Source organism: Mycoplasmopsis felis (assembly GCF_034647055.2).
In the GTDB taxonomy this organism is placed as follows: Bacteria; Bacillota_I; Bacilli_A; order Mycoplasmatales; family Metamycoplasmataceae; genus Mycoplasmopsis; species Mycoplasmopsis felis.
This window is the reverse complement of record NZ_CP141047.2, coordinates 346028-461370: the sequence shown is the minus strand read 5'-3', so window position 1 is coordinate 461370 and position 115343 is coordinate 346028. Positions and strand designations below refer to the sequence as shown.

Annotated in this window: 71 protein-coding genes, 9 tRNA genes, 2 rRNA genes and 1 pseudogene (2 of these 83 running past the window's edge); 7 read left to right on the top strand and 76 right to left on the bottom strand. The window is 25.2% G+C overall.

Features of this window, described 5'->3' with window-relative positions:
* On the top strand, positions 1-2816 hold the 3' portion of the coding sequence (locus RRG59_RS01985; protein WP_322902721.1) for a hypothetical protein. The gene continues 385 nt to the left of window position 1, outside the view; the window shows 2816 of its 3201 coding nt (coding positions 386-3201); its start codon lies off the left edge, out of view; its stop codon occupies positions 2814-2816.
* Between the two features lie 102 nt (positions 2817-2918).
* Here the strand turns inward: RRG59_RS01985 and RRG59_RS01980 are convergent, their stop codons facing one another.
* The 19 genes from RRG59_RS01980 to rpsF form a co-directional block, all read right to left on the bottom strand.
* On the bottom strand, positions 2919-4853 hold the full coding sequence (locus tag RRG59_RS01980) for an ABC transporter ATP-binding protein (RefSeq protein WP_322902720.1): 1935 nt from the start codon (positions 4851-4853) through the stop codon (positions 2919-2921).
* On the bottom strand, positions 4843-6609 hold the full coding sequence (locus RRG59_RS01975; RefSeq protein ID WP_322902719.1) for an ABC transporter ATP-binding protein: 1767 nt from the start codon (positions 6607-6609) through the stop codon (positions 4843-4845). Before RRG59_RS01975 ends, RRG59_RS01980 begins: the two co-directional genes overlap by 11 nt.
* Positions 6593-6913 (bottom strand): ArsR/SmtB family transcription factor, encoded by a 321-nt coding sequence (locus RRG59_RS01970; RefSeq protein ID WP_036430628.1) that lies wholly within the window; start codon positions 6911-6913, stop codon positions 6593-6595. The genes RRG59_RS01975 and RRG59_RS01970 overlap by 17 nt, the downstream gene beginning before the upstream one ends.
* Before the next feature lie 29 nt (positions 6914-6942).
* Complete coding sequence (locus RRG59_RS01965; protein WP_322902717.1) at positions 6943-10584, bottom strand: DEAD/DEAH box helicase; 3642 nt, start codon at positions 10582-10584, stop codon at positions 6943-6945.
* 2 nt (positions 10585-10586) lie between these two features.
* Complete coding sequence (locus RRG59_RS01960) at positions 10587-10946, bottom strand: PTS sugar transporter subunit IIABC (protein ID WP_322900735.1); 360 nt, start codon at positions 10944-10946, stop codon at positions 10587-10589.
* A 262-nt stretch (positions 10947-11208) separates the two neighbouring features.
* Positions 11209-12117 (bottom strand): 16S rRNA (cytosine(1402)-N(4))-methyltransferase RsmH, encoded by a 909-nt coding sequence (gene rsmH / locus RRG59_RS01955; RefSeq protein WP_322900734.1) that lies wholly within the window; start codon positions 12115-12117, stop codon positions 11209-11211.
* Positions 12118-12120: 3 nt separating this feature from the next.
* Positions 12121-12540, bottom strand: a complete 420-nt coding sequence (locus tag RRG59_RS01950; RefSeq protein WP_036430633.1) for a division/cell wall cluster transcriptional repressor MraZ — start codon at positions 12538-12540, stop codon at positions 12121-12123.
* Between the two features lie 64 nt (positions 12541-12604).
* Entirely contained in the window at positions 12605-13297 is a 693-nt protein-coding gene (locus tag RRG59_RS01945; protein ID WP_322902715.1) for a potassium channel family protein, read from the bottom strand.
* A gap of 3 nt (positions 13298-13300) precedes the next feature.
* Positions 13301-15082: a potassium transporter TrkG gene (locus RRG59_RS01940; protein WP_322902713.1), complete on the bottom strand. Its 1782-nt coding sequence runs from the start codon at positions 15080-15082 to the stop codon at positions 13301-13303.
* Positions 15083-15133: 51 nt separating this feature from the next.
* Positions 15134-15376: a YneF family protein gene (locus tag RRG59_RS01935; RefSeq protein WP_161553029.1), complete on the bottom strand. Its 243-nt coding sequence runs from the start codon at positions 15374-15376 to the stop codon at positions 15134-15136.
* A 9-nt stretch (positions 15377-15385) separates the two neighbouring features.
* The gene (locus RRG59_RS01930; RefSeq protein ID WP_322902711.1) at positions 15386-16474 is read right to left on the bottom strand and encodes a M42 family metallopeptidase; all 1089 of its coding nucleotides are present in this window, start codon (positions 16472-16474) and stop codon (positions 15386-15388) included.
* A 3-nt stretch (positions 16475-16477) separates the two neighbouring features.
* On the bottom strand, positions 16478-18283 hold the full coding sequence (infB, locus tag RRG59_RS01925; protein WP_322902709.1) for a translation initiation factor IF-2: 1806 nt from the start codon (positions 18281-18283) through the stop codon (positions 16478-16480).
* Entirely contained in the window at positions 18264-18563 is a 300-nt protein-coding gene (locus RRG59_RS01920; RefSeq protein ID WP_322875819.1) for a YlxR family protein, read from the bottom strand. The genes infB and RRG59_RS01920 overlap by 20 nt, the downstream gene beginning before the upstream one ends.
* Positions 18547-20265, bottom strand: a complete 1719-nt coding sequence (locus tag RRG59_RS01915; RefSeq protein ID WP_322902707.1) for a NusA N-terminal domain-containing protein — start codon at positions 20263-20265, stop codon at positions 18547-18549. Before RRG59_RS01915 ends, RRG59_RS01920 begins: the two co-directional genes overlap by 17 nt.
* Positions 20266-20275: 10 nt before the next feature.
* Positions 20276-20707, bottom strand: a complete 432-nt coding sequence (locus tag RRG59_RS01910) for an LSm family protein (RefSeq protein WP_322902706.1) — start codon at positions 20705-20707, stop codon at positions 20276-20278.
* Between the two features lie 117 nt (positions 20708-20824).
* Complete coding sequence (locus RRG59_RS01905) at positions 20825-21979, bottom strand: HAD family acid phosphatase (RefSeq protein ID WP_322902705.1); 1155 nt, start codon at positions 21977-21979, stop codon at positions 20825-20827.
* A gap of 155 nt (positions 21980-22134) precedes the next feature.
* Positions 22135-22395 (bottom strand): 30S ribosomal protein S18, encoded by a 261-nt coding sequence (rpsR, locus tag RRG59_RS01900; protein WP_161553023.1) that lies wholly within the window; start codon positions 22393-22395, stop codon positions 22135-22137.
* 17 nt (positions 22396-22412) lie between these two features.
* Positions 22413-22949, bottom strand: a complete 537-nt coding sequence (locus RRG59_RS01895) for a single-stranded DNA-binding protein (protein ID WP_051619542.1) — start codon at positions 22947-22949, stop codon at positions 22413-22415.
* Positions 22950-22974: 25 nt separating this feature from the next.
* Positions 22975-23346 carry a 30S ribosomal protein S6 gene (rpsF, locus tag RRG59_RS01890; protein ID WP_322902703.1) on the bottom strand — a complete coding sequence of 124 codons (372 nt, stop codon included), beginning with the start codon at positions 23344-23346 and terminating at the stop codon, positions 22975-22977.
* A gap of 176 nt (positions 23347-23522) precedes the next feature.
* Here rpsF and topA point away from each other — a divergent pair, with 176 nt between their 5' ends.
* Together topA and RRG59_RS01880 are read left to right on the top strand one after the other, a co-directional pair.
* Positions 23523-25337: a type I DNA topoisomerase gene (gene topA, locus RRG59_RS01885; protein ID WP_322902701.1), complete on the top strand. Its 1815-nt coding sequence runs from the start codon at positions 23523-23525 to the stop codon at positions 25335-25337.
* Between the two features lie 239 nt (positions 25338-25576).
* The gene (locus tag RRG59_RS01880; protein ID WP_322902699.1) at positions 25577-26788 is read left to right on the top strand and encodes an IS256 family transposase; all 1212 of its coding nucleotides are present in this window, start codon (positions 25577-25579) and stop codon (positions 26786-26788) included.
* 986 nt (positions 26789-27774) lie between these two features.
* On the opposite strand, the gene RRG59_RS01875 is transcribed toward RRG59_RS01880, so the two are convergent.
* The 13 genes and pseudogenes from RRG59_RS01875 to ptsP form a co-directional block, all read right to left on the bottom strand.
* Positions 27775-28017, bottom strand: a complete 243-nt coding sequence (locus tag RRG59_RS01875; protein WP_322902698.1) for a hypothetical protein — start codon at positions 28015-28017, stop codon at positions 27775-27777.
* A gap of 331 nt (positions 28018-28348) precedes the next feature.
* Positions 28349-30964 carry a DEAD/DEAH box helicase family protein gene (locus RRG59_RS01870; RefSeq protein WP_322902696.1) on the bottom strand — a complete coding sequence of 872 codons (2616 nt, stop codon included), beginning with the start codon at positions 30962-30964 and terminating at the stop codon, positions 28349-28351.
* Positions 30965-32617, bottom strand: a complete 1653-nt coding sequence (locus RRG59_RS01865; protein ID WP_322902694.1) for a site-specific DNA-methyltransferase — start codon at positions 32615-32617, stop codon at positions 30965-30967. It abuts the gene before it with no gap.
* Between the two features lie 94 nt (positions 32618-32711).
* A complete protein-coding gene (gene pfkA / locus RRG59_RS01860) occupies positions 32712-33686 on the bottom strand; it encodes a 6-phosphofructokinase (RefSeq protein ID WP_322902692.1) in 975 nt (324 codons plus the stop codon).
* Between the two features lie 9 nt (positions 33687-33695).
* A complete protein-coding gene (locus RRG59_RS01855) occupies positions 33696-34526 on the bottom strand; it encodes a bifunctional 5,10-methylenetetrahydrofolate dehydrogenase/5,10-methenyltetrahydrofolate cyclohydrolase (protein ID WP_322902690.1) in 831 nt (276 codons plus the stop codon).
* The gene (locus RRG59_RS01850; RefSeq protein WP_322900722.1) at positions 34514-37000 is read right to left on the bottom strand and encodes a valine--tRNA ligase; all 2487 of its coding nucleotides are present in this window, start codon (positions 36998-37000) and stop codon (positions 34514-34516) included. Before RRG59_RS01850 ends, RRG59_RS01855 begins: the two co-directional genes overlap by 13 nt.
* A 274-nt stretch (positions 37001-37274) precedes the next feature.
* Positions 37275-38939 (bottom strand): IS1634 family transposase, encoded by a 1665-nt coding sequence (locus RRG59_RS01845; RefSeq protein ID WP_322902592.1) that lies wholly within the window; start codon positions 38937-38939, stop codon positions 37275-37277.
* Positions 38940-39063: 124 nt separating this feature from the next.
* Positions 39064-39256 (bottom strand): annotated as a pseudogene (locus tag RRG59_RS04035) (class I tRNA ligase family protein); the annotation flags it as partial.
* Positions 39257-39403: 147 nt separating this feature from the next.
* A complete protein-coding gene (locus RRG59_RS01835; RefSeq protein WP_419198140.1) occupies positions 39404-40333 on the bottom strand; it encodes an NAD(P)/FAD-dependent oxidoreductase in 930 nt (309 codons plus the stop codon).
* A 9-nt stretch (positions 40334-40342) separates the two neighbouring features.
* Positions 40343-41323 carry a prolipoprotein diacylglyceryl transferase gene (gene lgt, locus RRG59_RS01830; RefSeq protein ID WP_322902688.1) on the bottom strand — a complete coding sequence of 327 codons (981 nt, stop codon included), beginning with the start codon at positions 41321-41323 and terminating at the stop codon, positions 40343-40345.
* A complete protein-coding gene (hprK, locus tag RRG59_RS01825; protein ID WP_322902686.1) occupies positions 41316-42287 on the bottom strand; it encodes an HPr(Ser) kinase/phosphatase in 972 nt (323 codons plus the stop codon). Before hprK ends, lgt begins: the two co-directional genes overlap by 8 nt.
* Before the next feature lie 34 nt (positions 42288-42321).
* The gene (gene uvrA, locus RRG59_RS01820; protein ID WP_322902684.1) at positions 42322-45171 is read right to left on the bottom strand and encodes an excinuclease ABC subunit UvrA; all 2850 of its coding nucleotides are present in this window, start codon (positions 45169-45171) and stop codon (positions 42322-42324) included.
* Between the two features lie 63 nt (positions 45172-45234).
* Positions 45235-46938 carry a phosphoenolpyruvate--protein phosphotransferase gene (ptsP, locus tag RRG59_RS01815; protein ID WP_322902682.1) on the bottom strand — a complete coding sequence of 568 codons (1704 nt, stop codon included), beginning with the start codon at positions 46936-46938 and terminating at the stop codon, positions 45235-45237.
* A 225-nt stretch (positions 46939-47163) separates the two neighbouring features.
* Between ptsP and RRG59_RS01810 the strand changes: the two genes are divergently transcribed.
* Positions 47164-49044: a ribonuclease J gene (locus RRG59_RS01810; RefSeq protein WP_322902680.1), complete on the top strand. Its 1881-nt coding sequence runs from the start codon at positions 47164-47166 to the stop codon at positions 49042-49044.
* A gap of 60 nt (positions 49045-49104) precedes the next feature.
* On the opposite strand, the gene RRG59_RS01805 is transcribed toward RRG59_RS01810, so the two are convergent.
* From RRG59_RS01805 to RRG59_RS01745, 13 genes are all read right to left on the bottom strand, one after another.
* Positions 49105-59124 carry an SGNH/GDSL hydrolase family protein gene (locus RRG59_RS01805; RefSeq protein ID WP_322902678.1) on the bottom strand — a complete coding sequence of 3340 codons (10020 nt, stop codon included), beginning with the start codon at positions 59122-59124 and terminating at the stop codon, positions 49105-49107.
* A gap of 191 nt (positions 59125-59315) precedes the next feature.
* Positions 59316-59400, bottom strand: a tRNA-Leu gene (locus RRG59_RS01800).
* A gap of 78 nt (positions 59401-59478) precedes the next feature.
* On the bottom strand, positions 59479-59742 hold the full coding sequence (locus RRG59_RS01795; RefSeq protein ID WP_036430167.1) for an HPr family phosphocarrier protein: 264 nt from the start codon (positions 59740-59742) through the stop codon (positions 59479-59481).
* 199 nt (positions 59743-59941) lie between these two features.
* Positions 59942-61264 carry an ABC transporter ATP-binding protein gene (locus RRG59_RS01790; RefSeq protein WP_322902676.1) on the bottom strand — a complete coding sequence of 441 codons (1323 nt, stop codon included), beginning with the start codon at positions 61262-61264 and terminating at the stop codon, positions 59942-59944.
* The gene (locus RRG59_RS01785; RefSeq protein ID WP_322902674.1) at positions 61254-62633 is read right to left on the bottom strand and encodes an ABC transporter ATP-binding protein; all 1380 of its coding nucleotides are present in this window, start codon (positions 62631-62633) and stop codon (positions 61254-61256) included. The genes RRG59_RS01790 and RRG59_RS01785 overlap by 11 nt, the downstream gene beginning before the upstream one ends.
* Before the next feature lie 6 nt (positions 62634-62639).
* Positions 62640-63680: an ABC transporter permease gene (locus tag RRG59_RS01780; RefSeq protein WP_174235059.1), complete on the bottom strand. Its 1041-nt coding sequence runs from the start codon at positions 63678-63680 to the stop codon at positions 62640-62642.
* Complete coding sequence (locus RRG59_RS01775; RefSeq protein WP_322902672.1) at positions 63680-64735, bottom strand: ABC transporter permease; 1056 nt, start codon at positions 64733-64735, stop codon at positions 63680-63682. The genes RRG59_RS01780 and RRG59_RS01775 overlap by 1 nt, the downstream gene beginning before the upstream one ends.
* Complete coding sequence (locus tag RRG59_RS01770) at positions 64735-67749, bottom strand: ABC transporter substrate-binding protein (protein WP_322902671.1); 3015 nt, start codon at positions 67747-67749, stop codon at positions 64735-64737. The genes RRG59_RS01775 and RRG59_RS01770 overlap by 1 nt, the downstream gene beginning before the upstream one ends.
* Before the next feature lie 7 nt (positions 67750-67756).
* A complete protein-coding gene (locus RRG59_RS01765) occupies positions 67757-73144 on the bottom strand; it encodes a PDxFFG protein (protein ID WP_322902669.1) in 5388 nt (1795 codons plus the stop codon).
* A 92-nt stretch (positions 73145-73236) separates the two neighbouring features.
* The gene (locus RRG59_RS01760; RefSeq protein WP_322902667.1) at positions 73237-76545 is read right to left on the bottom strand and encodes a hypothetical protein; all 3309 of its coding nucleotides are present in this window, start codon (positions 76543-76545) and stop codon (positions 73237-73239) included.
* Positions 76546-76653: 108 nt separating this feature from the next.
* A complete protein-coding gene (gene hinT / locus RRG59_RS01755) occupies positions 76654-76971 on the bottom strand; it encodes a histidine triad protein HinT (RefSeq protein ID WP_036430288.1) in 318 nt (105 codons plus the stop codon).
* The gene (locus RRG59_RS01750; RefSeq protein ID WP_322902665.1) at positions 76964-78205 is read right to left on the bottom strand and encodes a HinT-interacting membrane complex lipoprotein P60; all 1242 of its coding nucleotides are present in this window, start codon (positions 78203-78205) and stop codon (positions 76964-76966) included. The genes hinT and RRG59_RS01750 overlap by 8 nt, the downstream gene beginning before the upstream one ends.
* A complete protein-coding gene (locus RRG59_RS01745; RefSeq protein ID WP_322902663.1) occupies positions 78205-80388 on the bottom strand; it encodes a HinT-interacting membrane complex protein P80 in 2184 nt (727 codons plus the stop codon). Before RRG59_RS01745 ends, RRG59_RS01750 begins: the two co-directional genes overlap by 1 nt.
* A 93-nt stretch (positions 80389-80481) precedes the next feature.
* On the opposite strand from RRG59_RS01745, the gene RRG59_RS01740 reads away from it, so the two are divergent.
* Together RRG59_RS01740 and tig are read left to right on the top strand one after the other, a co-directional pair.
* A complete protein-coding gene (locus tag RRG59_RS01740; protein ID WP_036430294.1) occupies positions 80482-81009 on the top strand; it encodes a hypothetical protein in 528 nt (175 codons plus the stop codon).
* A gap of 163 nt (positions 81010-81172) precedes the next feature.
* Entirely contained in the window at positions 81173-82489 is a 1317-nt protein-coding gene (gene tig, locus RRG59_RS01735; protein ID WP_322902661.1) for a trigger factor, read from the top strand.
* Positions 82490-82562: 73 nt separating this feature from the next.
* Here the strand turns inward: tig and RRG59_RS01730 are convergent, their stop codons facing one another.
* The 15 genes from RRG59_RS01730 to RRG59_RS01660 form a co-directional block, all read right to left on the bottom strand.
* Positions 82563-83438, bottom strand: a complete 876-nt coding sequence (locus tag RRG59_RS01730) for an MAG1430 family protein (RefSeq protein WP_322902659.1) — start codon at positions 83436-83438, stop codon at positions 82563-82565.
* Positions 83428-84015, bottom strand: a complete 588-nt coding sequence (gene yihA / locus RRG59_RS01725) for a ribosome biogenesis GTP-binding protein YihA/YsxC (RefSeq protein ID WP_322902657.1) — start codon at positions 84013-84015, stop codon at positions 83428-83430. The genes RRG59_RS01730 and yihA overlap by 11 nt, the downstream gene beginning before the upstream one ends.
* Positions 84008-84421, bottom strand: coding sequence for a pantetheine-phosphate adenylyltransferase (coaD, locus tag RRG59_RS01720; RefSeq protein WP_322902655.1), 414 nt, complete (start codon positions 84419-84421; stop codon positions 84008-84010). The genes yihA and coaD overlap by 8 nt, the downstream gene beginning before the upstream one ends.
* Positions 84411-85601 (bottom strand): acetate/propionate family kinase, encoded by a 1191-nt coding sequence (locus RRG59_RS01715; protein WP_322900703.1) that lies wholly within the window; start codon positions 85599-85601, stop codon positions 84411-84413. Before RRG59_RS01715 ends, coaD begins: the two co-directional genes overlap by 11 nt.
* Positions 85602-85619: 18 nt before the next feature.
* Positions 85620-86138 carry a dUTP diphosphatase gene (locus RRG59_RS01710; RefSeq protein WP_036430306.1) on the bottom strand — a complete coding sequence of 173 codons (519 nt, stop codon included), beginning with the start codon at positions 86136-86138 and terminating at the stop codon, positions 85620-85622.
* Positions 86139-86199: 61 nt separating this feature from the next.
* Entirely contained in the window at positions 86200-90606 is a 4407-nt protein-coding gene (locus RRG59_RS01705) for a DNA-directed RNA polymerase subunit beta' (protein ID WP_322902654.1), read from the bottom strand.
* Positions 90599-94246, bottom strand: coding sequence for a DNA-directed RNA polymerase subunit beta (gene rpoB / locus RRG59_RS01700; protein ID WP_322902653.1), 3648 nt, complete (start codon positions 94244-94246; stop codon positions 90599-90601). The genes RRG59_RS01705 and rpoB overlap by 8 nt, the downstream gene beginning before the upstream one ends.
* A gap of 122 nt (positions 94247-94368) precedes the next feature.
* Positions 94369-95394 (bottom strand): hypothetical protein, encoded by a 1026-nt coding sequence (locus RRG59_RS01695; RefSeq protein WP_322902651.1) that lies wholly within the window; start codon positions 95392-95394, stop codon positions 94369-94371.
* 592 nt (positions 95395-95986) lie between these two features.
* Positions 95987-96712: an ATP-binding cassette domain-containing protein gene (locus RRG59_RS01690; RefSeq protein WP_322900698.1), complete on the bottom strand. Its 726-nt coding sequence runs from the start codon at positions 96710-96712 to the stop codon at positions 95987-95989.
* Positions 96712-97884 (bottom strand): ABC transporter thiamine pyrophosphate-binding lipoprotein p37/Cypl, encoded by a 1173-nt coding sequence (gene cypl, locus RRG59_RS01685; protein WP_322900697.1) that lies wholly within the window; start codon positions 97882-97884, stop codon positions 96712-96714. The genes RRG59_RS01690 and cypl overlap by 1 nt, the downstream gene beginning before the upstream one ends.
* A 134-nt stretch (positions 97885-98018) precedes the next feature.
* Positions 98019-100232 (bottom strand): RNA polymerase beta'' subunit family protein, encoded by a 2214-nt coding sequence (locus RRG59_RS01680; RefSeq protein ID WP_322902650.1) that lies wholly within the window; start codon positions 100230-100232, stop codon positions 98019-98021.
* 5 nt (positions 100233-100237) lie between these two features.
* Positions 100238-101239 carry an ECF transporter S component gene (locus RRG59_RS01675; RefSeq protein ID WP_036430312.1) on the bottom strand — a complete coding sequence of 334 codons (1002 nt, stop codon included), beginning with the start codon at positions 101237-101239 and terminating at the stop codon, positions 100238-100240.
* Between the two features lie 65 nt (positions 101240-101304).
* Positions 101305-101979, bottom strand: a complete 675-nt coding sequence (locus RRG59_RS01670; RefSeq protein WP_322900695.1) for an NERD domain-containing protein — start codon at positions 101977-101979, stop codon at positions 101305-101307.
* 34 nt (positions 101980-102013) lie between these two features.
* Positions 102014-103078, bottom strand: a complete 1065-nt coding sequence (locus RRG59_RS01665; RefSeq protein WP_322900694.1) for an aquaporin — start codon at positions 103076-103078, stop codon at positions 102014-102016.
* Positions 103056-104093, bottom strand: coding sequence for an NAD(P)-dependent oxidoreductase (locus RRG59_RS01660; protein ID WP_161552987.1), 1038 nt, complete (start codon positions 104091-104093; stop codon positions 103056-103058). Before RRG59_RS01660 ends, RRG59_RS01665 begins: the two co-directional genes overlap by 23 nt.
* A gap of 151 nt (positions 104094-104244) precedes the next feature.
* On the opposite strand from RRG59_RS01660, the gene RRG59_RS01655 reads away from it, so the two are divergent.
* Positions 104245-104982, top strand: coding sequence for a DNA-processing protein DprA (locus tag RRG59_RS01655; protein WP_322902648.1), 738 nt, complete (start codon positions 104245-104247; stop codon positions 104980-104982).
* 95 nt (positions 104983-105077) lie between these two features.
* On the opposite strand, the gene rpmA is transcribed toward RRG59_RS01655, so the two are convergent.
* From rpmA to RRG59_RS01575, 16 genes are all read right to left on the bottom strand, one after another.
* Positions 105078-105335, bottom strand: coding sequence for a 50S ribosomal protein L27 (rpmA, locus tag RRG59_RS01650; protein WP_322902646.1), 258 nt, complete (start codon positions 105333-105335; stop codon positions 105078-105080).
* A 7-nt stretch (positions 105336-105342) separates the two neighbouring features.
* The gene (rplU, locus tag RRG59_RS01645) at positions 105343-105642 is read right to left on the bottom strand and encodes a 50S ribosomal protein L21 (protein ID WP_263319276.1); all 300 of its coding nucleotides are present in this window, start codon (positions 105640-105642) and stop codon (positions 105343-105345) included.
* Between the two features lie 117 nt (positions 105643-105759).
* On the bottom strand, positions 105760-106002 hold the full coding sequence (locus RRG59_RS01640; protein WP_322900691.1) for a hypothetical protein: 243 nt from the start codon (positions 106000-106002) through the stop codon (positions 105760-105762).
* A 53-nt stretch (positions 106003-106055) separates the two neighbouring features.
* Positions 106056-107387: a YitT family protein gene (locus RRG59_RS01635; protein WP_322902645.1), complete on the bottom strand. Its 1332-nt coding sequence runs from the start codon at positions 107385-107387 to the stop codon at positions 106056-106058.
* 88 nt (positions 107388-107475) lie between these two features.
* A complete protein-coding gene (locus RRG59_RS01630; RefSeq protein ID WP_322902644.1) occupies positions 107476-108012 on the bottom strand; it encodes a signal peptidase II in 537 nt (178 codons plus the stop codon).
* A gap of 94 nt (positions 108013-108106) precedes the next feature.
* A complete protein-coding gene (ileS, locus tag RRG59_RS01625) occupies positions 108107-110782 on the bottom strand; it encodes an isoleucine--tRNA ligase (protein WP_322902642.1) in 2676 nt (891 codons plus the stop codon).
* Positions 110783-110881: 99 nt separating this feature from the next.
* Positions 110882-110957: transfer RNA gene (locus tag RRG59_RS01620), tRNA-Phe, on the bottom strand.
* Positions 110958-110961: 4 nt separating this feature from the next.
* A tRNA-Asp gene (locus RRG59_RS01615) sits at positions 110962-111037 on the bottom strand.
* Between the two features lie 2 nt (positions 111038-111039).
* Positions 111040-111116 (bottom strand) — tRNA-Met (locus RRG59_RS01610).
* A gap of 27 nt (positions 111117-111143) precedes the next feature.
* Positions 111144-111236: transfer RNA gene (locus RRG59_RS01605), tRNA-Ser, on the bottom strand.
* 2 nt (positions 111237-111238) lie between these two features.
* Positions 111239-111314: transfer RNA gene (locus RRG59_RS01600), tRNA-Ile, on the bottom strand.
* Between the two features lie 23 nt (positions 111315-111337).
* Positions 111338-111414: transfer RNA gene (locus tag RRG59_RS01595), tRNA-Met, on the bottom strand.
* A 5-nt stretch (positions 111415-111419) separates the two neighbouring features.
* A tRNA-Ala gene (locus tag RRG59_RS01590) sits at positions 111420-111496 on the bottom strand.
* A 7-nt stretch (positions 111497-111503) separates the two neighbouring features.
* Positions 111504-111580, bottom strand: a tRNA-Pro gene (locus RRG59_RS01585).
* Positions 111581-111704: 124 nt separating this feature from the next.
* A 23S ribosomal RNA gene (locus RRG59_RS01580) occupies positions 111705-114591 on the bottom strand.
* Positions 114592-114882: 291 nt separating this feature from the next.
* Positions 114883-115343 (bottom strand): 16S ribosomal RNA (locus tag RRG59_RS01575); it runs 1049 nt beyond the window's last position.
* Together the 16S and 23S rRNA genes with 8 tRNA genes alongside form the textbook arrangement of a ribosomal RNA operon.

Sequence of the window (115343 nt, the reverse complement as noted above, 5' to 3'; positions counted from 1 at the left end):
TAACTGAATCTAAAGAATACTTAACAGAATTAGAAAATTCAGAATACAAATCAATTAAGGATGCTTTATCTAGTGTAATTTCTGAAGTTGAACCATTAGTTACTAACAATGATAATGTAGAAATTACTGAATTAAATTCAAAATTAAATAAATTAAATGATGCTTTAACTAAAGCAAAACAAAACAAACAAAGTTTTGATCAAGAAAAAACAGCAAAAGCAACAAAAACTGAAGAATTAAAAACAAAGCTTAGTGAAGTTAATGAATTTCTTAACACACTTACAAACGATAAATATAATGCAATTAAAACAGAATTAACAACAGCAAAAACAAATGCAGAAACATTTCAAACTAATATTGCATCTAAAACATCATCTGAAATTAACGCAGAAATTATTAAACTAAATAATGTGTTAACTAAAGCTAAAAGTGATAAAGATACAAAAGACGCAGAAGGTATAACTTTTAGTGCTGCTAATGCTTCAGTTGCAGAGCCTAGTTCAACTGATGAGCAAAGTGAACCTAAATATAAATTAGTTTCATTTGAATTAACAGGTAGCGAAGCATTAGATGAATTAGATTCAATTACTAAAGTAGTTGTAGACAACAATGCATTAAGTATTGAATCTAAAACATTTAAAAATAAAGCAGAAAAGAAAGTTATTACTGTATCATTTAAAGTTTTTGAAAATAAAACATACAGTATTTCAGGGATTCAATACAAAACAAGTAATGAATTAAAATCATTTACACCATTAACAATTCAAGTGTCAGGATTCCAAGAAGATCCGGAAGTTCCAGAAAATGTTACTGTTGAAAATAATTTAAATACTATTGAAATACCTTTAAACAATGTTCATGAAGGTTTATCACCTGTAATGAGTGATGATAAAGTTGTTGAATTAAGTTCAAATACATATTATTTATATTTAATTAAAGGTGAAAAAGTTGACAAATACTTACCTAAGAAAATCAAAAAAGACGGGAAGTTATATAACATACCTACTAATATAAATCAAACTTCATTAGCAGTTACAGATGTACAAAGTCAAAAATTCTATGAAAAAGATTTATCAGTTGTCTATACTTTAAGTGAAACTCAAGAAACAAATGAACCACAAAACAGTGATACAAATTCATTAACTGTTATGTTTAAAGTTGGTTTTGTAGATTATAATGTTGAAGCTAAAACTCACATATATAATAATAAATTAAATATTGATGAAGCAAATTCAAATGATGCACTAAAAAGACATAATGAAACTAACCATCAAATTTCTACATTAATAAATAATGATACAAATTCAAATAATGGTAGATGACATAATTGAAACGACTTTAATACAGATCAAAGTAATTATAAAAATTATTTTACTTTTGTTAGAAAAAATATGGAAGAAACATTCTTGATTAATTCAGTAGATTTATATCTAAAAGCAGCAAATATGGAAAAATTTGTTCTTCCTAAAGATATAAAAATACTTGTTTCTGATGATGGACAAACATACACAGAAGTTCAACATCAAGATAAAATATTACATAGTGATTTCGGAACAGAAAACAATGAAAATGTATTAACTAGTGGTTTTACTTATGAAAATTCTAGTGTAGCAAATCTAGTCAAAATAACTTTTGAACCAACATTTGCTAAATACATTAGATTACAATGAACACCTAGAGAACTAAATGATTCTACACAAGAAAACAAAAAACATTATGCATGACAAATAAGTGAAATTAAATTCTATGATATAAATAATAAAAATTTAGATTCACTAAAATCCACATATATAGATAAAACAAAAGAAAAAGAAAGTATATTAACAAATATTTCTTCATTTATAGAAAAATTTAAAAATATTAGTGATGTAGATACAAAAAGATATAGTTTAATCATACAAAAAGCTGATGATATATTAAGAAGTTTTACTTCGAAGAAAGAATCTATTAAGAAATTAGACGGAGAAAAATTTAAAGAAAAAACAAAATCTTATTTAGACAAAATCAAGGAACTTAATGTATTATTAATGTCAGCAAACTCTCAAAATACAACAAAAGACAAAGGTATTGAAGTAGCACTAAAATCTGCTAGAGAAACATTAAGTAAAATTTATACTTTCTTAAATAATACACCTAAAGTAATTTCATTACAAGAAAAAATAACTAAGTCTACTCAATTATTTAATTCACTAGATGAATTAATTAATTCAGATAATAAAACAAAAACATCAATATTTAATAAAGTTTTAGAAGTAAATACTCAATTTAAAGAAATTGAAGATTCTGTAAATATGATTAAAAATTCAGAAACACTATTAAGTATTAATAATGATTCAATAAAAGTTAAAGCAAAAGAAAATATGAATAACGCTTATGAGGTGTCAATGGATTTAACTATTCATACTTTAAAAGAACAGGAAAATCAATCTTTAAAACTAAAACTTAACCAAGATGATGAAAATATAACTATAACAGATATTCAGTATAATGATTGATCTGTAAATGCAAGACCATCAAACAGTGATAGTCAACCTTCAAATACTGGAACTCAAGAAAATCCAACAAGTTCAGATTCATCAATGCAAAATACTCCAACTGCTACTAGTGTTGAGACTAATAGTGAATCTACACTACCTGTAACAAAAAAAATTACATTCACTATAACTAACACAAGTAGTACTAAAAAAACTATTAATCTTAAAGAAATTTTATTAGGAGAAACAAAAATCATTGAGTTAACTGATGTTCCTAGTTTTGAAATAAATGGTCAAACTACAACCACAGATATGTCTGAACCAAGTGTTCAAGGAAGTTAAAAGTATTAAATTTCTAAAATTAAAAATAAAAAAATATTCGGTTTACGAATATTTTTTTCTAACAAATTTATTATTAAAATTTCAAAATATTTGCTTTGTTTTCTAATTAAATTGTGTTATTTTAATTGAGTTATTTCATAATTCATAATAAAATCCTTTTAATGCTAATAAATCATTATGGTTTCCTGTTTCAATTATTCTTCCATTTGAAATCACAAGAATTATGTCAGCATTTTTAATGGTGCTTAATCTATGAGCAATAAGGATTGTTGTTTTATTTTGTACCATATAATCCATTGATTTTTGTATTTCAAATTCAGTAATTGTATCAACATTAGATGTAGCTTCATCTAAAATTAAAATCGGCGAGTTTTTATATGTTGCTCTAGCTATAGTTAATAATTGTTTTTGTCCTTGTGATAAATGATTTCCTTTATCTGATAAAAATGTTTCTTCTTTTTTCTCTAATTTATTTATGTGATTTTTTAAATTAGATAATTCTATTGCGTTTTTGTATAAATTATCATTTACTAATTCAGTTGATCCATAAATAATATTATTTTTAACTGTATCACTAAACAGGGATGCATCTTGAAGGATAATCGCTATTATTTGTCTCAAACTATTTTTATTTAATGTTCTTATTTCTATATCATCTATATATATAGAACCTTCATTTATTTCATAAAATCCTACTAATAGATTAATAATAGTTGTTTTTCCTGAACCAGTAGGCCCTACTAATGCTAACTTCTGACCTTGTTTTAATTTAAAATTAATATTACTAAGAGTTTGCTTATCTTTATATGAAAATGAAACATTTTTAAATTCTATATTCCCTTCAACTTTTTTATATGAAATTATTTTTCCTGTAAAATCAACAAATTTATATGCTCAATATCAATCCTCTTCATTAATTGATTGTATTTCAGTAATTTTACCTTCTATTTCTTTTATTTTAACACACTCTATTGAACCATTGTTTACTTCTTTTTCATTTTGTAATATGTCAAAAACTCTTTTACCTCCAGCTAAAGCAATAATAATTGAATTAGCTACTTCTAATATAGAAGAAACTGGGCCAGAAAAACTTTTTGCAAATTGTGTAAATGCTATTAATGTACCTATTGTTAAACCTATTCCTGCATAATTACCTTGGATAATTAAAATAGCACCAAAAACAGTAACTGTTAAATAACCTATTTCACCCATTCATATTGAAAAAGGAAAAAGTAAATCTGCCAGACCTCTTGCTTTAAGTTCATTTTTATATAACTCATTACTTAATTTTTGATATTTATTAATCATATTCTTTTCTTGGGTAAATATCTTAATAGTTTTAATGGAAGAAATTGCTTCTTCAGTAAAACCAGATAAAATACCATTATTTTTTTGTCTTAAAACAAATGCTTTTTTTGATTGTTGACCTATAAAATAAGAAAAAAGTAAGATTACAACCATCATTATAATCATTATTAGTGATAATAATCAATTTAAAATAAACATAACTACCACTGACACAGATAATGTAATAATAGTATCCATAATTCTAGGTAATGAATTAGATATGAAATCACGAAGTGTTTCAATATCAGAAGTAAAACGAGACATTAAATCACCTTTTTTATTATTATCAAAAAAAGCAATTGGTAAACTTTGGATATGTATATACAAATTAGTTCTTAGTTTAGTTAGAGTTTTAATAGTTACTTTTATCAATATTCTTTTTCAGAAAAAACCAGCTAATACAGTGATAAAAAATCACAATGCTGACAAAGTTACTACTAAATAAAAATTTTCATAATCAAAAGGTTTATTTTTATAATCAGATAAAAAGTTATCAACTATTATCTTTCCTATAAAAACTTGATTATATAACATTCCACCCGTGCTTATAATAATCAAAAAAACCGAGAATAATAATTTATACTTGTAATCTTTTCATAATAAATTAATTATTTTTGAAAATGTTGAAAATCTATCTTTATTAGAAATTTTAGATGTTTTTAAACTATAAATATCTCTTCTATACCTCATTTAAACTCCCTAGTGAGTTTTGAATTTCATACATTTCTCTATAATATTTATTTTTTAGCATTAATTCACTATGTGTTCCTATGTCTGAAATTTTTCCTTCGTCAATAACTAAAATTTGATCACAGTTTAGCACTGAGCTTATTTTTTGAGCAACTATTATTTTAGTAACTTCCTTAATATTATTTAAATTTAATTTTATTTCTTGTTCTGTTTTAGCATCTATTGCACTAGTTGCATCATCTAAAATTAAAATTTTAGCTTTTTTCAATAGTGCTCTAGCTATATAAAATCTCTGTTTTTGCCCACCTGATAAATTATTTCCTGATTGAGTAATAACATAATCTAATTTTTCAGGTTGATTATTAACAAATTCTCAGATACTTGCTTGTTTTAAGACATTTATTATTTCCTCATCACTTGCATTAGGATTTCCAATTAACATATTTTCTCTGATAGAACCTTTAAATAAACCTGAATTTTGAAAAACACCCGAGATTTGACTTCTTAAAGAAGTTAATGAATATTCTTTAACATTAATATTATCAATTAATACTTCACCATTTGACACTTCATAAAATCTTGTGATTAAGTTCAATAATGACGTTTTTCCTGAAGAGGTTTTACCTACTATACCTAAAGAACTACCTTTAGGTATAGTTAAATCAATATATTTCAATGTTTCTTCTTGAGCATTTTCATATTTTAAAGAAACATTTTTGAATTCTATATCACCATCAAGTGATTTAATAATAGGATTTTGAATTTCTTGTATTGAACTTTGATAATTAATTATTTGTTTATATCTCTTCATGCTTGGAATAGATCTAAATAACTCGCTTGTTATATTTAGAATAGCCATAAAAGAACCAGTTATCATCCAAATGTAAGTAGAAAAAGAAACAATTGTTCCTGGTGTAATTTTATTTTCTAATACTTGATTAACACCAATTAAAACTAAAGTAATTAAGGACATAAAAATTGTATTCATAGTTACTATGTGATATCAAGTGAAAATCTTTTCACCTTTTATTGAAATTTCTCCCATTTCATTATTAATGGAATCATGTTTTTTTTGTTCTTTTAATTCTGTAACATATGATTTAATTACTTTAATTGAATGTAAATTTTCTTGTAATTTATTATTATATTCATCACTTTTTTTAAATGTTCTATAGAAAATTGGCATCCCATATTTTCACATTATTATAAAAAAGATAAATAAAATAGGTAAAGAAACACTAAAAATGATTGATAATTCAATAGATTGATTTAAAGCAAATATTAAAGCAGAAAGAAACATAACAGGCATTTTTATTAGGGGTACACTAAAAATCCTAAAAACTTTTGCTATATTATCTACATCTGTATTTAAATAATTCACAATAACTCCTGTTGGATATTTATCAATATCTTGGAATGAGAAGTTTTGAACTTTAGTAAACAATGCATATCTTAAGTTTTTTGCATATCTATATCTAGCAATAACATTTAAATAAGAGCCTGTTATTGTTGAAATACCTATTAGAAGACCAAATGATATTAAAATTAAGATATTTTTTTGAACTTCAATTTCAATCATTGATTTATTACTTGATAAATCTTCTGAATTTAACAAATCAATGATTTTTTGGATAAATGTGGGCATGTATGTTCTTAAGAAAATATCAAATATACTTAATAAAAGTGTTATTATAAATAAAATTCTACAGCCATAAGAAAGTTTAAATAAAGAAGTTTTTTTATTTAATATGTCCATCTTTTAAACACTCACAATCTATATTTTGTTTATGATATTGATATATTATTGTTAATAAATTAAAATATTTTTCTTTAAATTCCTCATTTAAAAAATAATAATTGTATAAACCTTTTTTATTAACATCTACAATGTTTAAAGTTCTTAAATCATTTAAATGTTTAGAAACGTTTGATTGTTTTTCTTTTAATAAGTGAACTAACATTTGAACATCACATTCAGTTTCATGACAAGTAAACAAATGTAAAATTATTGATCGTTTCACATTTTTTGAAAGAACTGACAACACTTGAGATATATCCATATCTACTCCTTTAATAAATTATAAAATTATTACTTTTTATCTTCTTCTCAATCTTCTTCAAATTCATTCCCTGTTATCATTCAATTTGAAGTATCGTCATAAATTTCATTTTCATTTATTTTTGTAGAATTTTTAACATCTATATTTAATGAAGATCAATAATTTTCTTCGTTTTTATTATCTACTAATTGATGATTTGGTTGTTCTTTAAAATTTTGAACTAAATCACTTTTATTTGTGTTTGTTTGATTTATTTCAATAAAATCAATTTCTTGTGTTTGAGATAATAAAATTGAATTAATTTCTCCACTAACTAAATCATCAATATTTGAATATTCAATTTCTTTTATTTTTGTTTCTTTATTATCAATTACTTGTTCTTCTGGGATTATTATTTCGATATTAACATCATCTAATAGATAGTTACTTTTGTCATTTTCTTTAATAAAAGTTTTATCTACATACTCATTATTATTTTCAGATTCTTTATATTGGAAGTTGTCTTCTAATAAATACTGATTTTTTGATGTATTTTCTTGAATTTCTATTAATTCTTCTTCTGATAATTCAAATCAATTATTAATCTGATTTTGAAATTCAACTCAAGAAATTGGATTTATGATATATGTATCATATTTTTTTGCACACAAATAACGATATTTGTCTCTTATTGTAACATATTCTTCAATAGGTGTACTTCCATATTCAAAAGTATCAAAAATAATACATTTATAAGGGGTTTTATTTTTTAATATCACTAAATCGATATTTAATGAACCTATATTATAATTTTCTTTGATTTGAAAAATGTTTGGATTATTAATTTCTTTTTCAAATTCTTCTATTACTAAAGATTTAAATCAAATATGTTTCTTTGCTTTTTTGAGTTCTTTAATATTTTGATTATTTACATTTTTTAATAATAATTCTGTTTTTTCAGTTTCACCTAATTCTAAAAACTCTAATCATGATTTGAAGATTTTTAAATCTTCTGTTGAATTGTCTGATATAGTTAATTCATTTGATTTAATTGTTTTTACAACTATCATTTTTTCTTTAGCTCTAGAAATTGCTACATTTAATGAATTTTTACCACCATATCTAGATACATATGCACTAGAGAATTTTGTATATTTATCATATGCTACAGTAATTACTACTAAATCAGCTTCATCACCTTGTATGTTTTCTAAATTTCTAAGTAATAATTGTTTACTTTCAATTGCTTTCTGTAAATTTAAATGATTTTTATAGATTTCTTCTAAAATATATTCTTTTTGCTTTGCATTTAAAGACAATAGAATTATTTTATTATACTTATCTAGGTTTTGACTAACTATTTCAATTGCTTTGTCTTTCTCAATTATGTTTTTATTATCTAGTCATTGCCCTTGAACTTCTATAACTTCAATTGGTTTTTTTTCGTTATTATTACATAAGTTGACTACATCTAATTGTGAATTATAAAAATATTTTGAACTAAAAGTCATTAATGAAGCACTATTAGACCTGTAATTTTTATCTAATAATATTTCATAAACACCTAACGATGATACATAATCTAATAATGAATCAACAGTACCAAAAATAGTTTCATCGCTACTTCTACTAGAAAATCAATTAGTTGGTTTCATTTGTTCATTATCACCTGACAAAACTTTAATTTTAGATAAGTATAAAATAGGTAAGCCATATTCTATAAATATTTGACTGGCTTCATCTAATATCCCATAATCAAATTCATTTTTATTTCATACTGATAAATCCGAATCAGGTGTTGCTACTAAAATTGGAAAGATATTTTTGATCATTTCCGAATATTTTTTAATAAATTTTGTTGGAGGTAAATTTTCAACCCTTACACTTTGAGCAAATTCCTTGTATAACCTCATTTGTTCTATCGAAAAATTATTTACTTTATTTACTATTCTTTCGCAAACTAATTTTTCTATTATTTCTGGTTTTACTAGAAATTGATTGTAATCTATTTTTTGATAAGAGTTAATTGAATCATTAACCTTAATAAATGGATTATTTTTAGATGTGTTTTTTATATTAACATCTTGAAATAACTTAACAACTTTAGCTAATGAACCTGAAAAACCATCAAAATGATTCTTTAAATTTTTAGAAATCTTTCTTATTTTTCAATACTTAGGAAAAAAAGGTTTAAACCTTATATTATTTATATTAAGCAAATCATATGTTAAAGTATCATAATCTATTTTACTAGTTGTAAATTTTAAATCTTTCGGAATGCTACTTAATAAAATAGCATTTTCATAATAATTTGGTTCTATTTTATATTTTGATAAATAATAATAAGACTTAAATACTTTATCAGTGTCTTCTAAATCTAAAAAGTTATTGATATTATTTAAATAATTAATTTCAAATTTATTAATAAATGGTGATTTTTCAATAGTAGTTTTACTATTAAAATGTTCTAGCATTTTTAAGTATTCTTTAATAGGTTTATAAAAATTTTTCTTTTTTTCTTTTGTATTTAAATTAAACAAACAAAAAGCACTTAATTTACCTAGTCGTTCTTGAATAACTTCTAATGCTGCTTTTTTTTGTGAAGCAACTATAGCTGTTTTTCCGTAAATTAAAATATTACTCAGTAAATTAACTATTGTTTGAGATTTACCTGTACCTGGTGGACCTTGAATAATTGTATTTTGACATAAAGCAGAAATAACTGCTTTATCTTGAGATAAATTAGATTTAGTTAAGTTAAATAATGAGAATTCTGGATTATATAAATATTTATCTATTGCATTTTTATATTTAGTTTTATTAAACTCGACTTGAATAATGTCATCTAATTCATTGTTTTCAATTATTTCTTTCATTCTAGCACGAGCATAACCGCCTGCAGGATTATAAATTCCTAATACTACTCCAGGATGAAAAATAATATTTAAGTTATTTATTTCTTCGTTATTTAAATTAATAAAGTTACTATAAATGTTATTTGGTAGCGTATATAAGTTTTTCCAGTCCCTTTGAAGCATTTTAACAACATCATTTATAATTTGATTATTAAGGAGATTTTCAAAGTTTAAATAAAAACCATTGTTATTTAAAAAAAAGATTAGTTTTTCATTTATTTTCATCTCTGAATCACAAGTTAAATATGGAAGACCATTTTTAAATGTTATGTATGCTTCTTTAAAAAACAATGGTGCATATACAACTTTTTCTTCGACACGTACTGATAAAAATAAAAAACCAATATGTAATGGTCATATATTTCTTAAATCTATAATGTCATTGATAGTAACATTTAATAATTTTCAAACATTAATTGTTTTTTGTTGGATAAGTTCAAGTTTATTAAGTAATTTAAATTGTTCATCTGTAAAATCATTGTTAGTATCAATATCATTTTGTTTTAAAATTTTTTCTTTGAGGATTTTGTCATTTAAATATATTAAATCTTCTATTGTTTTTGTTTTTCTTAATTCATTAATAAAATCAGTTAAGTTTCCGTTTAATAAACTCACTTCAAACTTTTCATTATAAATTACTTCATAGAATTCATCTTGTCTTAAAATGGAAAACAGGTCAAAATGATTTTTATTATTTGTGTGTGTGAATATATCTGGTTCACCACTTTTAATGTTTAACAGATTATCTAAAATGATTTTATATTTTTGTAAATCCATTTTTACCTTTCTTTTAATTTATCATTCAATGCTTTTGCTACAATTGTGCTATATTCACCTAATGTTAAAGATATTGAATTAGAACGAACAAAAACCCCTGAAACTCCTTTTAATTCTGCTAGTTTTGAGGTATTAATATTATGAAGTTCTGATATATAGATATTGATTCTAGATGGTTTTAATTCCACTTTTTGAATTTTTTGTAGTTCTATAATACTCAATAATGTATCTATTTTAAATGGCATTGTTTCTATTTGATAAATTGTATTTTTTTGATGTTGATTACTCTTTTTTCTTCATTTAATTCATATTAAACCAAATGTTAAAATACTATAAAAAAATAACTTAAATTGCTTTTTCATAGAATAAATTTTACATTATTTTTTATATATAAATATAAATATTTATATATAAAAAAACCTACAAATTTAAATTTGTAAGTTTTTATTTTACTTTGATACTTCAAAAAATCAGAAAATTTTTGTTTTAAATAAACTAAAGATATTATTAAATTTATAATTTATCATTCCCCAATGAAAATTATCGATTTAATAATAATTTAAATAAAATTATTTAAGCATAATATTTGGGTTATATTAATTATTTTAATTTAAATAAAACTAATTAAGATTCCGATAGTTTTTTTAGTATTCTAAGTTTTGCGCTCTTAGATCTTCGATTTTGACTAACTTCAAAGTCTGAAGGAGGGATTTTTTTAGTTAGAAAAATCTTATTATCTTGAATTGGCATTTTTGATGGTATGTCACTTTTGGATATTTCTTTTAAATATCTTGATACAATTCTATCTTCTATCGAATGAAATGTAATTATTGATAAAGTTCCATTTTTATTTAATAATGACAAAGCATTATCAAGCATTTCTTTTAGAGAATTTAATTCATCATTAACTTCTATTCTAATAGCTTGAAAAATAGTTTTTGCAGGGTGTTTTTGTCTTAAAATAGCAGAGGGATATGTGTTTTTGATTATGTCAACTAATTCCAATGTAGTATTAATCGGTCTATTTAAAACAATAGCCTTCGCAACTAATTTTGGTAGTTTTACATCAGCGTGCATTTTAAATATATTTACCAATTTTTCTACAGAGTAATTATTAACAATATCATATGCAGTTAATTGTTGGGTTTGATCCATTCTCATATCGAGCACTGAATCCTTATTATAACTAAAACCTCTTTCAGGGGTATCTAATTGAGGTGAAGAAACTCCTAAATCAGCTATAATTCCATCTACTTTAAGAACATTAAGATTATTTAATTTTTCTTTAAAATATCTAAAATCGCTCTTGATTAAAGTAAAATTATTTGATATTTTTGATAATCTATTTTTTGAATAATTTAATGCAAAATCATCTTTATCAAAGGCATATAAATGACCAGTTTTTAATCTTTTTAGTATTTGTTCAGAATGTCCGCCCATACCAAGGGTTAAATCAACATAAATACCATCTTCCTTTATATTTAATGAATCTATTGTTTCATTTAACATTACAGAATAATGTAAATCATTCATAATTTAAGATACCTTCTGAGCTATTGTTACTATATCAGTTAGTGAAATATTAGAATCTAATTCATCCAATCTTTCTTTAGATCAAATTTCTACTAGATTACCTACTCCAATAAAAGAAATTTCTTTTTGGATAGTGAGTTTATCTATAATAATTTTCGGGATATTAAACCTACCAACAGAATCTATTTTAACCTCATAGGAATTACCAAAAATAAATCTACTTAATAGTCTTGTTTCTGCCTTAAAACGACTTTGATTTTCTATATTTTCTTTATATTTTTCAAAATCTTTAAAACTTCTTATTTCAGCATTTCCATCAAATCCAAGAGTAATAACAATTGATTGACCTAATGCTTCTTTGAATACTGTTGGCAAAGTAACTCTATTTTTATCATCAATCACTCTGATAAATTTACCATACATTACCACTTCCTCCCACTATCCATATATATTTTACCACTAATAAAATAAATTTGTTAAAAAAACACTATGAATTAGTGTTTTTTGTGCTTGTATCATTAAACCATTCAAAGGCAGAAGTTACATCTTGAGTTTGACCTATAACAGTTACTACATCTCCTTCATTTATAAACGAATTACCTACAGGTCTATGATTTTTACCATTTGTTTTAATTAAAACTATATTGATTCCTCGATTATTTAAATCTAAATCTTTAATTGCTTTTTGACAAATATTTTTATTTTTAACAATTGTTGTTCCTAAAACAAAATCATCACCTAATTCCTGAAGGTTTTGACTAAATCTATAGAAATTAGGATTTGCAGCTATTAATGCAGTTCTAATTCCTGTTTCATACTCAGGCCTTACAATAACATCTACACCGATTTGTTTTAAAATTCTTGCTCTTCTGCGATCTATTGCTCTTCCGATAATGTTTTTTACTTTTAATTCTAGTAATGCTGAGATAATATCTATATTTTCAGGCACAGCTACAACAACTGTTCCAAATTTTTCTATACCTATTGATTTTAATAGTTTAGTTTCTGCAGCATCACCTACTATTAATCTTTCTACATCATCTGCATAAATTTTTAATTTATCTTCGTCTTCATCAATTATTGTTATTGACTTACCAAGTTTAATTAATTGTTCAACAACTGCTTGTCCAAAACGACCTAAACCTATTACTGCTATTTCTTCTGAATGTTTGTATTTCATATTTTATCCTATCGCTATGTCTTCTGTTATATATTCATAATTTCGATCTTTTGCTCTTTTTCTTTTTCAAACTAGTAATGTTGACGAAACTCCAAATTGACCTATGAACATTGTTAGTATAATACCTAATTTTGAAATAATATTTAAATCTTGAGTAATACCTGTACTTAAACCTGTTGTTCCAAAAGCGCTTGCTACTTCAAAAATTAAATGTTCAGTATCATAAAAAGGTTTTGAAGAATCGAATGCTTTTTGTGTAATATAAGAAGTTTGTATATTTCCTCCGTGGATGTCAAATGAACTAAAACTAATAAAACTAATAAAGATAACAATCATAAAAGCAAATGCAAATGCTTGACCTGACATAAAAACAGTTTTTGGTTCAATTGCTCTTTTAAATAAACGAACTCTTTTTCTTCCTAATAAAACAGACACCCCACTCATTACTAATAATGCTAATGTAGTAGTTCTAATTCCGCCACCAGTTGAAGAAGGAGCAGCACCTATTAACATCATAATAATTCAAATTAATGTACTTGAATGTGTAAAATGTCTTACATTTACCGTTGCAAAACCTGCAGACCTAGTTGAAAAAGCAGTGAATATAATAGCAAAAGTTCGATCAAACTTGCTTCCGTACATAGTTCCTTGATTTATATAGTCTTTTAAGGAACTTATTTCTCCTGGTATACTTCCTTGATTTAAGACATCGAACCATTCTTGTTGTTCTAATGGTAAATTTTCTTTGGTTGAAACTGTTAATAAATTTAATAAGTCTGGACTATTATTATATGCTTCAACTCATTTTATATATGTATTAGATAAATGTTGTGGAATATAAATTCTGTTTCATAAGGTTGAATTACTATGAGAAGTTGTTTCTAGACTTATAGTTATTATCATTCCTACAAGTAAAACTAAAATATAAGTTATTATAGAAACTTTTGAAAACAAAGAAAAGTGATATTTCTTTTTGTTGCCCCTTAACTTTCTTTTTAAGAATTTATGAAAATCATAAATAGTTGGATAACCAATACCACCTATAACTAATAAAACAATAATTCATATTTGTAATCCATAATTTAGATAATAAGGCATTATAGATCGATTAGAAATAATATCAAAACCTGCATTATTAATAGCAGAAATAGTATGAAAATAACCAAACCTAAATGCTAAAGATAAATTTCCTTGTGGATTTATATATTGATTGTTTAAATATTTTGAAATTCCAAACGTTTGACTCGGGCTTGCAAAATAAAAATATAAAGACATAAAGAAACCAGAAAAAAGAATTACAAATAATAAAAACTTAACAGATGAAGTAACTAACTTAATAGTTGAATTAATATCATTATCTCCGCGCTCACTTTGTAATACTTGAACTGACGTTAGTGTAGATACACTTTTTCGAAATAAATAATTTATTATAAAGAATTTGATAGCAAAAATTCCTATTCCTCCTAGAACAATTAAAATTGCTATAATTGCTTGACCAAACATATTTCAATATATATATGTATCATATACAACTAATCCGGTATCTGAAAAAGCACTAGCTGTTGTAAATATGGCATTGATATAATTCTTAAAAGAGTATCAATTTTGTTCTGGGTTATTTTGAGTAATTGGACTTCATAATAATAAACTAAAAACAAAAATTATTAGAAAGTAAACAAAAAGTATATACCTTAATTGTGAGATTTTTTTGTGCCATAAATGAATTCTGTTAAAAAACTTTCACAATTTTGAATTTCTTAAGAATCTTTTAAATCTCAAGAACATATTTCTCCTTATAAAATAAAAAACTCATTATATTTATAATGAATTCTATAATTATTTTTTATCTGCATTTTGCATTGATTGCATTATTTGTCTAATTTGTTTTTCGCTTGCTTTTCTTCCCATTTGATTAAACATTACACGAATTGCTTTTTCTGTAATTGGAGGGTTTTCTTTAATTTGTTTTTCAAATAATCTTTTAGTTACAAAAAATGTAACCAAACCAGCTGCTATTGCAACTCCTAAACAAACAAAAATTATCATTAAAACAAAAGATAAAGTTTGCATTTCTACCATAGTTTCTCCTTAGTTGTATTTAATTTTATCAAATTCTTCTTTATTTAAGTCTTTTAAGAAATTTACTAATAAATCAGTTGCAGCTAATAAATCTGAGATAGAACATACTCCAATTGGACTATGTAAATATCTTTGTGGAAGTGAAATTGTTATTGTACTTGCTCCTCCTTTTGCAAATTGTAATTCTTTTGCATCCGTTCCTCCACCTGCTGCTATAAATTTATAAGAAGGTATATTGTATTTTTGGGAAATTTTTTCAAAATAATTAATTAATTTAGGGTCCATTAATGTTCCACCATCTTTAACTCTAATGGCTGCACCTTTAAATAATTGAGTTGTTCCGGGAATGGTATCAATCGTATCGTGTGAAGATGTTGTATCTAGAGCAATAGCTATATCAGGATTAATAATTGAAACAGAACTTCTCGCTCCTCTTGTTCCAACTTCTTCTTGAACAGTACCTACTAAATATAAATCAATATCCAATTCATAATCTTTAATTATATTAGCAATAGTTTCTAGAACAGTAACACCTGCTCTATTATCCATTGCCTTTCCTCCAATTAAATCGTAATTTTTAAAGAAAACTGTTTCACCTGATAAATAAACTCTGTCACCTATTTCAACACCATTATCAATTGCATCTTGTTTATTTTTAAAACCAAAATCTGCATATATTTCATCACTTGTGATTGCTTTAGATACTTTTGAAGATTCCATTATATGAATACTCGTATGACCAAATACTCCATCAAATTCTTGGTTATTTGAAGCTATTAGTGTAGCTTTAGTACCAATTACAACAGAAGGTCAAATCCCTCCTACTGGAGATAATAATAATTGTCCTTTATCATGAATTAATCTTACTAAGTACCCAACTTCATCCATATGTGCAGTTATCATTACTTTTGGTGCATTTACTTTTTTAGAAGATTTATGAAAAATTATTGAACCTAACTTATCTCTTGAGACATTAAAAATTTTTGTGTCTATGTTTTTTCTTAATTCATCTGCTACTGGTTCTTCATATCTAGACATTCCTTTAATTTCAAGATATGTAATTAGTCTATTTTTAAATTGTTCAATTCTTGAATTCATAAATTAATTAATCCTTACATCTTCATAAAACTCTAATACGTCATCTAATTCTATATCATTAAAATTTTTGATATGTGTTCCAAAATCTTTTCCTTTAACTACTTCTTTAGCATCATTTAATTCACGTTTTAAGGATTCTAAAACACCTTCATGAATTAATTTACTTTTTCTATAAACTTTAACTTTACATTTTTCTTTAACAACACCGGAATCTTGTAAACAACCTGCTATTTTTCCTACTTTGGAATAAAAGAAAACTTTTAAAATATGGGCTTCTCCTATTTTTCTTTCCTCATAAACAGGTGCTTTTTGTCCGTCTAGTAGTGTTTGACAGTCTTCTATAATTTTATAAATAACATTATGTTCTATTAAACTAATATTTTGTGCTGCTGCATTTTGTTTCATATTAGAAGGAGTTTTTAAGTTAAAGACAAATATAATGGCATTAGAAGCTTGAGCTAATAACAAATCATTTCCATTAACATAACCAGCAGAAGCAGAAATAACTTTAACTATTGCTTCTTCATTTTCCATACTATTAATTTGCCCTTTAATAGCTTCACTAGTTCCATGAACATCACTTTTTATTATTACATTAATTACTTTTTTACCATCTGTATTTTGCATTGCAACACTTTTATCATGTAATAAATTCATTTTATCTGCAAATGCTTTTTCATTGGCTAGTTTTTTTGCGAACTTTTCATCACTAAAACCTATGAATTTGTCGCCTGCATCTGGAGCATAATTTAATCCTGTTATTATCCCTGGTTGTCCTGGTAAAACTTTTTCTAGTGGATTACCTTGTGAATCTGTTAAACTTCTAATTCTTCCATATCTAGACCCTGCAACTATAAAATCTCCTTTATATAAAGTACCATTTTCAATTACTATAGTTGACACAGCACCCGCTCCTTTATCGACTCTAGATTCTATAACAGTTCCTATTGGATATCTTTTTGGATTTGCTTTTAAATCCATGACTTCTGCTAGTAATGTAATTTCATCGAATAATTCTGTAAGACCTTCTCCATTTATAGCTGAACCGTATACGATTTGTACATCTCCACCATATTCGCTTATAACAACTTCATTTTCTGCTAATTCACCTTTTAATCTATCTAAATCTTTATTGGGTTTATCCATTTTATTTACAAAAACAATAATAGGAACATTAGCTGCTTTTGCATGTTGTATAGCTTCTTTAGTTTGTGGCATAACACCATCATCTGCAGCTACAACTAAAATAATGATATCTGTAACTTTAGCACCTCTGGCACGCATTTTAGTAAATGCTTCATGTCCAGGGGTATCTAAAAAAGTGATATGTGATTTTTTATGTGCAATTTCATATGCTCCGGTATGTTGAGTAATACCGCTTGATTCTGAAGCTACTATGTTTGATTTTCTAATTTTATCAATTAAAGTAGTTTTACCGTGATCAACATGTCCCATTACTGCAATAATTGGATTTCTTGTAATTAAATCTTCTGGTTTATCTTCAAAATTAACTTCATCTAAGAAATTAGAACCGTCAACATTTGTTTCTTTTTGAAAATCTAAACCATTTTCTATGCATAATTCAGCGATTTCTTCTTCTGAAAGAATATGATTAACGTTATACATTTTTCCTAATAAGAAAAACTTTTTAATAATATCATTTGCACTTATATTTGTTGATTTTGAAAAATCTGCAATTGACATTTTACTAGTGAAAATAAAAACACCGTTTTTTACTTCTGTTTTTGTTGTTTGTAATTGTTCTTTTATTTCTTGAACATTACTTATTCTATAATTTTTTTTTGCCATATATGAACTCCTTGATTTTAATATCCATTTCTTCATATATTTCTTTTGAAATATTAGTTCTAAATGAACGATTTAATAATTTATTTTTTTTAATTTTCTCTCAATTCTCTATGTTTAATATGAAATAACAACCCCTACCTTTTAAAACTTTTTCGTAATCCACGCAGATAAGATTATTTTTTTTATCGTAATCAATTCTTAATAAATTTGAAATATTTGTAATTTGGTTTGTTGCAATACATTTACGATTGTAATTTTGTTGTTTAATTATCTCATTCATCTTCTAAATCACTTAAGTCTAAATTAGAATCTAAACCATAATTAGCTAAATCTGAATCAACTTTAAAATCTTTAATCTTTTTATATTCTGAAATAACTTTATCTTTTTTGTTAACTTCTGTTTTTGTTGATTTTGTTTTTTTATTAGAATCATCCTCTACATATTCTTCAAATTCTGTTTCATCAGCAAAGTTTATATCAAACGAATCATTTAAATCATTAACAAAATCATAAGGATCATTGTTAACATTAGTTGATGTTAATTCATCTTCAACTTGGTTGAATAGTTCATCAAAATTTGAAGTTACATTTTGATTCTTAGATTTTTCTTCTTTTTTAGTTTCAACAACATTTTCTTTAATTTGATTATCTAATGAATTAACTGAGTTAAAGAACTCCATAACATCTCTGTCAAATTCTTCCATTGAAATTGAAAAGTCTTTGAAGTATTCACTTGATTTAGACTTTTTACTTCTATTTTGTTTTGAATGATTAAACAATGGCTTTTCAATTGATGAAAAAGTGTTCTTTTTAATTGTAGGTTCTTTAAATGGTATTTTGCTTTCTATTGCTTTTTCAATATCTATAATATCAATTTTATTACCAGTTAACTTTGAAGCCAATTCAATGTTTATACCTTTTTTGCCTATTGCTATAGTTTTGTTTTCTTTTGATACTATAACAAACGCTTTTTGAGTTGTTTTATGTATAGCAACATCAACTACCTTTGCAGGGGATAAAGCATTTTTAATATATTCTTTTTTATCATCCGAATATCTAATAATATCTATTTTTTCACCGATTTTCTCTGATACAGCAATAATTCTTCTTGCATTTTCACCAAATATTGAACCTATAATATCAAAATTAAATGATTTATTTGGATTTGGTCTAACTGCAACTTTTGTTCTTATACCTGGAATACGTTGAATTTTTACAATTTCAATGTCTCCATCACTAATTTCTTGAATTTCAGATTTCAATGCATTTTCAACTTGTTCAGGTTCAATCATTGAAACTTCTAATAAATGTAATGAACTATCTAGATTAACAGATTCTAAAATTACTTCTATTGATGAACCAGGGTGTACATCTATTGATTTATTAACTTTTGAACTATGTAGATGAGCTAAATATTCTCTTTCGTTTTCATAAATTTCAACTGAAAAAGAACCTCTTTGTAAAACATTTTTAACTTTTCCGAAAAATTTTTGACCAATTTTTGATTCAAAAATAGTTTTAACTTTTTCTTTTTCTATTCTTTTTAATTCAGATTTAAAACCATTAAAGATAGCTGATTTATGCTTTTGTGTTAATCAGCTAAAATCAAATTCAATTTCTGCTAAATCATCAATTTGAATTTCTGGATTTTTTATTCTTGCTTGTGATAAAGGTATATCAATTAATCTTTGTGGATTAGGTTCATCTGAATTTTCATCAAATTCTATTTCTTCATCCTCAACTACAATTCCATTTTTAATAATAGTTAAAACTACTTCTTTTTTATGATCTGCAATAAAAACAACTTCTGCATCTGGATTTATATCTCTTTGAAGTGCTTTTTCAGTTTCTGATTCTAAAATTTTTAAAATAACTTCAAAATCTAATCTGTGAGTTAATGCAAAACCACTAATAACTTTATATCAATCACTATTTTCGCTTGTTTTTTTATCTATTTTATTTAAATCATCTTTGTTTAACATTTTAATTCCTCTAAAATTTAATATAAATTTCTATATTTGATATATTATCCTTACTTATTTGAATTTTTCTTAATTGTCCTTTTTTATTTCATTTAAAGACTAAAAAACCATCCTTTTGTTCAATAAATTTAACTATAAAACTATTATTACCTTCAAAACTTTTAATAGTTTGAATTTTTAGTTCTTTATCTTTATATTGTTCAATTTCATCTATATTAATTGCTGTATCTTGACCTTTTGATAAAACTTCTAAGTTATAATCATCCTTAAATCATTTTTGACTGTCTAAAAAAACTGATATTTTTTTACTTATGTTTTCTACATCTGATAAATTATTGAAACTTGTAATTATTTCTAGAGTATTTCCAAATTCATTTTTTACAAGTTTTGCATCAATAATTATAGAACCAAATTCATTTTCTAAAATTTCTTTGTAATTCATTAGTTCCTTTCAAAATATGAAAGAGTTGTACTTTCGTACAACTCTTTATTTTTAATACAATAAAGTAATTTAATTATATCATTAAAATGTTTTAATTATTAAATAAAATTAAATTAATTAAGATTGTGGTTTAGATGGTTTTCAAATAAATTCTTCAATTGCTTTATCCATTGCTTTTATTTTATCTTCTGTAGATAATCCATAGAATCCTTTAGCAAGACCTGATTCTCAACCACCATAAGATGCATTACCACCTATTAAAACATAAGATTCAGCTCATGTTTCATTTTCTTTAGTAACTGAACCATCTGCATTTTTTGTGTATTTAACACCTTTTACAGAAGTATCAAAATTACCAAATAATTGTTTAATATCATTTAATGTTTTATTTCTTTCTTTATTAATTTTATGTGCTGAAGAAACATCATTAAAGTCATCAAAATTATCTCCAACTCTCATTACTGTTTTTAATGCAACTGAGTTTCCAAAAGTTTTACCTTCAGTAGTTAAATCTCATTTTTTAGAATTTACTAAATTCATTCTATCTTCTTTTTCTGATTTAACTCTTTTGTTTGATGAATCTTTTTTAATTGTTGTTCAAGGTTTTGCATTATCTAAATCAACACCTTGCATTCAGAAAGTTCAATCAGCTAAGTAGTTTGCATTTAATCCTTCAGAAACTAAATTATCTCTAGTTGGAACTAATTGATTTTCTTGTTCTCTGTTTGAGTTATACATTACAACTCCACCATTTTTTCAAACATAATCAATAAATTCTAATGCTCCTGCTATTTTTCTTGCTTGTTTATCTTGAACAAATTCATTTCAAATTGAAGAATTAAAATATTTGTGATTTTTAACTAACCAGTTTTGGAAAGAATAATTATTTAATACAGTTTCATCAATATCCATAAATACAACTGGTATAGCTTTACCTTCAGTTGTATTTGAAATTGTTACATTTCCGCTAGCATCAACTTTTACTTTATCAGTTTCGAAAACTTCAGGTTGACCTTTTACTAAGGTATCGAATTGTTTTTTAGCAGAGTTGTATAATGTATAAGACATTGCATCTTTTTCTGCTGAAACTGTGTTTCAGATATTAGCTAAATATCTTACACTGTCTAAAATAACTTGATTTTTATCTAATGTTTCTTTTTGTGGTGTTGTTGGTTGTTCTGGTTTTGTTTCATCTTTACATGAAACTGATGTAGCTACTGGTATAATGCTTCCAATAGTTGCTAATGATAATAAAAGTTTTTTTAATTTCATAATTTTCCTTTGTTTAAAATATTGTGTAAGTTTATTATATATTTAATTAGTCCAAATTGATTTAAAAATGAATAAAAACTAACTTTTGTTATGAAAAAAACATGAAAAATTCCACATTTTTGCATAAATAAAAGCAGTCAATGACTGCTTTATGATTATTTTGACATGTTTCTTGAACGTACAACTGAATAAGGCATTAATGCAATAAATCTTGCTCTTTTGATTGCATTTGCTACTTTTCTTTGGTGTTTTGCGCATGTTCCAGTAACTGATTTTGCTTTAATTTGTGCTGTTGCAGAAACATATTTACTTAATAGTTCAACATTTTTATAATCAACATAATTTAAATTTTCTTCGCAGAAAGAACAAACTTTTCTTTTATTTAAAAAAGTTTTTTTACGTTTAATATATGCCATCTTTACTCCTTTAATTATTAATCATATATATCATAATCTTTATCCAAATCTGGTTCTTCAGTTAGTGAACTAAAATCATGATTTGAATTAGTTTCATTTTTTTCTAAATCATAAGATGTTTTAGACTTAGAAAATTGAATATTTCCAGGAATATTATTTGAATTATTAAAGTTTTTTTCATATGTTGTTTTAGAATCAATTACATTTTCACCAAAAGAGCGATTTTCAATTCTATCTTGAATTGATTTACGAGATTCTAAAATAGTAATATTATCAACATTAACATCAAACGATCTTCTTCTTTGTTGAGTTGCTTTTTCTATATATGAATCAACTTTAATGCTACCTTCTATTAAAATTTGTGTTCCTTTTGGAGCATATCTTTTTAAAAACTGTGCATTTTGATTTCATGCTACAAAGGGAACGTAATCTGTTACTTCTGCAATACCTCTACGTGATACAGCTAAAGTTCCTCTGACATATGAATTACCATTGGAAGTAATATTTAATTCAACGTCATTTGTTGTTCTTCCAATTAACATAACTTTGTTCATTAATACTCCTTAATTATTCTAGACATTAAACTGTTTTTGCTTTTTCAGTTTCTTTTGAATCTGATTTTTTAACATATGTTCTTTTAGGTCTAAAATTTTTAGTTGATCTTGTTGAGTTTAATCCTTTTTCAGAATCTAAATTAACTATTAAAGTTCTTCATATTTCTTTAATAATATTTGTACGACGTGTAAATTCATTTGGAGTTTTTGAATCAGCTTCAACTAAAGCTAAAACAAATTGTCCATGTTTTGATTTATTAATTTCGTATGCTAATTCATTTCTTTCTAATTTTTCTGCTTTTTGAACACCTTTACCAAAAACATCAGAAAGTAAATCAAAAGCAATTTTAACATCTGCTTTTGGGTCTAAAATTAACATAATTTCATATTTGTTCATTTTTCTCCTTATGGTCTTTCTGGGCTAATAGCCAAGGAGTACACTTATTAATAAATATACTCTTGTATATTATAAACATATTTTTATATAATGGAAAGTTATTTAATAAAATAATTTTAAGTCATTATGTATCTATTAAATTTTAATAATTTTTAAAATTATAGTATTATTAAAGAATGAAAAATTTAGTTATTGTGGAATCTCCTAACAAAGTAAAAACTATACAAAAATATCTAGGTGATGATTTTCAAGTGGTTGCTTCTGTTGGACATTTTTTAAAAATGAAAACTGATGGAGAATTTGGTTTGGGTATTGATTTTGAAAAATGAGAACCAAAGTATTCATTAGATTCAAGTAAAAGAAAACTAGTAACAGAAATTAAAAGTCTAATCAAAGAATCAGAACATATCTACATTGCCACTGACCCTGATCGTGAAGGTGAAGCAATTGGAAGTCACTTAGTAAATTATTTTAAAATAGAAGATAAATACTCAAGAATTAAATATAATGAAATTACTAAAGATGCTATTTTAAAATCATTTAATAATGCTACAAAATTAGATTTTGGTTTAATAGCTGCTCAACAATCAAGAAGAATGCTTGATCGTATCATTGGTTTTAGAGTTACTAATTTAATTAAAACTAAATTTAAGAATTCACCTGGTTTACCAACAGCAGGTAGAGTTCAATCAATAGCTTTAAAATTAGTTGTTGACAGAGAAAAGGAAATTAATGCATTTATTCCTCAACAATATTTTAAATTATCAGCAAAATTAAAAGATAATCCTACACTTGCATATTACTTTAATCCAGAAAATGAATCAGAGTATAACGATTGAATTTTTACTAATGAAATAGATAAAGTCAAAACAGATATAGAAAATGCTCAAAAGATTTTGAATGTAATTGATATTAATGTTTCAAATCGTAAGGTTTCTGCTAAAACACCATTTAAGCAATCAATTTTATACAAAAAAAGTCCTTTTAGTGCTTCATCTACACAAATTATTATTCAAAAACTTTATGAAGGTTATGGAGAAAGTGGTTTGATTAGTTATCCAAGAACTGATAGTACTAGATTATCACAAACTTTCATTGATCAAGCACATTCATATATAAAAAATAAATGAGGTCAAGATTATATCGCTTCTGAAATAAAAGGATTTTCAGGAGATCAAGATGCTCATGAAGCCATTAGACCTACTGATATTAGTTTAACTCCCGAAAGAGCTAGAACTATTTATCCAGAAATGACAGATCAAGAATATAAAGTATATAAATTAATTTATGAAAATACATTACAGTCTTTAATCAAACAACCTATTAGACAAAGTAAACAATATACTTTTAATAATGGCGAATATAAATTTAGACAATCTTTTTCTAAAGTAATTTATGATGGATATTATGTAGTAACAGGATTTGATGAAGAGTTCTTAGACCCTAATTATGAATTAAATCAAATAGTGGATGTTGAGGAATTCAACTTCGAAGACCATGAAACCAAACCAGCACCAAGATATAATGATGGTACTTTAATTGAAATGTTAGATACAATTAAAGTTGGTAGACCTTCAACTTTTGCTTCAACAGTTAATATAATTAAAGAGCGTGCTTTTGTTGAAACAAATTTACCTGTATTAAAACCAACAGAATTCGGAATGATAATTAATGATTACTTAATCAACACTTTCCCTGATATTTTTAATGAAAAATACACAGCAGAAGTTGAAAGTCAATTAGATAAAATAGCAGAACATGAAATAAATAAAAATGTAATTATGCAAAACTTTTGAGACAATTTTACAGAGGTAGTTAAAAATGCTTCAAGTAAATTGGAAGTTGTTCAATTTGAATTAACAGAAATAGAAAAACCTTGTCCTAACGATCAAGGAATATTATTAATTAGAAATAATAAAAGAGGTCAAAAATTCATAGGATGTAAAAACTTCCCTAAATGTAAATACACTGAAAGCTTAGTTAGTGAGTAAAATCAATATCTTTTGTTAAGATAACATAATTGAATGTATGCAAAGAAAAAACTTTTTCTCCTGTTTTTAAGGGAGAAAAAGTTTTTTTAAGGAAACAAAAACTTTATTTATTAAAGTATCTAAAGAAATAATTATTATGTATTAGAAATACAAATATGTTTCGGAAGTGTAGTTAATTTTGTGTAAATTCTCTTAATAGCAAATATTTAATTTAAAATATTTATATTAGGAGATTTTTTATGCAAAAGAAAAATACATTTAATCTTGATACTGAAAAATTATATAATCAGTATAAACCAAAGACTATTGAAGACGTTCAAGAAATTCTTAAGTCTCAAACTAAAGATTTAATTGAAAAAATTTTACAAGAAGAGATGAAAAATTATCTTGGTTATGATAGATATGAACATGAAAAAGCAATTAAAGATAATTACAGAAACGGTTCATATGATAAAAAAGTTAGATCACAATTTGGTGATATAAATTTAAAAATACCAAGAGATAGAAATGCTGAGTTTGAACCACAAGTAGTTCCAAAATTTCAATATGATATTTCTTTTATTGAAGGTGCAGTAATTAAACTTTATAGCAGCGGTATGTCAACAAGAGATATTTCTTCAACATTACATGAAATTTATGGTATTGATGTTGAACCATCATTTGTAAGTAGAATAACAGATAAAATAATACCACAAATAATTGAGTGAAGAAACAGACCATTAGAAAAAGAATATGCTATGGTTTTTATAGATGGGATTAGATTTAAAGTTAAAGAAGAAAATAGATTGGTTGAAAAATCTGTTTATATAGTTATGGGTTATACACTTGAAGGACAAAAAGATGTCTTAGGTTTTTGAATAGGTGAATCTGAAAGTGCAAAATACTGAATGCAAGTACTAAATGACCTTAAATTAAGGGGTGTACAAGAAATTTTTATTATTTCAAGTGATAACTTAACAGGTATATCAAATGCTATTAAAGCAGTTTTTCCTAAAACCCAAATACAAAAATGTGTAGTTCACCAAATCAGAAACTCAGTTAAATTTGTTAATTACAAAGACTTAAAAGAGTTTACAAAAGATATGAAAAATATTTATCAGGCAAATAATATTGATGAAGCAACAAGATTTTTACAAATTTTTGAAGATAAGTGAAAAGATAAATATATGTATGCCATTAAAAGTTGAAGAGATAATTTTGAAGAATTAGTTACATTTTTTAATTTCCCAAAAGAAATAAGAAAGTTAATTTATACAACTAATATTATTGAAAACCTTAATAGAAACATAAGAAAAATTACTAAAACAAAAACTTCTTTTCCAACAGAAGAATCACTTATGAAATCAGTATATTTTGCTATAAATAATCAACTTGCAAAATGAGATAAAATTACTCCAAACTGAGGACAAATCTTAAGTCAATTATTAATAATATTTAAAGAAAACAACTAAAAATTATTTTTAAAATTAAAGTTTTTTGTCTTACTTTTTTTAAAAAAGTAAGGTATCCCTTGATTGCAATCAAGGGACGGAAGGGTTAAAAAAACAAAAACCAAACAAAATGTCAAAAAGCGGAAATGACATTCCGTCTTTTTGACATTTTGTTTGGTTTTTTCTGTTATAATAGAACCAGATTTGTGTTTTGCTATCACTTTTCTCTTACATTAAAAAGTAAGTTAAAGAGAATTTACACAAAATATAATACAGTTCCTATGTTTCTCGTTTTCAATTTTTTTTGATTAAAATCTATATAAATATTTTTGTTTTTCTCTAGAATTTTATTGCTTATTTTAAAGAGGAAACCATTTTTTAAATGAATATGATTTATTTTTATCCGGGTTAGAATGAATATCACATGTGTGTTCTATATTTTGACGAAATTCTAGATAAAGATCTTTATTATCTAATCTTTTAAATATTTTTTGAGTGACTATATGGTAAGTACCAAATCCATAATTTTTTCAATATCATTAAAATCAGGATTGGAATAATAATAATATTTATTGTTTTTAAAATCAAGTTTTTCTATATTTAATTCATCAAAATAAAGCGATGCGTTCTCTTTATTAACTTCATTAAATATAATATTTTCTGCATTTTGCTCTTTATCTATATTTATAAAATCTATTTCATTTTTTCTAATTCTTCTAACTCATTTTTTAAGAAATTAGAATAGTTTTCTGGTTTGTTTACAAAAAATACATCAGTAAAGTTTAATAAATAGTTAAATTTTCATAAATGATATTTAAGTATTTCTATAGACTTATCTGAACTAAGGTATGCAAATCCTTTTTCATTATCTATATAATCTATTTCAAAATATTTTTTTATAAATTCAAATGTTCCTCATTTATTAATTTGCTTATTACCTTGTTTATCCCTATATTCATTATCAAATGTAATATAAATATATTTTTTTAACTCTTTATTTAAAGGTTTTATTGTGTGGGTATTTTTTTAGCTAAATTACTTATATTAGTACTAAGTATTTTATTATTTAAATAAGCAGGAAAATTTTCTTTTAATTTATTGGTTAATTCTTCATCTATACCAATTAATAAAGGATTTATTGAAAAATATTCTGTTACTGCTTCATTATTTTGAGAAACTTCCTCTTCATATTTTGAATTGAGATCACAGGAGATTGATATTGCTAATATACTTATTGAAATAGGAGACATATATATTTAAGTCAATTCAATAGTTTCATAGTTCCTTCTTTACATTTTGTTTACATTTAAATCATATAAAAAGTTATTTACTTTTTCTTTTTTCAAAAGAAAATCCAAGTAAAAATATACATAAATATGAAAATATTATGGAAATATATCTGTTTATACAAAATTAAACAAATTAATAGAAGAAAATATAATACTGGTTCATATTTTTTAGTTTTAGAGAAAAACAAATATTTTATTTGAAACTTCATAACAAGGTTATAACAACAAACTATTTCCATAGAAGAATAAAGTGTTTGGTATATATAAATAACTATGTTAAGTAATTAAACGTTTATTTTATGTTTTGTATTAATTCATTAATTGCAATATCAAAGTTTTCTTTTTTAAATTCTTTATTAAAAAATGGAAGACCTAGAATTTTGTAATTACTAAAGAATAAACCTTTTGTCTTAGAATAGTTATTTAATTCTAATAAAAAGTTTTCTTTTCATAAATCAAATTCTAATAAGTGTTGACCTTTTGGTTCTATATATGTCTGGTAAATTAAATCATCATTATTTTCTTTTTTTCTAATAAATAAAAGAAAATCAGGTTCAAATCTTTCACCGGATTCAAAAGAATATATTGCTAGTTCTGGGAATCTTTCGTTTCTAATTACATAATATTCTAAGTTTTTTGATTTTAATTTAGGTTCAATATCTGTTTTAAAATATTTAATAAATGATTTTTCTTCAGATGTACCAAAATTATCGTTAAATACATATCAACTTTCATTACTTAAGTCTAATTGGTATTCTTGTTTAGTTGAAAGGTTTTGAGAAACACCTTTTCCATTAAATGAATCAATACTTTGTAGATAAATTTTCTTATCTTTGATTACATCCTTTAACATTTTTGGACTAAAATCATAAGTTCCAATATATTCTTGTTTAAGAGAATTAATATGACTTGATATTTCTACAAAAGCTTTTTTTAGAGCATTAAAAATATCTTTTCCTGTGATTTCATTAGTTAAATGAGATATTTCAAGATTATTATTTCCTAAGAAATTATCTCCTGTTAAAAATTCAATTTTAGACTTTAAATGTGGATACTTTCTTTTTAAGATATCAAATCTTAATTCATTAAAATATTCACTAGCACCAAGTAAAATATTTAAATCAATTTCTTGAAATTTTAATTTAGTTATATTTGTTTTAAACGATTTATTTGATAAATCTTCTTTATCAAATAAATTAACTGTATTACCTTTTGATGTTAATACTTGATAATAGTATGTTTTGTTTTTAAATGAACCTTCAATACTTTTAACTTCATTTCTTGGTTTTGGTATTCTTGTATTTGAAAAAACATAACTCTTTTGATATAAAGAACTTTCTTTAAATTCTTCTTTTAATTTATATTCAATAGTTATTGGATTTGGAGATTGTAATCCTGTTTGAATTAATGCTTGTCTTAATTCTGAAATATATAAAGAATCATTTTTAGAATGAAAAAACATTGTTTCTAAAATTCGATTGTCATTTGTTAAATCATTATCATATTTACGTTGATATTTAAAATCTAAATCATTATCAACAAATGGACAATATCTAGCACCACGACCAATTAATTGTGCCTCTTTAATTGTATATGAACCAACTACACCTGATTTACCAGAACCTTGACGAGTATCATATAAACGCACTATATCAAATAAATTTAAAACATCTCATCCTTCATTTAACATATCAACTGCAAAAATCAAACGAATTGGATTATTAATATCTTCTAGAGAATTAACTAAAAGTTGATTCTCTTTATTATTATCAGAAGATCCATTCATAATAATACTTGTATCTTTAGTAAAAGAATTTTTAATAGATTGTTCTAGAATTTGGAGATTTCCATCTTTATTTTTAAAATATTGAATTGCTTTATTTAAATAATTTATTCCAACAAGTTCTAATCCTAATAAATCTTTATAAGATAATTCTTTGATTTTAACAAAGAATTGATCATAAAAATTTTGTGATTCAATTATTTTTTGAGATTTTAACATAATTACTGGTTTGATATTTAGTTTTAAATCAGCAAATAAGTATTTTCGATATTCGCTCATAACTAAGGCTATTAAAGTTCGAGTTCAAAAATCAGTATCAGTTGCTATGTTGTGAAAATCTTTTGTATATCCACTTTCTCTAAAAGAAAATAATGGATAGTTAAAAATAATTTTATCTGAATATTTAGTTAAAACGTTGTTATCTTTTAAATCACATGTGGCAGTAAATTCTAGCATTATATTATCTTTATTAGATGAATATGCTTTCATCACAGAATACTCTCAAGTATTCTTTGCAGTTTCTTCATCTTTAGATGGTTTTTTAGTTAATGAATTAATATGATGACTTTCATCAGAAATAAAGACAACTCGATTGTTTTCGAAATCATCAAAAGTAATTGAATTTTCTTTTGCTTGTCATAAATCTAAATGTAGTTTTTGAGTTGTAGTAAAAATAATTTCAATATCTTCATTAAATGAATTACCAGAAAAATTATCAACCTTTTTAATTTTGATTTTATTACCTATATGTTCTATATTATCATTAAATAAATACTTAGATGATAAATTATTAATAAAATTATCAATTGTTTTTTCTAAAACATTTGTTTGATTAACAAAGAATAAAAATTTTCGATATCCTTTTGTATATAAATACAAAATCAAACCTGCCATAATAACTGTTTTTCCAGAACCTGTGGCCATATGAAATAAATTATGAATTTGTTTATTTTTTCTTAAATTACCATTTTCATAATACATTAAAAAGTTTTTAAATGCTTGGATTTGATAAGGTCTTAAGCTAATGTTTTTAGACAAACCATTTTCAATAACTTCAGGTAAGTTTATATCAACGCCTGATTCTTTTAATACATCTAATTTTTCATATAAAAATAAATTTTCCATTTATTCTCCTTTATAAAAACTTTTAGTAAAGTTTTTATCACTTTGTGAAACATTATATGTTTGATCATCGATATCTGAATAATTTGCATATAATTTATTTTTATCAATTAATTTAATTAATGCTTTTTGTTTATCAACTAATGATAATGCTTCAAAAGTATTATCTACTTCTAATAATTCCTTTTTAGTTAGAAAAGGAATTATTCTTTGATCACTATAAATTAAATTCTTGATATTTGAAATATTATCTTCATTTGTATTTTGAATTAATGAAATTAAATTATTTGCATTTTCTAATAATTCAAAATATACAAATGACCCACCTCCATTTCAATTAATAGATTTAGAAATACCACCTTGTTCTCCATCAATAACTTTTTTTAATCTTTGAACTGCTATATCTTGAATATAATCCATTTGTTCTATTCCAATATACCTTCTATTCATTTTATGAGCAACAGCAGCAGTTGTACCAGAACCTAAGTGGAAATCTAGAACAAGATCATTTTCTTGAGTTGAAGCTTCAAATATCCTTTGAATTAGTTTTTCTGGTTTTTGACCATCAAATTTCACATATTCCTTTGACATATTAAAAACACTTTTTATATCAGTTCACACATTTGGACATGTAACTATACTATAATATCCGACTTCATCTTTCCCTACTTCACTATCCTTTGAAGAATCATTCAATGATGGTGTAAAATCTAAATATCGTTTAATCTTAATTTTTTTAAAATAATTGTTGTCTTTAATTTTACTATACATCAATATATTGTCATGCTTTCTTGCGAAGGTGTTCTTTTTCTTTCCTCCCATATAATATTGTCATACAATATCATTCAAGAAATTATCCCTACCAAAAACATCATCCATTAAAACCTTAAGATAATGAACTTCATTATAATCTATATTAATATAAATACTCCCATCCTCGCTCAACAACCTTTTTGCTAATTCTAATCTATTTTTCATAAACACAAGTCAAGTTGAATGATTGAATGAATCATTATAATTAAAACTATCGTTTCCTGTATTATATGGAGGATCAATATAAATACATTTAACTTTTCCTTCATATCTTTTTAATAATGAACTTAGCACTATTAAATTATTTCCCTTGATAATTAAATTATCATTTTCATTGAATAAGATATTTTCTTGTATACCATCTTTGGTATATTTTTTAACATTAGTAAATACTTTAGGAGATAGCATTGTACTAATTTGATCACTAGCTATGATTTCATTATAAAAAATTTCATCTCTTTTTTGATCATCTTTGTTTTGTCCACCTACTAAAAAACAATCCTTGTATGCAAAATCTAATACTACGTTATTAGATTTTGATAAGTATTCTCCATTAGATGTTAAACCAATTTTATTAGTATATCTTGTATATGAATCAGGAAGAAATTCTTTACTATTAATAAATCAAGCAAATTTTTGTTTGTCAAATACTAAAGTATCATTAACATTTTGAAAAAATGTGGATTTAACTAATTTATTAGACAATAACATTACTAATAAATTAGTATCTAGATTCATTATATCTGTATATACTATTGCTTTAAGTAATTTATTATCTGAACTAACATATTTAGGATTTGATAATAATAATTCTGTTACTTCTTCAAATAGATTTTTATTCATTTTACTCCTTTAATTATTATATAAATAAGAATTATAAATATGTTTAAAAGTGGAAATCAAAATCAAGAAGATAATTTGATTTCCACTTTCTAAATTATGCTTGGTTTAATTTATTGAATTTTTCTGCACGTTGTGTTGCTTTATTTTTAGATGTATTTTCCATTGATAAAGCTTCTAGGATTGGTGTGGCTTTAATGTCATTATTAATAATTCCTAATGCTAATCCTGATTGTCCTTGTAAGATTAATTCAACAGATTTCATACCTAATAAAGTACTTAGGATTCTTTCTTGAGCAGTTGGTGTTCCTCCACGTTGGATATGATTTAATTGATTTGAACGTGTATCTCACTTAGTTGCATTTTGAATTTCTGATTCTAATGCTTTAATGTCATAACATTTTTCTGAAACAACAAGAATAATACTTCTTCTATTTTTTTGTTCAGTTAATGGTTTAATTTTCTCAATAATTTCTTGATGTGATAATTTATATTGATTAGTTAGAATTATTTCAGCTCCAGTAGCTAATCCTGAATATAAAGCTAAATCTCCACATCCATTTCCCATAACTTCGACAATCATAATTCTTTTGTGACTACTTGCAGTTTCTCTTATTTTATCAATTGCTTGCACAATTGTATTTAGTGCAGTCTCATAACCAATTGTATAATCACTTGATGCAATATCATTATCAATAGTTCCAGGTAATCCAATAGTTTTAACTCCTAATTCATGAAGTAATTGAGCTCCTTTATAGCTACCATCTCCACCAATTACTACTAATGCTTCAATACCTTTGTTTAATAAGTTTTCTTTTGCTTTTTGTCTTACTTCTGGATTTTTAAATTCAGGAAATCTAGCAGAATAAATAAATGTTCCACCTTGATTTAAATATTTATCTACTTCATAATTATCAGAAGGATAAATTTCATTATTATATAAACCTTTATATCCTTCTAAAACTACATAAGTTTCTAGTCCATGTATTTTAGCAGCTTTAATTACACCTCTAATGGCATTATTCATTCCAGGAGCATCACCACCTGATGTTAATACAGCAATTTTTCTCATCTTTTCTCCTTATTTAACTATTTCAATTAGATTTTTTAATAAACAAACAACCGTCATTGGTCCTACACCACCTAAAACAGGAGTAATAGCAGAAACTTTATCTTTAACACTTTCAAAGTCTACATCACCATATATTTTATCTGGTAAATTATCATCTAAATTAGTTCCTACATCAATAACTATTGCATTTTCTTTTACGTTTTCTGCTTTCACATAATTTGGTACACCGATAGCTACTATAACTATATCACCAGTTTCTACACCTTTTAATCCTGTTTTTTCATTAAATGTAGCAACATCTGCACCTTGTCTTTTGATTATATGTGCAAGTGGTTTACCTACCACATGACTTCTTCCGACAACACAAACTTTTTTATTTGTATAATCAATTTGATAATGCTCTAAGATTTCTAAAACTGCTCTTGTTGTTGCTGGAACAAAATGTTTATCTGGTAAATCATTGTATAGTAAAAATTGATTTCTACTTGATAGTCCATCTACATCCTTAAATAAAGGGATAGAATCTAAAATAACTTGTTTAGGTAAATGCTTAGGTAATGGTAATTGTACAATTACACCAGTTGAAACATCATTAATTTCATCAATTTTCTTTAATAAAGATTTTTGAGTAATATCTTCTGGGAATTTTCATAATTTACACTCAATACCTATTTCATTGCATTTTTTTATTTTTTGTTGAATATATTTATTAGAAGCAGGATTATCACCAACTTGAATAATAGAAAGGTTGGGAATATATTGTGTGTCTAACTGTGCTACTTCTTCTTTTAATTTTAAAAGTTCAGCTTGAGCTAATTCTTTTCCTGTTAATATTTTCATTTTAACTCCTCTTGATATTTTTCTAAATCTTTAGTATATTTGTCTAATTTACTTCTTTCTTCTTGAACTTTTGATTCTGGAGCAAATTTAACAAATTTTTCATTATTTAACATTGATTGTGCTCTTTGAATTTCAAATTCTACCTTTTGGATTTTATTCAATAAGTCCATTTTGTTTTTTTCTTTTTGCTCTTGATTAATAGATATAAATAATTCTTTATTATTTACCGAAATTAAGAAGTCATTGTTTTGAAATTCTTTGGCATTTGCTAATTTGTTAATAATATCAATTCCTTCTTGATTTGTTAAAGATGGATATCAATATTGAATAATTTCTTTTTTAGAAATATTATATTCTTCACGATACTTACGAATTTCAGATATAACTAAGATTAATTCATCGATATAATTTGCATCTTTATTTGTCATTATTCTTGGTCATTTTTGTTCTAATAATTCACTTGCAAATAACTCAGAATATAACTTATCAGTTAAAAAGGGTAAAAACGGATGTAAGATGATTAAAGTTTTCTTTAAAATATTTAATGCATTTTTTTTGCTTGGTGAAGATTTTAAAAACTCTACATATCAACTACTTAAATCATTAAAAATGTATTTATATATTTCACTACCTATAACAGTAAAATCATATTTCTTCATTGATTTATCTATTTTCTTAGATAAATCAATCAATTTATTTAAAATTCATTTATCAGCAAAAGTTTTTTGATTATTTTTAGTATTTGGAATTTCTTTAATGTAATTTACTATATTTCATAATTTATTATTTAATCTTCATGCAGATTCAATTTTTTCTTTTGAGAATTTAATGTCTAATCCTGGTGATGTATTCGTTAATAAAAATCATCTTAAAGCATCAGAACCATATTCATCAATTAATTCCATTGGATCTACTCCATTATTATAAGATTTTGACATTTTTCTTCCATCTGAAGCTCTAATTAAACCATGGAATAATAATTCTTTAAATGGAATTTCTTTCATAAATTCTAAACTCATAAAATACATTCTAGCTACTCAAAAGAAGATAATATCATAACCTGTAACTAATAAAGAAAATGGATAGTACCTTTTTAATAATTCATTTTCTTTAGGTCAACCTAGGAATACAAACGGTGCAATCCCTGATGAAAATCATGTATCTAAAACATCTTCATCTTGAACTCAATCTTTTCCTGGACTTTTAATTTGAACTTTAACTTCATTTCCTTTGTATCAAGCAGGGATTCTGTGACCTCATCATAATTGTCTTGAAATAGTTCAATCATGAACATCTTCCATTCATTGTTTCATTGTGTCTTTTAAACGTTTTGGATAAAACTTAACTCCATTTTTTGATTTTAAATCATCTAGTATGTAGTTTTTAAATTTATCCATTTTAACAAATCATTGAGGTAAGACTAATGTTTCAATAACTGTTTTAGACCTATCTGAAACACTAACATTAGAAATAACTTTCTCTTTTTTTAATAAATAATTATTTTTTTCTAAATATTGAGCAATTAATTTTCTTGCTTGGAATCTTTCTAAATTATGAAACTCTGATTCTAGATAATTAATAAATCCTTTTTTATCAATGCTTTCAATTATTTCTAGACCTAATTTCTGAATAATTTCAATATCAGCTTCAGCATGAGCTGATAATTTCATTAAACCTGTTCCAAAATTTATATCAACATAATCATCAAAAACAATAGGTAATTCTTTCTTTGTAAGAGGATGAATAATATGCATATTTTTATATTTTAAATATCGAGTATCTTTTGGATTTGCTACTACTGCAACATCACTTAATAGTGTTTCTGTTCTAACTGTTGCAATAATTAAATCTTCATTTGTTTCTTTAACCTTGTATTTAATATAATACATATTTTGTTCAGTTGGTTCATTATTTACTTCAATATTAGAAACTGCAGTTTGTAATTTAATATCTCAACTAATTGGTCTTATTCCTTTGTATAAGAAACCTTTGTTATATAAGTCTATAAAAACTTTTTGAACTGCTTGATTTGCTTGATTATCTAATGTAAATCTTTCATTTGAATAATCTAAAGCAAGACCCATTTTATATCATTGTTTTTTAAAGATTTCTGAATATTCTTCTTTTCACCCTCAAATTCTTTGTATGAATTTTTCTCTACCTAAACTTATACGATCAATACCTTCTGTATTTAATAAATGATCTTCTACTTTAGATTGAGTAGCAATTCCTGCATGATCCATACCAGGTAATCACATAACATCAAAACCTTTAAGTTTTTTATACCTTATAATAGTATCAGGAATATAAGAATCTAATGCATGACCTAAGTGTAATTTTCCAGTTACATTTGGAGGTGGTAATAAAATTGAAAAAGGTTTTTTAGATAAATCATGATTTATAAAAAACTTCTTTTTTCTTCATTTTCTTTCTGTGTCTTTTTCGACTAACTTATGGTTGTAATTTTTATTCACATCAACCCCTTGGACTTAAACTAAATTTAACTATATAATTATAAACTATTTTCTTTTTTTCATTTGCATATACTAAATTTTCAGAAAAATAAAAATAAAAATCCTTTAAATTTAAAAGGTTTTTTATTGTTCAAAATTCAATAAATCAGAAATTTTCTTTGCAGCAACTGCACCATCAGAAGAAGCTGTAATAATTTGTCTGATTTCTCCTGAGTTTCTGAGTTAATTAAGATAAAAAGACGAATAACCCTATGAAATAGGGAAATTCGTCTTTTTATATATCTAATTTACTATGTATAAAATCTGTGAATTTTTTAATTAATATATAATTCTGAAAATCTTTTTTGTTATTTTCATTTGTTTCAAATAATGTCTCTATTATTTTGTTATCAACCTTTTTAACTATTTTGTTAGCTGTTAATATAGCTTTAATAAAGTTATCAGTTGTTATTTTAAAATCAATAAGTCCTGCATCTTTTTTAAATGACTCATTCAATAAGTGAATTATTGTCTTAATTATTACTAAAGATAAATAACACAAGATAAAGTGACCTTTAATATGAGAATTGGTTCATACATATACAGGTCTTACTTTTAACGCTGTTTTTAATGTTCTAAAATTTTCTTCAATTCTTCATTGGTTTTGGTAAATTTGAACTACTTCTTGTGGTGTTAAATCAGTTCTATTTGTTTCATATACATAAATACCATCGAACTTTTTATCTTCTAAGACTTTTTCACAATTTAGTTCAAAATCACTACGACCTATTTGTTTAAAAAACTTATATTTTTTTGAAGCAAACATTTGTTCACCTCTAACAATTCCGTCTTTATTTTGTCTTTTCTCAAAATTATTTATGAGTATTTTACGATCTTCTCTATCTTTAATTGCTCTTGATTTTGAATAAGTAATAATTCTTCTTCTAGTTTTCCCGTTAAATCTTTTGTTGTTTCATAATGACTTATATTCAATTTCTTTATATCTAAATTCAGAATTACCAACATAACCGTTTTGATCTAAAATATAGTTCTTAAATTCAGCGCTTCCTGACTTTGCTCTATATGAAATAATAAAATTTATACCTAAATCTTCTAAAAAACGAATATTTCTATTTGTGGACATACCTTTATCAGAAATAATGGTTATGTTATTAATTTGATAAGTTTGTTTTAAGTCTAAAATAAAAGGGATAAAAGTATTTGGATCTGCTGTATTTCCTTTGAATAATTTCATATGAATTGGTATTCCATTAATATCAGTTGCCATACCCAAAACAACTTGGTCTTCTTTAAATTTTCCGTCTTTTGAATAACCAGGAAATCTCAATCCATCTCTTTGAAAAGTTTCAAAATAAACAGTTGACGAATCAAAGAAAACAAGTTCAATTTCTCTGTTAGTAATTTTACTTAATTTATTGTTTAAGTTCTTTAAAATACCTTTTTCATTTTCTACTAATACATCTAAAAGAGAATAAAATGCATCTTTTTGTGATTTTATTGTATTAATAAAGTTATCTTTAATTTCAAAATTTCTAATGATACTATTTGAATTAATTATTCTAGAAGCAATGCAATATTCTAAAATTGATTTTAAATCCTTATGCTTGGTTTTTGATATCGATTCAAAGATTTGTAGTTTGTCTATAAATTTATAAATAACTTCTATTCCATAGTTAATTGAATTAACTGTAATTTTTTGATTTTGAATAGAATTTAGTAATTCTTGTTTAACGAAATCTTTTTCCATATCTTCTGTAAGTTCTTTTGCTTTTGTTTTTAAAATAGAAATAACATCAGGATTAATTTGTTCTAATTGTTCTAACCAACCCAAACCAATTTGTTTCTTAGTACCAGCACCATAACCACCAGAAATTCCAGCAAAAATATATATTCCTTTTGCTCTTTTGCTTTTTCCAATTATGTAATTATTCACTTTCATATAATAATTATACATTGTAATCATAGTATTCAAAACAAAAAATAAAAATTTCTATATATATATATATACATATATAGATTCTAAAAAAATTAAAAATTTGGTCTTCAACTCAGAAACTCAGGATAACATCAAAACCTTTAAGTTTTTTATACCTTATAATAGTATCAGGAATATAAGAATCTAATGCATGACCTAAGTGTAATTTTCCAGTTACATTTGGAGGTGGTAATAAAATTGAAAAAGGTTTTTTAGATAAATCATGATTTATAAAAAACTTCTTTTTTCTTCATTTTCTTTCTGTGTCTTTTTTCGACTAACTTATGGTTGTAATTTTTATTTACATAAACCCCTTGGACTTAAACTAAATTTAACTATATAATTATAAACTATTTTCTTTTTTTCATTTGCATATACTAAATTTTCAGAAAAATAAAAATAAAAATCCTTTAAATTTAAAAGGATTTTTATTGTTCAAAATTCAATAAATCAGAAATTTTCTTTGCAGCAACTGCACCATCAGAAGAAGCTGTAATAATTTGTCTGATTTCTTTTTTTCTTATATCACCTGCTGCAAAAATTCCTTTAACTTTTGTTTGCATAAATTCATCAGTTAAAATGAATCCTTTTTCATCTAAAATATCTAGATTTTTGATGAAAGTAGTTGTAGGTTCCATACCTATATAAGGGAAGAATGAACCAATTTTAATTTCTTGTTCTTGATTATTTTTATCAATAATAATTGCACTTTCTAAATAATCTGAACCATTAATTTCTTTGATTTGACTTTCTCTAAAAACTGTTACATTTGGTTTTTGTAATAATTCTTGAACTAATCTTTTTTCTGCATTAAATTCAGCATCTTTAATAACTATATATACGTGTGAAGCAATGTTTGTTAAATATGTTCCTTCTTCAACTGCAGAATTTCCTCCACCTAATATCAATGTAGGCAATCCTTTAAATAATGGACCATCACAAATAGCACAGAAACTAACTCCCTTGTTAACAAAACTATCAAAATTCTTAACAAACTTTGGTTCTCTATTTTTCATTCCTGTTGCTATTAAAACTGTTTTAGCAAAAACTGATTCTCCATTGCTTAATTTAACTTCTTTTTTGAAATCAGAATGGTTAATTAATTCTTGAACTTCACCATATTTATATTTAGCACCATATTTTTTTGAATGTTCAAAAAAATTAGTTGCTAATTGTCATCCTTCAATTAATTCTGTTCCTAATCAATTTTCTACTTTATTTGTTAATACTAATTTCCCGCCAGGAGCACCTTTTTCTATAAAAATAGTTTTTAAATTAGCACGTGATGCATACATTGCAGCATTTAAACCAGCAGGTCCTGCTCCGATGATTAATAAATCAAAAATTTCTTTTTCCATTATTTCTCCTTATTTAAATCATGTATAAGTTAAGGTTTTTTTAAATACATGAGGTATAGATGTATTATCTACATGAATGAAATATGATTCTTCGTTTTCATAATTATAAAACTTGAATACTTTATGTTTTTTTGTAACTGTATATTTAATGTTATTTCAGAATTGGTAATAGACAAATACTAATGCACCAACTAAGACAAATCCTATTGCTACATATTCATATAAATTATACGATTCTTCTCTTAGTGGTTCCATTCCCATACGTATTAATCCGTATCAAATTAAATATAGGCCAACACTTGTTCCCGGCTTAAATAAACCAAAGAAGTTTGCAACTCATACTATTAGTAAATAACCTACTAAGTTTGCAAGTCCTTCATATAAGAATAATGGATATCTATAAGCTCCATGTAATCCTAATGAATTAGTATATGCATCAGAAATAAACATATTGTGAGCAAAACCTTTTCCGAAAATTAAAACACTAGAACCAGTTCAGTCTATTTTTCCATAAACTTCGTGATTTGCATAATTTCCTCAACGACCAATAAATTGTCCTATTAGTATTGTAGGAATAATTAATGATGCTGCTTTTCGAATATCTAAATATTTTCGCTGTGTATAACAATAAAATAAATCTACTAAAATAGTAATTATTAAACCACCTTGAATACTTAGTCCACCTTCTCATATTTTTCACCAAGCAGAACCATTAAAAGGAATATCTGCATAAATTCATTGTTCTACCATATAACCAAAACGCGAACCTAAAATTCCCATTGGTATTGTAATTAAAATCAGAACATATAATTTTTCCATATTTAATTTTTCTCTTCTTCAGAAAAATAAGATTGTTAAAATTGAACATAAATAACCAAGCATAATAGTTAAAGAATATACTTGAAAATCAAATGAACCAATGCTAAACAATGGAGTTGAACTACCAGCTTGATAAGCATATTCCGGAACATAAATAGGGGTATTATTCATTATCTGAACTCCTTCCTTGTATTTCTTTTAAAACATCAACACCTTCTAATCTTAATAAATATGAATTTACAGCAGCTTCTATTAATGATGCAACAGATCCACCTTCTTTAATTGGAACTTGAATTTTTTTAATATAACGGCCAAAGATTGGGAATTGTAGAAAATCAACACCTAAACGATCTAATTCGTTTTGTTTGTCTACTTTAACTAATTCTACAACTAAGTTAATAATGGAAGAACCTGTAACAGATCTAATACCATATGCACGCTTGATATCAATTATCCCGATTCCACGGGCTTCTAAGAAATCTTTTGTAATCTTAGGAGAACTACCTATAAAGATATTTCCGTTATCTCTAATTAACACTGAATCATCACTAATGAGAACATGTCCTCTTTGAACTAATTCAAGAGCAGCTTCAGATTTACCAGCACCACTTTGTCCAATAATTAAAACTCCAGTACCACCAATTAAAACCAAACATCCATGTACTTGTATTTCTTCACCGAAATAATTATTTAAATATGAACCTATGTTAGTACTAATAAACGATGAGCTTACTTTTGATAAGCATAATGGTACTCCATATTTATCTGCCATTGATAAAACTCAAGATAATGATGGCTTCATAACTCCTTTAGATAAAATCACTAAAGGTGGTTGTTCTTTAAAAATATGTTCAATTGCTTTAAGTGAACGCTCTTTACCTATTTTTTGGAATCATAATGATTCACTTGTTCCTCAAGCAATTACATTTCGATTCAATCGTTCATTATTAATTAATTCAGATAGTTCTAAACCAACTCTTTTGATTGCAGGTTGATAAATATAACCTCATTTAATTTCTGATGTTTTTTCGTTGATAATTTTTAAATTAAAAAAATTAACTATTTCTTTAACACTAACTTTTTTTTGCTTTAAGTTATCAACTATATTAAGATTTTTTTTAAGTTTTTGATCCATAAATTCCTAAATATTAAAATTATATATAATTTAACTATTTATTTAATATTTTTTTTAAAAACTGACCTGTATAACTTCTTTGAGACTGTGCAACTGTTTCTGGAGAACCTTGTGATATTACTTGACCACCTTTAATTCCTCCTTCTGGCCCTAGATCAATTAAATAATCACAATTTTTAATTACATCTAGATTATGCTCAATAACAACTACTGTGTCTCCATTATCAACAATTCTATTTAAAATTTCTATTAATTTTTTAACATCGTGAATATGAAGTCCTGTTGTTGGTTCATCAAGAACATAAATTGTTTTTCCAGTTGGTTTTTTTTGTAAATATGTAGCTAACTTAACCCTTTGTGCTTCTCCACCTGATAATGTAGTAGACATTTGACCTAGTTTAATATAACCTAGACCTACATCTTTTAAAAAGTGTAGTTTTTCAATTATTTTTTTATTTGAATCAAAAAATTCTAATGCCCGATCTATACTCATTTCTAAAACATCATTAATGTTTTTTTCATGGTATAAAATTTCTAAAGTTTCTTTGCTATAACGTTTGCCTTGACAATCATCACAAGGTACATAAACATCAGGTAAAAAATGCATTTCTATTTTTAAATAACCATCACCAGAACATCTTTCACATCTTCCTCCTGGTGTGTTAAAACTAAATGTTCCTTTAGTATATCCTCGTGATCTTGATTCAGATAAATTAGCAAAAACTTCTCTAATATCATCGAAAACTCCTGTGTATGTAGCTGGATTAGATCTCGGAGTTCTCCCTATAGGAGATTGTGAAACTGCTACAACTTTATCAACATTAACTAGACCTTTAATAGTATCAAATTTTGCTTTTTTACTTATACCTTCAGTTGCACTACCATTCATGTGTAAGATACCGTTAACTAAAATATCATTGATTAGTGTACTTTTTCCACTTCCTGATACTCCTGTGATTCCTACTAGTTTACCTAATGGAATTTTGACATCGATATTTTTTAAATTGTTTTCTCTTGCACCCTTAATTTCTATAAAATTACCATTACCAGGTCTTCTTTTATTAGGAATACCGATTTTTCACTCTCCTGATAAATATTTTCCTGTAATAGATTGTTCTTGTAAGATAATATCATCTATAGTTCCATTACCTACAACTTGTCCACCTTGTTCACCTGCTAAAGGTCCAATATCTACGATATGGTCTGCTGCAAACATTGTATCTTCATCGTGTTCAACTACTATTAATGTATTTCCTAAATCAACCATACTTCTTAATGTTTTGATTAATTTTAAATTATCTCTTTGATGCAATCCTATGGAAGGTTCATCTAAAACATATAACACACCACTCAAATTTGAACCAATTTGTGTAGCTAATCTAATTCTTTGAGCTTCACCTCCTGAAAGTGTTTCAGCACTACGGTCTAATGTTAAATATTCTAAACCAACATTTTTTAAAAAACTCAATCTATCTGTTATTTCTTTAACAATTAAGTTAGAAATGGTTTTTTCGTTTTCAGAAAAACTATTAATTAATTCATCGAATTTTTCTATTAGTTTTTCTATTGAAAATTGCATAAATTCATAAATATTTAATTTATCAACTTTTACACTTAAAGCATTTTGATTTAGTCTTGAACCCTTGCATAAATGACAAGCAAAAGTTCCCATATATTTCTTTAAATAATCTCTTCTGTTTTCAGAACTTGTTTCATAATACAAATTCTCAATCATTGTTAAAATACCATTAATTGGTTCTTTTTTGCGATATTTATTTCCCGTGCTTGATACTAAAACATATTCAATTTCTTCATCTTTAGAACCATATAATATTTTATTAACTTGAAAATCATTCATTTCATCAAATGGTAAATCTTTAGGTATTTGATAGTGAGTTAATAAAGCATCAAATGTTTGTCATTCTAGGTTTTCTGTATTTACTATATTTGCATAATATTTAATTGCCCCTTGATTAATTGTTCTTCAAGTTTCTGGAATTAAAACATCAATATCTGCTTTATATTCAACACCTAAACCTTTGCAATTTAAACACATTCCATATGGTGCATTAAATGAGAATAATCTAGGTTCTATATTAGGAACAGAAAAATCTTTGTAAATACATGAATATAGTTTTGAATAAATTTTAGATTGGTTATTTTCTGTGTTTTTTTCTATTTTAACCAATCCTCCAGATTTATTAGTTGCTATGTTAATCGATTCAGATATTTCGTTATATTTATCTTCAATAATTTCAGTTCTAAAAATCAATAAATCAATATCATGCTTTTGATTTTTATTTAAATCTATAACATCATCTAGTGAATAAATATTTCCATCTATTTTAACTCTTAGATACCCTTCTTTATTGAGTTTTTCTAACAAATTTTGATGAGTACCTTTTTCTCCTTGAACTAATGGGGCATAAATGTTAATTTTTTGACCTTTTCATTGATTAAAAATTTGTTCAATAATGTCCTTGTTAGTTTGTGAAGAAATTTCTATATCATGATTAGGACAGTATGATTTTCCTATGCGAGCAAATAATAATCTAAAATAATCATACAATTCAGTTACAGTACCTACTGTAGAACGAGGGTTATTATGAGTTGTTTTTTGTTCAATAGAAATAGCAGGAGAGAGACCTTGAATTTTATCTACATCAGGTTTTTTAGTTCCACCTAAAAACATTCTAGAATATGCACTCAATGAATCTATATATCTTCTTCTACCTTCTTCATAAATAGTATTAAAAGCCAAAGAACTTTTTCCACTCCCTGACAATCCTGTAAAAACAACTAATTTGTTTTTCGGTATAGTTAAATCAATGTTTTTTAAATTATTTTCGCGGGCACCTTTAATTATTAATTTATCTTCTTCCATCTTAATTCCTTTATTTAATTATATTAAATTGATATATACAAAAAATAAATACTAAAACAGTATTTATTTAAGATTTTTATTTAAAAAGTCAATAACTTGTTGTTCTGTGTCTAAATCAAGAACTTGATTAGCTAATTCTTGCATTTGCTTAAATGATAAATTATTAATTAATTCTCTGCTTTCTAATACATTACTTCCAGACATTGAAAATTCATCTAGTCCAAGACCTAATAAAATAGGTAGTGCTCTTTTATCTCCAGCCATTTCTCCGCACATTCCTGCTCATTTTCCATATTTATGTGCTCCATCTATAACTTGTTTAATTAGTCTTAAAATTGATGGATTTAAAGGTTGATATAAATAAGATACATTTTCGTTCATTCTATCTGAAGCCATTGAATATTGAATTAAGTCATTTGTTCCAATTGACACAAAGTCTGCATATTTTGAAAATTTATCACTTAATACAGCAGCAGCCGGTGTTTCCATCATTAATCCTACTTCAATTTCTTCAATTGGTTTGATGTTTTTGTTTACTTTATAAACTTCATCGTATGCTTCTTTATACACTTCTTTTGCATCTAAAAATTCTTGAACATTTGTTATCATTGGAAACATTATTGCTACCTTACCAAATTCACTAGATCTAATTAAAGCTCTAAGTTGAGTTTTAAAAATTTCTCTGTTTTGTAAACAAAATCTTATTGCACGATAACCTAAAAATGGATTCATTTCATATGGAAACTTAAAGTATTTTAATGTTTTATCTCCACCAATATCTAAAGTTCTAATAACAACTCTTTTTCCATTCATTTTTTCAACAACTGCTTTGTATGCTTGGAATTGTTCTTCTTCAGTTGGTCAATCATTGTTATCCATATATAAAAATTCTGATCTAAATAACCCTATTGCTTCTGCATCATTGTCTAAAACTGATTGAATGTCTTTTGGGGTTCCAATATTTGCCGCTAATTCTACTTTATGATTATCTTTTGTTTTAGATTCTTTGCCTTTTAAAGTTGTTAATCTTTCTAAATACTTTAAGAATTTTTCTTTTTGTAAAGTAAAGTATTCCATTTGTTCTTGATTTGGATTAATAACAACATCACCTTTTGTTCCGTCTAAAGCTATTAAATCACCATTTTTTACTTTTTCTAAAACATTATTAGTTCCAACAACGCTTGGTATCCCTAAACTTCTAGCCATTATTGCAGTATGAGAAGTAGGTCCACCTATGTTAGTTACAAAACCTTTAACAAATTGTTTATTTAATTGCACTGTTTGAGAAGGACTTAAATCTTCTGCTACAATAACAACTTCTTCATTAATACTTAATAAATTATGTTCTGCTATACCATTTAATGCATATAAAATTTTTTTAAGAACATCTTTGACATCAGATGATCTTTCTTTCATATATTCATCATCCATATTTGCAAACATGTTTGCAAATTCAGTGTAAAATAAATTAACTGCATATTCAGCTGTATATTTATTGTTTTTAATATTATTTTCTATTGTTTCAATTGCATACGGATCTAAAACAAAATCAATGTGTGCTTGAAAAATTGCTGCATGTTCTGGTTTGCTTGCTAATTCCTTTGTTTTATTAATATTATTTACTACAACATCTCTTGATGATTTATATAAATTTAATTCTGCATCTATATTATTTGTAAATTGTGTAATTTCTACAGGTAATTCTTCTATTTTAAATACTTTTGCAATTGCTATGCCCTTTGATGCTCCGATACCTTTTATTTTCATAATTCTCTCCTTTATTGAGTATGAATGGAATTTTACATTAATTTAATATATATAATAATTTCTCTAAAAAATAACTATCAAAAAAATATGTAAATATTAACATAAATTAATTATCTTATTTATTTAATAAAAATAATTTAATGTTTGAGTTTTTTTATATAATAAATAAGTTATTAATTAAATTTAATTAATATTCTTAAATTCATAGAATAAACTAGGAGAATTATGAATCCAAAAAACAAAATACCTACTAAGATAGTGGGTTTGGGTGGTTTCGAAGAAATTGGAAAATCCACACTATTGATTGAACATAAAAATCATATCTTCATTATTGATGCAGGTATAAAATTTGCTGATACCTTTAATACTGGTATTAAAGGTATTATCCCTAATTATGAGTATTTAAATCAAGAAGACAAAATAATAGAAGGTTTATTTATAACTCATGGTCATGAGGATCATATTGGGGGAGTAGTTTATTTAGTTAAACAGACAAAATTAAATAAGATTTATGCACCCAGAATAGCAATACAATATTTAAAATTAAAATTTGAAGAACATAAGATAACAAAAAAAGTTGAATTTATTGAAATTCAAAAAAGTGATGTGCATAAATTTGCTAACAACTGTGAAGTTGATTTCTGAACTGCACAACACTCAATCCCTGATGCATTTGGTATTAGAATAACAACACCTAACGGTTCTATTATGTGTACTGGAGACTTCAGATTTGACTATACACCTATTGGTAATTACACAGATTTTGCAAGACTTGATGAAATTGGTAAACAAGGACTAACTGCTTTACTTTCTGATTCAACAAATGCTATGAGAGAAAATCATTCACCAAGTGAAAGTGATATTTTAACTGATATTCAAAATATAATGAAGCAAGCCAAACACAAAATTATTGTAACTACGTTTGCATCAAATTTAACAAGAGTTAAAGTTATTATAGAATTAGCAGAAAAATTAAAGAAAAAAGTTATTACATTCGGTAGATCAATGATACAAGGTGTTAAAATAGGTAGAAAACTTGGTTATATCAATGTTGCAGATAGTGTTTTTATTGATAAAAAACAACTACCTCACACCCCCGATAAAGATCTGGTTATTTTAACTACTGGTTCACAAGGAGAACAATTAGCTGCTCTTTCTCGGATGAGTTTTGGAAAACATGCAACCATAAAATTAACTAAAGGTGATGTTGTGATTTTCTCTTCAAGTCCTATTCCTGGTAATAAAATGGTAGTAGAATTATTGGTAAATAGATTGTATAAACTAGGTGTGATAATAAAAGAAAATGGTATTGATGGTTATTTACATACTTCAGGACATGCTTATAAGTTTGAACATGATAAAATTTTTAGATTAACTAAACCTAAATACTTTTTACCTTACCACGGTGAATACAGAATGTCAGTTGTTCATGGAAATACAGCAATAGAAAATGGTGTGAATCCTAAAAATGTTTTATTATTAGAAAAAGGTCAAGTTTGACACATGCTTAATAATAAGATTACAAAAAGTAATGAAAAAATTGACTTTGGTCCAATTTATATCGATGGAAATACAGTGTTAAGCACAAGCGCAAATATCATTAATGAGCGTGAGAAATTAAAACAATCTGGTTTTGTTAATATTGTCTTTTTAATTGACAAACACAAAAACATAATAATCGGAAGGCCTCAAATAATAACCCGGGGGAGTTTCTTTGTAAAAACTTCAAAAGATTTAGTTGAAGAAGCAAGAAGAGTTAGTCATGGTGGTGTTTTACATCAGATAAAAAATAACCCTAATTGAACAACAGAAGATATTGAAAAAGTAATCATTGATAGATTATCTTATTTATTTTTTAAAGAAAAAAGAAGAAAACCTATTATCGTTCCTACAATAATATATATAGATGAAAAACCTGATACTGATTTATTAGAACATAAAATTAATTTTGTAAATAATAAAGAAACATTTAATAATCAAATTAAAGTTAATGAAGCAAAAATACAAAAAATTAATAAACAACAAAAAATGCTTAATGAGTTAAAACAAGAAATGTTTGGCGATATTGATTCTGATAATGATTTAGATGAAGAAGACGAAATTTAAGATTAAATGGTAAATTAAAAATCAAAACCTTAATAAGGGTTTGATTTTTAATTATGTAAATTATCGTGTTAAATAACCTCTTTCAAAAGAATCTAATAAAACATCATTAAAGTTTTTGTTTCTTTGATATCTATCGCGACGATAATTTATTCCGTCTTTTCTATAATAAATGTATGCAAGCAACTGGTCTGCTCAATAATTACTTGCAGTAGTAGAACCAGAACGGTTACCTAAAATAAATTCTTTATTATAATCATTTGGATATCTAGTAGAGTATGCTCCAATATTAACTTTATGTTGATTTGATAATCCATTATACATATTTGTTAATTCAGATTTTGCACCATGAAAAGCACTTTCTAAACCAGACATAAATGTCCCTTGTACATCTAGACCAAATACATTCCAGAATTTTCCACCATCTCCACCGTTTTCATAGATAAATCATAAAATAAAAGTAGATAATCTATACATTGCTTTATATTCAGGGTTTTCTTTTGGTTGATTGTGATTATATGTTCTATTTGATGATTTTCTTATCATATTTCTGAAAATAGGTTGGAATAAGACTGAAAGGAAATCTCTTGTTTTTGGTATTACTTTAAAGATATTTTCATCAAATGAAAAACCATAACTATCTACTTGGTTTGAATTTGAATTTGAATTTGAATTTGAATCTGTCTTAACTAAAAAATTATTTACTATCTTGTATATTCCAGACATATTATGTCTATTACTTGATTCAAATAATCTGTGAATTAATTGAACATAATTATCATCACCTAATGAGTTAATTAATTCTTTGATTAAATCTTTTTGATCTAATAAATATGAAAATGAAATGTTAGTATAATCATTTGTTAATATTAAGTGTAAAGCACCATTTAAAATTGCTTTTTTAAAGTCTTTTGTATTTTCAACTCCATTTGCAAAGTTTATTGATTTAATATTTTCATAGATTTTATCAATTATTTTATATAACTCTGGTCTTCTTTCTAATGCTTTGAAAAAGTTTCTAATGACATTTTCAAATAGTTGTAAATCGTTGGTTTGAGATAAATTATAACCACTATTTCTTAATTTATCAATTAAAAAGGTTGCGGCACCCTTCATGAATCTTGGATCAGGGTTTTTAAACAGTGTTCTAATTCATCCAGTTAATTTTATTTTTAAATCATTAGATCTTGGAGAATTTAACAAGGTTTTAATAGCACCAAATCAATTTTGATTATTTCTATAAGAACTAGCTCTATCAATAAAATCACTAAATATAATGTTGATTACATCTCTAATATCCTTATTTCTTAACGCTAGAATAATAGTATCATTAACCAAAGAACTTAAAGCAGTGTTATTTAACAATAACTTAGCAATGTTTATTTCTGTAATAACTTCTCTTATTTTTTGTTCATTATCTAATAAATTAGTAATTAAATTTCTTAATAAATCTTTAACTCCTGTTTTATTATTTTGAATTAATTCATCATTAGTTATTTTAGTTATAAATGTAATATTTGTTAGTTCTATGCTAGAAGTGATATTATTAAAAAAGTTTGTTTGAATTTCATTTAAGTTATTTGATTCTTTAAATGTTTTGACTAAACCATTTGTTAGTTGTTCTAAAATTCCTGTCCTATCTAGAAGTTGACCAACACCAGAACTAAAATTATGAATGAATGTATTAATTTCATTATTTGTAGTTATATTTAAAAATCTAGTTGCTTTGTTAATTATGACTTTGATAGAATTGCTTGTTTCAGTTGATGATAAACCATCTAAAATAACTTTTTTAATTGAATTTTTAAATTCTGTTTCATTATTTTGTATTGATAAATACTGTTTTACAATATCAATAAAAGAATGAGAATTGCTAAATTGATTGTGATTTTCAATAAAATATTGAATTATGTTAGAAACAACATTTTTTAAACTGTCTACTTTTAATGCTTTATTAATAACACCCGCAAATTCTTCTTTATTAATTAGGTTTTTAGTTATAAATCCATGAATATCTGAACTCAAGATGTTTCATATCATTGAACCTAAATCAGTTTTTTGAATAACAAAATCTAAAATGTTTTCTACTAATTTATAAAAATCAGTTTTATTGTTTTGTATTGATGAACTTGTTGCTATTTCTTTTAATAAATTAATAGCAGTTTGTTCGAAATTACTTGAATTAAAGAAAGTATTTAAGTCTTGAGTTATTGTAGCAAGCAAGTTATTTAAGTTTAATTCTAAACCATTTGTAGCAACTTCATTAATTAATGAAGTTATCAAATTATTAGAAATGCTTATATGTCTGTCAGTAATTCTTAGTATATCAACTAAAGTTCTTCCAATTTGTTCTTTATTTGAAATACCTTGAAATATATCAGAAAACTTGGTATCTTCAATTTTCTTAATAACTACTTTTGCTATAACATCTTTAAAATCATATTCATTATATAAGTCTTGTAGTGTATTTTGGAAAATAGTGTTTAATGTATTTTTTAAGTTTTGATCATTTAATATTTTTTTGATTAAATCATTGTAATCGCTTGATTCTTTGATTGTGTCAATTCTAGTTAAAAGATTATTAATTACATCACTTAAATGGATTCTAAAGTTATTATTTTTTAAGATTACTTTAATTAAATGTAATACTTGTGTTTTAGTAATGTTATATGGTTCTAAAAGACTATCTATATTAATTAAATTAAACAATTTATTAAACACATTATCATTCGTTGTTATTATTGTATAAATTCTATTAATTATTTGTATTATGGTATCTTTTGAATTTTTAATAGTTGAGAAATTGTTTAAAAATGATTTGACTGTTGTGAAATTAAAATTAAATAATTTAGGTATTTCAATCAATAATTTTGAAGAAAATTCTTCAAATGAATTTGTAGTTTTTAATGAATCAATTAATGTGTTAACAAAAGGATTGAATACATTGATATCTTTTAAAAACGGAATTACAGAACTAAATATATTATTAACAAGATTAATTTTATTAATACCAGTTAAATCTATATTAAATTTACTTAAAACAAAATCAATTACAGAACTTAAAATAACAGACAATTCTCTTTGTCCAAAAATTCTTTCAAGGGATTTGGTTAAAGAATTTTTAAAGTAATTTTCTATATTTGGATTATTTAATAAATTCTTTACAAGTAAAAATGGATTATCTAAATTGTTTAATCAATCTGTATTCCTAATTAATTCAGGAAATACTTGTTCAATAAATTCAGTTGTAATGTTATCTTTTAATAAGAATAAAGCGATATTTCTTAAATTATTTTTATCAATAAACCTAAATATTTCTTGATTATTGTCTAATTTATTTATTAAATTTGTTATTAATGTATCGAATGAACCTACGTTTTTGTTATGAATAAGTATGTCACTAACAATATTAATAAATGTTTCCTTATTAGTTGATATAAATGTGTTATTTAAAATTCTATCAAGATAAGTCTTAGGATTTTTAAATACTATATCTTGAATAATTTCAATAAATTTATTAGGAATTGTTAAAAATTGATCAACTACATTGCTATCTTGAGTATTTGAAATTTCAATAAGCGAATTAAATATTGAATCTATTGTTGGATTTATTATTTGTAAATCATTCAAAATAGAATTTAAATTCTCTACAAAACCATTTATGAAATTTGAAATATTTGTATTTTTTATATTAACACCATTTATAGATAGCGTAGTCCTTAAAAAGTTAACGAACCCATTTTTGATTTCATTATCAGAAACTATATGAGTTATAAGTGAAGTTAAATCTTGTTTAACTTCATCTAATGAAATAATTGAAAGTGTTTTTTTGATTAATGAACTATATGAATCAATATCTTCAAACTCATTAGAATGTTCTATAATTTTTTGAACTGTACCTTTGATAATATCTATAAAATGTCGATTTTTAAATATTCCTTTAGAAACTACCTTTAATGAATCTATTGAAATGAATCTCTGAATGTTATTTTTCAAATCATCAGATAAATTGTCAATTAAATTATCAACTAAAGTACCATCTGCAAGTTTATTTATAATGTTAACTACAATTTGAACTAAATCTGATTTATTTTGACTAAATAAATTAGATTTTAAGATATCTTTAATTAAATTAATTAAATTTTGTTCTTGTTCTTGCTCTGTTCCTAGTTTTTGTTTAAATCCATTAATAAAAGCATTAATAAAATTAGAAACATTAAAATCAATTCCGTTATTACTTAATTGTGAATAAACAATTTCAAATATTAATTCACTTATATTTAATCTATTGTCAATTATTTGGTAGATATTCACAATATTTTGAGCTAGTGTATTTTTATCAGATACATTTGCTAAATAAGGAACTAAAATTTCCTTGTTAAATAAATTAATAATAAATTCTCTTAGTTTATCTTGAACATTATTATCAGTTAAAGTATTTTTAATTAATGAAACAAAATCATTTTTGATATTATCTTTTAAATTATTTATATTAAATATATTTATAAACAACTCATTAAATGAGTTTGATTGTGATAGTCTTTCTATATTATCAATACTTGAGTTAACAATTGTTTTAATTATGTCTTTTGAATTATCTGATAAAAGAATTTTTGAAATAAAATCAGTTAAATCATTCGTTCTTATACCTAAATTTGAACCAAGTGTGTCTAAAGGAATTAAATTAATAAGTTTATCGATATTTGTTTTATTAAAATGATTGCTTAATAGTTGCTCAAAAATGTGTCTAAATAAACTTTTGTTAGATCTAATAAAATCAGAACCTAAAAGGATTTTAACTAACTTAAAGTCTTTTATATTGATAAACTCTATTAACTTGTTAGTTAACAATGATATTAATTCACTTGAATTATTTGTTTGAGAAATTAATGATTTATCTATTTCTATTATTTTATCTATTATTGAAACATTTGTATCTATATTATTAATTGATTTTAATAAAGGTTTTAATAAATTAATTTGATCCTCTGTTAATTTATTGTTTGAATCAATGAATTGATTTTCAATTAATAAATTATTTAAAACATCTTTGAAGATAACGAAATTATCAACTAAAATCTCAAAAATTCCATTTAATAAGAACTTTGTATATTCTTTTTGTTCATTAAAGAAGTTAGATTTATAAATTTTTTTAACTAAAGGATGTCAATTTTCTACTATTTTATCTTTTAATTTTGTTATTAAATTATTTTTAAATATGTTTACTTTTGTATTAAGGTCTTCGTTATTATTAATATTTAATAGTAAAACAATTTCTTCAAAAACTATTTCTAATAAGTTGAATTCTTTAATTCAACTATATACTTCGGGGATAAATAATTTTAAAAACTCATCAGTTTGTGGATTATTATATAAATTATTAAAATTAAACTTAATAACATTCGAAATAACACTAGTTAAATTACTTAATAATTTTGTATCATTCACAATTTCATCTAATCAAGCAATTAGATTAGATTTTAATTCTTGTCCATTGATGTTTCTTAGTAATACTTTAATTAAGTCATCAAAGGAATTTAATTGACTTAAATTATTAATATTTAATAAATTATCAATTGTGTTAATAAACAATGTTCGTGTTTGTTCTTTATTTAAAATATTAAATAAAATATTATTCAAGACTTCTTTTGAAACATATTTATTAACTTCTTGTTTTAAATTCACTGGTAAAAAGTTTAAAATTATTTGACCTAAATTAGGTCTTTGTTTTAAATAATCATAAACATTGACTAAAACTTGTTTTATATCATTTATATGAATATTAATAAAATTTTCTGGAAGACTTTTTATTATATGTACTATGTTATTTTTTAAATTATCTCCGGTAAATTCTGTTTTTAAATTATTTAAGAAATTTGTAATGATTGAATGATAATTTTGTTCTGAACTTAAACTATATTCACTTAGTGAATTAAATAGATGTTCAAATAAATGAAAATGATCAATTTGAGCTAAACTAAAAGTTAGAATTTCTTGAATTAATCCGTTTGCATTGGTTGTATTTGCAAATATTCAATTTAATTCAGAAGAAGATAATTGTTCTTTAAGGAAATTGCTAATAAATTCCACAAATGTGTTATTTGATTTTAATTCATTTAAAATATTAGTTAATAAAGATTTATTTTGATTAATAAATTCTGTATTTTTAAGAAATATATTAATTATTTGAATGAAGTTTTCTGAATTCCCAATATTACTTGAATTATCAACAATGAAACCAAATAAATTATTTATAAATGATATAAAGTTTGTATTTTTTGAAATTTTAAGAATTAAATTTGATAAATCAACTTTTGATATTCCTAGAATTTGATTAGGTCAAATTAAATTTAAAACCTTTTGTAAATGATCATTTTTAAATGTGTCATATAAATTTCTAAATAATTCTTTTGCTAATTCCTTATTTTCTGAAAATAAAGGTGTTTTTAATAAATTAGTATATAAATTTAAATCTTTTAAATTTATACTTATCAATAAGTCATTAGGTAAATTATTTTGAATATCACTTAAGTTAGTTGCTTTTTGTATTACATTAAATAGTGTATCTAGTAAATTATCAAATTTATTTGTTGTAGTAAGTGTGTTTAATATACTTGGAACTATATTTAAAAATACTTCATCATACTTATTGTTTACTACATATCCATTATCATTTAATAAAACTTTAATCGTTTTAACTATTGTTTTTTGATATTTTCCTTCTAAAACTAATTGTTTTAAAATTTGTTTTAAATTATTTACTATAACTTCTTTGAATGAATTATTATTTAATAAATAATTAAGAAATTGATTGATATTATTAACGTTATCAATTCAATCACTATTTGTTAATCCAGTAAATATTAATTTTTGTATTAATTCTGCTATTCCTTCAGTATTAATAAGAGAATCTATTAATCCTAAAACTTCATCTTTATCTATGTATTTTATAATAGTTTCTTTTTCTAGTTCTATATTAAGAATATCATTAATCACATGGTTTAATATACCTGTATCTTTTAATTGAACAAATACAACACTTGCTAAATTTGATATACCATGTGGATTATTTTGAACTCAATCTTTATTTAGTAAATTTTTTATATTAGGAATTATATTTTCAGTAAATTTGTTTTTTAATATCTCAAGTAATAAACTTGGGATTTTCTTTATTTCAGAAGTCGGGTCAGCTGAAGTTCTTGCAATTTTTATTTGATTTGTTATTTGATTAATAATAGGTTCAATAATGTTATATTCATTAATTAAACTAATTACATTATTTGAAAAATCATTAATGAATTGTATATTTAATTCATTTTCTAAATCAAAATTAAAGTTGCTCAATAAAGTTGTTAAGATATCTTTAATAACATTAGGAAATTCTGCATTATTCAAAATATTATTAACAAATGGTACTAATAAGTCTTGAATGTTTTCTAAATTTAAATGCTTAATAATTTCATTAAGTAAATCATCTAATGTTCTTGCTTTTAGTAATTCCTGTGAATTATCAATTAAACTATCTAAACCAAAATTTAGGATTTCCAAAATTTGAGGTTGACTAAATACAATAACAATAAATTTTTGTAATCCCTCTTGGGAAATATATTTAACTAATTTAGTGTTTTCAAGTAATTTAGAAGTTATATTTGAAATTTTTTCTAAATTCTCTTGAACTAAAATATTTCTTAATAATTGTTTAATTGAGTCTTTATGATTATTAAAGAAATCAGAACCTATTATTGTTTGTAATAAATCTAACAATAATTCATCTTTAACATTACTGAAGTCTCTTCTAAATACAATTTCAATTGAATCAATAAATAAAGAAGTTATATTATCAATTGCATAAGCTGAAAAATTATTTAAAACTTCATGAGTAATTTTATTTATTAAACTAAAATCAGTATTTATAGTATCAAAAAGTTTAATTAAATCGCTAATAACTAAATCAATTTGTTCTCTTGATATATTATTTGCTAAATTCTCTTTTGTTAAGATATCAAAAAGAAAGTCAACAGCAATATCTTTTATTTTTGTATTTGTTAATAATTCTTTAATTAAATTATTAATATTTTTAGCGAGTAATTCATTTATTTGCGGTTGTTTAAACAACGAATGGATAATATCATTAAAACTTTGAACATTGCTAAAGTTTTCAGGATATAAAGCAAATGCATCAACTAAGGAATTTATAATTCCTTTTGTGTGTTCAGAAGTAATTATAGATTGAATTATGTTTTGTAACTCGTCTTTATTTATGTTGTATTTTTGTACTTTTTCTATAAGAATATTAGAGATTGTATTATTAATATTTAAACCATATATCTTAATAACATTATTTAAAATAACTTTTAAAGCATTAGAAATTTCAGTTTTATTTTGAACAAAGACTTCACTTTTCGAAATTGAACTAAAGATAATTGCTAAATTTTGCTCATTAAAAAGAGATTTAGTAAATGTTTGCAAAACATTAGGTAAAGTTAATTCATTATTTTCTCTTAATAAAGCCAATTGATTTTCAATATTAAATAAAATGTTTTGAATACCATTTGAATTTATAATACTATCCACAATTGTATCCATACCAAATTTATTTTGTGTTATTTCTTTATGTAAAATATTTTTTAGTAAATGGTCTGGATCTATTTCATTATATATTACGTTATCAGTTAAATAGTTAAATATTTCTCTAGTTATATATTGAAAAGTCTTTGTTAATTCTGCTATTCTTTGACCAAAATTATGAATATTTCTTTCAATATCCACATTATGTTCTTGTTCTGTTTTATTTTCTAAATAAGATAGTGTATTAATTCCAAATAAAGCAGAATCTTCTATATTAACCTCAATTTGATATTTTAAGCTTTCTTTATCATAATCAATAAATTCTTGATTAAAGTCATAATTTTTAAAATCTTCTATATCTAAAGATGGATTGGCTATTTTTAAATATAAATCCATTGCCATTTTTTTATAACCATAAGAGTTGGGATGAATATCAAAAAATAAAGTAGAAACTTTTTCTGTATTCTTATTTCAATAATTAACATTAACTGGATTAATGAAGTTAATCTGAGTTATTTCAGAAATTTCTTTTAACCCTTTATTAATTAAATCTGTTAATAACTGAACGGGTGATATTTCAATATTAATACCTAATAATGAACTAATATATTCAGAAATAACGTTTGCAAAACCTAACATAGGAGTTGGATAACCAACTAAATTAATATTAGCTTTTGGTGCTAATAATTTCAAATTAGACACAAAAGTTATTAATCTTTTTTTCATTTCTCTTAGTGAGTTTTTAAATAACTTATCAACAAAGACTAAAGCATCACCAATAACTGCTCCATCTTCTAAAACTGTTTTAATTAACTTAGCAACATCTTGTTGTGCAGCTGATTGAAAAAATAAGAAAAATAAGTCATTTGCGCTAAGTGTAAATGTGATTAAGTTTGCTTGACTTAATTCTTTTTTAATTTCTTTAGATTTGCTTTGTCAGTTTGCACCAAATATTTTCGTTAAATCATAATTAGAAACAGTACTATCATTGTATTCTATACCTAAGAATTTTATTCAATCTAAAATTCTTGAACCCGAAATACCATAATTATTAAAACTTTCAACTCGATTATTAAAATTTAATAATCTAGCTAAATAAGCAGGATATGACACACCAGATATAGAACCATCACTTTCTCTTTTTCCCGGATATGATTGTGTTAGTGTTCCATCAAATCCTTCAGTTATTGAATCACCTAAAGCAACATATCTAATTTTGTCAAATTTTTTAATTAATTTATCTGAAGACAATCTATATGATTTTGTTTTAGTAGGATTTATTTGAATGAAAATATCTGAATTTAATTTATTAGAATTATCAGAAGGTTTTTGGACAAAAGTAGTATTTAATTCGATTAATTGGTTATCAGAATCATCTCTTTGAATTTCTTCTAAGAATTTTTGTCCTCCTCCTTGAATAGGTTTAGAAGAACCAGGTGCTTGACAAGATACAGTCATAGATATAGCTGCTAATAAAGCTATAGTGCTTGAAAATATTACTGTTTTCTTTTTCATTTTATCCTCCTTTGTTATATATTACATATATAACAAAATTTTGATACTTAATAATAACATATTTTACAATAATATTTTTTTCGTTTTTCCCTATTCTATAGACTTAAAAGTAAAATATAAAAAAGAAAAAAGCATATTTATAAAAAATATGCTTGTATAAAAGAGTTATAGAAAATTTAAAAAAATATATTTGGTGCCCAAGACAGGACTTGAACCTGCACGGATTACTCCACTAGATCCTTAGTCTAGCGTGTCTGCCAATTTCACCACTCGGGCATAACTTTTATATTTTACTATAATTTTTATTTATATCTAGTAAATAAATAAAAATACACCCTTTAAGGGGTGTAAAAATTATATTAATTGATTTTCTTCAAAAGCTTTTTTGATAGCTGAAATAGCTGCATCTTCATCATCACCTGATGCTTTAATTGTTATTTCAGCACCATGTTTGATTCCTAAAGCCATAATATTCATAATAGATTTTAAATTACCTTCACGTCCATTGAAAAATAATTTTGAGTCTGATTTGAATTTTGAAGCAGTAGTACAAATGATAGAAGTTGGACGAGCATGTAATCCAATTGGATCTACAATTTTTGCTGTAAATTCTTTCATAGTTAACCTTTCTTTTAAATAGATCTATTGCTTATTTATTATAGCATAAAAATTTAATTATGATATTTAACTATATTTAATACATGTTTTAAATTACTATCTAATTTATAAAAGTTTAAATTATCATTTAAATTAATTTTTAATAAATTTTAGTTTAGTGAAATTAAATTGAATAAAAAAAATATTCTATTTTAATAATTTAATAAATTCCTTTTTTTCAATTTTCAACTTCTTGTTCTGTACCCAAAACAAAATGATCATCATTTATTTTGATTCATTTTGGTTGATTTTCTGAATCATAATTATGCATATTAATATCATATACATAACCAATTAAACTTCCCTTATTTCCTTCAATTGAAGGAACAGCATCTAATAAACTTTTAGTATATGGATGTAGAGAATGATACATTATTTCATTTGTTTTACCTATTTCTAATAGCCTACCTTTGTTCATTACAGCGATTCTATCAGATATATATTCAACCATTCTTAAATCATGAGCAATAAAAAGAATAGTTAATTTATATTTTTCTTTTAACTCATTGAATATGTTTACTACTTGTGCTTGAATTGACACATCCAATGCTGAAATAGGTTCATCTGCTACTAATAATTGTGGTCTAAGAACAACTGCTCGAGATATTCCAATTCTTTGTTGTTGACCACCCGAGAATTCTAAAGGATATCTTCTTAGAACTGAATCATCTAAACCAACAGATTTTAAAATTTCTTTAACTAATAATCTTTTGCATTGTTTTTCAGAGAATTTTAAAATATCATCTCTTTCTTGTTTATATTTTTCAATAATTTTTAATAAATAATTGTTATTCAGATTTTTTATATCTTGGTATAAATTAACAAATAATGCATTATAACTTGATTCATTGTCTTGTGTAATTTCTTTTTCTAATAATTGTTCATAATCACCAAAAAATTGGCTATGATGAATATCACATAATTCTTCATAAATAGCCTTTTTTGCTAATTGATCAAAATTAAATAAATAAATTTCTTTAGCATTTTTTGTGTTTGATAAACCTTCTGAAACAACTGTTTCTACGTTCACGTGAGGATTTAAGGAATTAGCAGGATCTTGGAAAATCATTTGCACTTTATTAACTAAGAAGTGCTCAATTTCTTTATATTCTTTTAGTTTCTTTCCAAATTTAAAACCACGAACTAGTTTTTTAGGTAATGTTTTACCTAATAATTTAATTTCTCCAAAACTATGTGGAACTAAACCTACCAAAGCTTTTCCAATTGTACTTTTACCTGAACCTGATTCACCTACTAAACCTAACACTTCACCTTGATAAATATTTAAATTTAAATCCATAACTGCTTTAAATTCTTTTGAACCAGAACCATATGTTATATCAAGATTTCTAATTGTAACTAATTCTTGTTCATTGTGCTTAGGTTTAAGCATTTGACTTGTTCCGGATGTTTGTTTTCTTAAGATATATTTAGTTCCAAAAGGGAATTTTTTAACTTTATAAAGTATCTCTTTATTTTCCATCTTTATTTAAATATCCCTTTCATAGTTTTTGAATCAATAGTGGTGGTTCATATTTTGGAGCATTTTGATCTAATAAAGCAGATTTAACTCTATGTGTTTCTGAAATTTGATAGAAATCTGGTTCTTCTTGAAAGTCTATTCCCAATGCATAATCATTTCTAACTGCAAACGCATCACCTTTAATATTATTCAAATTAGATGGTACGCTTCCCCTAATAGTCGCTAAACGAGAACCTTTATTAACATCAGGCATACTCATAATTAAACCTCATGTATATGGATGTTGAGGATAATGTAAAATTTCTTCTCTAGTTCCTTCTTCTATAATTTGTCCTGCATACATTATTGAAATGTAATCAGAAATAGAAGCAACAACACCTAAATCATGAGTAATAAAAACTATTGATAATTTTAGTTTTTCTTGCAATTCTTTAATTATATCTAAAACTAATGCTTGAACCGTTGGATCTAGTGCTGTTGTTGGTTCATCCATTACTAATATTTTAGGTTCTAGTGCTACAATTGCTGCAATTACAACACGTTGAATCATTCCACCTGACATTTCATGAGGATATAATTTCATAACAGCTTCGGGATCATTAATTTTTGTTAGTTTTAAAAATTCTAGCGCTCTTGAAAATGCTTCCTTTTTATTTTTAACTACCTTGTTTAATAACATACCTTCAATGATTTGGTTTCCTACTTTCATTGTTGGGTTTAAAGTAGACATAGGATTTTGGAAAACAGCAGAAACTATTTTTCCACGATATTTTGATTTTTCTCAATCTTTGAATGTGAATTTTTCTACATTGTTATTATATAGTTTAACAGTTCCTGAATCAATAACAGCATTATCACCTGTTAGTCCATATAATAATGATGTTATAACGGATTTTCCAGAACCTGATTCACCTATGATAGCATGAACTTTGCCTTCATATATTTCTATAGAAGGACCTCTTAATACTTTATTTTTTTGACCTGGAACAGCAGGATTTGTAAATGATAAGTGGATATCTTTAATTTCTGCAGCTATTTTTAACTTAGTACCATCGCTAAGTTCTTTATATTGCACATTTTCATAAAATTTATCAAAATCAAATTTCTTGTTTTTTCTTCAAAATAATAATTTAGAAAAAAATGATTTTTTATTTAAATTATTTGATTGATTATTTGTTTTTTGTGTTTCAATTGGTTTATTTTGTTTTTTTGTTATATCTTTGTTATATTCACTATTTTTAGTTAGTATTTCTTGTTTTTGATTAATTAATAAACTTTCTTCTGTAGTTTTTTTGGTTAAGAATTGATATGAATGTTTTCTCTTATATCTATATTGTTTCTTATATAAAATATTATTATTTTTTTTCATAAATTCCTATCTTTGTCTTCTTAGAGCATCTTGAATGCTTGCACCTATTAATTGTACTGAAGTAGTAATTAAAATTAATAATGTTGATGGAACAAAAACATATCTTAAGTATGTTGGAAAGACTTTTTGCCCTTCGGAAATTAAATTACCTAAAGTTGGGACATCATCAATTGCTAAACCTATAAAAGCAAGCGAAGTTTCAGATAACACAACACCAGGAATTGTAAATACTAATTGAGTAATTAAAATAGGTAAAATAACCGGAATATAATTTTTTAATATTTTTCAGTTTGGAGTTCCTAAAACTTTAGATGCTGAAACTCACTCAAAATGTTTTGCTCTTTTAACTTGAGCTCTAATTTGATTTGCCATACCTGTTCATGAAGTAAATGATAAAGAAAATACTATTACTCAAAAACTAGGACTAACAACAATAGTCATTAATATTAAAATAATAATTGTTGGAACAACAGATAATATCTTAATGATAAAAGTCATTACTTTGTCAAATTTTTCATATTGACCCATTAAAATACCAATAGTTAAACCTATAATAACTTCAATTATTGTAACGACAATAGCTAATGATAATGAGTATCTCAATCCGTGTCATAATCTAGCTCATAAATCTCTACCAATTGAATCAGTTCCTAGAATATGATAAATTCCATTTGAATCAGTTTGATTAAATGTTAAATTTTTAACATCAACATCACTTTGTGTTGGACTAAGTGTAGTAAAAGGAACAAAAATAGATAAAACAATAATGCTAACTAGTAAAACAAAACCAAATACACCACCAAAATTTTTAGAAAATCTATAGACAAATTCTTTAAAAATTTTTGTTTCTGCTTTTAATTGACTGTCTACTTGAAAATCAAAGGTTTTACCTATGATTTTTCATGCTTGGTATTGAAAAGGTTGTAAGATTGCATTTGGTGCTGATTCTTTTGTTAGTTCATTTGTAGGTCCTAATTCTTGTCTTTGTTTTAATTTATTAACATATTTAGAAAAAGAAGATGCTAATTTTGATTTTTTTTGTTCCATTAGACTCCTTTTCTACGCACACGTGGATCTATAACTTCATATAAAATATCACGTGTTGCATATGATAATATTGTTAACATAGTAAACATAACAATTAAAAATAAAATAACATTATAGTCTTTAGTTTGAATTGCTTGTAATAAAGTAGCACCAGATCCAGAAATAAAGAAGATTTGTTCTATAAAAATACTTCCTATAAATGAACCAAAAATAACAGCAGGAAAGAATGTAGCAATAGGAAATAATGAAGGCTTAAGTGCATGAACTCATACAAAACGATTTTTTGTAAGTCCTTTTAAATATGCAAATTTTGCGTGCACTGAATTTAGTTCTCTGTTTAATTCAGTTCTAATATATTTTATATAAACAATAATACTTCCTAGTGATAAAGCTAAACCAGGTAAAATATATGTTAATAAATCATTATGATCAAAGATATATGGTAAACCAATCAATCTTCCTAAAAACACTAAAATTAAAGCAAAAATAATAGATGGTACAGATGAAAAAATACTTACAATAACTGTTGATATATTATCAACTCAGCCACCTGGGTTTTTTCCAACTCAAATACCAACTGAAATTCCTACTACAACTGTTATTAAAACTGAAAATATACCTACTAAAAATGACTTATAAAAACGTTCTCAAATAAATGAATTAATTTCTTGTGCAGGGAATAGTGAAAGTGAAATACCAAAATCTCATTTAGATAATCCTTTTAAATAAATAAAATATCTTTGGATCAAAGGTAAATCTAAACCGTATTTTGCTTCAGTTGCTTTACGAGAAGCATCATCTAAACCTGCAGTTAATGTATTTGAACCAGGAACAGCATTAATTAAAAAGAAAGTAATAGTAATGACAATAAAGCCAATTAAGAAAAATTCTAAAACTATAACTAAAAACCTTGATAATGAGTTTCAAAGAGGTGAATTAGTATTTAATAATTTGTCTTTTAATGATTTTTCTTTAACCCTTTTGTTTGAAAAATAAATTTTATTTTCATCTATTCAAACTTTTTTGTTATCAATAATTTGATATTTATGAGACATTAATTTCCTTTCTTTCTAGGCAATCCAGGTCTTGGGGGTTTAGTAAAGTCATATGCATGCTGTAATGCAAAGTTAAATAATGAAACTGCTCCACCTACACGAGTTATTTCTCAGTTAGTATCAACTTCCATTAGTGGTATAACAGGACTTGCATCCCTAATTACTTTTTCTAGTTCCCCTATGAAAACATAAACTATTTCTTGACTTCATTTTTGTGTATTTTCTAAAGTAGTAAAGTTTCCTGAAAAGAATGCATTTAATCTATCTGTATATTGACCAGTTGTTTCATTTAATTTAATATAAGATAATTCAATAAATTTTGTTCAAAAGTCAATATTAGATGAATTATTATTTACAATTGATTGTTGGAAATTTAATCTTTGAGCAGTTAAGTTTGTATTATTTGAAATTTTTTCTAATCCTTCAATATTAATAAGTAATTCATTAAAAATTCTTTTTAATCTGCTTAATTTAATATTTTTATGATTGATTAATTTATATTCTAAATAGTTTTTAACCATTCTTAAATTGTATTTATCTGGATTGTTTTCTGATAACTTGTTAAAAATTAATTCTAAATATTTATTTTGAAAGTCTAAAGTTAACAATTTTTGATTTTCAAAAGTTTGTTTAAGAATCGAATTATAAGTATTTAAAATTTCTGAATCATTGTCGATGATATTTAAAATATATTTACCTAAATGTTCATGTATATAATTTTCTAATTGAATATTGTTATTTTCTTTATATAAATCAGAAACATAATCTGCATAAGTAAATGAACCAACTGGATTTGATTTAAATCCAATTGACTTTTGATTCAATGAATCTATTTCATCTGTTTTAAAGAAAACAGAAACATAATCTTGTGCACCATTTCCGCCTAAACGATCATAATTTTGGTAAATAATATCATATTTACCTTCTTCAATAAATGAAGCAAATGAATTTTCAGGTAAACTCTTGATTTCTAATTTCACATAACCTTTAAATGTTGTATCTAAAATTTCTTTTAAATAAGTTCCTGCTTTTTTTTGTTCATCAGTTGAATTGTTTAAAAAGGTTAGAGAAACATTTTTTAAATTTGGATATTTTTCTTTAAAACGATTAATATAAAATTCAGAAGTTTGTGGTTTATATGCTATATCACCACGTTGAGTTTTTTCAAAAGTATATCCTTTTGATAAATGAACAACATATTCATAATTTTGTAATGGTATTTCTACATTATCCTTAGATTTAGTAGATAAATCAGAAAAATAAGTTTCTATATTTTTTCCGTCAAATGTTCTATATTGTCCATATGCAGTTCATGTGTTTACAGGGAATGAAAAGTCTCATCCGACTATTTTCATTATTTTTTCACGATCAATTGCATAATAAATAGCATTACGTAAATCTTGATCCATTATATAACTATTGCCATTTGTTTCATTATCTAAATTAAACCCAAAAGCTATAGTTCCATAGCCTGTGTTTTTATTTAAATATTCCTTATAACCTGGACTAGATCAATATTGATTGATTTTTTCTGCAGGAATATATGTTTGTGAAATATAACCATCTTCAAAAAAAGTAGAATTTGTGTTTCTATCTGTAGAAAAATAAATTTTTATTTTATTTGAAATAGTATTTTCTGCATCAAAATAATCTTTATTTTTATTTAAAATAATATAACCTTGAGGACCTAACACTATATCACTTGGTTCAAAATTAAATGGCCCACCAGTTAAAAACTTGCTTGTGTTTGAACCATATTCATCAATTCCTCCACCTTCTGTTTCAATGTATTTACGATTAACTGGATATAGTCCTGATAAAACATGGAATAAGAAGAACGAAATTCCTGGAGTTTGATTTTCATCAAATATTATAGTAAAACTATTTTCATCATAACTTAATGATTTAATTGATGAAAGAATTTTACTATCAACATTAAATATTTGATATGGATTAACAAATGCATTTTTAACTATTTTTTTTGTTTTTGTAATCCCTTTTTCATTTATAAAGGTAAAATCTTGAATTTCTTTATCGATTGAAAAATTAGGATTATTTTTTAAATTAGCTTCTATTTCTTCATTTGAATAATCTAAAAATAATTGTCCTGTATAAAAACCAAAATTTAATGCAGCTTCTTTAATTGCTTGCACTTCTTTAGTATCGATTGGATTGTTATTAGCATCAAATGTTTGTGATTGTCAGACTGATTCATTTGGATTTTGAACTAAATCTCCTTCTGAATCTAGTACATAACTTCTTCTTCCTCATGGATTTTTATAACTTTTATTAAACTTTTGAATATAGTCTTTTTGAGCATCAAGGAATTTTTCTGCACCTCTAATACCAAATTTCTGTACTTGATCTACTTTTTGAGAACCAGTGCTTAAATCAAAAATATATTCTAGATAATCTCTGAGGTCTTGAGCAGTTATATAATCACCGTTTGATCATCTATTCAATTTTTTATTAATAAAACCTGTCATCCCCATATAGTTATTTGGATTTTTAGGATTTCTAAAAGCATAAATTGTTGAATTTCGTCTTAATTCACCAATTGATGCTCGTCCTAAACCACCAATAGTACTAAAATTTTGGATACCATAATAACTCCCTGTTATTCTTCCGTATCCTTCTTCTTCAATTAATTTATCTTTAAGTTTGTAAAAATCATTGAAATTTGAACTTACTTCACCATCTTTATTAACAGTTCCGTTTGTATCCACAATAACCATATTAAAATCATTAGATTTAACTATTGATTTTAATTCATCACTTGGTCCTGTTTTTAAGAACGAATCAACTAGGGAAGGTAATATTTTATCCATTGATTTATACTTAATATAATTTAAGTTATTTAAAGGTTCAGTTGCTAAACCAAAATCATAATCAATTTTTGCTAATGATTTGTTTTGTGGATTATTTGAATTATGAGAACAACTTAATGCAAAAACTAATGAACTACTTGATATCGTTGTGAAAGTTATTAAACTTAATATTTTTTTATTTTTCATAATCCTCCTATCCTGAAATATTGAATTGATAATCAATATTTATTATTGATTTATATTTATTATTTGTATCTTGGTTTTTGTTTTTATAAATTTTTACTGATGCTTGTGTTCCCGTTTTTCCGTTTTCTGCAATAAAATCTAAGTCTCCTAATTCAACTTCAGAAACTACATTATCATTTTCATCAACAAATTCTAAATAATATTCATGTTTTGGTAATAATAAAGTATTTCTGTATTTTGCCATTAAACCAAAATCAGAAATTCAAGATGTATAACCTTCATCTTCTATAGATACTTTAGATTCCTTAATTCCTTGTTGTTTAAGGTAAAAAATATTATTCGTGTCTTTAAAGTTAACTGGTAAGTATTTAACTTCATTTGTATGTACATCAGTAAAACGAATTTTCTTGATTAATTTAGCATCAGAATTTTTCACATAACCATATAATGCTAATGCATCTAATCTTTTATTTCTAAAAATACCAGATATCGTTCTGTTTCCTACACCATAATTCATTAATTGAGAGATAAAGAATGCTCTAGGTCTTGATGTTATTTGATTTCCATCAAAATCTTTTAATCTAATTTCATTGTCTACAACTTCTTTTCCTTGATCGTCATATAAATGCATACCTATTTTTTCTTTTTGGAATCTGTCTTTGAAATATCCATTATTTCTTGTCATAAAGTTTCCAAAATAAGAAGAATTTCTTATTTCTTGGTTAGCTATAATATCACGATTTCTTTGATTAAAAATACCTAGTTCTTTTGAACTTGTTTCTCCAACTGCTTTAAATTTGTCATTGGTTATATCTGAAATTTTTGCACGAATATCTAAAACATTTTTTTCATAAGTTTTTACTATAGCCCTTTGAGTTTGAATTTCTTTATTTAATTCCTCTTTAGTTTTTTGGTTAGTAGTTGTTCTATATTGTTCTAATAAGGATTCTAATCTTTTATTACTTTCATTTAGTAATTTGCTAATAGATCTTTCCAATTCTCTTTCTTGCTTAATTAAATTAGAAGAAATAAAATGAGTTTGTTTAATTTTGTCATAATAATTATTGAATTTTTGAGATCTGACTGCTTGAACTACGCCTAAATTCATATTATTTTGATTATTTAAATTATTATTTCAAAAACTTAATTGTGTTGCATCAATTACGTAATCTAAACCAGTATGTGCTTCACTGATTCCAGTAAAATAAGAAGGTAGATTCTCGAAATCTTTTGTTTCAGGAACATATGTAGTTTGAACAAAATCACGTGTTAAAGTTTCTGCGATATTATAGATATAATCAGTAAACTTATCATTTAATAACGCTTCCACTCTTGTTAAGTTATAGTTAATAACATCTGATGATGGTTTACCGTTACTAAATGTTGGGTATAAAATATAATCAAATCTTGCTTGATTTACTTTTCCTTGATTATTTCAAGTTAAAATATTTCCCATTATTCTATATAAATCTTGAGAATTCAGAGTTTCAAAAGTTTCTTGAGATTTTTCTTGTCCTACTAAATTCACGACATATTCTTTAATTTTTTCTTGTAATTTATTTGCATCAAAGAATGTTCTCGGATCTAAATCACCAATATCATTTAAATCATAAACAAAACCTTCAGTAAAGTTAGGATTTATTACATTAATGCCATATCTACTTGAGAAAATAGCTTGATTTACTTGTAAGTCTTTAATTGGATTGAAATCTTTAACTGTAAAGAAATGATTTGAATGTCTGAATCTATACATAAGTTCATTAGCAATATTTTGTTCAGATGCTTTTTTAACAAACTCTTTAATATCTTCATTTTCATCAGAAGTTAATACTGCATTTTTAAATAGTTCAAAATCAAATTTTGATTTAACATAATCAATATCTCAATTAAATTCACCGTTTGCTTTATTATCCTTATAAGTAGATTTAACTAATTTTGCTTTACTATAATCAATTGAAGTAAAGTCTAAAAATGCTTCGAAATTATCAAAAACAGGAGCATATGCTGTTTGAGAACCTTGATTAATTTGACTTCTTATTGTTGAATTATAAGCACTATATAGTGATAGCGACCCATTTGCTCTTCCATTGATATTATTCAATGTAATTTTATGAGTTAATTCTGCTACCGTAAATTCATTACTTCTATTTAATACAGCATTTTGTAATCTTGTTGGTGAAACAATATTATTTGAACTATCTAAGAATGATAATATTGGATTTATTTGACTTGGATCTGACATTAAAATACCACTTCCACGTAACAATAATCCAAAACCTGGATGTAATTGCATCATTCCATATATATTAGAAAGATTTAATCTTTCTAATATATTGTAAAATTCTTGGAATCTTAAATACATTTCATTTAATAAATATGAATCATTTGCATAAGGAAATGTATATTTAGATTGAATTTGATCATTATCTATAAATGCAAAAACTGTACCCACTTGAGCTTGTGATGCTTGTCTTCATCCAACTTGATTTTGTGATCTTGATACTGCTATAACTGCATTTGCTAATTCTCTTAGACTTTGTTCTAAAGAAACATTTTTACTTAAGGCAGTATATTCAAAACTTGTACGAGGGTTATTTGGATTATTAATTTCATTGTGAGATATATCTATTTCGTTTGGATTATTTCTGTTTAGTAAGTTATTTTTAATTCCGTTTGTTGAAGAACTATTTAATAATGAATTTCAACCTAATGAAATATCTCCACCTAAGAATGTTCCTTGTTCGTTTCAACCTGATTCATTATAATTAGTTTGAATTATGTTTTCAATTGCTCTAGTAATTAAATTTGTTTGAGAATTAATATAATCAAGACTAGCTTGGTCTAAAGGTTCATTTAAAGGAACATTAATAGCAGGAGAACCATCTTTATTAAATAAATTTATTTTGGTTGCTTTTGTTATTTCGCCTTCCTGTACTGTTTCAACTACAGAAATTCTTATTGTTTCTTCATCTACAATTTCTATTGCTTTGTCTATTGAATTTTCTAAACCATCTTTCAATTGATTAACTATATCTTGTGCAGAAACTTCTTTAAAAACAAACACTTCTTTTCCATCAATTAATTTCTTCTCAAAAGATTTTGCACTTCCATTGATAAATGGATTTAAAGTACCGGAATTCTCATCGAATGAGTTCGCAATAAATAAGTCACCTAATTTAACATTTCTTAATTTTGCTGCATTTTCTAATCCTTCAAAGGTTTGTAAAAATCTTCTCTTTGGGTTGTCTAATACTTCAAATATATCATTTGATTTAAATGCATTTCCTCAGATATCATCATCTAATTCTTTAATAAATTCACCAGTTGTTTTATCTTTAAATAAGAATTTTATAAAACTTCCATTTTTCCTTGTATTTTCATTTTCAGTTCCTAGTGCATTAACTCTTACAAAGTCAAGGTTAGTTCTTGCATATAAATAATTTCTTAAGGCTTTAGCAGAATAATATGAAGATTCATTAATTCCACCTCTTGTTGATAAACCACCAACAATTATTGCATTATTATCTTGATTTAAAGCTTGTGATTGATCTAAAGTAAAATGATGGCCATATTCATGTGCTGCAACATATTTTAAGAAATCAGCAGACACACCATCAAAATTATCAAGTGATGCACCCATTAAAAGAGGGAGTCCTATTCTATCATTTTCAGATAAACCGTAATATTCACCTTCTGATAAAGAATATTCATAGTATCCTTGATCATTAAGTGTTTTGACAATATGAGGTCCGTTTTGTTTTTTTAGTAAATGTGGATATTTTTCTATTACTTTGTCTATTAAACCAGTATATGCTTCATTATAAACTTGGTATTTTCTACTTGCAAGACCACGTAATGGGTTCCCATTATCATCTAAAATTGAAATATCTTCTGGTCCAGCTGATAATGCAATCGGATTAATACCTCCACCATAACCAACAGCAATTTTGAATTTATTCAAACTTTCTTGTTCTTTCTTTGTTATATTTTGTGAATTAAAAGTTATTGTTTGATTGTTTTTAGTTTCATCAACTAAAGTTATATTGAGAGATTTATCTATAACATCTAAATTAACAACTTGTAGTTTTTTTAGTTTGTTTTGTTGTTCTGAATCTAAATTTGCTCAATTAAATAATTCTTTTTCTTTATTTAAAGCTTCTACTTTTGAACGATAATAAGAAACTACACCATTTTTATTTTGGTATTGTCATATTGTTTTATTTTCATAAGCCTTAACATCGTAGAAATCTAAAAAATGTTTAATAGAATTATCAATAACTTTTTTTAAGGTATTATATGAAACATCTCAAGTTTCATCAATATTACCTTGATTCATTGTAAATTTAAAGTTTTTATTATTAATTTTATGATTAAATTCTATTTCTAAAAAAGGATTGCTATCATTTACATCAGAAACTACACTTAATACTTCTGTATCTATTAAATCTTCATAATTCAGTTTTGAATCTAAATTATGCGAAATTTTATATTTATCAAATTCTTCTTTAGTTAAAGAATTATCAAAAATAATTGTTCCTTCACCTCTTCTAATGTTATTTCCAACACTAGGATAGATTTTAAAATGCTTTCCTATTATTCTTGAAGGAATAGAAAGAGATCAAAAAGCATTGTTATGTTCAATAGCTAATGAATTTTTTAAACTAGATGCTAACGGAATTGATTTTAAAAAGTCTTCAATTGTATCTTTGTTTTGAACTGTTTTAAATAATGAGTATGTTAAAGAATCATCAGAATTTCCCGACCCAGATAAAATTGAATAAATAGGCATTGAACCAAAGAATGCATCAGGGAAAAACTTAATTTCGCTTACTTCTTTATGAACTGTTGAATGAGCACCTAATGTTATAGCATTACCATTTTGTTCTACACCAGGAACTATTCTAAAACTATCTAAAGTTAATAGATCGGGACCTCAAGCTACATTTTCGATAAACCATTTAGTAAAATTTATGAATTGCTTTGGTTTAACTGCTAAAACATACTCATCATAAAAACTAAATGAACCATATTTTACTTCTAAAATAAAACTCTCATTATATCTATTGAAATATTCTTTAAAAAAATCATCGAAATTATATACTTCAGATTCTCCCACAAAACTGTATTGTGAAAAATCACTATCTGAAATAGTTGCAACTTGTATTTTTTTTAATGGGTCTAGTATAGAAATTTCAGGAATTAAAGTTCTTGAATCATCATATATTTTAGAATAATCATTCTTAAATTCATTTTCATTTATTTTTAAATATGATCCATTTACTTCATCTGAATTATTAGCATATGCAAACATAGAACCTATTGCTATACCAGAACCTGCAGTTAGAATACTTATAGAAAGTAATATTTTAGCTTTTAAACTCAATTTCTTTTTCATAATTTCCTTTATCTTAATATAAAAAAATAAAATATTATTTAATTATAATAAAAAAATACATTTACTAAAAAATAAATGTATTTTTTTATAAATTAAGAATCTTGTCCTGTTTGTACTGTAGGGTTATTGGGAATTGTTAATTCAACATTATTTGATAATTCTGTTAATTTTGTATCACCTAGTCATATTTCATTGAATGAAACTGTTTTTGGAGCATTAGAATTATTTGTAATTGTAAATGTTATTCTTTTACGTTTTGGTTTGTTTTCAGTTGTTACTTGAGTTGTTGCTGAAGAAGATGATTGATTATCTGTATTCTCTGATGAATCTCCTGTTTCAGTTGCAGAAGTAGTAGTTGGAGCAGATTCTGTCGAATTAGAATTTGATTGGTCTGAAGTCGCTGGTTGATCTTGAGAAGAACTTGTTGATAGTGATTGATTATTTGATCAGTCACTATATTGAACTTCTGATACAACTACTTCTGTTGATTCTGGATTTAATTTTAGTTTTAAGCTAGCATTTTCGTTGTTCTTAATATTATAAATTATTAAATCCATTGACGCTTCATAAACATTTACAGAACCTTGTTTTTGTTTAACTTGAATGGTTTCTTCATCCACAGTAGCAAGTGTTGTAGTATTAGTAATTTGTTCAAATTCTTTTTTAAATTTATCAAAATTAATTAAATTTGAATAAACTACATTAAACAATTTATCTGCTGTTTTTGATGTTGAATCGTTTAGAGATAGTAATTCTTCTATCATTCTTAGAATTGTGTCATAATACATAGAATTGCTATGTGATTTAGTTATTGCAAGATATGGATATAAATTATTAATTAGTTCTCTTGATTGGAATAAAGCATTTTCTAGTTCAATGTCTGAAGTAGGATTTTGATTATTTGCTTGATTTATTCCGATATCAAATGTTTTTGTTTTATTAATAAATTCATTTATTTTATTTTTGAATTTTTCAGCATCTAATATTTTTAAATAATCTTTCTGTGCATTTAATTCATCTTTTAAATCGTTTGCTTGTAGTTTAATAAATGAATATCTCTTAGAATTTGTATCAGTTAAATTAGTATAATATTCAATAAGTTTTTTTAGTTTTTCAATAATTTTATCTTGTTGTTCTGTTTTAGTAATATATTCTTTTTTTAGAGCATCTAAATCTTTATTATTTAAATCTTGGAATTCTATTTCAGAAATTTCTCATGAATAGTGTTCTATTTGATTATTTGAACCTGTTCTTGAACGAGGTTTTCATTCGAATTTAATGTATTTAGCAAAAGTTGGTTCAAAATTGATAGTTACTGCTTTAATCGAAGTTTCTCTTGCATTGAAATATGTTTGTAATATTACATTATTAGTTCCTCCGCTTAAACCAAAATCATTATGAGAGATTTTATCTTGGTGTTGAACAGGAGTAAAGTTTTGTCCATCTTGTGAAACAGAAATTCTAATTTCTTCAGGAATAACTAATCCACCTAAACCATTATTAATATCAGTTTCCCTTATGTTTAAAATAAGTCCATTAATTAAAACTTGTTCATTATTTTTTACCTGATAAACAAATTGATTTTTTAAATTACTTTGATCGGTTCATCTATCATTTCAGTTAGTTCATCTATTTTCATTTTGTCTGATTCCATCAATTGTTTTCTCAACACCATGATTATCGTTGTTTGGATATCTTTTGACAAAATCATTAGATAGATTTTCTACTACTTGAAGTTTAGTTGTATTTAAAAATATTGAGGGTTCTACATCATAATCAATGTATTTAACTTTGAATACAACTGTTTTTTTATTAGGATCTTCTTGTCGTGGTGATGTAGTAGTTTCGTTTTGAGTTTGTAATTTATAAATTACATTGACATTTTTGTCAACATTTTTATTTGTAGGTTTATTTGAGTTATAAGTTTTTGGTGTATATTGAGTATCTTTTGCAGTATTTTGATTACTTGATGAAGTGAATGTACTAAAGTCGTTTTCTGTATTTTCATTACTTATAGAATAAACTTGATTTTGGTACCTAATTTTTTTAGGTAAGTATTTTTCCACTCTCTCACCATTTATTAAATAAAGATAATGTTCTAATTCTTGTAAATCTAGAATTTGATTTTCTTGGAATACTTCAGATAAACCATCTTTATATTCACTAAGTGGAACATTTATAGATTCTAATGTTGGTTTGGTATTATTTTGATCAGGATTTTCTTGAAATGAAGAAATAGAATTATTTGGAAAATCAGTTATATTAATAGATACAGGACTAAAAGTTTTGTTTTGTTCTACACCTAATATTTTTACTGCACTAATTGAGTAAGTTCCATTTTTACCAACTGGGAATTTTAAAGTGAATTCTTTTTTATTAGTTGAATTAGCTTTATATTCAACTGAAGATAGTTGATATGGTTCATTATTTACTATTAAACCTTGAATATCAGATAATGAATCTAATAAAATATCTGAAGTTAAATTAAGTACAACAAATTTGTATTTTGTATTATCTGTAACATCTTCTTTTGTAGGTGTTTCAGCTGTAAAGTTTACATTTGCATTAGTTGTGCTTGATTTTTTAGTTTTTGCTGCAGTTAAAGAATTATTCAATTGATTTAATGCTTGTTTTAATTCTTCTATAGTTTTTGAATTACGTTCTGCGTAAACTGAATCTGCTGTTGTTTTTGCTTGAGATAATACATTTTTGATTTCTTGGTATTTTTCAATTTCACCTAATTCCAATAAAAATGTAGATACTTCATCTATTTTATTTTTCAATGCAGTTTCAGAATTCATTTTTCTTGTTTGTTCATCTTGCATTGCTTCATAATCGTTTTTTGCTTTTGTTAAAATATTTTTAAGATTATTAACTGCTGAACTTAATTCAGAAGCAGTTTTTGAATCTTTATTATTAAACTCAGCTTGTGCTAATGTAATTGCATCAGTTAATTTAGTTTTAATTTCACTGTATTTTTCATTAGTTAGTGAATTTGCAAAATCTTTTGATTCTTTTAATAAATTAGTTAAATCATTAATGCTTTTTGCTTTTGCTGTATCTTCTTGAGTCTTTCTTTGTTTTAAAGATTCAAGTTTAGTTTTAAAAGTTTTTAGGCCTTCACTTAATTCTTTAAAAGTAACACCTTCTTTTTCTAATAGTTTTTTATATTGACTTACTAATGATAAATATTCACCTTTAATGGTTGAATATTGAGGTGAAGTAAGTTCATTTTCAAAACTTTTACTTGTTTGAATTTCTTTAGATAGTTCTTTTTTTGCTTCTTCTGGATTTCCAGTATCTTTTTTAGGGGAACTTAGTGCAATACCTATCCCTACACCAACTCCAATAACAGTACCTGTTAAAATTCCAGCGGCAATTAAAGTTTTCTTTTTATTCATTTTAATTAATTTCCTTTCATTTTAAAATCATATTAATTTAATCAAAAAAAAAAAAAAAAAACAAAGTTTTTAGACAAAAATATTTAAAACTTTGTTTTTTTCCGTATTTTATTTATAAGGGATAATGTGAATATGGGTGTGGAATATTTCTTGTCCTGCAGATTTACCTGTATTTGCTAATAATTTGAAACCTGAGTAATTATTTTTTATCATTTCTTGTTTTGCGAGATTTCTTGCTATTTTAAGTGTGTATAAATAATCTTCTTCTGAGTTTTCTAGCATATTATTTGCTTGGTTTTTAGGTATAACCAAGAAATGACCTGGTTGGATTGGATTTATGTCATAAATAGCAATCACCAATTCATCTTCATATAATATTTTTGATGGAATTTCTCTATTAATTATTTTAGTAAAAATACTAGTCAATATACTTAACTCCTTCAAGTGATTTTTTTAAAGTATCATTTAAAATTACAAATTTATATCCTAACATAACAAATGCATCTAATGCTTTATTGTATAAAGTATCATCATTTAAAGATAATAAAACTTGTAATTTAATTAAATTGTTCATAAATGGTGTATTTTCTAAGGTTAGTATTGTTTTTTGAATTTGATTAGGTTGACCTTCTTTATCTTTTTCTGGATTATCTACAGTAATTAATTTTCCTATAGGTAAAAGTCTGTTAATATAAGCAATTTGAATACTTGAATTATTATTAGTGATTTTAATAGGTGTAATTAAATTCATATTATCACTTACTTGAATTAGTTTATTATTCTCATAATCATAAAAACCACTATAATCACTAGCATTTTTGATTTGTTTTAATGTATTAATAGAATTATCTAAATTAAATGAAATATTTTTGATTCCTTGGTATCCAAACATTTTTGTTTCGAAAGAATTATTTGTAAGCAATAAATTTTGACTAATAAATTTATCTTCTGAATAAGTTTGTAATGCAATGTTATTGTAATCATTTAGATTTGATATTATTCTATGAGAACTAGTAAATAAATCAGAAGTATTTTTATCTGAGTATTCTCATAGTTGAACAAGTTTTTTGTCAACTAAATAATCTATTAATAAATAATTTTTTAGATCAAAATTGTCTTTATTTTTTGTATATAAATCGTTTGCTACTTTTTTAATTTCTTCTTCTTTTGACAAATCAAAATAACTAGAAACTAATAATAATTTCAGTGTTTGAGTTTTTACATTTGATAATTCGTTTTTAAATAAAATTTTAAATTGCTCAATATTTGGAGTAGATTTATATTTTAATGTAAGTGTATTTAAAGTATTTACTTCTGAAGAACTTAATGAGCCATCGGATAATAATTTGTTTACTTCTTTAGACATATATAAAGAATCTGATTGATTTTTAAAATCAACGTATGTACTATATGCCTGGAATGCTTTTTGAACAAAATCACTATTTTCTAATAAATCAGTATTTAACTCAATATTATTTATTTTTTTAAGCGTGGTTTCTAATCACAGTGTTTCTATTTTTTCTTTAGAATTAGAACTACTAAACAATTGTTCTTGCTCTATTTTCTCTGGTGTATCTACATTTCTTCCACAAGAAATTGCCATACTTGATGCTGTAACTAAAGGAAAAGAAGTGAAAATAAATTTAAATATTTTCTTCATTATTTTTCTCCTTTACTTAATTTTGTATCAATTATATTTTGTATTAAATCGAATGCATTTTTTTCGCTTAAAATTAATTCATTATTTGTTTTGTTATAATAACCTATTTTAAGTTCTCCATCTTTAAAAATAATGTTCATTGATGTTTTTGTATTATATTTTTCTTTAATTCAATTGTTTATATTTGTTATTAATGATAAATTATTTGTTTTGCTTTTTCCTATTGATATTGATTTTGCAATCGATAATAATTCATTAATATCATTTTCAGTAAATTTTGTTTCTTTGCTTTGACTAAAAGGATTTTCTACTTCTAATAAAAATTCTTTATATTTTTGAGTTTTTAAAACTTCATCTATAAATTCTTCTTCTGATAAAGTTTTAGATAACTTTTCATTTAGTTTAAAGTAAGAAACATTTCCTTTTAATATATTGATTAAATCACTCTTTATAAAATCATTAAATTCTTGTAATGATAAAATGTTTTTGTTTTTTAATAAAACTAAACCATTAGAAGAAGGAATTAATAAATTTCCCAGCATGTCTTTTACATTATAAGCAAATGATGTTAGACTTTTTGTATTAAATTCTTTATTAAAATGATTATTAAAGTTTGATTTTATGTAATTATTAAATTCTAAATTAGACATACCATTAATTAATTGTTTAATATATTTGTTAACTTGCACAATTTCTTCAACAAATTCATTAAATTTACTTGAATCGTTTGTATTTGTGATTTCTTTTGCTTTTTCTAATTTTTCTTTTATTTTTGATTCTAATTCATCATTTATTCCACTAGGTAGTTTAAATATTTCATTTAAATCTATTTCGGGTAATTTATTATCATTATTTTCAAAAATTTCTTGGTATTGTGTTCCTATTGCAACATTAATATCATCTTTTAATAATTCATCAAATGTTGTTAGACCTTTAGTTCCTAAATTTGTTGAATTAGTTGTAGTTAAAGCACCTAAATATAGTTGATAATTGCTTTTTCTTTTCTCATAATCTTTATATGTTTCATTTGCTTGAATTAAAGAATAATATGATGCTTCTTTAAATGATTTTAAAATATCTAAATTTGAATTTAAAACAGGGGAACCATCTGATTTCTTATCAACTGAATATTGCAATAAATGAATTAATTTATCTTTTGCATTATCTTTATCGAAAGTAAATGGTTGCGTTAAATCATTATTATTTTGAACACCAGGTAAGATTATAGAAGTTGCTAAATTTAAATTATATTTATTAAAATAATCAAAAACTAAGTTATTTACATTTTTAAATTCAGGAATAAAAGATTTAGTTGTTATTGTTATAACCCTACTTGCTATAGATGAATCTGTATAGTAAGTTTCATTTTCTTTGTAAAAATCAAAAACTTTTTGATCTTTTGAAAATAAAACTATTGGTTCGTCTTTTTCGTTTTTAATCAAGTTGCCATTGTTATCTTGTTTGAAAATATCTCTTTTTGCAGTTCTATTTATAAAACTTAAATCATGTTGTTTAATCTCTATTTCATATCTTCTTTTTGCATCATTTTCAACTTGTTTAAATGTTAAATATTCAACAGCTTCATCAAAAGTTTTACTTTTTCCGAATTCATCAGATTGTAATTTTTGATTTCAAACATTTTCAAAAGTTTCAAATGGATAATTTTGACGAACATTATTTCTTTGGTCTTCTAAATATTTGATTTTATCTTTGCGAACTTCTGATAGTGACTTTAAAGCAATATCTGTTCGCACACTCTCAAATTCTGTTAATGAATTATTATATAGCCTTTGATATGTTTCTGAAGCATCAACTTCTTCTTCATACAACTTAAATATTAATCTGCGATATAAATCATTTATTTTTTCTTTTTTTAATAAGTTGTTATCTTTTAATAAATCAGAAATTAATTTAACATTTGCTGAATATAATAAATTACCTTCACCATCTTTGTATTCTATTATTGTTTTATCATTACTTTCTGGTTCTTGATAATTAACTTTAGTTGTATTTATAGCTAAAGGTATAGAAATACCAGCAATAACTCCTATACCTAAAGTACTTAGTATAGAAATGTTAATTCAATTTCTCTTTTTTTTGGTTAAGGTTTTTTTAAATTTTTCATCAAAATTATCATTTACTTCTGTAAGTTTTTCGAAAAATGATTTTTTTCTTTTTGCCATATTTTACCTTCTCAATTATTTAAAAAATATATAAATTAAAAATTTATTGAATTATACCAAAAACATTATTTTATTTTATATATAATAATTATTATGAAGATAAATAATAATGAAATAATAAAAAAATTTAACGAACTAGCATATAAATTAAATTTTGTTTATTCATTATTTCAACATTCATTAAATCAATTCATTAATGATGGAATAATTGAACCACCTATAAATGTCATTGTAAATCATAATACTTTAATAAAATTAAAAAATTACAAAACTAATTTTTTGAAAATACAAAAAAAATATGCGTCTGATATTTGTTTGCCTTTTATAGAAATTGAAAACCAAAAAATTTATTTAAATTTACTTATTCCTAGTAGTTATATCAATTTAAATAATAATAAAACTACAACTAAATTGAAATATATAAATAAAGGTAAATTGCATTTTCTTTATGAATTAATAGATAATTTATATTCTGAAAATCCTGAAGTGTGAGCTTTTATTTATTTTGATATTGCAAATGCATTATTAAAAATAAAACCAATAACAAATATTAATCCGAACTATTATAAAACTATAAAAAATAATAATCTGGAATTACCTTATATAAATATCAAAATTTAAGATTTAACTTATGTTAAACATTTTTTAACATAAATGTGAAAGTAAAGTAATTTTTGTTTGTCTTTAATTTTGTCATATACTTTAAAAATACTTAAAATATTGTAAAATTAAATTAATTTATATATCAATTTAAAAATTATTTTATTGTAAATTTAGGAGAAAAATGGTTACACATTTAGAAGATAAAAAGAATTCGTCTTTAGTTGTTACATATAAGGTGTCTAAAGATGAATTTCAAAAAAATTTAGATAAGGAAATGAATAATTTTTCTAAAAAAGTAAAGGTGCCAGGTTATAGACCTGGTAAAGCACCAAAAGAAAAATTATTACAATACACCAACAAAACAGAAGTTATGAATTTTGTAATTTCTACTTATTCAAAAACCGCTTTTCAAGAGGTAGTTAAATATATAACAGAAAAGAAATTAAATGCAAATGCTTATTACTCTACTAATGTAGATTTTAATGAAAATGGTGATTTAATTTTAAGTTACGATTTTCCTCTACTTCCAGATTATTCAAAAGTTAATTTTGACCAATTAAAAACTGATATCAAGTTACCAAAATTAGATAAAAAAGCAAAAGAAGAAATCGTTAAAAAATTCATTAACGAAGGTGGTGCAAGCACAGTTTTAACTGATAAAAAAGAAAAAACTAAACTTAATGATGTTGTTAATATTGATTTCAAAGGTTTTATCAATGATGAAGCTTTTGAAGGTGGTGAAGCAGAAGGTTTTGATTTAACTCTAGGTTCAAATCAATTCATACCTGGTTTTGAAGACCAATTAATTGGAAAAACAACAGGTTGAAATGGTGATATTAAAGTTGTATTTCCAGAAACTTATTTTGTTAAAGAATATCAAAATAAAGAAGCTGTATTTAATGTCAAAATAAATTCTATTAAAAGACATTCTAAATTAGAATTAACAGAAGAATTTGTTAAAAAATTAAATATAGAAAATGTAAAAACAGTTAAAGAATTTGAAGAATTTTTAGTAAACAAAAAATTAGTTGAATTATTCTTTCAATCTATATCAGAATTGGAAAATAATTTGGTAGAAGAAATAAACAAAATATCTAACCCTATTATTCATAAAAACTTATTAGCAAAAAGAATTAAAGATTTGGAAAACGAATTTAACAAAACATTAAAGCAATATGGCATTAAAAGAACAGAATATCTTTCATTAATTAAAACTACTGAAGAAAATATTCAAGCAGAATATGTAAAAATTGCTGAAGATGAAGCAAAAAAAGCATTTGCTCAAGATTGATTAGTTCAACAATTAAACATAAATGAAAAAGATGAAGAATTAATTAAATTTAAAGAAGAATTAAAACAAAATGGATTCACAGACGAAAAGAATTTAAGTGCAACTGCTAGAACAATAGTATTTACAAGAAAACTACTAGAGAAAATTAATTCTAAGAAAATTAAAGAATTTGATAAACTTTCAAAAGATATTATTTCCCTTAAATAATTATCTTATCAGTAAGACTGACAAAAAGTTAGCCTCATGGCTAACTTTTTGTCAGTCTTTATTAACGTTTCGTTTAACTAAATTTTATCTTTCTTGATACTATTGAAAAGAAATTATCAGAGTTTGAAACTTGTGTCCTTAATGTTAAATCATTTTTATGTGCTTGATTTACTACAGGTTCAAGATAAGCATTTAATATAATTTCATTATTATTAAAATCTAAAAATGTTTTTTCATAATTTATTTTAGAAGTGATAGAAACTAAAATTCTAGGGAATATGTTTCTTATAAAGTTTTCTTTTTGAATAGCGTCATTTGATACTAAGAAATATTCATTTTTCATATTTTCTATTGTCTTATATTTAGAAATGGCAGAAGTATCTGTATCAAGTCTATTAATAAACATAGTGGGTTCTAAATCATTAATATTTATAGTTCTAAAACCACTAATTTCATATATGTATTCATACTCAGTTTTTTCTTTATTAATTACCTTAGGTACTAAATTTATTTTTAAATATAAAATACCTGTTATATCATTTGCATATGAACTAAAACTAATATTATAATCTGGTAAAAAAATGTTTATTGGTGTTCCATTATTTGATATTAAATAAAAATCATTTTTATTTAATTGTTCTTGTGTTCTTAATTCCTTTAATATAAGTTGTTTTTTTCAATATTCATTGTTTATATTGTTTGAATTACTTTTAAAAATTGGGTTTTGTGAATAACCACTTGCTAATTCATTTTCTTTGTTTATTTTACCTGTATAGAAATTAAAATCACTTAATTTTAATCCATTATATTCAAATTCCTTTTTTTCATCATTTTTTATTTCATTATTTGTAATTTTTTTATAATTATACAAAATGATAATACTTGTTAAGGTTATACTAAACGTACTAAAAAAAATACTAAATAAAAGATAAATAAATTTATTTTTCATCTTGAACTCCAAATTCATTGCTAATTTCATTTTTTAAATTCTCTATTCCAAATCCGTTTTCTGAAGAAATAATAAAATATTTCTTAATATTAAATGTTACTAAATCATTTTTGATTTTATTGTTTAAAATGTTTCTTTCTCTTTGATTTAATTTATCATACTTTGTATAAATAAGGACAAAAGGTAAGTTAATTCTTTGTAAATACAAAATAGTATTTTCATCATTTTTAGTTATACCTAAGCGGCTGTCTATTAATAAATATATTTTAAATAAATTAGTTCTATTAGTTAAATATTCTTCGATCATTTTTGTTATTTCATTGATTTTAGATTGACTAAGTTGAGCATAACCATAACCAGGTAAATCTACAAAAACATTTTTTTGAGAGTTTTCAAAAAAATTAATCATTTGCGTTCTACCTGGTTTTTTAGAAACTCTTGCTATCTTATGATTGTTTGTTAATCTGTTTATCAAACTACTTTTACCCACATTTGATCTTCCTCAAAAAGCAATTTCTGGATTTGGATGATTGTATCAATTTTCTATTTTATTTGAGGATTTAATGAAATTAAACATTTTTTGTCCTTTCTAGCGTAGAACTATAAGTTTTGTATTCTTGGTCTGGTATTATTAAAATAGTTTCTAAATTATGATTTAGTAATTTATTGCCTGAAGCTAAATCTAATTCATATTCATAATCTAAATTATTTCTAGCTGAACGAATAATAAAATTAACATTTAAGTTTTTGGCTAGTTCTGCAGTGTATTTATTTTGGTTGATTAAAACCTCAACATTTTTTAAGTTCGCAATCATTTTTTTTATTAACAAATAATTTTCTTTAAAATTATTTGTTTCTTTGTTTTCATTTTGACTTATTACAAGGTATACTTTATCAAAAATTTTTAATGCTTTGATTAAAACATTAAGATGACCTTTGTGAAAAGGATTAAAAGAACCTGGGAAAATAGCGCTATTCTTCATAAATTAACTTAGAATTTCTTGCTATTACCAATTCTTCATTTGTTCTTATTACATATACTTTAATTTCTGAATCTGGAGTTGAAATTAAGGCAAAATCTTCAATTTTCTGATTATTTAGACTTAAATCTAATTTGATTTTTTTAAAGAATAATTTAGAAATAATGTTTGCTCTTATATGACTTACATTTTCTCCTATTCCTGCAGTGAAAACTAAAGCATCAATTTCATAACCTATTTTATTTGCATAAATTGAAGTATAATCTGCTATTTTTTGACAGTATAAATCAATAGCAAATTTGGCATCTGAATTTCCTTGTTCTGCTGCTTTAGTTAAATCTCTCATATCACTAGATATCTCAGAAACACCTAATAAACCACTTTGATTGTTTAAAATATTTGTAAATTCTTCTATTGATATATTTCCTTGCTTACTTATAAAATTATGAATCGATGGATCTATATCTCCACTTCTAGTTCCCATCATTATTCCAGCAAGCGGAGTCAATCCCATTGAAGTATCAATTGACTTAGAATCTTTTATAGCACAAAGACTAGCTCCATTACCTAAATGTAAATTCACAAATGAAACTTTATCTTTGTTCAATATTGATGATAGTTTTTTGGTGATATATTGGTGTGAAATACCATGTGCTCCATATTTTTTTATACCATATTCTTCTGTCAGTTTTTTTGGTATTGCATAAGTATAGTTAATTTTTGGTATCGATGTATGGAAAGCAGTGTCAAAATCTGCTGATAATTTTGCACTTGGAAATACTTTTTGAAATGCTTTTATTGCTTGTATTGCTCCTGGATTGTGTAATGGTGCATAAATTGAGCATTTATCTATTAATTCTATTTCTTTTCAACTTAGTTTGGTTGTTTTATTGAAATATTGTCCACCTTGAACAACTCTAAAACCAATGTTTTCAATCTCTGATTTATTTTGAATTAAATTGACCTCTTCAAATAATTTATAAACAGATTCTACTGCTTCTTTATGATTTTTCATTTCAATATTCAATGTTTTTTTGGAGTTGCTAAAATTTATTGTGATACTACTTCCAGGAAGATTAATTCTTTCTGCTATACCGCTTGCAATTAAATTTAAATTATCTTTGAAAAATAAACTAAATTTTATTGAACTACTACCTGCATTTATAACTAATATTTTATTCATAATAATTCCTTTCTTTTATTAATAGTTTGTATATAATCGTTTAAAGTTTTTTTGGTTTTTAAAAAAATAAGATACATAAATATCATTAAATGTAAATCCTAATTCAATAAAACTACCTAATGCTATTTCAAAAATTTGGTGAATTTGGTTCTTAATTAAACTAGTTTGATTTTCTTTAATGAAAATCATTAGTTTTGAAATTTCAATGAATAAGTTTTGAAATTGCTCATTAATATTATTGGAAATAACCTTAGGATTAATTATAGGTTCAACATCATATATATATGAAAGATTAATTAAAAAGTGCAATAAATCAGCAAATTCTTCTTTAATTTTTTCATTATCAACATTTTTATTCATCTTCCAGTATTTAAAACTTTGAACTTCATTAACGTATTCACCTGCTTCTATAATTAAAGCAAGAACGCGTTGGACTAAAACTTCTTGTTCTGTTAGATTTGGTTGTGTTATTTTTCTTTTTTCATCTATCTTTTTATCTAATTTTTTTTGAAGTTTAAATAGTGTTGTTAAATCCATATTAATATTATATATTACTTTTTTTATAAAAAATAAATTATCGCATAATGCGATAATTTAATTATTCATATTCATCATAACCAAAGTCTGTTTCATATGAATTTTCTGATTCAACTTGTTCATCATAAGTTATATCCATAACTTCATTTAAATCAACATCAGATAAAACATCAACTTCTTTATCCATAGGATTAGATGGGTCATATTTATTAGTGAAATATGATTTTGGATCACGAATATCATATTTACCTCTTAATTCGTAATTAGAATTAGTTCCAGCAGGTATTTTATGACCTAATATAATATTTTCCTTTAATCCTTCAAGTTTATCAGATCTATTTCCTACTGCTGAATTAACTAAAATTTTAGCTGTTTCTTGATATGAAGCTGCAGAAAGTCATGAATCTGATAGTAATGGTACTTGTTTAGCACCACGTATTTTGACTTCACCAAAAGCAGGTTTTTTACCTTCTCTTAGCAGTTTTCCATTTTCTCTTTGATATACAAAAGTATCTATTAGAGCACCATTAAAGAATTTAGAATCTCCAGGATCAGTTATCATAATTTTTGACAACAATTGTCTGATTATAATTTCTATATATTTATCAGAAATTGTAATTCCTTGCAATCTATAAAGTCTTTGTGTTTCTTTTAATAAATAATTTTGAACTGATCTAGCACCAGCTGTTTCTAATAATTCATTTAAGATAATAGGTCCTTCAAAAATCTTTTGTCCAGGGATAACATTATCTCCAATTTTAACTCTTTGTTTTTGTGAAAGTTTTCCTTGGTATGTTTCAATAGTTGTATCTTCTGAATTAGATACTTCTTTTTTAACTTTTACTTCTATATTATCACTTGTTTGACCATCTTTTGTTTTGATTTGTTCAATAGAAATTACAGTACCTTTGACTTTAGAAATAACAGCTGGTTTTCCTCATGGGAAATCATATGCATCAATTAATTCTATTAATCTACCAAAACCACCAGTAATATCTTCAACACCAGCAACCCCTCCTGTATGGAATGTACGCATAGTAAGTTGTGTTCCTGGTTCTCCTATTGACTGAGCTGCTATAACACCTACTGCTTCCCCAATACTTACAACTCTATTTGTTGCTAAGTCCTTACCATAACAATGTTTACATACACCATTTCTTGTATGACAAGATAAAATTGATCTAATGTCAACTACGTCAAGTTTCAGTTCATTAACTATTAAATCTGCGATACTTGGAGTTATTAATGTATTTGCTTTAACTACTATATTACCGTTTTTATCATATATGTTTGTATTTGTATATCTACCTTCAATTCTATCTCATAACGATTCAATGATTGTATTTGTTTTTGTATCTTTTATAGCTTTAACTTTAAATCCAAAGTCTGAACCACAATCTTCTTCTCTTACAACAATACCTTGACCTACATCTACTAATCTACGAGTTAAGTAACCTGATTTAGCTGTGTTTAAAGCAGTATCTGTTAATCCTTTACGAGCACCATGGGTTGATGAGTAAAATTCATAAGCAGTCAGACCCTCTAAGAAAGAAGATTTAACAGGAATTTCAATTGTTGAACGAACAACTCGATCGTTTTCAGCGTCAGCTTTTAAAACTTTAGTGTTGTTTGACATCAATCCACGCATACCTGCTAACTGTGTGAAGTTAGAAGCATTACCACGTGCACCAGAAGTCATCATCATAAATAAAGGATTATCAATATCTTGTTTTGTTATATTTTTTAAATCCTTTTCTATTTCTTCTTTAATTTTCGATCATGATTGAATTGTTAAATTATAACGTTCATCATCTGTTAAATATCCATTTGCAAAAAATTCTCACAATTTTTCAGTATGTTTATTACCTTTTTCTATTTTTTCTTTAGTTGATGGTAATGTAATAACATCATTCATTGAAATTGTTGTTCCTGATATTGTTGAATATTTAAATCCTAAGTCCTTAATTTTATCTAGAACACTTGAAACATAATTAGTATATTTAAATCAAACATTTTCTAATACATTTGTATAATCATCAATAGTTCATTCACCTTGATAATTTTGTTTTATGTATTTGTAAATTAGTTTTTCGAACTCTTCTTTAATAAAGTCATCTAATAATTCTACGTGCTCTAACGGAATTGGTTCGTTATTAAAATCTTTTAAATGTAAACAATCTTCATATTTAAAATCTCAATTAATTGAATTTGTATCATTAATAATCTTTGCCAAATCTTCCATGTTGATTATTGAAACATATTCTTCATATATTTTTCTTATTATCTTAGCGATATCTTTTTTGTTTAATGGATTATTTAATTCCATTCTATTGATAATTTCTTTAAAGTTATCTCCATAAGATAATGTATATCTTTCAATATCTTTAATTGAACTGTGTAAAATTTCTTTTTCTACAATATTTTGTGTTCCATCGTTATTCAATTTATAAGTTTTTTCAACGTATTTACCAAAAATAAATTCAAAATCTTTTGGTAAAACATTATTTAAGATAAATTTACCTACTGTAGAAATAATATATGGTTTTTTAACTCTCTTTGCTAATTTTGGTTTGTTAATTGAATCTAAAGGTAATACAACTCTTGAGTGTAATGTAACATAACCTCTTTCATACGCTAACATCATTTCATCAAAAGATGAGTAATAATTTCCCTCTCCTTTTGCATTACTTTTTTCTATAGTTAAATAGTATAAACCTAAAATCATGTCTTGTGATGGGTTAATGATAGGTTCGCCATCTTTAGGTCCTAAAATATTTTTAGAAGCTAGCATAAGCTCTTTTGCTTCTCTAACAGCAGCATCAGAAATAGGAACATGAACTGCCATCTGATCACCATCGAAGTCAGCATTAAACGCTGTTGTAGATAATGGATGTAATTTAATAGCTTTTCCACGGATTAAAACAGGATAAAATGCTTGAATAGATAAACGGTGTAAGGTAGGAGCACGATTTAATAATACAGGTCTTCCCTCTATTGCTTTTTCAACATAAGGTCAAATTTTTGAATCGAGTGATTCAATTAATTTTTTAGCTGTTTTAACGCTAGTTACTGTTTCTTCATTTTTGATTAACTCTTTAATTATTAAAGGCTCAAATAATTTTGCGGCCATATCACGCGGAATCCCTACTTCATACATTTTTAAGTTAGGTCCACCAACTATAACACTACGACCTGAATAATCAACACGTTTTCCAAGTAGGTTTTGACGGAATCTTCCTTTTTTACCTGCAAGAGCATCTGAAATTGATTTTAATGGTTGTCCGTCTTTTGATGAAACTGGATTAGGTTTTTTTCTTCCATTGTCAATAAGTGCATCAACTGCTTCTTGAATCATTCTAAATTCATTTTGCTTGATTAACATTGGTGCATCAGATTCTATTCATTTATTTAATCTGTTATTTCTAATAATAATTCTACGATATAGTTCATTAATGTCAGATGTTGAATGTCTTCCACCATCTAACTGAACAAGAGGTCTTAAATCAGCAGGAATAACAGGTAAGTTATAAATTAACATATCAGTTGGTTTTTGACCTGAACGAATGAATGAACTTATTATTGTTAATCTTTTATATAATTTAGATCTCTCAGTTATTTTAGAATTTGTATAGTTTTTTGGATCTGCTAGTTCTAGATTAATTGCATCTATTTCACTTTGAACTGCATCTCTTTCTTTTTCTAAATCAATATTTTCCAATAAGTATTCAATTGCTTTTGAACCTGTTCCAATTTTTGCTTTTGAATATTCTTCAATAATTTCATTATATAAGTAAAAGTCTATACCAAAAGCTTTTCCGTCTTCAGATTCTGCATATTCAATTAGTTCTTCTAGTGCTGCTTGTATATCTTCTTTTATTTCTGGATCATCATATTCTAAAGTAAGCATTTCTTCTAATACTTCTTGATATATTTTTGCAGCTTCATTAATATCTATAATAGTATTCTTTTTCAATGATTGAAGATTACCACTTTCTAAAACTATATGTGATTTATAGTATATTAACTTTTCTAAATCAGACTTAGTTACCTGTTTATTTGAATCATATACTCTTAAGCCAAGTAGTTTCGAAATAATGGAATGGTCTATTTTGAAAAATCAAAAATGCACCACAGGATTGTGTAATTTAATATGACCCATTCTACTTCTACGTGAAATTTTAGGTAAGATAACTGGTTTATATTTTTCACACTGAGGTAATTTGGTACAAATTGTATTTTCTTCTGTTTTTCTATATTTAGTATTACAAATAGGACATTTATAGTCAGTTACAGGACCAAAAATTAGTTCATCAAATAATCCATCTTTTTCAGGTTTATAAGTTTTGTAATTTATTGTTTCAGGTTTTTTTACTTCACCACAAGATCATTTTTCAACATCTTCTCTTGTAGCAAGAGAAAGTATAATTTTTTTGATACCTGTTGCTTTATCAAAATAATTTCTACTCATTCTCTCCTCCTATTGTATCTGCTTCAAACTGCAACATATCAAATTCAGTAAGTTGCTCTTCTTCATTGTTATTATTTGAAAATTCTAATTTTAATCCTAAACCTTTTAGTTCATAACTTAACACATTGAATGATTCAGGTGTCCCAGGAAAAGGTAAATCTTTCCCTGTTACAAGAGCACTATATAATGCATTTCTACCTAAAATATCATCAGATTTATAGGTAAGAATTTCTTGTAAAACATTAGTAGCACCATATGATTCTATAGCTCATGTTTCCATTTCACCAAATCTTTGACCACCATTTTGAGATTTTCCACCTAATGGTTGTTGTGTTATTAATGAATAAGGACCAACTGAACGACCATGCATTTTATCATCAACCATATGATTTAGTTTTAACATATACATAATACCAACTGAAATTGGTTTATCAAATTTATTACCTGTAATCGGATCGATGACTACTTGTTTACCAGATTTATCTAACCCTGCCTCAATCAGTGCATTCTCAATATCTGTTTTTTTAACTCCATCAAATGAAGGTGTAACAAATTTTTCACCTAATTTCTTAGCTGCCATCCCTAAGTGTAATTCTAGAATTTGACCAATATTCATACGTGAAGGTACACCTTGAGGATTTAACATTATATCTAATGGTGTTCCGTCTTCTAAATAAGGCATATCTTCTTCTGGCAAGACAATGGAAATAACACCTTTATTTCCATGACGACCTGCCATTTTATCACCAACTTTAATTTTTCTTTTTTGAGCAACTGAAACTTTTACTATTTTTTCAATTCCTTCATCTAATAAATCATTATTATCTCTTGATAAAACTTCAACATGAATTACTGTTCCACCATGACCATTTTTTACCTTTAATGATGTATCTTTAGTATTCGAAGAACGCACATTTAATATATTTTGTAATAATTTTTCTTCTTGAGAAGGATTTTCTTCAGCTTTAGGAGATGTACGACCTACTAGCACATCACCAGGTAAAACTTCAGATCCAACACGAACTATACCGTGGTCATCTAAGTGTCTTATTGAGTATTTTGATACTTGAGGAATATCTCTTGTTAAAGTGTCATTCCCTGCTCTAGAACTTCTAAATTGAATAATTTGCTCTTCAATATGTATAGAAGTAAAAACATCATCTTTGACTAAACGTTCATTAATAATAATAGCATCCTCGAAATTATAACCATTTCAAGTCGTAAAACCTACTAACACATTCTTACCTAATGCTAATTCACCATCTTTAAATGAAGAGCCATCAGTTAATAAATCGCCTGCTTCTACTTTTTGTCCTTTTTTAACTATAGGTCTTTGTTGAACAATGGTTCCCTGATTACTTCTTTCAAAGTTTCTCAATGAATACTTATCTGTAATACCTTTTACATTATCGCTTCCCGGTCTTTCAATATGTATTTTTGAACCATCTACATATGTAACAACCCCGGAATTTTTAGCAACTAAATTATATGATGAATATCTAGCAATATCACTTTCGATTCCTGTGGCAATTAAAGGTGCTTCAGTTTCTATTAACGGAACAGCTTGGCGTTGCATGTTTGAACCCATAAGAGCACGGTTAGCATCATCGTTTTCTAAGAATGGAATTCCTGCAGCTGCCAATGATACCATTTGTCTTGAAGAAACTTCTAGAAAATCAACATCCTCAGGTGAACCAATTAAATAGTTGTAGTCTCTTCTTATAGTTAAAGAAGGTGAAACTATTCTGTTAGATTCATCAACTTCAACAGAAGATTGAGCAAATGAATAACCTATTTCTTCTGATGCAGTTAAATATCTAAGATCTTCATAATCTATAACACCATTATTTACTTTGTAATATGGAGTTTTTAAAAAACCTAATTTGTCTACTTGAGCAAATGTCGCATAGTTCAAAATCAATCCGATGTTTAATCCTTCTGGAGTTTCTATTGGACAAATTCTTCCATAATGAGTTGAGTGAACATCACGAACTTCGAATTGAGCAGTATCACGACTTAAACCACCTGGCCCTAGCGATGTAACACGACGTTTGTTAGAAATTTCAGCTAACGGATTTATTTGATCCATAAATTGTGAAAGTTTTGAGGTATTGAAGAAAGACTTCATTTGGTTTGTTATTAATTTATTATTTGTAACATTTTTTGCAGTTACTTTACTTGCGTCTTTGGCTCCTATACGTTCAGAGGTTGTTTTAGCTAATTTTGTTAGTGAAATCATTAATTGTGATTCTAATAATTCACCAACAGAAACTATACGCTTATTAGTTAATGAATCTGGGTCATCATCCTGACCAACACCGTTTGTTAAATTGAAATAATAACTAATAGCTGCTATAATATCTGAAATCAATAAGTGCTCTTCAGTAGACCTTGGATCATTACCTATTACTATAACTGGAATTTCTGGTTTAGTTTCCATTCATTTTTTAGATGGATAAACTTTAATTTTAATTACTTTAATACGTTTCTTTAGTTCAGGATTGATTGCAGGATGATTTTTATCTACTTCTGGTTTATAAACTCTGTAATACACATGTTCTGGATTTACATCATCTAATTTTTCAGATGAACATACCTTATTATTGAATCAATCTTGAATTTCATTTGATTTTTTAAAGTCAATGAATGTTCCTTTTTCTAATAAAATATCACCTGCTTTGTTTTTTATGTCTTCTGCTAAATATGTATTAGTAATTCTATCTACTAATGACAATTTTTTATTTAACATATAACGACCTGTTTCGGAAAGGTTGTATCTTTTCTTATCAAATAACATTCCTGATAAAAGTGATTTTTTAGCTTCTTCTGTATCTCTATCACCTCTACGAATAATTTTAAAGATATCTTCTTGTGCTAAATTAATCATTTCTTCATGAGTTAATTCTTTATTACTTACTATTTTGTCTTTTTTAAGAGTTTCTTCTAATAAAGGATTATCACCAAACATTTTAGTCATTGACTTAGGTGTAAATCCGAATGAAACAAGAAATGTTGATAATGATATATTTTTGTTTTTATCAACCTTAACTTTAACTGTGTCAAGATTTGAAGAAGTGACTTTATGTGATAGTTCAAATCATGAACCCATTTTTGGTAGAATTTCTAATTTGTTGAATAAGTCATCAGATTGTTTGTTACGAACTCCGACCCCAAAATAAGCACCAGGAGATCTGATTAACTGACTTACTATAACTTTTTCAGAACCGTTTATTATGAAACTCCCCCCGGAAGTCATATAAGGTATTTCACCTAATAAAACAGTTTCATCCTTTAATTCCCCAGACTCAATGTTTTCAATTCTTAAGTCATAATAAATACGTGAACTAAAGTTCATTCCTTTAACTTTACATTTATTAATTTCTTCACCTTCACTAGTTATTTTTTTAAAAGGTAAATCTATTTTTAATGATGATTTAATATATTCGATTTTTATTTTACCTGCAGTAATAGGGTAAATTTCCATTAAAGATTTTTCAATCCCATTTTTCATAAAATCAGCAAAACTTTCTTTGCTTGTATTTAAAAGATCAAACAATGGCAATGATTTTTTTGTAATTGAATAATCACGTCTTATTGTTTTTGGTCCAAATTGGCGATATTTATATTTTTTTTGATCCATTTTTCCTCCAGATTATATTATTTTATATTTATATATATAAAATAGTGTTGTAATTATATCAATTTTCATGTTTTCTTTGAATAAAAGAAACATTAAAATAAATTAACTTTTAATGCTTTATTTTAGTTAAAAAAAAGATACAAAATCTTCTTTTTTAAATTTATTTTAATAAACAAATATACAATTTCTGTTAAGAAATATAGAATTATTGCAGGAAGAAAAATTGGTACAATTTTTCCGTATTCAGCAAATTTTTCATAAGATTTCACTAGTAAATATAAATTTATGTTTGCAAAAATCCCATATGTTATAACATTTCTAAATGTACCTTCAAATTCAAAAGCAATTAATGAAATAATTTCCTTGATATTTTTCATAATTAAAATATTTTTATAGATAAAAAATCTTGAATAACCTAAAGTAATTCAATGTTTAATTATACTGATATCCGTTTTATTGATAACTTCTGCAAACTGTTTGCTTAATGTCCTAAAAATTATTATGATTAAACTAGATAATAAAGCAAAATTAACATCACTAAAGGTACTAAATAATATGTAATAAACTATAACTGGAATTGTCTTTAACAAAGTTATAAAAAATCTAAATGGAAGAAATATATAAATACTAAATAATTTTTCACTCATAAATAACGAAATAAAAAAAGCAAATATAGAACCTATATATAAAGAAGTATAAGTTAACTTAAATACATCTAAATAAATCATATAAATACTTGGTTTGTTTAAGATATCACTAAAATCAGGATTCAAAAAACCTTTTAATCACAATCACAATAATTTTCAATTTGTTTGATAATCATATATATCAATCAAATTTCAAAACAGAAGAATTAACAATATTAAAAATAAAAAAAGATAAATTATTTTTTTATAATTATATTTCAGTGACTTGTTTGTGTTTATATTAACTTTATTAATTAAAATTCCTACAAATAAGTATTTGTTTAAAAGAAATAAAATTAATTCAAAAAACATAATAAAAATAACTATATAAAGTATTGAAATACTTAAAAATTCAAACTTTGTTTCATAATACTTGAACAAAAAACCTAATCCCACTATTCCTATTGAACCTAAAATGCTATTTCATCTCAAATTAGATTCAATTGACATCAAACTATGCATTATGAATTTATTTTTATTATTAATGACAATATGTAGTCAAAAACTTTTAAATCTTTTTTGCCCTAAATTTATATGTATTCAAAAGGATTTTGTATCAGAAGCTTCTATAATGTCACAAAAATATCTATGCATCCATAATCATGTGGAATAGAAAAATATAATTGTTGCTATTAGTTGTCCCTTAAAAATATTTGAAAATAATGTAATTGCAATTAATATAGGAAATGATCTTAGAAAGATTATTAAAACTCTTATTGTAAAAGAAATATAATTTTTCTTTCTTATATTTAAAACACTAAAATAACTTGTTATAAAGGCAAGGAATAAACCTAAAACAGAACCACTGAAAACTACTTTTATTGTAATTCATAAAAGTCTAAGGTTTATAATTCATAAATTTTCTTTAAATGAAGTTGAATCATCGCTTTGGAATTTAAATAAATTTGTAATATAGTTTAAAAATAAATTTAATCCATATGAAGAAAATTTAAAATTAAAACTATATAAAAAATAAAATAAAATCAATATAGAAAAAAGAAATAATATAAAAAAAGTTACTTTCTTTGTTTTTAGAATATTATTAAATTTATATCTAGTCAAAATAATCTATCAATTCTTTTATATTGTAATTTTCTTTTAAATATATACTTTTTATTTCATGATTTTTTATAGCTATAATTTTATCTGTATACTTAATAGCATCATTCAAATTATGAATAGAAATAATTATTATTTTCTCTTTTTTTAATTCTTGCAAATATTCGTAAACTTTTTGAGAATTTATATAATCTAAATTCGAAGTTATTTCATCACCTAATAAAATCTCAGTGTTATTAATTAAATTTATAATTAAAGAAAATCTTTGTTTTTGTCCTGTTGACAACTTATTTATGGGGGTAAAAATTAAATCTGTTAATTCAAAATAACTGCATAAATCAAAAATTTCTTCTTTTTGTTTTTTTGTAAAAATTTTAAAGGTCTTATAAAACCAATTTTTATATTTTTTATAAAATAGTTGAACATTTTTAAAAAAATCAAGATTCTCAATTAAATTAATCCCATCCTGAATATAAGAAATTTTATTCTTGTATTCTAAAATTTCTTTTTTACTTACTTTGTTGTTAATTAAAGTAGAATTATAAGTTACTTTCCCTGATTTAACAATATCAAAATCAAACAACGCTTTTAAAAGCGTTGTTTTTCCCGAACCACTTTTACCTATCAATCCTACTATTTCATTTTTTTGAAAAGTTATATTGATATTTTTTAAAACTATACTATTATCATATTTTAATGTTAAATCATTAAGTTTAATCATTATTTACCTAAAGTTTTGTTAATTACATCTCAAAATTCTGTTTCTTGATTTTGAATGTATCTATAATCATTAAAACCATGTTGAGAACCTCATATATCTTGATTATTTTTTCGTAAATTTTGCATTGCTAAACCAAAAATACGTATGATTCTATCTGGAATTCTATTACTAAATAAACCGACATTATAAGGTAAAACTTCCGTTGTAATAAAGTACTCTATTTTTTGATTTGATCTTTCACTTGAAAGTTCATATCTATCACTATTTGGTTTATATTTAGTATAAGAATAAGAACCCTCATTATCAAAGAAAATTCTTGAATCAATATAATTAGGCGTATTCATTTGTTTGAATTCACCTTGTTTTATTAGTCCTTTTGTTATTAAATCAGCAAAAGAAATAAATTTATTTCCAAAATGCTTTTTAAATAATGCTTCAGGTAAAATATATTTACTTCCCGAATTTGGTTTTCCGACTACTAATCCATATTTTAAGAATTCTTCGAGATTTTTATCCTCTCAAGCCTTTTTAATTAAATTTCTTTCTTCTTCAGAACCTAATATAACCATTACACCACGTTGATATGGAACATTTTTATTAGAATAAAATTCTGTATAGATAGAACCATTTCATTTATTTTTTTCTTCTCAAGTACTTCTTGGATATAAATGAAATAATTCATTTTCTTTTTGAGCTATTTTTCTTAAATCGTCATTTATACCATCTTGATATTGATTAATTTGATTATCTTTATTTTTAAAGTCATATTCAATATCACCCTTAAATTGTTTAGAAAGTGTTTGAATACCTACTTTTAAATTGTTTTTCTTAACCCTATCCTTATTATTTATTAAATATCCTGATGAGATAAATGCAAAATCGACATTTCCTTTTAAAATATCTATTGAATTTGTTTCATATGAATCATCATCACCTTTGAAGTTAATTTGAACTTTAAAATCACTTCCTAATTGTTGAATTTCATTATTTAATCTTTTTTCTAATTCTAGTTTAAAATCTGTTTCATTATTAAATTCACCAAAGATATAAGGTGCTAACATATTGATTTTTAATAGTTTGGTTTCTGTTTCTTTTTTGCAAGAAGTTAATGAAACAACAGAAATTAAAGGTAAACTCAAAAATAAAGAATTAAGTATTTTTTTTAATAACATTTTTTCCTTTCTTAAAAGACAAGAAAAAACGACTCACCACGCTAGCATTATCTAGTTCGGCTAATAAGAGTATTTCTCAACCTGCTTAAATGTAAAATAATAAAGCAAGTACCCCTGTCTTTGTTTATATTATACTAAAATATTAATTCATCTTCTTCTAATTGAGCATTTTTATTTTCTTGATTATTTATAAATTTCGTATATTCATTCATAAAAGACAAATTATAAATATTTTTATTCTCATAAAAAAATATTTCTCATTCTTTTTCAAAAAGAATATAATCTTCTTCAGTAAGCAATTCTGATTTTTCATTATAATATGATTCTTGCAATGTAATATCTAATTCTTCTAAAAGCAGTGACTTTGATTCGCTTATCTCTTTTTGTTCTTTTGATAAAAATTGAAAATACTTATAATTTTGTAAATTTAACTCGTTGGATAAAAAAATTTGATCAAATTTATTTAGCAATGTTTCTTCTTTATTATCTAATCATATATAAGGAATTTTTTTTCAATCAACTATATTATTTAAAATTCTCAAGAATTCTTTTTTATATTCTTGTTTTACTTCAGAATTAATTGTGTTTATTATAAAAAGAAAAGTGCTTTTATTTAAAAGAATATTTATAAAATTTAATTTAAGTGAAGTTAATTCAGAAATGTCCTCGAAAGATATTAAATCCAGCAAGGGTATTGATGATAATTTTATGATTCAAATTAGTTGATGTATTGTCGATATATTATTAACAACATTATTTGTTAGCACAAAGTTTGAAGTAGAATATTTATATAAAATAAAAATAATTCTAGTAATTCAAGAATTTTTCAAAAAGAACAAATAGTTTTCTATTGATTTCAATTCTTTGGTCTTTTTATTTTTATCACTTATTTTTGTGTTTTTATTAATTTTTTTGTTAATTAACATTATTTTTTTTATAAAATTATCTAAATTGTTTATTATTCTTTTCTTTTGAATTCTTTTCTTAAATAATGAATTATTATATAAGTTATGTTGTATTTTTCAATTCCATTTTAATTCTGCTGATACATCATTAATTCTTTTTTCTACTATATTTATATCATTATAAAAATCGTTATTTGAATTAAAATAAATTATGTTTTCACTTATTTTTTTATTTTCATTTTTTAACTTTCTTATATACTGTTTAATTTCAATTAATTTATCTTTATTAACATTAAAAACAGATGAAAAATAAGAACTAAATTCTGAATTAATTATTTTTTTTATATTTTTTATAAAAAAAGAAGAAACACTATTAATTTTAAAAGAAAACCTCATATAGTTTAATAATTGAGTTTTTTGTGTTATTAATGAATTTAAATATTCAATATCATTACTAGAAAACAAATATATTTTGTTTTTAATTTTTTTTAAATATTTAATCAAATATTTTTTTAAATAATAATTAATTATTAAGCCTTTATCTGAGATACCATTTTTTTTATTATAAGAAATTGTTTTATTAATCTTTAAAATATCAGAATTATGAGTTCTTATTAAATTCAAAAATATTAAATTTGTATTCTTTTTAACTTCCTTTATATATTTTTCCAAATATTTAATTTCAAATAAATTTGTTTTTTTTCTTATGTTATTTTTTACAAAAAAAAGAGACTTTTGATTTATTTCTTGAATATACTTGAATCTCATTTGGTTTAAATTTAAATCACTCTTAATAAAACTTCTTTCAGTTGATTTGTATTCATAATAAAAAGTTAAAATAAGATTTTCCAAAGAATATAGAAAATCGAATTGTTTTGTTAGTGTTTCATTAACATAATCAGTTAATAATTCATTAAAATTATCAATAGATTGTGCTAAGTCATTTTTTTTGTTGTTAAGTTTTGTTTGCAATTCAAAAAGAATTGGATTATATGACTCATTAGTTGAAATAAAATCATTAAAATGTTCGTTTAATAATTTATAAAGTCTATTTTTAAATGTTATGTCTTCATTTTTTAGAATTCAGTTTAATTTTTCAAAAAAACCTTCATCATAAATCTTATTTTCATTAATTTTATTAAATAAGGTATTTAAATTTATTTCTTTGTTATTGTTTAAATAGAAATTTAAATTATCATTTAGGTTAAATATTTTTACACCGTTGTTTTTGCTATTTTTAATTGACTTAATTAAGTTATTATTGTCAAAAAAATGAAGAACTCAATCATTATTAAATGTAGAAAAATCAATATTTTCTTTTTGCAACAAAAATAAGTTTTTATAGTTAGTTATTTTACCAAAATTATTTTTACTGTCATTAATGTTTAATTTGCTATCTTTTAAAAAATTATTATTAGTAAATAAGAAGTTTTGTGTTTTCATAATATTTAATATGATAATTTATTGTTTTTATTAATTAATTTAGAAACGATTGAATATGTATAAAAGATAACAAATGTATTAAATCAAATTTTAATAGGACCAGATAAAACGTGTTGTGAAATTCAAACAAAAATGTCTTTTGTTTGTCCATTCCCTAATGAAATTAAATCAGCAAACGAAAGAATAGGAATATTAACCAATTCTAAAAATGAGCAAAACACAACAATCGGAACTAACTTTAAGTATGTTTCTGTTTTAAATCTAAAACGAGAATAAACTAAAAAACACATCATCATCACTGTTCCTGAACACATTAAACCTATCAATGCATATCTGTTTCTTATTAAACCATCTTGAATTGCATATTCTGGTGCTATCATTATAAATCAAGATATAGTTGAAATAACAATTACTAATAATAATAAACCTACAAACAAGTAAATATTACTTAAGGTATTATATGTAGTTAAGTCATTTATATATTTCTTTTTATTATTTAAAGAAATTATTTTATTAGCTATTTTATTCATTTTACTATACTGATTATTAGACTTCAATATTTTATATTTAATAATGTACAAATTAATTTTTTGTCCGATTCTTTGAATTCTAAAATCTTTACTAAATGCAGTTTTGATTATTTGATTAAAATACATACCAAATAGTCCGGCTATTAAGCCGTTTACTGCTGTTGCCAATGTATAAACTAAATTATAACCAGCAGGTGGAATAAATAATAAGGATAAAAAATCACTAACTATTCCTACAAATATACCTATAATAGGACCAAAAATAAAACCAGTTATTTTAACAGGTAAACCGATAAATGAAAACTTATATGTAGGCAAGTTAACAATAGGAACTATTTGTGCTACAACTATTGTAAAACTAACTGAAATAGCAATCAATATACCTACTAAAACCATATTCTTAATAGTTCATTTAGGAAATAAAGATATTTCTTTTCAAATATTGTTATTCTTTACCTTATATAATATTTTTTTCATAGTTTAATTTTATAATAATATGAGAATTTAATAATAAAAATAAATTTAGTTCAAATAAATAGAAATTACTTTTGCTTTCTTTTTAAAAGAATATTATGGTTTGTATTTTTATATTTGAATAAATTAAGTAATTCTTCTAAGTTATTTTCATTTATTGATTCTGTTGGTTGGATTTGTTGTTCATCTATGTTTTTAAAGAAATCTTCTATTTGACTGTATTTTATAAAATGAATATTTGAATTTAAGGTATTTTGTTGAATTTGAATTTCTGTTTCATCTGATATAACGAATAAAGAAAAATACAAAATCTCTTTATTCAACTTATTTAATAAATAGTTAACATTATTTTGATTTTCTAAAATAAAATTCTTAATAATTTTTTTCTTATGTGGTTTTTTATTATCGTTAAAATAAAATTTCTCTGAAACAGAATCACCTGTTATTATTCCTGTTAATGATAAGATTTCAACAAAAATAATAAAAGATTCTGTTATTAGTAAATTTATATTTTGTATATTCTTCTTTTTGCCTTTAAAATATAGATTTTCTTTAATTAAATATTTTTGGTTTAAAGATGTTTTTATTTTAGAGATCACTTCTTCTTTAAATAAGAAATTTTTAGTTAGTTCTTTTTGTTTTATGTGTTTTTTAATTAACAATAAAATTGATGATAAACATGTTATACATAAAAATAAAACTATAAAGAAAATAGTTAATATAAAATGATCTTTTTGTTCCATATAATCCTTAATAATAAATAAAATAAAATTGAACTTATTTTTGTTCAATTTTATTTACTGGTGTTGTTTTGCTTAATTTTTCCATATGTTCTGATTTATAGTTTTTATATGAGATAACTTTAATAATAAACGGATTGATTCATCTTTGAGTTATTCCTTGAACAAATAAATAAAACACTGGTGCTAAAATACCTCCAAGCATTAATGAAATGGTAGCTGAAACTACTGAGTTGTAATATAATTTTGCACCATCAAAATTTGCTTCAGATGAAAACATACCAACTATTTTTTTTATTTGTTCTGTTCCATTAGATAAATCTTCAAATACTAAAAGTGGTAATTGTTGTGCTAATCCTCTAAATGGATTTATAGCAGCCGAACCACCTAGTATACCCATTCAAACGCTCATTGAAATAATGAACATAATAAATAAATCACGATATTTTCCATTTATATTAGGAGAAAAAATCGGAAATAATAAAACCGCTGTCATAACTAATTCTATAAAAAATATTCAAGTAGAACCACTTAATAAAGCAGATTGAGAGTTAGAAACACCCTGGAAGTCTGGAAAGGCTTTTTTAGCAGCTGTTATTGCATCAAATGGAAGATTTGAAAAATACCCAACATGATTTTCGTTTGTTAATTTTCCTACTCCGTAAATTATGGCACCAGCTGTTATTGCACCCAATAATTGAATAAAAATTTTATAAACTACATATCATCCTGTTTGACTACCATTTAAATATCTAAAGAAACTAACAGTCGGGTTTAAATCACAACTTCATCTTAAGAAAATAAATAAAACTAATCCTACAGCTATAAAACCTGCATAAAATCCAACTATGATGTTATGAATTAAATATTCTTCTATTCTAAATATATGCCCATCTGATACTTTAATTATTGTACTTAAACCTGCTAATAATAATGATAATAATATTGTACCAACATATTCTGAAATACCATGAATTACTCAAGTTTTAACATCTTTTGGTTTTTCAGAATTTATTCTATCTGTTTTTTTTAACTTAAAAAAACTAAAAATACTTGTTTTTTCTTCATTTATGTTTTGATTAACCATTTTTGATTTTTCCATTTTCCATTACAAATAAAGCATTTGTAAAATCTCCATTTTGTGCTGCATCTGCATTTTCTAATGTAGTTTTAGCGATTTGTGTTAATGCTAAATCAGTCAAGAAAGCTTGATGCGATGTTATGATTACATTATCCATTTCAATTAGTTCTTTTCAATCAGGATCGATTTGTTTTAAATCATCTATTCTTGAAGAAACATCTTCATAAAATCTTCCTTCTTCTCTTTCGAGAACATCAGTTGCTAAACCACGAATTTTACCTGATTTCAATCCTTTAATAACTGCTTTAATATCTAATATTTCACCTCTTGCTGTATTTATAATAATTACATCTTGTTTCATCTGAGTAATGGCTGCTTCATTAATTAAATATTTAGTCGAAGCAAATAAAGGACAATGTATTGATATAAAATCACTTTTGTTTAATAATTCAGTCAAACTAACGAATTCTATTCCTAATTGATTTGCTAAGTCAGGGAAATTTTCTTGAGCAAATGAGTCATAAACTAAAACTCTTGCACCTGTTGCTTTTGCAATTCTAATAAATGTTTGTCCTATTTTTCCTGAGCCTATAACACCGATAACTGAATTACCTATACATTTACCATCTAAGCCATTTAATGAAAAGTTATATTCTTTTACTCTTTTATTTGCTATTAATAAATTTCTATTTAATAATGATAAACCTGCAAATGCAAATTCACCTATACTTTCAGCTGAATAGTTAAAGATTCTAAACACTTGAATTCCTAATTCATTTGCCTTTTTAACATCTATTTTGTTATATCCCATCGATCTTTGGAATCAATATTTGACACCTAATTTAGATAAAACTTCCAAAATTATTTTGTCTCCATATGTGTTAACAAAACCACAAATAGCATCATAACCTTTTGCTAAATGAGCAGTGCTTAGGTTTAAATTTTCCTTAAAAAATGTAATTTCATGTCTGTTATTATTGTATTCATTGAAGTATTTAATATCATAATCCTTAGCATCAAAAAACGCTATTTTCATTTTTACTCCCTTTATAAATATTATATAAATTCAAAAGTGTAAAAATTATACAACATTTTTTTATTTTTAAAGCTAATAATTAAAGTTATAAATAAACTAAAAAAGTGTTATATTTTAGTAATAAATAAGTTTTTTTATATATAAATTTTGTATGAAAGATATTATTTTATTACTTAGTTATAAATACAAAGGTAATCAATATGAGATTTATAAAAATCTAAAAAAAGGAATTCAATTAGACAAAAAACAAATAAAAGAAATAAAAGATGGTTTGAATAAAAAAGATATAAATTTTATTAGTATAATAGATGAAAGTTTTCCTAAAGAGTTCTATGAAATGAAAGAATGTTTATTTGGTTTTTTTTATAAGGGTAATTATAAACTGATGCAAAATAATTCAAAATTTTACATAATTAATGAAATTTGAGATGAATATACTTCTAAAATAATCAAAAATTCTCTGAATCAGCTTGTTCAAAATTCTGTTTTAATAACTAATAATTATAAGAAAACTGAAAATCAGTTTATTAAATTGTTTAGAACTTTAGGGGGTAAAATAATACATATAGCAAAAGAGGGATTAGATACATTTGATTTTAGTGAAATTAATTTAGAAAACGAGTTAGTTATAAGTCAATATCCATTAAACAATCATCCAAAAATAGATTTTTTCAAATATTCTAATTATGTTAGTGCTACTTTGTCTAAAACTTTAATTTCCTTTTCAATGAAAAATAATTCAAAAGCTAATCATTTAATTAATTCATTTTTAAATATTGGAAAAGATATATATTGTTTTCCGGGAAATGGAATTGATAATGAAAATAATAAATTGATAGAATCTGGAGCTAATATGATTTTGGGAGTTTCTAAAGTAATTAATATTTAACAAAAATCTATTTTCAATTACATTTTATATAAAAAACAAAACAACATTGTGTAAATTATTTTTACTCAGTATTGTTTTGTTTTTTTAGTTTTGATTTAGTTTTTTTCAGGATAAACTGAAACATACTTTCTATTTTTTTTGTTTTCAAACTTTACATAACCATTAATTTTAGTAAATAATGTATAATCTGTTCCTAGACCAACATTTGTCCCCGGGTGAACTTTTGTTCCACGTTGTCTGTAAATGATTGATCCTGCTTTTGCAAATTGTCCGTCACTTAATTTAATACCTAAACGTTTAGAATGTGAATCACGACCATTTCTGGTAGACCCACCAGCTTTTGTTTTTGCCATCTTCTAATTATCCTTTAATTGACTCGATTTTTACACGTGTATATGGTTGACGGTGTCCTAATTTTCTTTTATGGGTAGACTTAGCATTGTGACGATACACTACTATTTTTTTTGCCTTACCTTGTTTTTCAATTATACCTGTTACTAAAGCATTTTTTAAATATGGTTGTCCTATTTTAGAATCTACTAGTAGAACTTTGTCGAAATTAACTTTTGTTCCTACTTCACCTTCGATTTTTTCAATAAAAATAGTTTGACCTTCTCTTACTAAAAGTTGTTTCCCACCTGTTTCAATTATTGCTAACATGCAACTCCTTAATAAAGTGGCTCGTCTTTAAGGTGAGTAAATATACTTCTTAATAAACCTTTTTAGAACGGTTACTCAAAGGTAACATTGTAATTATATCAAAAAAGTTATATTACACTAAAATATAGTTATATTATTTTTTGATGAATTTGAACTCTTTGTTTCGTAATTTCATTTATATGTATTTGTCTTGTCTTTGATTTCACCTGATGAAGAAAAAGCTGATTTTAATAACCCTACTATTGATGAAAGACTTGATACAAGTAATGAAATACCTGAAAGCATAGAAGTAAATGCAAAACCTACATTTGTATTTTTTAAATCTTCTTCTTTTATCTCTTTTAATTTATTTAATTTCATTTTAGACCTCCATTAAGTAAATTACTTTTTTAAACAGATAAACTAAAAGTTAACTAATGTTCAACAAATTCTGTATTAAATTTACCTATAACTTTGTTTATTGTAGAAATAGAAATTCAAATATTAGAATCTATTAGTTTTAAGTCATATAAAATATTTGGAGTTTCTAGCAATAACATTACTGTTTCAATTTTAACTGATTGTTTATTTGTATAACCCGATTTATATCTTTCTATTCTATAAGAATGTCAATAATTAATTAATTTAAAATATGCTAATATTTTCTGAGGGTCACTACTAATTATTGTTAAAGAAACTTTTTTATATTTTGGATAAATTAAATCAATAAATAAATTAACTACTAATATATATAAAAATGTGGTTAGTTCTCTCATTCCAAAATATATTTTAGAATGATTGTGTTTATTTTTTAGTCATTCAAATCTTTCCATTATTTCAGTATCACTATTTAAATTAACACCATTATAACTTGGTGAATTTAATAATTTGAATTTTTCTTCATTTAATAAAGAAAATGGATTGACTGGTTCTTCATATAAATAGTTTGGCTTAATGAATGAAAATATAAAAAGAAATAAGATTGCTGAACAAACACCAATGATAGATAAAATGTGACCAATGCTCTTTTTAGACTTCATAGAGAAATAATATGCAATAATATCAGTTCCACCAGTTGAACCACCGGCTTTTCAAGATAAAGATATTCCGAATGCTATAAATAATGCACCTACTATTGAATAAATAATATCACTTCAATTTGTATATGGTTTATATGAATCAGTAAATGTTATAAATTCATTTATTGATTGTGAAATAATCTTAGATGTGAAAAAGAAATTAGTAATTATTTGACATACCATAAAACATAGTGTCAAGATAACAAAACTTCGTTTTATTCTTCAACCAAATATTAAAAATAATGGTATATTACATGCTAGATAAATTAAAGCAAAATATGGTTTTATAACAGGGAATGAATATTGTAATAATGTAGGAATTCCTGTTACTCCTGATGGAATTGTTTCTGCTCTATTCAAAAATACTTGAATGCCTGCATTAAAAATAAATGCTGCTATAAATATTAGTATGATCTTTTTTCAATATCTTTTAACTATATTTTTAAGAGATATTGATGCATCCTTATTGTTTAAAAGATGTTTTCCCATTTTATACTTAATTTTTTCACTTCTTTCTTGAACTGCTAAATTACTTAATTCGTCTTTTGATAATTCATTGTTATTTAGTTCTAGATTTAAAGAATTTCCTGTTTTACAATAATTTTTATAACACATTAGATTTTTTTGGTCTTTTTTTGTTGACTTCTTTAAATTTAAATCTTCTTTTTTTATTTCTTTAGGTAACATAATATAAATTTTATATTTTTTCTTGATTTACAAAATTAATAATTTAATTTTAAAAAAATAATAGGAATTAAGATTCCTATTATTTAGTTTATAAAATTGAATTTTGGTATCTTTTTAGATTATTAACTTTTAGTTTAGGAAGAAATGATGTTCCTATAACACCAAAAATACCTATAAAAATACAGACATCAGCAAAATTAAAAGTACCTAATGTTTTTTTAAATAAATATTCTAAAAAAGGAATATAAAAGACATCTTTGACATAACCATTGAAAATAAAACGATCTAGCATATTACCTAAATCACCCGATAATATAAAACCAATAAACAATCCTTGCAATAAGTGTCTTTTATTAACAAAAAAACCATAAAATAAAATTACAAAAAATAAGATAATGCTAAAAAATTGAATAAGAGTTGTATTTCTTGTTTTAGTAAAAGTAACTCCACCATGTCAGATGCTTCTTATGCCTAAAATTTGAAAATCTTTTCAATCAGAAGAATCAGGATAAATAGATTCAGCGGATATATAATGACCATTATTGAGTTTTACTTGATCTATATCATTTAATGTTTTAATATCACCATGTAAAAATAATAAGTTTTTTGTCAATTGGTCTATCATTAATAAAATAAGAAGAGTTATAAATATAGTTATATATATCTGAATAATTTTAATTTTATTAGATTTAATATATTTAAGAGCTCAAATAATTTTTTTATTCATTTGTTTCCGGTGATTGAATTATGTTATAGCAATTTAAACATAATTCGTTTTTAATTTCAATTTCTTCAAAATGATTTCAACATCTTTGACATTTCATAGATTCAAAAGGACTTACTTTTAATTCATTACTTGGTGTTATTTTCCCAACCATTAATAATGTTTTTAAATCTAAAGTTTGTATTAATTCATTTTGTTTTGGTAAAAATAATTCTAGTTCATTAGAACGTTTTACTTCATTATTTTTAATTGAATTTTCTATTAAAATATTAACTTTAGACCTCAAATCAAAGAATTCTTGATATGATTGTAATATATTAGAATCATATAAAATATCTTTTAATTCAGGTAGTGTTTCTAACATTACTGATTCTTGTTTGTTTTCTAAATTAAAAAATGAATATGCTTCTTCAGTTGTTGTTGGAATAATTGGTGTTAATGATACTATTAAGAATTTTGTTATTTCATACATATTTGTTAAAACCATCATTCTTTCTGTGTCATTTTTTTGACGAACGTATAAAATGTCCTTTGTTATTGATAAATAAAAACTAGATAATTCAACTATGTAATTACTTATATATTTAATTACATTAATAAATTTATATTCATCATACGATTTAATAACATTATATTTCAACTCATTTAATTGTTCTTGTATAAATAAGTGAATTCCTGTTCTTTTAAAGTGTGGATTGTATTTAAAATCATTTAAATTACCTAATAAAAACTTTAAAGTATTTCTAATTTTTCTGTAAATTTCAGAATTTTGTTCAATAATTTCGTTTGAAATAGAAACATCAGAAGTGTATTCTGAATTAGCAACTCACATCCTTAAAATATCTGCACCTTGTTTTTGAATAATTTGTAATGGATCTACAACGTTTCCTTTTGATTTAGACATTTTTTCACCTTTTTTATCTACAACAAAACCATGCGAAATTAGGTTTTTATAAGGTGTTTGTTTGGTATAAGCAACTGAATTAATTATTGAGGAGTTAAATCACCCTCTATATTGATCACTACCTTCTAAATATAAATCATATGGTGCTTTTGAAACTCCATCAATATCACAAGCTATGCTTGAAACACCAGAATCAAATCAAACATCCATAATGTCTGTTTCTTTTTTAAATCCTTTTTCTCTATATTTAATAGGTAATAAATCATTTACATCTTTTTCTCATCATATATCAGTTCCATATTCAGATACTAAATTTATTACATAATCAAATATTTCTTCTTCTATAACAGGATTATTGTCTTTGTCATAAAATACAATAATAGGAACCCCTCAAGATCTTTGACGTGATATAGTTCAATCACTTCTGTTTTGTATCATACTATACAATCTTTTTTTAGGTCATTCAGGATATGTTATTACATTATTTTCTATTTCTTTTAATATTTTGTCTCTTATTTTATCAATTGAAACAAATCATTGAGGTGTTCCTCTAAAGATAATTGGTTTATGAGTTCTTCAATCATGTGGATATGAATGTTTAAATCTTTCAAAATATATTAATTTGTCACCTAGAAATAATGATATTTCTTTGTTAGCATCATCATAAAACATTCCATCAAATTTTGTTTTTGTATTATATATATTTCCATTATCTGAAATATGCATAATTTTTTCTAGATTATTTTTTTGTCCTATTAAATAATCATCTTCTCCAAACATAGGTGCAATATGAACTAAACCGGTTCCTGATTCTGTTGTAACGTGATGCCCTAAAACAACAGGTGCAATAAAATCTAATATAGGTGTTTTATATTTGACTTTATCAACAATTTCTTTACCATAAAATTTATCTAATATTTCATAACCATTTAAATTAGTTTTGTTTATAAAACTATTTAATAATTCAGAAGCTATAATATAAAATTTATCATTGATTTTAATACGTAAATACTCTATTTCCGAACCAACTGCAACTCCTGCATTAGCAATTAGTGTTCAAGGTGTTGTTGTTCATATTAAGAGATGGTCATTTATATTTATTTTTTCAAAGTTTGATTCAATAATTTTAAAAGCAACATAGATGGATGGAGAAACTATGTCTTTATATTCTACTTCTGATTCAGCTAATGCACTTTGGGAACTTGGAGATCAAAAAACAGGTTTTAATCCTTTGTAAACCAAACCATCCATTAACATTTTCTTTAGAACTTTTAATTGATGTACTTCATAGTTTTTATCAAGTGTAATGTAATATTTATCAAAATTAGTAAATAATTGAAGTAATTTAAATTGTTCTTTTTGAATTTCAACTTGTTCTTTAGCATACTTTGCTGCTTTTTTTCTTAATAATAATGGATCTATTTCATCTTTTGAAATATTTAATTCTGTTAACATTTTATGTTCAATTGGTAATCCATGTGTATCTCACCCTAAAACAAAAGGTGAATAAAAACCTTTTAATGATTTATATCTAACAATTATATCTTTTAAAATTTTATTTGATGCATGTCCCACATGAATATTTCCATTTGCATATGGTGGACCATCATGTAATATAAATTTTTTATTTCCTTTATTTTTTTGAAGTACTTTTTTATATATATTATTAACAGTTCAAAAATCTCTAAATTTAGGTTCTTTTAAAACTAAATTAGCTCTCATTTCATATTCAGTTAATGGCATATTAAGTGTTTTTTTGTAATCCATGTTTTCTCCTTTTTTAATTTTATTATTTATCTTGCTTTTAAAAAATAAAATTACTCTATTTTATAAACTATCTATAGCTTACAAAATAGAGTAATTTTATGGTGGCCCCGGCAGGAATCGAACCAGCGACACACAGAGCTTCAATCTGTTGCTCTACCAACTGAGCTACAGGGCCAAAATGGCGGTCCAGACGGGGATCGAACCCGCGTTCTCCTCCGTGACAGGGAGGCGTATTAACCACTTTACCACTGAACCTTTGGTTGCGGAGACAGGACTTGAACCTATGACCTTCGGGTTATGAGCCCGACGAGCTACCAAACTGCTCTACTCCGCGATATGAAACTATAAATTGTTTAATTAATGGCGGGTGATGAGGGATTCGAACCCCCGCGGGCCGTGAAGCCCCTGGCAGTTTTCAAGACTGCTCCCTTCAGCCGGACTTGGGTAATCACCCGTTGGTGGACCCAACAGGATTCGAACCTGTAACCAACCGGTTATGAGCCGGTTGCTCTAACCGTTGAGCTATAGGTCCATAAACTAATTTATAGATTTAATTGGTAGCACCGAAGAGAGTCGAACTCTTGACCTTCCGGGTATGAACCGGATGCTCTAACCAACTGAGCTACAGTGCCATATATGGTGGAGAGTATGGGATTCGAACCCACCACCTCCTGCGTGCAAGGCAGGCGCTCTAGCCAAATGAGCTAACCCCCCATATAAATGGTGAAGAAGACAGGATTTGAACCTGCGACCACTACAGCCCAAATGTAGTGCTCTACCAAGCTGAGCTACTTCTCCATTTTTGTAATGGCTATATTATTATATATTAAATTTAATATATAAAAAATTTTTTTGAAAGATTTTTGTTCTTTCAAAACTGAATAGTAATTAATAATTCATTAAAATGTCTGAATACATTTTAACTTTTAAACCTATCAATTTATTAGTAATGGTCAGCTGAATGTATTACTACACTTACACTTCCATCCTATCAACCTCGTAGTCTACAAGGAATTTCAAGGGAATACTTATCTCTGAGGAGGCTTCCCACTTAGATGCTTTCAGCGGTTATCCCTTCCGTACTTAGCTACCCAGCTATGCTCTTGGCAGAACAACTGGAACACCAGCGGTACGTCCACTCCGGTCCTCTCGTACTAAGAGCAGCTCTCATCAATATTCCAACGCCCACATCAGATAGGGACCGAACTGTCTCACGACGTTCTGAACCCAGCTCGCGTACCGCTTTAATTGGCGAACAGCCAAACCCTTGGAACCGACTCCAGCTCCAGGATGCGATGAGCCGACATCGAGGTGCCAAACCTTGCCGTCGATGTGATCTCTTGGGCAAGATAAGCCTGTTATCCCCAGGGTAACTTTTATCCGTTGAGCGACTGCCGTTCCATGACGTACAGCCGGATCACTAAGTCCTGCTTTCGCACCTGCTCGACTTGTAGGTCTCGCAGTTAAGCACACTTCTACCTTTGCGCTCTACATACGGTTTCTGACCGTATTGAGTGTACCTTTGAACGCCTCCGTTACCTTTTAGGAGGCGACCGCCCCAGTCAAACTACCCACCACGCACTGTCTCCCCACCGGATAACGGTGGCAGGTTAGAAACTCAACATACCAAGGGTGGTATTTCAAGGTTGACTCCTCTAAAACTAGCGTCTTAGTATCATAGTCTCCCACCTATCCTACACATGTTAGGCCAAGTTCCAATACGAAGTTGTAGTAAAGCTCCATGGGGTCTTTTCGTCTTGATGCGGGAACCCAGCGTTTTCACTGGGACCATAATTTCACCGAGTCCAATGTTGAGACAGTTGAGAGATCATTGCGCCTTTCGTGCAGGTCAGTATTTAGCCGACAAGGAATTTCGCTACCTTAGGACCGTTATAGTTACGGCCGCCGTTCACCCGGGCTTCATTTCAACGCTTCGCATAAGCTAACGCATCCACTTAACCTTCGGGCACTGGGCAGGCTTCACCCCCTATACATCACCTTGCGGTTTAGCAGAGAGCTGTGTTTTTGATAAACAGTTGCCCCTCACAATTTACTGTGGCCAACTCAAAAAGTTGGCACCCCTTCTCGCGAACTTACGGGGTTAATTTGCAGAGTTCCTTAACATTGGTTTTCTCGCTCGCCTTAGAATACTCATCTTGGGAACGTGTGTCCGTTCTCGGTACAGGCACATATATATTTTAAATGTTTAGAAGCTTTTCTTGGAAGTATGAATTCACATAATTCAGCTGTTAAACCTTTGCATCATAACTCCCGGTTATAAAACACGCATTTAACTATGTTTTACAGTTGTTATTTACACCCAAATCCATTAATGGGCTATGCTATCCTTCTCCGTCACTCCATGACATATATAAGTGGTACAGGAATATTAACCTGTTATCCATCAGGTACGCTTTTCAGCCTCCCCTTAGGTCCTGACTAACCCTGGGTGGACGAACCTTCCCCAGGAAACCTTTCCCAATAGGCGTTGTGGATTCTCACCACAAATCGTTACTCATACCGGCATTCTCACTTCTTAACGCTCCACCAGTCTTCACAGTCTAGCTTCAATGCATTAAGAACGCTCCTCTAACGTACTTTCGTACCCGTGACTTCGGTATCGTGTTTTACTCCCGTTAAATTATTGGCGCAAGATCTCTTGACTAGTGAGCTATTACGCACTCTTTAAAGGGTGGCTGCTTCTAAGCCAACCTCCTAGTTGTTTATGAAATCTCACAACCTTTCTGACTTAACACGATTTTGGGACCTTAGTCGACGATCTGGGTTGTTGCCCTCGCGAGCCGGGACGTTAGCACCCCGGTTCCGACTGCATGACAATACACGATGGTATTCGGAGTTTGATTATAGTCAGTACCGCTAGGCGCGGCCATTCCATATTCAGTGCTCTACCACCAAAGTTTAACATCACACGCTAGCCCTAAAGCTATTTCGAGGAGAACCAGCTATCTCCAAGTTCGATTGGAATTTCTCCACTATTCACAAGTCATCCGGGCACTTTTCAGCGTACTACGGTTCGGTCCTCCATTTGGTGTTACCCAAACTTCAACCTGCTCATGAATAGATCACATGGTTTCGGGTATATGTCAACATACTAAACGCCCTATTAAGACTCGATTTCTCTGCGGCTCCGCTTTTCTCTGCTTAACCTTGCATGTTAACATAACTCGCCGGTCCATACTGCAAGATGTACGCCATTAGCCATTAACGGCCTCTGACTAATTGTAAGTAAGTTGTTTCAGATTCTATTTCACTCCCCTCCCGGGGTTCTTTTCACCTTTCCCTCACGGTACTAGTTCACTATCGGTGTCTGGTTAGTATTTAGCCTTACCGGATGGTCCCGGCAGATTCAGACAGGGTTTCACGTGCCCCGCCCTACTCAGGATACTATCAAAAGTTCTTATTATTTCACATACAGGAGTTTCACCTTCTGTGCTTCAGTTTTCCAACTTATTCTGCTATAATAAAAATTTGTAACTTTATGTAGATAGTCCTACAACCCCAACTAAGTTGGTTTGGGCTCTTCCAATTTCGCTCGCCGCTACTGATGGAATCATTATTTATTTTCTTTTCCTGTTGCTACTAAGATGTTTCAGTTCACAACGTGTCTCGCTAATTAGAACTATATATTCATTCCAATGCAGTTAGAAATTACTCTAACTAGGTTTCCCCATTCGGAAATCCCCGTTTCGTAGCTTATATCCAGCTCCACGAGGCTTATCGCAGGTAATCACGTCCTTCATCGACTTCCAGACCCAAGGCATCCACAACTCACTCTTACTTATTTAAAAGTTATCAATATTTACCTATTGTTGATGTATTCAAAGACATTTTAATAAATTATTATATTAATATAATAATTAACTCGGTATCACAAAACAAATTGACTAATTTATTTATTGATGTCGTTGTTATATTAATTTATCTTTACTATTCAGTTTTCAAAGAACAAATGAGAGAAAGTTCTCTCAAAACTAGATATATCTTTTGGACTATTATCAAAAGCACATAACATTTATTAAATTTAAATAGTCATATAAAGTGTAATGTTACTAAAATGAATTGTAACTTGTACTCCGTAGAAAGGAGGTAATCCATCCCCACGTTCTCGTAGGGATACCTTGTTACGACTTCACCCCAGTCACCGGCCCTGCCTTAGGCAGTTGTCTCCGTAGTTAACAAAACCGACTTCGGGCATTACCAGCTCCCATGGTGTGACGGGCGGTGTGTACAAGACCCGAGAACGTATTCACCGTAGCGTAGCTGATCTACGATTACTAGCGATTCCGACTTCATGTAGTCGAGTTGCAGACTACAATCCGAACTGAGAATGGTTTTTTGAGATTTGCTCAACGTCGCCGTATTGCTTCTCTTTGTACCATCCATTGTAGCACGTGTGTTGCCCCACTCGTAAGAGGCATGATGATTTGACGTCGTCCCCACCTTCCTCCCAATTACTCGGGCAGTCTCCCTAGAATATTTAACTAAGGACAAGGGTTGCGCTCGTTGCAGGACTTAACCGAACATCTCACGACACGAGCTG